Origin of the sequence: Virgibacillus sp. MSJ-26 (assembly GCF_018918075.1) — a bacterium.
GTDB lineage: Bacteria > Bacillota > Bacilli > Bacillales > Amphibacillaceae > MSJ-26.
The window spans coordinates 1-115343 of sequence record NZ_JAHLPW010000003.1 but is presented as its reverse complement, the minus strand read 5'-3'; the positions used below and the strand labels follow the sequence as shown (position 1 = coordinate 115343).

The 115343-nt window shown below is 36.6% G+C and carries 108 protein-coding genes, 2 tRNA genes, 1 other RNA gene and 3 pseudogenes (1 of these 114 running past the window's edge); 74 read left to right on the top strand and 40 right to left on the bottom strand.

All coding sequences use genetic code 11. The annotated features are described in order from the left end of the window. Together KQI49_RS02530 and KQI49_RS02525 are read right to left on the bottom strand one after the other, a co-directional pair. Positions 1–844 carry the 5' portion of an FAD-dependent oxidoreductase gene (locus KQI49_RS02530; protein ID WP_216486532.1) on the bottom strand. It extends 269 nt beyond the left edge of the window, so the window shows 844 of its 1113 coding nt (coding positions 1–844); it begins with the start codon at positions 842–844; its stop codon lies off the left edge, out of view. Between the two features lie 471 nt (positions 845–1315). Next, positions 1316–2668, bottom strand: a complete 1353-nt coding sequence (locus KQI49_RS02525) for a sodium-dependent transporter (RefSeq protein WP_216486530.1) — start codon at positions 2666–2668, stop codon at positions 1316–1318. Between the two features lie 152 nt (positions 2669–2820). Between KQI49_RS02525 and cls the strand changes: the two genes are divergently transcribed. The 3 genes from cls to KQI49_RS02510 all read left to right on the top strand — a co-directional run bounded on the left by cls (position 2821) and on the right by KQI49_RS02510 (position 5996). Continuing rightward, on the top strand, positions 2821–4251 hold the full coding sequence (cls, locus tag KQI49_RS02520) for a cardiolipin synthase (protein WP_216486528.1): 1431 nt from the start codon (positions 2821–2823) through the stop codon (positions 4249–4251). Positions 4252–4439: 188 nt separating this feature from the next. Next, entirely contained in the window at positions 4440–5417 is a 978-nt protein-coding gene (locus KQI49_RS02515; protein ID WP_216486526.1) for an NAD(P)H-quinone oxidoreductase, read from the top strand. Positions 5418–5567: 150 nt separating this feature from the next. Then, the gene (locus tag KQI49_RS02510; protein ID WP_216486525.1) at positions 5568–5996 is read left to right on the top strand and encodes a hypothetical protein; all 429 of its coding nucleotides are present in this window, start codon (positions 5568–5570) and stop codon (positions 5994–5996) included. Between the two features lie 175 nt (positions 5997–6171). Here KQI49_RS02510 and KQI49_RS02505 read toward each other — a convergent pair whose 3' ends face one another. From KQI49_RS02505 to KQI49_RS02495, 3 genes are all read right to left on the bottom strand, one after another. Next, positions 6172–6825: an SDR family oxidoreductase gene (locus tag KQI49_RS02505; RefSeq protein WP_216487000.1), complete on the bottom strand. Its 654-nt coding sequence runs from the start codon at positions 6823–6825 to the stop codon at positions 6172–6174. A 207-nt stretch (positions 6826–7032) separates the two neighbouring features. Further along, positions 7033–7806: a YibE/F family protein gene (locus KQI49_RS02500; RefSeq protein ID WP_216486524.1), complete on the bottom strand. Its 774-nt coding sequence runs from the start codon at positions 7804–7806 to the stop codon at positions 7033–7035. Beyond that, positions 7803–8939: a YibE/F family protein gene (locus tag KQI49_RS02495; protein WP_253286624.1), complete on the bottom strand. Its 1137-nt coding sequence runs from the start codon at positions 8937–8939 to the stop codon at positions 7803–7805. Before KQI49_RS02495 ends, KQI49_RS02500 begins: the two co-directional genes overlap by 4 nt. Before the next feature lie 408 nt (positions 8940–9347). Between KQI49_RS02495 and KQI49_RS02490 the strand changes: the two genes are divergently transcribed. Beyond that, positions 9348–9947, top strand: coding sequence for a pyroglutamyl-peptidase I (locus tag KQI49_RS02490; protein ID WP_216486523.1), 600 nt, complete (start codon positions 9348–9350; stop codon positions 9945–9947). A 255-nt stretch (positions 9948–10202) separates the two neighbouring features. On the opposite strand, the gene KQI49_RS18850 is transcribed toward KQI49_RS02490, so the two are convergent. Then, the gene (locus tag KQI49_RS18850) at positions 10203–10280 is read right to left on the bottom strand and encodes a putative holin-like toxin (protein WP_371817513.1); all 78 of its coding nucleotides are present in this window, start codon (positions 10278–10280) and stop codon (positions 10203–10205) included. 207 nt (positions 10281–10487) lie between these two features. Here KQI49_RS18850 and KQI49_RS02485 point away from each other — a divergent pair, with 207 nt between their 5' ends. Beyond that, positions 10488–11027 carry a hypothetical protein gene (locus KQI49_RS02485; RefSeq protein ID WP_216486522.1) on the top strand — a complete coding sequence of 180 codons (540 nt, stop codon included), beginning with the start codon at positions 10488–10490 and terminating at the stop codon, positions 11025–11027. A 35-nt stretch (positions 11028–11062) separates the two neighbouring features. Here the strand turns inward: KQI49_RS02485 and KQI49_RS02480 are convergent, their stop codons facing one another. After that, entirely contained in the window at positions 11063–11272 is a 210-nt protein-coding gene (locus KQI49_RS02480) for a hypothetical protein (protein ID WP_216486521.1), read from the bottom strand. A 141-nt stretch (positions 11273–11413) separates the two neighbouring features. Between KQI49_RS02480 and KQI49_RS02475 the strand changes: the two genes are divergently transcribed. From KQI49_RS02475 to KQI49_RS02440, 8 genes are all read left to right on the top strand, one after another. Beyond that, positions 11414–11662 carry a hypothetical protein gene (locus KQI49_RS02475; protein ID WP_216486519.1) on the top strand — a complete coding sequence of 83 codons (249 nt, stop codon included), beginning with the start codon at positions 11414–11416 and terminating at the stop codon, positions 11660–11662. Positions 11663–11684: 22 nt separating this feature from the next. Next, positions 11685–12365 carry a hypothetical protein gene (locus tag KQI49_RS02470; RefSeq protein WP_216486516.1) on the top strand — a complete coding sequence of 227 codons (681 nt, stop codon included), beginning with the start codon at positions 11685–11687 and terminating at the stop codon, positions 12363–12365. Positions 12366–12485: 120 nt separating this feature from the next. Continuing rightward, on the top strand, positions 12486–12704 hold the full coding sequence (locus KQI49_RS02465) for a helix-turn-helix transcriptional regulator (RefSeq protein WP_216486514.1): 219 nt from the start codon (positions 12486–12488) through the stop codon (positions 12702–12704). Then, positions 12697–13188, top strand: a complete 492-nt coding sequence (locus tag KQI49_RS02460) for a hypothetical protein (protein WP_216486512.1) — start codon at positions 12697–12699, stop codon at positions 13186–13188. The genes KQI49_RS02465 and KQI49_RS02460 overlap by 8 nt, the downstream gene beginning before the upstream one ends. A gap of 69 nt (positions 13189–13257) precedes the next feature. Next, complete coding sequence (locus tag KQI49_RS02455) at positions 13258–13722, top strand: NUDIX hydrolase (protein WP_216486510.1); 465 nt, start codon at positions 13258–13260, stop codon at positions 13720–13722. Between the two features lie 41 nt (positions 13723–13763). Continuing rightward, on the top strand, positions 13764–14411 hold the full coding sequence (locus tag KQI49_RS02450) for a hypothetical protein (RefSeq protein ID WP_216486508.1): 648 nt from the start codon (positions 13764–13766) through the stop codon (positions 14409–14411). Positions 14412–14549: 138 nt separating this feature from the next. Further along, the gene (locus tag KQI49_RS02445; protein ID WP_216486507.1) at positions 14550–16385 is read left to right on the top strand and encodes a MotA/TolQ/ExbB proton channel family protein; all 1836 of its coding nucleotides are present in this window, start codon (positions 14550–14552) and stop codon (positions 16383–16385) included. Then, positions 16375–17067 carry an OmpA family protein gene (locus tag KQI49_RS02440; protein WP_216486506.1) on the top strand — a complete coding sequence of 231 codons (693 nt, stop codon included), beginning with the start codon at positions 16375–16377 and terminating at the stop codon, positions 17065–17067. Before KQI49_RS02445 ends, KQI49_RS02440 begins: the two co-directional genes overlap by 11 nt. A gap of 72 nt (positions 17068–17139) precedes the next feature. Here KQI49_RS02440 and KQI49_RS02435 read toward each other — a convergent pair whose 3' ends face one another. Next, positions 17140–17463 (bottom strand): hypothetical protein, encoded by a 324-nt coding sequence (locus KQI49_RS02435; protein ID WP_216486505.1) that lies wholly within the window; start codon positions 17461–17463, stop codon positions 17140–17142. 423 nt (positions 17464–17886) lie between these two features. Here KQI49_RS02435 and KQI49_RS02430 point away from each other — a divergent pair, with 423 nt between their 5' ends. Beyond that, positions 17887–20235 (top strand): nitric-oxide reductase large subunit, encoded by a 2349-nt coding sequence (locus KQI49_RS02430; RefSeq protein ID WP_253286623.1) that lies wholly within the window; start codon positions 17887–17889, stop codon positions 20233–20235. A gap of 42 nt (positions 20236–20277) precedes the next feature. Here the strand turns inward: KQI49_RS02430 and KQI49_RS02425 are convergent, their stop codons facing one another. After that, entirely contained in the window at positions 20278–21156 is an 879-nt protein-coding gene (locus tag KQI49_RS02425) for a GNAT family N-acetyltransferase (protein ID WP_216486503.1), read from the bottom strand. A 154-nt stretch (positions 21157–21310) separates the two neighbouring features. Continuing rightward, entirely contained in the window at positions 21311–23140 is a 1830-nt protein-coding gene (locus KQI49_RS02420) for a S9 family peptidase (RefSeq protein WP_216486502.1), read from the bottom strand. A 183-nt stretch (positions 23141–23323) separates the two neighbouring features. On the opposite strand from KQI49_RS02420, the gene KQI49_RS02415 reads away from it, so the two are divergent. The 11 genes and pseudogenes from KQI49_RS02415 to KQI49_RS02365 all read left to right on the top strand — a co-directional run. Then, on the top strand, positions 23324–24091 hold the full coding sequence (locus KQI49_RS02415) for a 3-hydroxyacyl-CoA dehydrogenase (protein WP_216486500.1): 768 nt from the start codon (positions 23324–23326) through the stop codon (positions 24089–24091). A gap of 81 nt (positions 24092–24172) precedes the next feature. Next, a complete protein-coding gene (locus tag KQI49_RS02410; RefSeq protein WP_216486498.1) occupies positions 24173–25321 on the top strand; it encodes an acyl-CoA dehydrogenase family protein in 1149 nt (382 codons plus the stop codon). Positions 25322–25342: 21 nt separating this feature from the next. Further along, complete coding sequence (locus tag KQI49_RS02405; RefSeq protein WP_216486496.1) at positions 25343–26485, top strand: CaiB/BaiF CoA transferase family protein; 1143 nt, start codon at positions 25343–25345, stop codon at positions 26483–26485. A gap of 36 nt (positions 26486–26521) precedes the next feature. Continuing rightward, positions 26522–28141, top strand: coding sequence for a long-chain fatty acid--CoA ligase (locus tag KQI49_RS02400; protein WP_216486494.1), 1620 nt, complete (start codon positions 26522–26524; stop codon positions 28139–28141). A 371-nt stretch (positions 28142–28512) separates the two neighbouring features. Then, complete coding sequence (locus tag KQI49_RS02395) at positions 28513–28749, top strand: hypothetical protein (protein WP_216486492.1); 237 nt, start codon at positions 28513–28515, stop codon at positions 28747–28749. 107 nt (positions 28750–28856) lie between these two features. After that, the gene (locus tag KQI49_RS02390; protein ID WP_216486491.1) at positions 28857–30314 is read left to right on the top strand and encodes a nicotinate phosphoribosyltransferase; all 1458 of its coding nucleotides are present in this window, start codon (positions 28857–28859) and stop codon (positions 30312–30314) included. Between the two features lie 323 nt (positions 30315–30637). After that, entirely contained in the window at positions 30638–31903 is a 1266-nt protein-coding gene (locus tag KQI49_RS02385) for a hypothetical protein (protein WP_216486490.1), read from the top strand. A 22-nt stretch (positions 31904–31925) separates the two neighbouring features. After that, positions 31926–32084, top strand: a complete 159-nt coding sequence (locus tag KQI49_RS02380) for a hypothetical protein (protein WP_216486489.1) — start codon at positions 31926–31928, stop codon at positions 32082–32084. A gap of 311 nt (positions 32085–32395) precedes the next feature. Then, positions 32396–32629 (top strand): annotated as a pseudogene (locus tag KQI49_RS02375) (KGG domain-containing protein); the annotation flags it as partial. A gap of 138 nt (positions 32630–32767) precedes the next feature. Beyond that, positions 32768–33031: pseudogene (locus KQI49_RS02370) on the top strand (KGG domain-containing protein); the annotation flags it as partial. 138 nt (positions 33032–33169) lie between these two features. Then, a pseudogene (locus tag KQI49_RS02365) lies at positions 33170–33424 on the top strand (KGG domain-containing protein); the annotation flags it as partial. Positions 33425–33579: 155 nt separating this feature from the next. On the opposite strand, the gene KQI49_RS02360 reads toward KQI49_RS02365, so the two are convergent. The 12 genes from KQI49_RS02360 to ectA all read right to left on the bottom strand — a co-directional run bounded on the left by KQI49_RS02360 (position 33580) and on the right by ectA (position 43425). Next, a tRNA-Pro gene (locus KQI49_RS02360) sits at positions 33580–33653 on the bottom strand. Positions 33654–34206: 553 nt separating this feature from the next. Then, positions 34207–35004 (bottom strand): hypothetical protein, encoded by a 798-nt coding sequence (locus tag KQI49_RS02355; protein ID WP_216486483.1) that lies wholly within the window; start codon positions 35002–35004, stop codon positions 34207–34209. Between the two features lie 104 nt (positions 35005–35108). Beyond that, the gene (locus tag KQI49_RS02350) at positions 35109–35588 is read right to left on the bottom strand and encodes a hypothetical protein (protein ID WP_216486481.1); all 480 of its coding nucleotides are present in this window, start codon (positions 35586–35588) and stop codon (positions 35109–35111) included. A 189-nt stretch (positions 35589–35777) separates the two neighbouring features. Continuing rightward, positions 35778–37358 (bottom strand): T7SS effector LXG polymorphic toxin, encoded by a 1581-nt coding sequence (locus KQI49_RS02345; protein WP_216486479.1) that lies wholly within the window; start codon positions 37356–37358, stop codon positions 35778–35780. Between the two features lie 33 nt (positions 37359–37391). Then, entirely contained in the window at positions 37392–37685 is a 294-nt protein-coding gene (locus tag KQI49_RS02340) for a YwqI/YxiC family protein (RefSeq protein ID WP_216486477.1), read from the bottom strand. A gap of 177 nt (positions 37686–37862) precedes the next feature. After that, entirely contained in the window at positions 37863–38246 is a 384-nt protein-coding gene (locus tag KQI49_RS02335) for a YwqH-like family protein (RefSeq protein ID WP_216486475.1), read from the bottom strand. A gap of 266 nt (positions 38247–38512) precedes the next feature. After that, positions 38513–39235 carry an amino acid ABC transporter ATP-binding protein gene (locus KQI49_RS02330; protein ID WP_216486473.1) on the bottom strand — a complete coding sequence of 241 codons (723 nt, stop codon included), beginning with the start codon at positions 39233–39235 and terminating at the stop codon, positions 38513–38515. Next, complete coding sequence (locus tag KQI49_RS02325) at positions 39232–39894, bottom strand: amino acid ABC transporter permease (RefSeq protein ID WP_216486470.1); 663 nt, start codon at positions 39892–39894, stop codon at positions 39232–39234. The genes KQI49_RS02330 and KQI49_RS02325 overlap by 4 nt, the downstream gene beginning before the upstream one ends. A gap of 417 nt (positions 39895–40311) precedes the next feature. Continuing rightward, positions 40312–41100 carry a transporter substrate-binding domain-containing protein gene (locus tag KQI49_RS02320; protein WP_216486468.1) on the bottom strand — a complete coding sequence of 263 codons (789 nt, stop codon included), beginning with the start codon at positions 41098–41100 and terminating at the stop codon, positions 40312–40314. A gap of 111 nt (positions 41101–41211) precedes the next feature. Then, positions 41212–41598, bottom strand: a complete 387-nt coding sequence (locus KQI49_RS02315; RefSeq protein WP_216486466.1) for an ectoine synthase — start codon at positions 41596–41598, stop codon at positions 41212–41214. Positions 41599–41614: 16 nt separating this feature from the next. Further along, positions 41615–42895, bottom strand: a complete 1281-nt coding sequence (gene ectB / locus KQI49_RS02310) for a diaminobutyrate--2-oxoglutarate transaminase (RefSeq protein WP_216486464.1) — start codon at positions 42893–42895, stop codon at positions 41615–41617. 56 nt (positions 42896–42951) lie between these two features. After that, on the bottom strand, positions 42952–43425 hold the full coding sequence (ectA, locus tag KQI49_RS02305; protein WP_371817512.1) for a diaminobutyrate acetyltransferase: 474 nt from the start codon (positions 43423–43425) through the stop codon (positions 42952–42954). A gap of 523 nt (positions 43426–43948) precedes the next feature. Between ectA and KQI49_RS02300 the strand changes: the two genes are divergently transcribed. Beyond that, a complete protein-coding gene (locus KQI49_RS02300; RefSeq protein WP_216486461.1) occupies positions 43949–44383 on the top strand; it encodes a universal stress protein in 435 nt (144 codons plus the stop codon). 239 nt (positions 44384–44622) lie between these two features. On the opposite strand, the gene KQI49_RS02295 is transcribed toward KQI49_RS02300, so the two are convergent. Genes KQI49_RS02295 through KQI49_RS02285 form a run of 3 tightly spaced genes read right to left on the bottom strand, consistent with a single transcriptional unit; the run spans position 44623 to position 45629 of the window. Beyond that, entirely contained in the window at positions 44623–44853 is a 231-nt protein-coding gene (locus KQI49_RS02295) for a hypothetical protein (RefSeq protein WP_216486459.1), read from the bottom strand. After that, a complete protein-coding gene (locus tag KQI49_RS02290) occupies positions 44844–45059 on the bottom strand; it encodes a hypothetical protein (RefSeq protein WP_216486458.1) in 216 nt (71 codons plus the stop codon). The genes KQI49_RS02295 and KQI49_RS02290 overlap by 10 nt, the downstream gene beginning before the upstream one ends. A 24-nt stretch (positions 45060–45083) precedes the next feature. Then, the gene (locus KQI49_RS02285; RefSeq protein WP_216486456.1) at positions 45084–45629 is read right to left on the bottom strand and encodes a hypothetical protein; all 546 of its coding nucleotides are present in this window, start codon (positions 45627–45629) and stop codon (positions 45084–45086) included. A 577-nt stretch (positions 45630–46206) separates the two neighbouring features. Between KQI49_RS02285 and KQI49_RS02280 the strand changes: the two genes are divergently transcribed. The 5 genes from KQI49_RS02280 (at position 46207) to KQI49_RS02260 (ending at position 53949) form a co-directional block, all read left to right on the top strand. Further along, on the top strand, positions 46207–46671 hold the full coding sequence (locus KQI49_RS02280) for an RDD family protein (RefSeq protein ID WP_216486455.1): 465 nt from the start codon (positions 46207–46209) through the stop codon (positions 46669–46671). 433 nt (positions 46672–47104) lie between these two features. Then, positions 47105–48094: a signal peptide peptidase SppA gene (sppA, locus tag KQI49_RS02275; protein WP_216486453.1), complete on the top strand. Its 990-nt coding sequence runs from the start codon at positions 47105–47107 to the stop codon at positions 48092–48094. A 12-nt stretch (positions 48095–48106) separates the two neighbouring features. Beyond that, on the top strand, positions 48107–48574 hold the full coding sequence (locus KQI49_RS02270; protein WP_216486450.1) for an RDD family protein: 468 nt from the start codon (positions 48107–48109) through the stop codon (positions 48572–48574). Positions 48575–48836: 262 nt separating this feature from the next. Further along, positions 48837–51899, top strand: a complete 3063-nt coding sequence (locus tag KQI49_RS02265; protein ID WP_216486448.1) for an efflux RND transporter permease subunit — start codon at positions 48837–48839, stop codon at positions 51897–51899. A 451-nt stretch (positions 51900–52350) separates the two neighbouring features. Next, a complete protein-coding gene (locus KQI49_RS02260) occupies positions 52351–53949 on the top strand; it encodes an acyl-CoA synthetase (RefSeq protein ID WP_216486447.1) in 1599 nt (532 codons plus the stop codon). A gap of 63 nt (positions 53950–54012) precedes the next feature. On the opposite strand, the gene KQI49_RS02255 is transcribed toward KQI49_RS02260, so the two are convergent. Further along, positions 54013–55239 carry a TraB/GumN family protein gene (locus KQI49_RS02255; protein WP_216486445.1) on the bottom strand — a complete coding sequence of 409 codons (1227 nt, stop codon included), beginning with the start codon at positions 55237–55239 and terminating at the stop codon, positions 54013–54015. 192 nt (positions 55240–55431) lie between these two features. Between KQI49_RS02255 and sspL the strand changes: the two genes are divergently transcribed. The 6 genes from sspL (at position 55432) to KQI49_RS02225 (ending at position 60847) form a co-directional block, all read left to right on the top strand. Further along, positions 55432–55572 carry a small, acid-soluble spore protein L gene (sspL, locus tag KQI49_RS02250; RefSeq protein WP_216486443.1) on the top strand — a complete coding sequence of 47 codons (141 nt, stop codon included), beginning with the start codon at positions 55432–55434 and terminating at the stop codon, positions 55570–55572. A 31-nt stretch (positions 55573–55603) separates the two neighbouring features. Next, positions 55604–55852, top strand: a complete 249-nt coding sequence (locus tag KQI49_RS02245) for a sigma-G-dependent sporulation-specific acid-soluble spore protein CsgA (protein ID WP_216486441.1) — start codon at positions 55604–55606, stop codon at positions 55850–55852. Positions 55853–55905: 53 nt separating this feature from the next. Continuing rightward, a non-coding RNA gene (gene ssrS / locus KQI49_RS02240) (6S RNA) lies at positions 55906–56091 on the top strand. Positions 56092–56248: 157 nt separating this feature from the next. After that, positions 56249–56617: a VOC family protein gene (locus tag KQI49_RS02235; protein WP_216486439.1), complete on the top strand. Its 369-nt coding sequence runs from the start codon at positions 56249–56251 to the stop codon at positions 56615–56617. Between the two features lie 958 nt (positions 56618–57575). After that, positions 57576–59756 (top strand): YhgE/Pip domain-containing protein, encoded by a 2181-nt coding sequence (locus KQI49_RS02230; RefSeq protein ID WP_216486437.1) that lies wholly within the window; start codon positions 57576–57578, stop codon positions 59754–59756. Positions 59757–59884: 128 nt separating this feature from the next. Further along, positions 59885–60847 (top strand): alpha/beta hydrolase, encoded by a 963-nt coding sequence (locus KQI49_RS02225; RefSeq protein WP_216486996.1) that lies wholly within the window; start codon positions 59885–59887, stop codon positions 60845–60847. Positions 60848–61148: 301 nt separating this feature from the next. On the opposite strand, the gene KQI49_RS02220 is transcribed toward KQI49_RS02225, so the two are convergent. Further along, positions 61149–63152, bottom strand: coding sequence for a S9 family peptidase (locus KQI49_RS02220; RefSeq protein WP_216486435.1), 2004 nt, complete (start codon positions 63150–63152; stop codon positions 61149–61151). 184 nt (positions 63153–63336) lie between these two features. Then, positions 63337–64212: a D-amino-acid transaminase gene (gene dat, locus KQI49_RS02215; RefSeq protein ID WP_216486434.1), complete on the bottom strand. Its 876-nt coding sequence runs from the start codon at positions 64210–64212 to the stop codon at positions 63337–63339. 265 nt (positions 64213–64477) lie between these two features. Between dat and KQI49_RS02210 the strand changes: the two genes are divergently transcribed. Next, positions 64478–65167, top strand: coding sequence for a Crp/Fnr family transcriptional regulator (locus KQI49_RS02210; RefSeq protein ID WP_216486432.1), 690 nt, complete (start codon positions 64478–64480; stop codon positions 65165–65167). A 396-nt stretch (positions 65168–65563) separates the two neighbouring features. Continuing rightward, positions 65564–65637 (top strand) — tRNA-Gly (locus KQI49_RS02205). Positions 65638–65768: 131 nt separating this feature from the next. Here KQI49_RS02205 and KQI49_RS02200 read toward each other — a convergent pair. Then, positions 65769–65966: a hypothetical protein gene (locus KQI49_RS02200; protein WP_216486430.1), complete on the bottom strand. Its 198-nt coding sequence runs from the start codon at positions 65964–65966 to the stop codon at positions 65769–65771. A gap of 82 nt (positions 65967–66048) precedes the next feature. Here KQI49_RS02200 and queG point away from each other — a divergent pair, with 82 nt between their 5' ends. From queG to KQI49_RS02155, 9 genes are all read left to right on the top strand, one after another. Then, on the top strand, positions 66049–67194 hold the full coding sequence (gene queG / locus KQI49_RS02195; RefSeq protein ID WP_216486428.1) for a tRNA epoxyqueuosine(34) reductase QueG: 1146 nt from the start codon (positions 66049–66051) through the stop codon (positions 67192–67194). Positions 67195–67208: 14 nt separating this feature from the next. Then, positions 67209–67745 carry a methylated-DNA--[protein]-cysteine S-methyltransferase gene (locus tag KQI49_RS02190; RefSeq protein ID WP_216486426.1) on the top strand — a complete coding sequence of 179 codons (537 nt, stop codon included), beginning with the start codon at positions 67209–67211 and terminating at the stop codon, positions 67743–67745. Positions 67746–67802: 57 nt separating this feature from the next. Continuing rightward, complete coding sequence (locus tag KQI49_RS02185; RefSeq protein WP_216486424.1) at positions 67803–68657, top strand: amidase domain-containing protein; 855 nt, start codon at positions 67803–67805, stop codon at positions 68655–68657. Positions 68658–68704: 47 nt separating this feature from the next. Beyond that, entirely contained in the window at positions 68705–69178 is a 474-nt protein-coding gene (gene trmL, locus KQI49_RS02180; RefSeq protein ID WP_216486422.1) for a tRNA (uridine(34)/cytosine(34)/5-carboxymethylaminomethyluridine(34)-2'-O)-methyltransferase TrmL, read from the top strand. Positions 69179–69643: 465 nt separating this feature from the next. Then, entirely contained in the window at positions 69644–72505 is a 2862-nt protein-coding gene (locus KQI49_RS02175) for a 2-oxoglutarate dehydrogenase E1 component (RefSeq protein ID WP_216486420.1), read from the top strand. Next, positions 72492–73754 carry a 2-oxoglutarate dehydrogenase complex dihydrolipoyllysine-residue succinyltransferase gene (odhB, locus tag KQI49_RS02170; RefSeq protein WP_216486417.1) on the top strand — a complete coding sequence of 421 codons (1263 nt, stop codon included), beginning with the start codon at positions 72492–72494 and terminating at the stop codon, positions 73752–73754. The genes KQI49_RS02175 and odhB overlap by 14 nt, the downstream gene beginning before the upstream one ends. A gap of 269 nt (positions 73755–74023) precedes the next feature. Then, positions 74024–74347, top strand: a complete 324-nt coding sequence (locus KQI49_RS02165) for a DUF4870 domain-containing protein (protein ID WP_216486415.1) — start codon at positions 74024–74026, stop codon at positions 74345–74347. Positions 74348–74663: 316 nt separating this feature from the next. After that, positions 74664–75953, top strand: coding sequence for an NCS2 family permease (locus KQI49_RS02160; RefSeq protein WP_216486413.1), 1290 nt, complete (start codon positions 74664–74666; stop codon positions 75951–75953). Between the two features lie 247 nt (positions 75954–76200). After that, entirely contained in the window at positions 76201–77379 is a 1179-nt protein-coding gene (locus KQI49_RS02155) for a NupC/NupG family nucleoside CNT transporter (protein ID WP_371817511.1), read from the top strand. A gap of 83 nt (positions 77380–77462) precedes the next feature. On the opposite strand, the gene KQI49_RS02150 is transcribed toward KQI49_RS02155, so the two are convergent. Beyond that, positions 77463–78833, bottom strand: a complete 1371-nt coding sequence (locus KQI49_RS02150; RefSeq protein ID WP_216486411.1) for an MATE family efflux transporter — start codon at positions 78831–78833, stop codon at positions 77463–77465. A 173-nt stretch (positions 78834–79006) separates the two neighbouring features. On the opposite strand from KQI49_RS02150, the gene KQI49_RS02145 reads away from it, so the two are divergent. The 4 genes from KQI49_RS02145 to KQI49_RS02130 all read left to right on the top strand — a co-directional run bounded on the left by KQI49_RS02145 (position 79007) and on the right by KQI49_RS02130 (position 83682). Next, a complete protein-coding gene (locus tag KQI49_RS02145; RefSeq protein ID WP_216486409.1) occupies positions 79007–80077 on the top strand; it encodes an undecaprenyldiphospho-muramoylpentapeptide beta-N-acetylglucosaminyltransferase in 1071 nt (356 codons plus the stop codon). Between the two features lie 442 nt (positions 80078–80519). Further along, a complete protein-coding gene (locus tag KQI49_RS02140) occupies positions 80520–81515 on the top strand; it encodes an ABC transporter substrate-binding protein (RefSeq protein WP_216486406.1) in 996 nt (331 codons plus the stop codon). 104 nt (positions 81516–81619) lie between these two features. Beyond that, complete coding sequence (locus KQI49_RS02135; RefSeq protein WP_216486404.1) at positions 81620–82477, top strand: ABC transporter permease; 858 nt, start codon at positions 81620–81622, stop codon at positions 82475–82477. Continuing rightward, the gene (locus KQI49_RS02130) at positions 82477–83682 is read left to right on the top strand and encodes a quaternary amine ABC transporter ATP-binding protein (RefSeq protein WP_216486403.1); all 1206 of its coding nucleotides are present in this window, start codon (positions 82477–82479) and stop codon (positions 83680–83682) included. Before KQI49_RS02135 ends, KQI49_RS02130 begins: the two co-directional genes overlap by 1 nt. Before the next feature lie 111 nt (positions 83683–83793). On the opposite strand, the gene KQI49_RS02125 is transcribed toward KQI49_RS02130, so the two are convergent. The 4 genes from KQI49_RS02125 to KQI49_RS02110 form a co-directional block, all read right to left on the bottom strand. Continuing rightward, entirely contained in the window at positions 83794–84930 is a 1137-nt protein-coding gene (locus tag KQI49_RS02125; RefSeq protein WP_216486400.1) for a Ger(x)C family spore germination protein, read from the bottom strand. Then, on the bottom strand, positions 84927–86042 hold the full coding sequence (locus KQI49_RS02120) for a GerAB/ArcD/ProY family transporter (protein WP_216486398.1): 1116 nt from the start codon (positions 86040–86042) through the stop codon (positions 84927–84929). Before KQI49_RS02120 ends, KQI49_RS02125 begins: the two co-directional genes overlap by 4 nt. A gap of 9 nt (positions 86043–86051) precedes the next feature. Continuing rightward, positions 86052–87563, bottom strand: coding sequence for a spore germination protein (locus KQI49_RS02115; RefSeq protein ID WP_216486396.1), 1512 nt, complete (start codon positions 87561–87563; stop codon positions 86052–86054). Positions 87564–87743: 180 nt separating this feature from the next. Then, entirely contained in the window at positions 87744–88298 is a 555-nt protein-coding gene (locus KQI49_RS02110; protein ID WP_216486394.1) for a beta-class carbonic anhydrase, read from the bottom strand. 181 nt (positions 88299–88479) lie between these two features. Here KQI49_RS02110 and KQI49_RS02105 point away from each other — a divergent pair, with 181 nt between their 5' ends. The 5 genes from KQI49_RS02105 (at position 88480) to KQI49_RS02090 (ending at position 91933) form a co-directional block, all read left to right on the top strand. Beyond that, positions 88480–88701: a hypothetical protein gene (locus tag KQI49_RS02105; RefSeq protein WP_216486392.1), complete on the top strand. Its 222-nt coding sequence runs from the start codon at positions 88480–88482 to the stop codon at positions 88699–88701. A gap of 148 nt (positions 88702–88849) precedes the next feature. Beyond that, entirely contained in the window at positions 88850–89668 is an 819-nt protein-coding gene (locus KQI49_RS02100; RefSeq protein ID WP_216486390.1) for a S1 family peptidase, read from the top strand. A 161-nt stretch (positions 89669–89829) separates the two neighbouring features. Beyond that, positions 89830–89955: a hypothetical protein gene (locus KQI49_RS18720; protein WP_256438981.1), complete on the top strand. Its 126-nt coding sequence runs from the start codon at positions 89830–89832 to the stop codon at positions 89953–89955. Next, positions 89955–90683: an RNA polymerase sigma-I factor gene (gene sigI / locus KQI49_RS02095; protein WP_371817510.1), complete on the top strand. Its 729-nt coding sequence runs from the start codon at positions 89955–89957 to the stop codon at positions 90681–90683. Before KQI49_RS18720 ends, sigI begins: the two co-directional genes overlap by 1 nt. Further along, entirely contained in the window at positions 90680–91933 is a 1254-nt protein-coding gene (locus tag KQI49_RS02090) for an anti-sigma-I factor RsgI family protein (RefSeq protein ID WP_216486388.1), read from the top strand. The genes sigI and KQI49_RS02090 overlap by 4 nt, the downstream gene beginning before the upstream one ends. A gap of 73 nt (positions 91934–92006) precedes the next feature. On the opposite strand, the gene KQI49_RS02085 is transcribed toward KQI49_RS02090, so the two are convergent. Continuing rightward, on the bottom strand, positions 92007–92243 hold the full coding sequence (locus tag KQI49_RS02085) for a YhdB family protein (RefSeq protein WP_216486386.1): 237 nt from the start codon (positions 92241–92243) through the stop codon (positions 92007–92009). Positions 92244–92417: 174 nt separating this feature from the next. Here KQI49_RS02085 and KQI49_RS02080 point away from each other — a divergent pair, with 174 nt between their 5' ends. The 4 genes from KQI49_RS02080 to map all read left to right on the top strand — a co-directional run bounded on the left by KQI49_RS02080 (position 92418) and on the right by map (position 96254). Beyond that, positions 92418–93125 (top strand): YhcN/YlaJ family sporulation lipoprotein, encoded by a 708-nt coding sequence (locus tag KQI49_RS02080; protein WP_253286619.1) that lies wholly within the window; start codon positions 92418–92420, stop codon positions 93123–93125. A 106-nt stretch (positions 93126–93231) separates the two neighbouring features. After that, positions 93232–94599 (top strand): dipeptidase, encoded by a 1368-nt coding sequence (locus KQI49_RS02075; RefSeq protein ID WP_216486384.1) that lies wholly within the window; start codon positions 93232–93234, stop codon positions 94597–94599. Positions 94600–94623: 24 nt separating this feature from the next. Then, a complete protein-coding gene (locus KQI49_RS02070; RefSeq protein WP_216486383.1) occupies positions 94624–95382 on the top strand; it encodes a (S)-benzoin forming benzil reductase in 759 nt (252 codons plus the stop codon). 119 nt (positions 95383–95501) lie between these two features. Then, complete coding sequence (map, locus tag KQI49_RS02065) at positions 95502–96254, top strand: type I methionyl aminopeptidase (RefSeq protein WP_216486382.1); 753 nt, start codon at positions 95502–95504, stop codon at positions 96252–96254. A 218-nt stretch (positions 96255–96472) separates the two neighbouring features. Here the strand turns inward: map and nhaC are convergent, their stop codons facing one another. Beyond that, a complete protein-coding gene (gene nhaC, locus KQI49_RS02060) occupies positions 96473–97837 on the bottom strand; it encodes a Na+/H+ antiporter NhaC (protein WP_216486381.1) in 1365 nt (454 codons plus the stop codon). 429 nt (positions 97838–98266) lie between these two features. On the opposite strand from nhaC, the gene KQI49_RS02055 reads away from it, so the two are divergent. The 5 genes from KQI49_RS02055 (at position 98267) to KQI49_RS02035 (ending at position 101732) form a co-directional block, all read left to right on the top strand. Further along, positions 98267–98956, top strand: coding sequence for an AzlC family ABC transporter permease (locus tag KQI49_RS02055; RefSeq protein WP_216486988.1), 690 nt, complete (start codon positions 98267–98269; stop codon positions 98954–98956). Then, complete coding sequence (locus tag KQI49_RS02050) at positions 98956–99249, top strand: AzlD domain-containing protein (RefSeq protein ID WP_216486986.1); 294 nt, start codon at positions 98956–98958, stop codon at positions 99247–99249. The genes KQI49_RS02055 and KQI49_RS02050 overlap by 1 nt, the downstream gene beginning before the upstream one ends. 66 nt (positions 99250–99315) lie before the next feature. Continuing rightward, positions 99316–99846, top strand: a complete 531-nt coding sequence (locus KQI49_RS02045; protein ID WP_216486380.1) for a GNAT family N-acetyltransferase — start codon at positions 99316–99318, stop codon at positions 99844–99846. 107 nt (positions 99847–99953) lie between these two features. Next, positions 99954–100187, top strand: coding sequence for a hypothetical protein (locus KQI49_RS02040; protein ID WP_216486379.1), 234 nt, complete (start codon positions 99954–99956; stop codon positions 100185–100187). An 81-nt stretch (positions 100188–100268) separates the two neighbouring features. Next, on the top strand, positions 100269–101732 hold the full coding sequence (locus KQI49_RS02035; protein ID WP_216486378.1) for a methyl-accepting chemotaxis protein: 1464 nt from the start codon (positions 100269–100271) through the stop codon (positions 101730–101732). A gap of 107 nt (positions 101733–101839) precedes the next feature. Here the strand turns inward: KQI49_RS02035 and KQI49_RS02030 are convergent, their stop codons facing one another. Continuing rightward, positions 101840–102718, bottom strand: coding sequence for a hypothetical protein (locus tag KQI49_RS02030; RefSeq protein WP_216486376.1), 879 nt, complete (start codon positions 102716–102718; stop codon positions 101840–101842). 295 nt (positions 102719–103013) lie between these two features. Here KQI49_RS02030 and fumC point away from each other — a divergent pair, with 295 nt between their 5' ends. Continuing rightward, a complete protein-coding gene (fumC, locus tag KQI49_RS02025) occupies positions 103014–104399 on the top strand; it encodes a class II fumarate hydratase (RefSeq protein WP_216486375.1) in 1386 nt (461 codons plus the stop codon). A 342-nt stretch (positions 104400–104741) separates the two neighbouring features. Continuing rightward, complete coding sequence (locus tag KQI49_RS02020) at positions 104742–104945, top strand: alpha/beta-type small acid-soluble spore protein (RefSeq protein ID WP_216486373.1); 204 nt, start codon at positions 104742–104744, stop codon at positions 104943–104945. Between the two features lie 87 nt (positions 104946–105032). Here KQI49_RS02020 and KQI49_RS02015 read toward each other — a convergent pair whose 3' ends face one another. Continuing rightward, positions 105033–106130: an ABC transporter ATP-binding protein gene (locus KQI49_RS02015; RefSeq protein ID WP_216486370.1), complete on the bottom strand. Its 1098-nt coding sequence runs from the start codon at positions 106128–106130 to the stop codon at positions 105033–105035. Positions 106131–106245: 115 nt separating this feature from the next. After that, entirely contained in the window at positions 106246–107139 is an 894-nt protein-coding gene (locus tag KQI49_RS02010; RefSeq protein WP_216486368.1) for a PucR family transcriptional regulator, read from the bottom strand. Positions 107140–107297: 158 nt separating this feature from the next. Between KQI49_RS02010 and KQI49_RS02005 the strand changes: the two genes are divergently transcribed. Together KQI49_RS02005 and KQI49_RS02000 are read left to right on the top strand one after the other, a co-directional pair. Beyond that, complete coding sequence (locus KQI49_RS02005) at positions 107298–107657, top strand: YlbF/YmcA family competence regulator (RefSeq protein ID WP_216486366.1); 360 nt, start codon at positions 107298–107300, stop codon at positions 107655–107657. Between the two features lie 87 nt (positions 107658–107744). Then, positions 107745–108515 carry an enoyl-CoA hydratase gene (locus KQI49_RS02000; RefSeq protein ID WP_216486364.1) on the top strand — a complete coding sequence of 257 codons (771 nt, stop codon included), beginning with the start codon at positions 107745–107747 and terminating at the stop codon, positions 108513–108515. A 71-nt stretch (positions 108516–108586) separates the two neighbouring features. Here KQI49_RS02000 and KQI49_RS01995 read toward each other — a convergent pair whose 3' ends face one another. Next, the gene (locus tag KQI49_RS01995; RefSeq protein ID WP_216486362.1) at positions 108587–108772 is read right to left on the bottom strand and encodes a YhzD family protein; all 186 of its coding nucleotides are present in this window, start codon (positions 108770–108772) and stop codon (positions 108587–108589) included. A 168-nt stretch (positions 108773–108940) separates the two neighbouring features. Between KQI49_RS01995 and KQI49_RS01990 the strand changes: the two genes are divergently transcribed. The 4 genes from KQI49_RS01990 to yhaM all read left to right on the top strand — a co-directional run bounded on the left by KQI49_RS01990 (position 108941) and on the right by yhaM (position 114771). Further along, positions 108941–110179, top strand: coding sequence for a metallophosphoesterase family protein (locus KQI49_RS01990; protein WP_216486360.1), 1239 nt, complete (start codon positions 108941–108943; stop codon positions 110177–110179). A gap of 5 nt (positions 110180–110184) precedes the next feature. Then, a complete protein-coding gene (locus tag KQI49_RS01985; RefSeq protein ID WP_216486358.1) occupies positions 110185–113154 on the top strand; it encodes an ATP-binding protein in 2970 nt (989 codons plus the stop codon). A 21-nt stretch (positions 113155–113175) separates the two neighbouring features. Then, the gene (locus KQI49_RS01980; RefSeq protein ID WP_253286617.1) at positions 113176–113760 is read left to right on the top strand and encodes a GbsR/MarR family transcriptional regulator; all 585 of its coding nucleotides are present in this window, start codon (positions 113176–113178) and stop codon (positions 113758–113760) included. 63 nt (positions 113761–113823) lie between these two features. Further along, a complete protein-coding gene (gene yhaM, locus KQI49_RS01975) occupies positions 113824–114771 on the top strand; it encodes a 3'-5' exoribonuclease YhaM (RefSeq protein ID WP_216486356.1) in 948 nt (315 codons plus the stop codon). The last annotated feature ends 572 nt before the right edge of the window (positions 114772–115343 follow it).

The window sequence follows — 115343 nt, the reverse complement described above, 5'->3', positions numbered from 1 at the left end:
TCCCCGTGATGTTGCCGGTTTGAAGCGCATGGAGCATAGCGGATGCCCATGGTTCAGGCCAATTGGCAGCCACTTGCCGAGTGAGTTCAGTACGTGTTTTTTCAGGAATATCAGAAGCGCTAAGTGAATGATGTACGACATCTCCTTCTATACAACCGAGGCGGCGCAACAAATCATTTCTTGAATGATCATACCATGTACAACCGATTCTGCGACTTTTTTTACCCGGTTCGGTACCTGAATCTATAATTGACCCGATTAAAAATCCGTTAAAGCTATTTAAAAATTGGACTTCCGGGTGATGTGGACTGGGGCGTAATTCTTCTGGAAGGCTGTTTTCATCTGTAGAAGCAAGCCAAACCATGTACCCCGCGAACGTTGCATCCGGTTTGTCTGGTGCCACATGACGGCGTACTATGCTATGATGGCCATCAGCACCTATCAAAAGATCGCCGTAGAATTTTTCACCTTTTTCTGTTAAAGCCCAGGCAGCATCGTCATCTTGATCCACTGCTTCGATTCGAGTATTGTAACGTAAATCAATATTTGAATACTTCTTTGCTTCCGCACGCAACCGAGATTCAATCGATGACCAAAGCTGAACAGATTTCCTTCCATCCGACACAATTTTCCTTAAAAACTTTTCTGTCTTGGATTGGCCAAATGTGACGCCATCGACTTGTAAGCCAGACCCCGTCCGTCCTTCTTCTCCAACCTTCTCTAAAATGATTACACTCACTCCTTCTCGAGCGAGAGCAATACCAGTCATAAGGCCAGAGAGCGATGCACCGACGATAACAGCAGAATCGTTTTGAGTTTCAAAATTACGAGTTGTTTTTTCCATAAAAAAACATCTCCCTTACTTCAATCACATGTTTATATTTTAATCAGAGATTTTCTGATTTTATATAATAGTTTAACTTGTAATTAAGTATAAGCCCTTCGAGTAACACGAAGTCAAAGAATAGGCCTTTTAAATTGGATTATTTTGATGGAAGTAAATTTGAATCAGGTTGAAGAGAGCAAGCGTGGGAGGAAAATTAATATGTACTCTCGTTCACATTATCTCATTTCCTGTGAATTTTAATCGAGAGAAGGGCTCTCTCGTTCAAAAGATCTCATATCTTCCGCACTTCAATCGAGAGGGGGGCTCTCTCGTTTAAAAGATCTCATATCTTCCGCATTTTAATCGAGAGAAGGGCTCTCTCGTTCAAAAGATCTCCTATCCTCCGCACTTCAATCGAGAGGGGGGCTCTCTCGTTCAAAAGATCTCATATCTTCCGCATTTTAATCGAGAGAAGCCCCTCTGATTTCATTAAAAATTTAACACACCAATAACATCCAAAAAGACAATAACAATTGCAACAGGAACCACATATTTAATAATCATAAACCAGGCAACAAATATTTTCTTCCCTAGCCTAGACCCTTCGCTCATTTCTTTAAGAAGAACTTTCCTCGGAATTTTAAATGCAGTGAAAATCGCAATCGCTAAAGCACCTATCGGCATGAGAATATTGGATACGAGATAGTCGGATAAATCAAACATTGTCATGTCAAAGAATGTCATATCGCTTAACAGACCAAATGATAATGCAGACGGGATGCCGGCCAGGAAAATTAAGAGTCCTGTTATCCATGTCGCTTTCTTTCTTGTTTCGTTTTTCCCTTTTGTGACAGCTGCGACAATAATTTCGACCATGGAAAAGGCCGAGGTAAATGTAGCAAATAAAAATAAAATCAAAAAGATAAAGAGAAAGATTTCGCCAAGTGGCATTTGACTAAACATAGCGGGAAGGACGACGAACAATAATCCTGGCCCTTCTGTAGGTTCAAATCCGAATGAAAAAACGGCTGGAAAAATGGCTAATCCAGCTAAAAGAGAAATCAAAATGTTCATCAAGACAACGGTAAAAGCTGATTTTGGCAAATCTTCCTGTTTAGATAAGTAGGAACTATACGTTACCATGACGGACACTCCGACACTGATGGAAAAGAAAGACTGACCTAGCGCAAATAAGATTGTTTTTGAATTCAAATTTGAAAAATCGGGATACAGGAAGAAGGAAATCCCTTCACTAACATTATCCAATGTTAACGAGCGAATAATCAAAATAATAAAAGCAATAAATAGAGCTGGCATCATAAATTTACTGACGCGCTCAATACCATTTTGAATGCCTCTAGCGACAACGAGAATTGTAATGATCATAAACACGAATTGCGCTGAAATTGCGGTGAAGGGATTAGCAATTAAATCATCAAACAGGCCACCAAAATCATTTTGAAGTAGCCCAGATAAATTTCCTGTAATCGTCTGAAAAATATATATCAGAATCCAACCACCGACAACACTATAAAAGGATAAAAGAATAAAGCAGGTCATCATGCCAAGAATGCCGATGAAATGCCACCTTGTATTTGGGGCAAATGTTTTATAAGCTCTGATTGCGTCTTTTTCAGAGCCTCGACCAATTAGAAATTCAGCTAGTAAAATGGGCATTCCTATGAAAATAGTGAAAATAATAAAAATAAAAAAGAATGCGCCCCCACCCGAGACACCTGTCATGTACGGGAACTTCCAAATTGCTCCAAGACCAATTGCAGAGCCTGCTGTTGCTAAAATAAAGCCTAATTTTGATGTCCACTGTTCTTTAGATGCACTCATGAAAATCTCCTTATTGTCTTTGTCATATAAAGTTCTATTATAGGGAATAACCGATAATATGAAAAGGGATGATATAAAATTTTGGAAAATGATAGTTTATTTCATGTAGACCTGTCATAATAAATAAAGAAAAATGATGAAGGAGAATATGAATGGGAGTCACTTCAATTATATTTAGTGTTTTATTTATCATAAATATTATTTTAGCTGGAATCATTATTTTTTTCGAACGGCAAAATGCAAGCACAACATGGGCATGGTTGATGGTGTTAGTTTTAATTCCGTTATTAGGGTTTATCATCTATCTTATTTTCAACAAGAATTTCTCTAGAAAGCATATGTTTTATTGGGCAGATCAAGACAAAGTTGGTATCAAAACTCAAGTATCGGAACAAATTAATACAATTAAAAATGAAACCTATCAATTTTATAATCCAATAAGTGAGTTATATAAAGACCATATTTTTATGCATCTTGAAAAAAATGGTGCGATTTTAACCGAAAATAATCATATTGATATATACACTGATGGGCAGGAAAAGTTTGATGCGCTGCTTAAGGATCTTCATCAAGCCAAAGATCATATCCATATTCAGTATTATATTATTCATGACGACGGGTTAGGGACGGAATTGGTTGATGCTTTGACTGAAAAAGCAAAGCAGGGTGTTCAGGTGCGTGTGTTGTATGACCATATGGGTTCTAGAGGCATTTCCAAAAACTTTTACAATGGGTTAATAGCAGCAGGTGGTCTGGTTGAAGTCTTTTTTCCTCATTTTAACTATAACTATCGAAACCACCGGAAACTAGCGATTATAGACGGGAGCATCGGTTATATCGGGGGATTTAATGTTGGAGATGAGTATCTTGGTTTAGATGAAAAATTCGGATACTGGCGAGATACCCATTTGCGAACGAAAGGCAACGGGGTCCACGCATTGCAGACCCGGTTTATATTGGATTGGAATCAGGCTTCTAAAGAAAAAAACTTTACTTATGAAGCACGGTTCTTTCCGGAATTTCCTCAAGTTGGTCACGTCGGGATGCAAGTAGTTTCAAGTGGACCAGATGCGGAGTGGCAGCATATTAAAAACGGTTATGTCAAAATGATTGTCACAGCCAAAAAGTATATTTACTTACAAACACCTTATTTTATACCAGATGATACGCTTCTAGATACACTGAAAATCGCCGCGTTATCAGGGGTTGATGTTAGAATTATGATCCCGGACAAGCCTGATCACATGTTTGTTTATTGGGCAACACTGTCAAATATGGGGGAACTTCTGAGAGCAGGGGCAAAAGTGTATATTTACGAAAATGGTTTCATTCATGCAAAAACATTGATTGCAGATGATGCGATTGCTTCGGTTGGAACAGCTAATTTTGATTCGCGAAGTTTCAGTCTTAATTTTGAAGTTAATGCGTTTATTTATGACGAACAGAAAACGCAAGAGCTACGGACCACTTTTGAGAAAGACATTCAAGTTTCAAAAGAACTGACATTAGAAGATTATCAAAAGCGTTCGCTGATAATTAAAATTAAAGAATCGATTTCGAGATTGTTATCACCTATTTTATAAAGCCGAAAAACCTTGTAAGCAGTTTAGTAGAAACTCTAGCGGACAATGGTAATAAAAGAGCATGATGGTGAAGTTCTGCAAGTCGTGAAGAGTCGACAAAGATTGAAGGGTTTCACCACCGTTCGGTCTTGTCTTATATACAATAAAATATGCTACTATAATAATATATAGTTAAAGGAGGCCCAAACATGAAAGCTATCATTGTAAAACAGCCAGGTGGTGCCGACCAACTCGAATTGAGTAATCAGCCGAAACCTGTGCCGAAAGAAGCCGAATTGTTAATAAAGGTCGAAGCGACAGCCGTTAACCGAACTGATATTATTAATCGAGAGAGTTCCTCGGGTTATTTAAATCATCCGATTTTAGGTGTTGAGGTTGCCGGAATCGTTGAGAAAACTGTGCCTGGTTCGACTATTAAAGAAGGTGACCGGGTAATGGGGCTCGTCAATGGCGGAGGTTATGCTGAATATGCCGTCATGCCGGTGGAGCGGGCGATGATCATTCCGGATAAGCTTTCATTCGTGGAAGCGGCGGCAATCCCAGAAGTGTTTTTAACAGCTTATCAAACATTATTTTGGCTTGGAAATTTACAGGAAAGTGAGACAGTGCTTATTCACGCTGGGGGTAGTGGTGTCGGGACAGCGGCAACACAGCTTGCGACACAACTTGGAAAAGCACATGCCATCATTACTGCCGGCTCAAAAGAAAAACTTGATTTTGGTAAAAGTCTTGGTGCAGATCTAGCAATTAACTATAAAGTAAAAGAGTTTGACCAAGAGGTGTTAAAAGCGACGAACAATCAAGGGGTTGATTTGATTCTTGATTTTATTGGGGCATCGTACTGGGAGAAAAACATGGGCAGTATTAAAGTCGATGGACGCTGGGTGTTAATTGGTATCCTTGGTGGATCGACAGTTAAAAGTCTTAACTTAAGAGATTTGATGATGAAACGTATTCAGTTGACTGGAACGTTGTTAACACCAAGAAGTGATGAATACAAGGCAAATTTGACAAAGGAATTTATCTCGAAAACTTACGAGTTATTTGAAAATGATCAACTAAAACCTATTGTTGACCGCACCTTTTCGCTCAATCAAATGTCACAAGCCCATGAACATATGGGAAATAATAAAAATATCGGAAAAATTGTAATTGAAGTAGGTTGATTATAGTTCTTAAGGATTTACAAACTTTTAAAAAAGCAATATATCTTTCTATACCATCGTGACGGAAAAACATTCCGCTTTCCGCAGGCACTGCCGAGCGAAGCCGCTGAAAAAGTACTTCAACGTTATGACATAATCTCCAACAGACTTTTGGAATTACAGGTACACTACCTGGAATATGGTTTAGGAGTAAATCCAGAGAGGATAATGCAGATATACTACCTGGAATATGGTTTGGGAGCAAATCCAGAGAGGATAATGCAGATATACTACCTGGAATATGGTTTAGGAGTAAATCCAGAGAGGGTAAAGCAGGTACACTACCCGGAATATGGTTTAGGAGTAAATCCAGGGAGGGTAAAGCAGATACACTACCCGGAATATGGTTTAGGAGTAAATCCAGGGAGGGTAATGCAGATATACTACCTGGAATATGGTTTAGGAGTAAATCCAGAGAGGATAATGCAGATATACTACCTGGAATATGGTTTAGGAGTAAATCCAGAGAGGGTAAAGCAGGTACACTACCCGGAATATGGTTTAGGTGTAAATCCAGGGAGGGTAAAGCAGATATACTAGCCGAAAAGTGGTGCGGGAGCAATTTGGGGGACTTTTCAGTGCCTTCCTGCTCGAGTCTTCATGTTTTTCCTTCGCTAATATGTAAGTGTTATATAAAAAGCCGAGTGTTAGGAAAGAGTGCTATCCTAACGCTCGGCTTTTTTGCTCTTGTTGATAATTATTCCATAACTTTTACTTAAAGTGTTTCAAGTGAATCCTTAATAGGTTTCGTTCCTTTAACGACCTGGAATTCCTTCCCTATCGTCGTTTCATCTTTTAATGTTTCATAAATGACTTGCGCAATATCTTCTCTAGGCACTTCATCACGTTCCACTTTTTCTCCGGCCCTGATATTTCCGGTTCCATTGTCATTTGTTAAAAGTCCGGGATGGATGATTGTGTAATCCAATTCCGAGTCTCTTAACCATTCATCCGCGTAATGTTTAGCGATAACATATGGCGCAAAGGAAGAGGAAGCCCCTTGAATAGCCTCGCGTGTCGTATCAAAAGAACTGATCATCACAAACCGTTTTACGTTGGCGACTTTTGCTGCTTCTATCGTTTTCACTGCTCCGTCAAGATCAACCATAATGGTCTTGTCTTTACCAGTATGCGGTCCTGAGCCCGCCGTAAAGACAACCGCATCAACGTCTTTTGCTGCTTTTGCGATAGCGTCAATGTCATCCTCCAAATCGACGATAGCGGTTTCTGCACCCAACTTTTCAAAATAGGAAGCTTGTTCCTGCTCGCGAATCATCGCTTTTGCTGTGAGTGACTCACTTTCTTGAATCAAAGAAACTAAGTGTTTTCCAATTTGACCATTTGCTCCAACAACTAAAACCTTCACTATCTCACGTCCTCTCGATTTTTAAGACTCTATTAATAGCGTAAAGCAATTGAACGCGGAATGTCCAGATTAAAAGCATTGTTAAATTAATTCCATAAAGTGTGTTATGAGATATTCCAACATTTGTATGAATGTCTCATTGAATACGGATTTATCGAATTTTATCGCAGATTAACTGGCTGTATGGCCCGCACTAATTAAAGTTTCACTTTATGTGGTATTCGCTTTTTCTCGTCGCTTTACAAGATAAAACGCGTTAATCCAAGCAGCAATTGGGACAATCAAGGCAATCCCAATTCCGGCACAAAAAATAGTAATCATTTCGGCACTGAACACTTTCGAGTTGGCAATCTGGCCGAATGAATAGGACAAATCCTTAAACCATAAGAGGAGTCCCATATACCCACCAATAAAGGCAAAAAATAATGTGTTGGTGTTGGAACCGAGAATATCTCTTCCGATTGTAAGGCCGGAAAAAAATAAGTCCTTTTGACTAATGTTAGGGTGGTGTCTAAACACTTCACGCATTGGGGATGTGATTGATATCGACACATCTGTGATGGCCCCAATTGTACTCATAATAATGACCGCGGCTCCGACTTTTACAAAATCCACACCTAGGTAAAGAGAAAATATACTGATTTCATCGACTTCTTCTTCGCCAAACCCTTGAATCATCGCTTTTTTAGTAATGATATAAATGAATATTATTAAAATAATAATCGTCACAATCGTAGCGATGAAAGCCGTAATTGTTTTACTATTCACTTGATTAATGTAAAAAAGATTAATGCTGCTTATGATTGTACAAGCGATAATAGTTAATATAATCGGATTGGTATGTGGATCTGTCATAATCCAAACAGCAAACATAACAACTAAAAAATTCAGGAATAAAGAAATAAAAGATCGAGCACCTTTTCTCCCGCCGATCACTATCATTAAGACAAATAAAATGATGGCCAGTAAGAGTAAGACATTCATAATTTCGCCCTCTTTCGATTAACGAAAAATATTGATATATATAAACCAATCGGGATGGTTAAGACAATGCCGATTCCCCCGGCCAGAGCACGCGCTAATTCCAATGACAGATTCATTGATAAAGTGAATCCAAGCGGTGAATAATTTTTTAAATATAAAATAAGCATGGGCATCGAACCACTAATATAAGCAAAAAACAATATATTCGTCATCGTTCCCATAATATCTTTTCCAATATCAAGGGCTGACGTTTTCAGCGCTTTGACAGAAATGTGATGATCTTTCTCATATAATTCAAAAATAGCAGATGACATCGTAATCGCCACATCCATCACAGCGCCAAGAGAACCAATGAATAATCCAGCTAAAAACACCAATCGATAAGGTCGGGTTAAAAATTGCATTTCCTCATAGTGGAGCCCTGTGTCAGACGTGAGTGTCATGGCTATATAAGTAATCAAGAGAGAGCTAAAGGTCCCAAGTAATGTGGCCAAAATTGCCGCGTACGTTTTTTCATTAAAGCCATTAACTAACAACAAGGAAATGACCGTAAATAAAATGACTGTGACAGCGGCTATCCATAATAAATTCATTCCCGTTTTCACATTGAGGTCCAAGGCATACGATAAAATAATCAGGTTGATAGCTAGACTGACACTTGCGAACAGCCCCTGTCGTTTTCCGACAAGTAGGAGAACGAGAATGAAAATCCAGGCAGTTACCACGATATATTTATCACGTTTGATGTCTGTAATGCTACCTGTTAACTGCTTTTCTCCAACGGAATCTTTATCAATGGAAACAAATAGTTCATTTCCCGTCTCAAGGGGCTGGTCGTAGGCCCCGGTAATTGAATATTCATTTTTTAATTGAATATGTTCTTTTTTTTGCTCACCATTTTTTAATTCAGCTGTAATGTTTTGTATAGTCATAGTATCTTCATTGCCGTATTGATCGGTCACGTTAGTCGTTTCTTCTGTCTGAGACTCAATCACTTTGGCAATTGGACGATCGTAAAAAGCGTAATTATTATAAACGAAAACAAGTGAACCGACCACGCTAAGGAGCAATAGGATATAAAAGATGATTTGCTTATACGTTAATTGTTTAAATGTCTTGATCAAAGCCTTCAACAAAAACACTCTCCTAAAAGCACGCCTAATTACGCAACCTATACGCACCATCTTACCATTCATTAAGTATGTGTTCTACTAGATGAACCGATTGAGGAAAAAAGAGACTTTGGATAATTTATGTTGATGCCAGTTCTCTTGTGGATCTCTCACAAGAGAACTAGGCTTTCTTTTTTGGGTATTTAGAGATGATGAAGCCCACAAATCAGGTAAAATCCCGAAAATTTGTCGTTCATAAAATAATTACGTGTATACATCAATAAGCTTGCTTAATACTAGAAATCTATAGTCCTTGTCCTAGCTTAATAAACTATATTTGATAAAATTGATGTACTAGTTTAAATAAGTATCTTTTAGTTTGAAGAATAATTGGTCATAAACATAAAAACCAACAAAGGATGTGGGCAGATGAAAAAGTTATTACTGACTGGGTTTGAACCATTTTTAAAATACGCCATCAATCCGACGATGAACGTCGTTAAATATTTTAATAATAAAGAAGTCAACGGCTACAAGGTAGTTGGAGAAATTCTATCCGTAGATTTCTCAAAAAGTGGGAAGCAATTCATAGAGAAAATCAATGAGGTCAAGCCAGATGCAATCATTTCGTTAGGATTGTCTGGTGGGAGATTTAAACTAACGCCTGAAAGAATTGCAATTAATTGCAATGATGGACCAGCCGATAATACAGGGTGGAAGCCAAGTGGTGAAAAGATTTTTCAAGATGGAGAGGATGGTATTTTTTCCAAGCTGCCGATTGAAAAAATGGTAAAACAATTAACCAACGCAAGTCTACCTGCTGAAATTTCAAATACAGCTGGAACGTATCTTTGCAACAATGTTATGTATCATGGCCTATACCATACAAAGAAACAAGATATGTCTATCCCCGTAGGATTTATACATATACCAGCTTCCCATGAACTTGCCATCGAACACGGGAAAATTCCAAGTTGGTCTCAAGATGATTTAAATCGTGCTATAGAAATCTGTATCCAAACTTTATAAATCTCGTATGAAAGAAGAGATGCTACTGTTATTTCGAGTAAACACTTGCTCCTATGGTGTCTAGGAGTTCGGATTTAAAAAGTTTACAAACGTATCAGCCGTGCTATACTATACATAGATATAAACAATCTGAAAACATTAAAAAAGCCATTCCATGCGGGAACATGGAACGGCTTCTACAGACCAACCCCAACAAGAGGGGAAGGCACACTGAGAGTAATAATCCCTCAATGGCTTAGCTAACGTCATGAGGGATTATTTTTTATTGGACATTATTAACACCACAAGTGTCCCAAAAGCAATCATGAGACTAAGTGTTTCAGCAACGTCCATAGGCATCACCCCCTCCACGGGGAATTATCCCGAAAGAAAGAATGTGCCTTACCCCTCATGCGAAACCAGTCTGTGCTATTAAGTATATCATAAACAAACATATGTTCGTAGTCTGAAATTTGCAGAAGTACATAATTTTGTACACCCTTTTTGATATCTTTAATTTGTAAGGCGATATTATATTAAAGATTAAAGGGGAGTTTTAAAATGAGAAACATATTATTCGCATTATTATCATTTATAATCATTGCAGGTTTGGTAGCTTGTGACGGTGAAGAGGTACAAGATAAAGATGTCAGTTCTGTTGAATCGTCTAATGAAGAAAATGAGGCGGCAGCAGCTGAAGAAGAAACCGAAGAGGAAGAAGAGGCTGTAAAAGAATTTAATAAAGAGATTATTGACAACGATTCAGTTAAAGCAACATTAGTCAGTGTTGAGCATATCGTGGATAAAGATTGGGACGAAGAGAAATACGACATTAAATTTGAAGTAGAGAATAAAATGGATGATACAGTTGAAGTTCAAGCAAGGGAAGTATCAGCGGATGGAAAAATGGTTGATGAATCCATGTTGATGATGAGTCAAGAAATATCTGGTGGAAAAGTAGCCGACGCCGTACTGACGATCGAAAGCTTTGAAGGGGACGACCTACCTGATATGGAAGAGGACTTAGAAATGATTTTACATGTGTTTTCTTGGGAAGATATGGAGCAAGAAGAAAATATTGATGTTAACATTGAATTTTAATTAAATAAAATGGGGGCCAGCCCTACGTGAGAAAGTCACGTGAGGTCTGGTCCTTTTTCTCGGCCTTCTTTAATTGGTTTGTTTGTCATCGATTGTTTTCTGATTTCAGCGATAGCTTGCGGATTAACTGCATCGGTATCTTGGATTATCCCGTGCTGGGCACCGGTTGGATCATTCATGACACCTTCGCGTAGGCCATCGGGATGTGGACTGGCCTCAATGTCTTGCTGTCTTTTTCTAGGCATTTTATTCACTCCTTTGGCTTTTAGGATGAGAAGATTATAAAGAAAATATGCAAAAGGGGATTAGCAAGTTTTTATGAAAAGAGGTTTGAAAGATACCTGATATTGGTGTATTCTGAACGAAAGAAGTACGGAGGTGTCTGCATGAAACGTTTTATTTTATTTTTAAGCAGTTTTATTTTTCTGTTTGTCGTGTTCCAAATGCTTTCTGGTCTGATTTTAACATCTTTATACCTACCGAATATCGAAGAAGCTTGGGAAATGAGTGCGGAACTGTCGTCTGAAGTAACAATGGTAGGGACGTCCAGTATACCGACAATCATCGGTGCAGTTTTGGCAGCAACCATTGCATATTTTGTGCCTAAAGGAATAGGGATGCTAAAACACTCTTAAATTAGCCAGTGGGGGAGATAGAATGGAAGAAAAAAAGAGGACGAGACGCTTTGTTGTCACCGGTTTTGCACTGCTTTTAGTCGCTTTTTTGTTTAAATGGAGATTTATCTATAGTGAACCTGTCGGCGATCGGTTACTCGGTTTAATTGGTGTACCAGCATGGTCTGATGGAAACATGGGATTCCACTATACGGCTCTATTTTCTTTATTATTGTTAATTATAGGTTTGATTTTTCTATCCAAACATTATAAAGGAAAAGTGATCCTCGTCTTCTTTCTCGTTTGGATGTTCATCCCTGCCAACTTATTTGCTGGTCTTTATCAATCCACCTTTGGAAAAGGGGTCTATGCGTTAGAATTCGGCCCGGATGAAAGTCATTGTCGTTATGAGATAGATGATTCAGGGATGATGGAAGGTCAGTGTGAATTCACTTTCACTAATCATGGAAAAAGTTCAGTGGGTTTTCAGGTTGCATTGAAGGAAGACAGCGACCTCGGGGAATATAAATATCTTATTAACCAAAATATTAAAGATGAAACATTGAAATTAAACGCGAAGGAACAAAAGATGTTTGAAATAAGTTTTAAAGAAAAACTGCCATCACCTCAATATCAAAACGCCGGCGGGGAAATGAGCGGCTTTGATGTTACTATTACTGATGGTGAAGATTCTAGAGAAATGTTGTATCTTTTGAATAACTGATCATCGCGCTGGGCATGTGAGTAAGTTTGCCCGAAATTTTTACCACTATGTTAATTAGGCTTTACATTATGTTAAACATACATTACAATACACATAACGTAAATCTTAGTAGGTGACTTAATGGAACTTCAAAATCGTGTAAAAGAACTACGAGCAAGATTTGACTGGACTCAAGGGTCATTGGGTGATCGGGTAGGGGTAACTAGGCAGACTATTGCAGCCATTGAAAAAGGAGACTACACACCCTCACTTACCTTAGCCTTAAAGATTTGTAACGTGTTCCATTTAAAGATGGAAGATATTTTTTGGTTGACAAAGGGAGTGGAAGAGGATGAATAATATATTTTTTCTGGCAATCTTAAATATCGTAACTGTTTTATTATTTGGTTGGGTGTTAATTGAGCTGTATGATGCTCAACTACAGTTTGTAGAAGTTATGGAAAATCCTGAACCGCCCTGGGCTATTGAGATGAATGCTTTTCCTTTTTTATTATTATTTGTCATTTGTGCCCCAATTTATATTTATTTACTCGTTCGAACGAAAAGAGAACGAAAAAGTGTCTGGAAGGCATTTATGCTTCCGATGGAGTTCAAGGAAACTGACGAAAGAGAGCGCATGATAACGGCAAAAGCATGTCGCGGTTCTTATGTTGTTATGATGTTCGCGATGCCGATTGCCGCAGGTTTACTGATCATGTATCCAACAATCCAAGATACATTACCGTATTATCCTATTATAATAGTAATACTTCTCTTGTTGATCCAAATGATCAGTTACTTTTATACACTTCATAAGAATTTTTCAAAAGTGAGTGGTCTGTAATTTTTATATGGTTTTCATAGTTTGCTTTTTTGAAAAAATGCTGATCTGACGAGGAAAGAGGGTTTTATTATGGATGCGGTATTCAAAACTAATCAAGGTGTATTCAACTTTCGAACAGCTGGGATATGGATAAAGAACAACCACGTTCTCTTGCACAAAATAGTCGGCGATGATTTTTGGGCTCTTCCTGGTGGTCGGGTTAAAATCATGGAAGAATCGCAAAACGCGGTGCAAAGGGAAATGAAGGAAGAACTAGATGTTCAGGTCAAAGTGGAGAGATTGCTATGGACCGTAGAGAATTTTTTCACCTATAATAGTAAGAATTTTCATGAACTTGGTTTTTACTATCTTATTTCTTCAGCTGAACAATACGAGATTCAGGCTCAGGAATTTTTCGGGATTGAAGGTGAAAAATTCATTTATAAATGGATGCCACTTAACGAACTGGAGGCAGTCACTATGTACCCTGAATTTTTAAAAGTAGAATTAAGACATATCCCGAATTATCCGAAACATATGGTGGTAAAGCAGTGAAATCTTGAATTTTCATTCATAATAAATTGGTGGTGGGTCACGTGTTAAATAGTCTCATAGCATATCAATGGGAGATTTTTATTTCTTTAGAAGTATTGTCAGTCATTGCTTTATTACTATTTGGGATTGTTCGTTATTTTTTGGATAGGAAGAAAGTGAGCAGACTTTTCATCGGTGTATTTTTAGGGTTTTTATTTTTAGAAGCTGTTCTAGCATTGATAATTTATCAATCTACAGGTGAAATCTCTACATTTCAAATCGTCATTGCTCTGTTTTTAATATATGCCTGTACATTTGGCGTTTTTGATTTCTTGAAATTGGATCGCTGGATGCGAGAAAAGATTGGTGGTTGGCGTGGGATAGAGCTTTTGACAGAAAAAGATTATCGCATTATCGAAAGAAACAAGGATCCAAAGTATTTGGCTAAAAAATATCGTCGGAGTTCTTTGATTCATTTGACCTTGTTTGTTATCGTTCAATCGATTTTCTGGATGTATGGAACAAAGGATTTTGAAGAGCTCATAGGTTATCTCAAAGATCTGTCATGGATCGAAGAGGGCACGCCTGAGGAATCCCCCTATCCAAATGAGGCTGTTTATGCAGTCGGCATGATTTGGGGAATCGTATTTATTGTCGATTTTATCTGGTCATGGTCCTATACACTGTCGCCATCTAAGCCTAAGGAGTGAGAAGTTTAACTCTTTAGGTTATTTTCAATCGCAATTCTAAAAGTAAAATTAAAATTCATGATTTGGTCAAGCCCCGAATATCTATAAAGAAAGGTGCTATTGCACTAGGCAGGATTACTTTTCTTAGGGGGAGACATCATGGTACAATCCATTCTCGAACTTTTTACAAGTACGGAAAAAGCTGAAATGATGTTAGCCAATCCGTTGATTGAATTTATATTTATGGCGTTATTTCTTCTTTTTGTGGTTGCGGGTATAGTTCATATTATCTTATTTACGAAGTTTCGCAAGGTGCGCAATTACTTACAGGATACTGGACGGATGGATATTGAGCCGCTGCACGGGATGAAAGATGACTTCAATAAGAGGCAGGCAGATGAATCTGTCAAAGTCGAAACGTTTGTTCAAGAAAAATTTTCAAGCTGGCGTGTGTTTAATGTACCAGCCGTGAGCTTGATTAAATTAGTCCAGATGACAGTTTCTGTTTTCATTTTACTTGGTGTACTCGGAACGTTTATCGGCTTAACGATTTCCTTAGGAAGCATCAATACAGCCGAGGATCAACTCGTTGAAAATGTGACAGGGGTTTTATCTGGAATTGACGTCGCGTTTTACACAAGTATAGTCGGCATGGGCTTTTCACTCATTATGACAGTGCTTGTAAAAGCGTTCAACACGGAATATATGTTGACCGATTTAATGCTCTCGGTGGAATCACATCTTGAAGGACACGAACAGCAAGGGATGAACCGTATGATCGACGTGGCCGAGATGATTAATCAATCAATCCAAAACTTGCAAAAAACAAATCAAAAATCTCTGCAAAGTATTGAGGAATCATTCACTGGTTTTAAAGATTACACCGCTGGCCTTGAGCAATCGGCTAAGGATTTGGCAGTATTTAATGAAGGCCTGACAGAAAACTTGGGACATTTTCAAGAGTTGTTTCAACAAATGAAAGCTGTAACCGATGGATTTTCAGAAGGAACAAACGAGCTTAATAAAAATTTCAAGTCGCTGTTCACTTATTTTAAGAAAGCGGATCGCCGTAATGAACGGCTTATTGAATCATTTGAAGTAACGGCTAAGCAAATCCAAGAGGTTTCTCAAGCGCAAGTGGAAAACTTGGGCACTTTTGAAGAATCCGTCGAAGAGTTGAAAAACTTCACAACGTCACTGTTAACTGAACAAGAAGAGGTTCACGCGGCACTAGCTGACATTAAAAATGAAAATAAAGAATTGGTCAATACGATGGCCGCACATAATAAAACGTTTAAAGACATATTTGGAACTGAATTAAGTGCTGAACTGTCGGGGATAAAAACGTATCTTGGCGATTTGAACAAAGGATTTGATCAAGTTGGACAGTCAATTGGCACGCTTCCGGACGCTTTATACATGATTAATCAAACACAAGCTGAAAATAAAACATTGCTTACAGATCGGCTCGATGATTTAAAAGAATTCAACCGAACCTTTAACAATCATCTGAAAAAACATACCACCGAATCAGAAAATTTTGACCGTCGGATACAAGAAGCGACGTCAACATTTGATCAAATGGCTGCAAAGAATAATCAACTGATCACAGATATTAATCAAATGGTGTCTCAAGTGAATCAAAATTATAATAACCGCGATCGTCAATTAGAAGCAAGTGTGGATGTATTAAAAGATACGCTCGCGAGTTATGTCGCTAATTTGGAAGGTACACTCGGTCAAAAACTGGACGGGGTCAGCCGAAACATCGGTGATTCTATGAATCAAGCAAGTGGTCTCATTAAACGAGATATGTCTGATATGCGCCGGCAAGCTGAAGATGTTCAGCAAAACCATGCCCGCGCAACACAGCAGTTGTTGCAGGATTTAGGACGGGAAATCGTCACGCTCAATCGACAATTAGAGCGGTTGGGGCAACAAGCTCAAACCGTCCCAATGAGCCGTGGAATCGGGATGAGCCGCGATGAATACTAAATATCAAAAGCTGTTTAAGAACGAAGAGGAAGAGGGACAATTTTGGCCGTCATTTACTGATTTATTAACGACGATTTTGCTCTGCTTTATGCTCATATTCATTATCATGATGGTAATCAAATCATTGCAAATTAAAGAAATGAAACGAACCATTGATCAAATTATGGGAGTCCGTTCACAAATTATTACCGATTTAAAAACAGAATTCAGTGATTCATCGTACGGGATTGAAGTTGATGAAAAAACAGGCGCAATTATATTTAATACAGAGATTTTATTTGCATATGATGACGATGATTTAAAGAAAGAGTCCTTTTCATTCCTAGATGAATTTGTCCCGAAGTATTTGGATATTTTATTAGAAAGCGGTTATGACGATTATGTCGCTGAAGTGATTATTGAAGGCCACACTGATCGCGATGGCGATTTTCTTTATAATTTGGAATTGGCACAAGACAGGGCCTATAGTGTCGCAGCTTATATTTTAAGTGATGATTTTGCGTACAAAAATATACAGGAACAGTTGGAAGAAAAATTAACGGTCAACAGTAAATCTTTCTCCGATTTCCGGACGGATGATAAAGGAAATTATAGTGCTGAAGACTCGCGTCGAGTGGAATTTAAATTCCGTTTGAAAGATGAGGAAATATTGGATAAAACGAGAGAGTTACTGGGTGAGTAATATTAACATCCGCGATAACTTGGTGTGAGCGAGTTAACGCGGATTTTTTATATTTATATGGATTTTCAATGTTTAATCTAAATGACGTTCAAACATAATATACGAATATAACCTGATTCCAATCGGGATAATTGTAACGATTGAAAAATACTTTATGTCGCCGACTCCAAATATAAGAATACCGAGTCCTAACAAGAAAAACATAAATGTGGAAAAGTTTCCTGAAACCCCGTTAATCGGCTTGTTTCTTATATATATGGCTTTCGGGCCTTTCAGTTCTCTCGCGTAACAATCTTCATGGAAAGGAATAACATCCATCCGAAACTGCGCCACCACTAAATCTTCTTTATTATGTATTACTCCTGAACATTCTTCACAATAAATTGTTTTCTTCATTCATGAAACTCTCCCTTCTCTCCCATTAGCCAGTTGCATACGTACAAATCACCTGAAATACAGTTATTTTCACAGTTGAAATGATTGTACCATAAAAGATTAAAGTGGCTTGTATATAGTTTATTTAATGCTCGCTCATTTAAGTTGATGACGACCGAGATTTATTGATAATCCATCTATAAAAGTTGTGTTCATCAAGCTGACGCAACCCTATAATCATGATGTTCCAAGCATCTTGTAAAAGCAGGGTGCTTTTTTGTCTGTAAATTTGTCTAAATTATTAACTCTTTTTACGATTACTCTACCACACTATTAAATTTTGACATAGGTCAAAGAATCGTACAAAAAAAAAGAGCATATTTTAATTAAGAAAAAACACATACATGCATGTGAAATAAATAACATAAAGAGAGGATGGTTCAAATGCTTCCAACTAAAAAAAGCAAATTAAGTTCTCAAAATGGAAATCCAACAACAGTAAATGGATTGTTAAAAACAATCACCATTCTTGTTTTGGCCTTAAGTTTTACAGCGCTGATCGTCGGGGGATTTTGGATATTTAAAAATCAGGCGCCCATTCCTTCAGACGTTGTTAATGCAGATGGCGACGTATTAATGACAAGTGAAACGATAAAAGGTGGCCAAGCTGTTTTTCAAAAATATGGGTTAATGGATTACGGAACCGTGCTTGGCAATGGTTCTTACATGGGTCCAGATTATACAGCTGAAGCCCTTAAAGTCTATACTGAAGGTATGCAAGATTTTAAAGCCAAGGAGAAATATAATCAGACATTTAATGATTTAGGTAGCGAAGAAAAAGCAATCATAAAAGATCAAGTCATTACTGAAATGCGCGAAAATAGATATAACGAAAATGAAGATAAACTTTACGTGACAGATGCGCAAGCTTATGGGATTGGTCAAGTTGAAGATTATTACCGCAATATATTTAAAAATGGCGATGGATGGGGCTTGAAAGCTGGGTTCATAGATGAGTCTCATCTTCCGGAAACCAGTCGTGCTTACGTGGCTGAAGGGGACCAGATTGATCAAATTTCAGATTTCTACTTTTGGTCAGCATGGCTATCCAGCACTAACCGGATCGACGACACAATTTCTTATACGAACAACTGGCCTTTTTATGAAGATGCGGGCAATACAATGTCTTATTCCGCCATATTATGGACGGGCTTAAGTTTTACAATTTTAGGTCTCATGATAGCTGTTGTCTTATATATCTTTTATAAATATCGGTTTGGTATGAAAGCTGCTTTTACACCAGGAAATTATCCTGTTTATAATTTGGAAAACAAAAAAGTGTCCGTGTCACAAGTAAAATCAGCAAAATTTTTCCTAATTGTTGTTCTGATGTTTTTCGTGCAAGTCATGTTTGGTGCCTTACTGGCCCATTATTATACAGAACCTGATTCGTTTTTTGGAATTAAATGGATTTATGAATTATTACCATTCGGAGTCACCAAAGGCTATCATCTTCAGTTAGCTATTTTCTGGATTGCCACGGCTTGGCTTGGTATGGGTATTTATCTCGCACCGAATGTCGGTGGACTTGAACCTAAACGCCAAGGGATGCTTGTCGATATTTTATTCTGGGCCTTGATAGTCGTTGTTGGTGGCTCAATGGTTGGTGAATGGTTAGGCATTAACGGTTATTTAGGCAATTTATGGTTCTTATTTGGCCATCAAGGTTGGGAGTATTTGGAACTTGGACGCATTTGGCAAATTGCTTTCTTTATCGGTATGGCTATTTGGCTCTTTATCCTGTTCCGTGGCATTCGAAATGGATTGAAAAAAGAACGTGATAAAGGGGGACTCATTCACTTACTCTTTTACGCATCGATTGCTGTACCTGCTTTTTATGCATTTGCCTTTTTCATTAAACCTGATATCAGCTTCACTATGTCAGACTACTGGCGTTGGTGGGTTGTCCATCTCTGGGTTGAAGGGATCTTTGAAGTGTTCGCCGTTGTTATTATTGGTTACATGCTTGTCAATATGAAATTAGTTACCAAGTCATCCGTAGTGAGAATGTTTTATTTCCAAATTATCCTTTTATTAGGAACCGGTGTGCTGGGCATTGGTCACCATTATTATTATAATGGATCACCCGAAGCTTGGATTGCTGTTGGTGCTGTGTTTAGCGCTTTAGAAATTATTCCGCTCACACTGCTCGTTTTAGAGGCATATGATCAATATAAAATGTTGCGAGAAGGTGGCGTGAAATTTCCATATAAATTAACATTTTGGTTTTTGATTGCGACTTCACTTTGGAATATCGTGGGGGCAGGGGTTACCGGTTTCTTAATTAATCTTCCTGCCGTCAATTACTTCGAACACGGTCAGCAACTAACACCGGCGCATGCGCACGCGGCGATGATGGGGGTGTATGGTATGTTCGCGATTGCAGTACTCATTTACTCTTTAAGAAATGTCGTCAAACCTGAAAAATGGAATGATACTTGGTTGAAATGGTCTTTCTGGTTATTGAACATTGGCTTATTCGGCATGGTTTTTGTCGCCTTGACCCCCATCGGATTTATTCAATTAAAAGAATCCTTTGTGAATGGCTACTGGGCTTCCCGGACAAGTGAATTTTTACAACAAGACATTATTCAAAATTTATTACTCGTCCGTGCTGTACCGGATACCATCTTCCTTATCGGTGTTGTTATTCTAGTAATCTATTGCATCAAACTCATGTTCCATCTTAAAAAACCTGCGTATAAAGGTGGAGATGAGATTCCAGAAGAATGATAGAATAAGGCAGCCTCATGATGGCTGCCTTAATTTATCATTTTACCTTTCCATCCATTCATCACGGCTCATCCCATGTAAAATCCATGCAGAAGGCAACTCGAATTCATGGTGATCAGGTAACAAGGTTATTTCATCTTTCGTCAAGTCTTTCCAAATATACGTCTCTCTTTCTTCATCTTGAGTCTGTATTAATAAATCGTGATAATCACGAGAAACCGTCTCCCACAATCCTTCTTGCTGCGTCAAGTCGCTCCACGGATAAATAACATGCAAGTAATGATGACCTTTTCGATCAGCTTTTGTAATAAGGCATCTCGTTTGAGAAGGATTTTCATAAAAGTTCCATTCAGCGATTTCTTCATTCTTAAAGAGTGACCATGTTGCTGGAAAAGGATAATAGCATTCATAAGGAAAAAGTGCACCGGATTGGATAAACATTTTTTCAAGCCATTCTTTTTTTCGTGATAGATTTGGAATCTTATTCCAAGGCTCTGCACCCGATTCTAGCATATTAGTATTTTTTGTAATGGCTCCGTGTAATGTCTCTATTGGAGTAAGCCCAAGTTTTGTCAATACACGCCGGGCAGGTAAGTTATCTTCCTGCGTATTCGCTCCTACCCAGTGAATTCGTTCATCTCGAAAAGCTTCATCTATCACATATAACATCAGTTTCGAACCCAAGTCCTGTCCCCTGAATCGTCGATCGCTTCTTAATCTGCCCAACATCGCGTATGAACCACCATAGATTGAATAACCGCCTAAGATGGCAAGTTGATTATTAATAAAAAGTCCATAAAGAACATCTTCACGAATTAAGTGTTCGAAAACATGAAGGACATAATCATCTTGTATACCCGTATCCATTTTATTAACAAGTGGCTGATCATCTGCGTTTAACCGTCTAATTGTATATTCCAATTGAATCACCTCAAGCTTTGTTGTCTGTAAAAGTAGTATGCTAAATTTAAAAGAAAATTAATATGTATACTATCATTCACACAACTTAGTATATTAAAAAAGGTAACTGGTTTACAATCCCAGTTACCTTTAAAGTTGAAAATCTCAATTCGTATTATAAATAATGATCTAGAAATTCTTTTACGGCTTCATAACCTTCAATCTGATTTTTTCGTTTGGTGAAGCCATGTCCTTCATCATCAAAGACGATATATTCGACAGGCACACTATTTTCGCGGACAGCCTCAACGATTTCATCGGATTCCACTTTTAATACACGTGGGTCATTGGCTCCTTGTAATACAATAAGAGGCTTGGTAATATTTTTAGCATGAAAAAGTGGTGATATACTACGGATATAGTCTGTTTCTTGATAGGGATCACCGATCTTTTTATAAAGAACATCGCGCATTGATTCCCACCAAGCAGGAATTTCTTTTAATGTGCGTTCCCAGTTGGAAACTCCGAAAATATCAACGCCAATTTTAAAAGAGTCAGGCTCAAATGCCAAGGCAGCAAGAACCATAAAACCTCCATAGCTTCCTCCGATTATGCCAATTCTATCTTCGTCAATCTTACCGGTTTCTTTCAGAAATTTCTTACCTTCGATGCAGTCTGCTAAATCGACTTCTCCATGCTTTTTGTCAGCAGCTTTGAAAAATGTTTTTCCATACCCAGAGCTGCCACGATTATTAACAGCTAGAATGGCATACCCCTGGTTGGCGAGATATTGAAATAAAGGATTATAATCAACCATCGACTGTCCACCTGGCCCGCCATGGACAAAAACAAGCGCAGGGACTTTTTTATTTTCATTTAAATGTGGTTGATAATAAATGGCGGGGATGGATAACCCGTCAAAAGATGGATAGTGGATGACTCCAGCTTCCACTAAGTCATCTTTGTTAATCTCAGAGTTTAATGTATCTGTTAAACAATGAATCTCTTTTGATTCAAAATGATACACATATAAATTCGCTGGTGAATGGCTGCTGTTAAGAAGAAAAGCCATTAATTTTTCACTGTGAGAAATACTTATGCTACTAATTTGGCCACTTGGAAAATCGTTCATGTCGATAGGTTCAAAGGTGGTTGTATCTACAACTTTAATCTCTACACTTCCATTATTATTAATCGCATAGAGAAGATAATTAAATTGAGGTGAGAACTTTGCAAGCACAATATCCCATTCTTCCTTTGCTACGGTTTCAACTTCTCTTGTTTCCAAATTTATTCGCTTCAAATATAAAAACTCATGATTTTCATCTGTAAGAAAATATAAATCTGTTGTCTCTTTAGTAAATGCGAGAGGGATGAACTGGACGTCATCATCATGTGGCGATAAATGCTCTATTCCTTTTTCTTTAGAGTAAACATACATGTCCGAATTATTCGATGTGATTGGTTTATGTAAAGCAATATATTTCTTGTCAGGTGATATATTGCGAATTTCAAACCCGTCTTCATTCTGAAATAACATTTTAGAGTTCCATGTTTTGTTATCCATTTCATAAAGATCCATAAATCGTTCATCACGTTTATTAGATTCATAAAAAAAGGATGTTTGATCGTCACTCCATTTATAAAAAAATGCTTTTTCGTTATTATCAGGCGTTAAGTCTGTCACATGCCCATTTTCATCTTGAAGATAAATATGCGTTATTTCATTGCCGCCTTGATCACTTTCGTATAGAAAACGGTTCTTGCTGTCGGGAAAATAAGTTATTGGTAAAATTAGATTGTCTTTCGAAAATGTGAGCTGCTGTGATACCTTTCCATTCACATCAATTGCATGAGCATTATATATTCCCGATTTGTCACTCCCATATAAAATAGTTTGATCATCATGTGATATGGAAACGTTAAGAAGGCTCTCGGTCATCATAAACTGCTCAATAGTATAGCGTTGCGGCTTTACAATCTTTTGGTTAATATTACTTTTCAAATCATTCACTCCTCTGTAATTGGGATACATATATATTCTTCCACTAGCCATAAAAATCCTTTTTTAAATATCGAAAGTTAAAGTTAAAAACTAATACACATTGCTAATTGACATTTACACTACAAATGCTTAAAATATAATAAACTGAAAAGTCCGAAATATCATTATGAGGGGGGAATCTATTTGCAATTAAAAAATAAACATCTCATCGTGACCGGCGGAGCTTCCGGTTTAGGTGAAGCAACGGCGCGAATAGCGATTTCAAAAGGGGCTAAAGTAGCTGCTTTTGATTTGAACAAAGAAAAGGCGACTGCTCTTGAAAACGAGTTTGGAGATGACTTTTTATTCATTGAAACAGATGTAACAAGTGAATCAAGTGTGCAGTCTGCTATTGAAAAGACAACCAGCCAGCTAGGTAATATACATATTGTTGTTAACTGTGCAGGTGTAGCTGAAGCGAAGAAAACGCTAGGAAGAAAGGGGCCACACAGTTTAGAGGCATTTTACAGAGTCATCAATGTCAATCTTATCGGTACGTTTAATGTCATCCGTCTAGCTGTTGAAAAAATGTCTAACAACGATCCTGACAAAAACGGGGAAAGAGGAGTGATCGTTAATACAGCATCGGTTGCAGCATTTGACGGGCAAGTTGGTCAAGCGGCTTACAGTGCTTCGAAGGGTGGTATTATTGGAATGACGCTTCCGCTTGCAAGAGATCTGGCAGAACATGGCATACGGGTGATGACAATAGCACCAGGGATATTTAGCACGCCACTTTTTGCTTCTTTACCTGAAAAAGCGAAAGATGCATTAGGTAAAATGACACCTTTTCCGTCGCGGCTTGGTCATCCAAGTGAATATGGACAACTGGTCGAGAGTATAATCGAGAATCCTATGCTGAACGGGGAAGTGATTCGCCTTGATGGAACAATCCGAATGCAACCTAAATAAGCAGTCGTTTCCATATTGTTAATGGTCTATAGAAAAAAATGAAAGCGTTTCCCAATAAGCAAATTAATAAGAGGTGAGCAAATGTTACCTAGATCATTTTTAAAAGAAGAACATGAGATGTTTAGACGCTCGTTAAAACAATTTCTGGAAAAAGAAGCAGCCCCCTACATCGACGAATGGGAAGCGAGTAAGGAAATCCCCCGTTCATTTTGGAAAAAGGTTGGTGAACAAGGATTTTTATGTCCACAAGTTGATGAAAAGTATGGTGGTTTGAATGCTGATTTCGGTTATTCTGTAGTTCTATCCGAAGAATTTGACCGAATTAGTGTCGGTATGGTTGGCTTTAGCCTTCATAATGACATCGTGATACCTTATATTGAAGAGTTAGGTACCGAGGAACAAAAGGAACGCTGGCTGCCAGGTGCGATTAGTGGGGACCTCATTTCAGCTATCGCCATGACTGAACCCGATGTCGGTTCCGATTTAGCGGCGGTAAAGACGACTGCGGTTAAGGACGGCGATGAATATATTTTAAATGGAGAAAAAACATTTATCACAAACGGTCACTCCGCTGATATTGCTGTGGTCGTCTGCCGAACCGATCCGGAAGCAGATCCACCACACCGGGGCCTGAGCTTATTTGTCGTCGAAGCAGGTACACCAGGCTATACAAAAGGGAAAAAGTTAAGAAAACTAGGCCAACATGCCAACGATACGAGCGAATTAATTTTTGAATACGCGCGCGTTCCCGCTAACAATTTACTTGGTGAGGCGGGAAAAGGGTTTTACTACTTAATGAACCATCTCCAGCAGGAACGATTGCTAGTCGCCATTCAAGCGATGGCTTCATGTGAACTAATGCTTGAAGAAACGATTGATTACGGTAAACAGCGAGAAGCATTCGGTAAACCGATCAGCCAATTTCAAAATACCCAATTCAAATTAGCTGAATTAAAGACAGAAATCCAAATTGGCAGAACGTTTGTGGATCAATTGATTGAAGCCCATATGGAAGAGAAAGATATCGTTAGTGAAGTGTCCATGGCCAAGTGGTGGACGACGGATTTGGCTAAAAAAGTAGCTGCTGAATGTCTTCAACTCCATGGAGGTTATGGTTATATGGAAGAATACGAGATTGCTAGACGGTATCGTGATGTTGCCGTCTCATCAATTTACGCAGGATCAAATGAAATCATGAAAACGATTATTGCTAAACAAATGAAGCTTTAATCTAGAAGAGGAGGAAGTGTTTTGCCGCTCCAATCTGTAAAAGTCCTTGATTTAACCCGGTTGCTTCCAGGTCCCTATTGCACTATGATCCTGGCAGATTTTGGTGCGGACGTCATCAAAATCGAGGAGCCAAAAATAGGCGACTATGCTAGAAAATTTGAACCACTTGTCGATAAAAACAGCGCGATGTTTCACTCGTTAAATCGCAATAAAAAAAGCGTCTGTCTTAATTTAAAATCAAAAGTCGGTAAAGACACTCTATTAAAAATGATTGACGAAACAGATGTGTTCGTGGAGTCGTTTCGACCTGGTGTAATGGAAAGACTTGGATTAAATTATGACATTTTAAAAAAACGAAACCCACAATTAATCTATTGTTCGATTACAGGCTACGGACAAGACGGGCCATATGCCAATCATCCAGGTCATGATATAAATTATTTAAGCTATGCCGGTTTACTTGATTTAATGGGGCATGAGAACGGGGATCCCGTTATTCCAGCAACTCAAATTGCTGATATAGGAGGTGGTGCATTACCCGCAGCGATTGGTATATTACTAGCCCTATATGAACGCGGAAATTCTGGTGAAGGTCAATTCATTGATATTTCAATGCTAGACGGCGTTATATCATGGCTACAATCGGTATTGCCAAATCTATTAACGGGAGGGGAGGTTGCTGTGCGTGGGAAGGAGATGTTAAATGGTGGACGCGCTTGCTATGCAGTTTACGAGACAAAAGATGAAAAATATTTATCTGTTGGCGCCTTAGAGCCTAAGTTCTGGGAAAAGTTTTGCGTGAAAATTGGTCGCGAAGATTTTGTCCCATTATTAGAAGCGCCTATCCGCGAACAACATCGTTTAAAATACGAGATTCAAAAAATCATCTCTGAAAAAACCCTAGATGAATGGACAGCATTTTTCTCAGATGTAGAAGCTTGCGTGACACCTGTTTTAACGTTAAAAGATATGACAAAGAATCCGCAAGTAATCGCGCGACAAATGATTCAATCGATTCACCATGAAGGAAAATCCACAAAAGTGGTTGCTAATCCAATTAAACTTTCAAGAACCCCACCAAAACTTAAACAACCAGCACCAAAATTAGGTCAGCATACAAATGAATTTGTGCACCCACATTACATTAAAACATCTTTAGACTAATCTATTCATATATATAACAAAAAGGAGATGGTCGAAATGATGAACACCCCATTAACCGTTACCTCCATGATAGAACGTGCAGAAAAGTATTTCCCGAAAAAAGAAGTTATTTCTCGTACACTAGGTGGCATTCACCGGTTAACTTATAAGGAAGTTGGAGAGCGAACTAGAGCGCTATCCAGTGCACTTGAAAAGTTCGGGATAGAAAAAGGAGATCGTGTCGGAACACTTGCTTGGAACCATCATCGCCACTTAGAAGCGTACTTTGCCATTCCATCAATGGGTGCAGTTCTTCATACGATTAATATCCGCCTGCCTGAGGAGCACTTAATTCATATTATCAATCATGCGGAAGATAAAGTTCTTTTAATAGATCCTGATATTTTGCCGATGATTGAAAAAATTCATCAAGAACTAGAAACCGTCGAAGCATTCATCGTCATGGGCGAAGATTATTTTGTGCCAAAGTCGGAACTCGATCCCCTTTACTCATATGAACATTTAATCGCTGAAGGGAATTCAAGTTATGAATATACCGTTGAATTGGATGAAAATGATCCAGCTGGTATGTGTTACACATCTGCAACTACTGGAAAGCCAAAAGGTGTAGTCTATTCACATCGTGGAATCACCCTTCATAGTATGGCGTTTAGTATGGTTGATACAGCTGGTTTATCTGAATCAGATGTAGCTATGCCAGTCGTTCCGATGTTTCATGTCAATGCGTGGGGAATGCCGTTTGGTGCAACATGGCTAGGGTCAACACAAGTCCTCCCAGGGCCAATGGCTACACCAAAAGTATTAGCTGAACTTATTGAAACATACAAAGTAACTGCAACAGCTGGAGTACCGACAATCTGGCTTGGATTGTTAAACGAATTAGATACTGGTAACTACGATATGTCAAGTTTACGCGCCATACTTTGTGGCGGATCAGCAGCTCCAAAGGCGCTTATCCAAGGCTTTGAATCAAAGCATGGTATTCCGTTTATCCATGCCTATGGAATGACGGAAACAACCCCACTTGTCACACTAGCTCGTCTTAAAAGTTATCAGACAGATCTTCCTGAAGAAGAACGACTTAAGATTCGAGGAAAACAAGGTCTTGTCGTACCAGGACTTGACGTCAAAATAGTGAATGAAAATGGCGAAGTCAATCGTGACGGTGAAGATATGGGAGAACTATTAATCCGTGGACCGTGGATTGCCGATGAATATTATAAAGATGAAGAAAGAAGTGCAGAAAGCTTTCGAGATGGTTGGTTGCATACCGGAGACGTGGCGACGATGGACGAAGAAGGTAATATTGAAATCGTCGATCGTACGAAGGATTTAATTAAAAGTGGGGGAGAATGGATTTCATCTGTGGAACTCGAGAACGCGCTCATGGGGCATGAAGGAATTTTCGAAGCCGCAGTCGTATCTGTACCACATCCAAAATGGCAGGAGCGCCCTGTCGCTTGTGTCGTTCTCCAAGACGGAATTGAACTCACCAAAGAGGATATTATGGCATATCTAGAACCGAACTTTGTTAAATGGTGGTTACCGGATGACGTCATTTTCATGGACGACATTCCTAAAACATCCGTCGGTAAGTTTTTAAAACGTGCTTTAAGAGAACAAATCCGTGAACATTATTCAGTTGAGAAAAACTAACCCATTCATATATAAATATGAGAGGATAACTCAATTCCGAACAGTGATTTAATATATAAATCAACTGTTCGGATTATTTTTCAGTTTAACTTTCACATCAATAGAATAGGGTAAAATCGTGAACAGAAACTTATTGAATACGCATAGGTCGAGATGAAAGCGCATAGGTCGAGATGAAGGCGCATAAACCGAGAAGAAGCCGCCATAGAACGAGATGAAGGCATATAGACCAAGGAGAGGCACTTACTATAGCATGAAAAAATAAAAAATAATCACCAAACTCATGTAAACTGCATAAGGTTGTATAAGGTTCCTTAGTTTAAATTTAAAATATCAACCACTCTTGGATATTGATCAGGGGGAGAAGTGGGATGCAGATAAGATGGTATGATTGGATTGTTCCAACAAATCCTTTTGCTTCTATTATCATAGGGTGCTTGTTTTTACTCATCCTTGCTTTTATTGTTTGGACTGATACAAGAAATTTTAAAACAACAGGCTTGGTGTTTATAATCGGGGTTGGCATTATACTTATTAGTGTTGTTGTTTTAAGTGCGATTGGCTTCTACACGTTGACTTTACCGTTTATCCTGTCTTTCCTTGTGTAGTTGTTTTTAATCCTCAGAAAACAATGCTATAGTATAAATAAGAAAGCATAGACACGATGTAGACGAGCTAGAAAATATAGTTAGAAAATTGCTGGAGGGTCTAATATATGTTATCAACCGATGATAGTCTGGCTTTACACACGGATTTATATCAAATCAATATGGCAGAAACATACTGGGCAGATGGTATTCATAACCGTAGGGCTGTGTTTGATTTGTATTTTAGAGAACTGCCGTTTAATAACGGGTATGCTATTTTTGCAGGGTTGGAACGCATTATTGATTATGTTAAAAACTTTAAGTTTCACGAATCTGATTTGGCTTATTTAAAAGACGAACTAGGTTATTCAGAAGAATTTTTAAAGTACTTAAGTAAGCTTAGTTTTACAGGAAATATTAAATCGGTATGTGAAGGCGAAGTCGTTTTTGGTAATGAACCTCTGTTAAGGGTTGAAGCCCCACTTGCAGAAGTTCAATTACTCGAAACAGCTTTACTTAACATTGTGAACTATCAAACATTAATTGCAACAAAAGCAGCGAGAATAAAACATATTGTTGGTGACGAATTATTAATGGAATTTGGAACTCGGCGAGCTCAAGAGATGGATGCAGCTATATGGGGAACTCGAGCTGCTTTTATCGGAGGATTTAACGCTACAAGTAATGTAAGGGCAGGTAAATTATTTGGTATACCCGTGGCGGGGACGCATGCCCACTCGATGATTCAAGCCTATAAAGATGAATATGAAGCATTCAAAAAGTATGCAGACTGTCATAAAGATTGTGTGTTTTTAGTTGATACTTACGATACTTTACGCTCTGGTGTACCGAACGCTATTAAGGTGGCTAAAGAATTAAAAAATAAAATTAACTTTTTAGGAATTCGATTAGATAGTGGAGATATGGCTTACTTATCTAAAGAAGCAAGACGAATGTTAGATGAAGCGGGTTTCACCGAAGCAAAAATATATGCGTCCAACAATTTGGATGAAGATACAATTCTATCATTAAAAAGCCAAGGTGCTAAAATTGATGTTTGGGGTGTTGGAACAAAATTAATCACTGCCTACGACCAACCTGCTTTGGGGGCAGTATACAAACTAGCTTCTATTGAGGATGAAAAAGGGGACATGCAAGATACAATTAAAATATCATCCAACCCTGAAAAGATGACGACACCAGGAATAAAAAAACTTTATCGGATTATTAACACAGTCAATCATCGTTCTGAAGGGGATTATATTACGTTAGAAGATGAAGACCCAAACAAAGAAGATAGATTAAAAATGTTCCATCCAATTCATACTTTTATAAGTAAGTTTGTCACGGATTTCAAAGCGAAAAACTTACATCATGACATTTTCATAAACGGTGAACTTCAATATGAAAACCCGAACTTAGAAAGTATGCAGGCATATGCATTGAAGCAACTGGATCTACTTTGGGATGAATATAAACGTACGGTAAGACCGGAAGAGTATCCTGTTGATTTAAGTCAGAAAACGTGGGATAACCGCATGAAAAATATCCAGGAAGTACGTGAAAGTATAAAAAAGATAAAATAAATGAACACTTATCCATCCTTATATCTCTAATTATTGAGACATAAGGATGTTTTTTTAGTTTTTAAGGAAACTACACCCGTCTTGAAATTGTAGATAACTTTATACTGATATTGGCCACGTCCAGCTTCAGCGCCCAGCAACTATCAAGTTTCGAATGCCTTCCTACGATAAGTCGACTTTGAATCGCTCTGCTCTTTAAGTCTCCTTTATCTCGTCATGCCTTCTCCAACTTGCACGTTGCTAACCGGATGCCCCGCACTTTTGTTATTGTTTTAACCCCTTTTACTTAGGTTATAGGATAACAAGGAAAGGTAGGGGATGATATGACTGCAGAAGTTGTCATTATGAATAAACTTGGTATGGCTTTAGCAGCAGACAGTGCAATTACAAGTGGCCGAGATGGGGTTCAAAAGATATACAATTCAGCAAATAAACTTTTTCCGTTATCAAAGGATCATCCTATTGGCATTATGGTTTATGGTGCAGCCTCCTTTATGGAAGTTCCCTGGGATATTATAATTAAGTCATACCGTAATTATTTAGGCGATAAAAAGTATGAAAAAGTTTCTTATTACATGGAAAATTTATTGGACTTTCTCCGCCATGATGAAAGATTTAGTCGAGAGAATTTAGAACATATTATTATATACCGGACATTTTCAGATTTATTAAAGGAGATAGTACAAGAGGTTGAAGAAGATATTTATAATCAGAACGCCCCCACTGATGAAGAAGTTCAAGATGAAAAAGTGACGTTATTGCTGACTGATTGTATCGAGAGATATACTAAAGATTTTAAAAATATGGAAGAAGAGTTTTTAGACATAGATTATTCATCGTTTAAAACAAAATTTAATGACGTTATTCAGGAAATTAAAGAAGAAGTTATTGTTTATGAGATACCTCAAGACCTCGATGAAACGTTGTGTAAATTAGCTTTTGAAGCAATAAAAAAGGATTACTTTAGTATCGGAAGTACAGGGATTGTCATCGCTGGTTATGGTGAGAGTAATATATTTCCGCATTTATTAACTTATCGACTAGAGGGGGTTGTTTTTGGGCAGTTAAAGTATAAAAAAATAACCGAAAAAAGAATAAGCTATACGACAGATGATGATGGGAGTACTGCTGCCATCATGCCATTTGCCCAAAGGGAGATGGTCGATTCATTTATGGGTGGCATTGAACCAAATATGGAAGATACAATTTTCGAGATAGTTGATCAAGTATTAAAACGATATTATGAACAAGTGGAAAAAAACTTAGGTATTGAGTTTACTAAAAATCAGGTTAGCGACCTAAAGGAAATGGGTAAAGACGTATATAGTTCAATGAAAGATTCTTTATATGATTATCAGCAAAAAAATTATATCGCACCACTACTCGGGGTGGTCAGATCTCTTCCAAAAGAAGAATTAGCTGAGATGGCAGAAGCACTTGTCAACCTAACATCTTTTAAGCGCCGTGTTACAAGAGCAACCGAGTCAGTTGGTCCGCCTATTGATGTTGCAGTTATTACCAAGGGAGATGGGTTTATTTGGATTAAAAGGAAAAATTATATTGATCCAACCATTAATGAGCGTTTTTAATAAAGGAGAGGGGCTAATGGTTATGGCTGTAAAAAACAATAAGAATCAGGGACATTTTAATTTACCAGAAGAAGATCGTCTGGAACTCAATCAAAAAAATATTGATAAATTGGAGAAAGACGGCGCAGTGGAAAAAGTATTTAAAAAGCTTGATGATAAATATAAAAAGAAAAAAAGATAACCCTTTGATTGTTATGCGGTAGGTGTTAATGCACTTACTGCTTTTTAATTCAAAATAAGTTTTAAAACATTATTCAAGTGGAAGGACACTAATGTAGATGATAGTTTTACTATCATGTCAAAGTTAAATAGTTAAAAGGAGCTTGATACACTTTGAGAATTAATAAATGAGATAAAATTTTATTAATAATTTAAGATTTAAATTGATGTTTAAGGATGAGCAACCGTGGAATAACACTTATGCAAGACAAAAACGTTAGAATTCGAAAGGAGATATTAAAAGTGGCTAAGAATAATAGAAAGAACAACAAAATGTCTCTAGAAGAAGCAGGAAGAAAAGGTGGAAAGACAACAGCACAAAATCATGACAAAGAATTCTATCAAGATATCGGACAAAAAGGTGGAGAACAAACCGCTAAAAATCATGATAAAGAATTTTACCAAGATATCGGCCAAAAAGGCGGCGAACAAACATCTAAGAACCATGACAAAGAATTTTATGAAGATATCGGTCAAAAAGGTGGAAACAAAAGAAGCCGCCAAAACTAAGTAAGGATACTTTAAATTTTTAGTTTGGATTTAACTTGATTTTAAAAACGGTGTGTTTAAAGTGAATGTGCTTGTGGAAAACACAATATTGTAAGCTGTTAGAACAATCATGAAAAACAGAAAGGAGATATTAGAATGGTTAAAAACAATAGAAAGAACAACAAAATGTCTCTAGAAGAAGCAGGAAGAAAAGGTGGAAAGACAACAGCACAAAATCATGACAAAGAATTCTATCAAGATATCGGACAAAAAGGCGGAGAACAAACCGCTAAAAATCATGATAAAGAATTTTACCAAGATATCGGCCAAAAAGGCGGCGAACAAACATCTAAGAACCATGACAAAGAATTTTATGAAGATATCGGTCAAAAAGGTGGAAACAAAAGAAGCCGCCAAAACTAAGTAAGGATACTTTAAATTTTTAGTTTGGATTTAACTTGATTTTAAAAACGGTGTGTTTAAAGTGAATGTGCTTGTGGAAAACACAATATTGTAAGCTGTTAGAACAATCATGAAAAACAGAAAGGAGATATTAGAATGGTTAAAAACAATAGAAAGAACAACAAAATGTCTCTAGAAGAAGCAGGAAGAAAAGGTGGAAAGACAACAGCACAAAATCATGACAAAGAATTCTATCAAGATATCGGACAAAAAGGCGGAGAAGCAACGGCAGAAACTCATGATAAAGAATTCTATGAAGATATTGGTCAAAAAGGTGGAGAAACAACCTCTAAGAATCATGACAAAGAATTCTATCAAGACATTGGACAAAAAGGCGGCGAAGAACGCAGCCGCCAAAGTAAAAACAATTCTTAACTGGGAATTAAGAATTGACCCAAGGGAAAAGGAGAGTGAATCTTCTTTTCCCTTCCATTTTTATGTTAACAAAAGATAACTATCGTTTCAAATCAAATTACTTGAAAGTTAATGATTAGCTTTAAATAAAATCGGGATGACAGGACTTGAACCTGCGACCCCTGGCACCCCATGCCAGTGCTCTACCAAGCTGAGCCACATCCCGATGTTAAGTATGTTTTTAGTATACTCTAGGACTGTTATTATTCTATCGCTAATAATGTTTAAATACAAGTTAATAGATTGATAAGAAAATCGTTCATTACAGTTTATTTTCAACAATGGAAATACCTCCTTATTAAAAGTATCCTTTAGGAAGAATATACTAACCAACGTCGGGGGGGGACGATATGGTCACAAGGTCCATGACTGTTCACAACACTGCAAACACTGAAATGTCCGTCAAGTATAACGTGACGGAGCAGATGGAAAAGGGGTGACTTGACATTTTGTAGTAGATGATCAAGTAATATATCAACACTTAGCGTCGGATGAAAATGGATGCAAACATTTAAAACAAAAAAGGAAACGGATAATCGCGCATAAATTGAGATAATAATTTGCGAAAACAGCGCTGGTAAATTCTGTATGGTTGGTTGAAAATATTGTAGTTACAACACTGATATAGAAGTGGGATGTTTTTTAAAAGGATTGATAATAGTGAAGCGACCAGCAAAAAAATAACAATAAAGCCCATGTTGTCAGGCTTTATTGTTATTTTATTTATTAGAAAAGAATTCATTAAGGACTCGTTCAATTTCTTTAAAATAGGTCCATACAGGGATAGGCTCCATAATAATAGTACTATTCTTTTCCAAAGCTTCATAATTCATATGCCAAATGTATGAATCCCCAGGTAATAAAAATTGAATTTCTTCAAATTCGCTTTCATCCTTAACGTAATTAGAAATCATCAATGATATATTATCAAATTCTTGACCATTATCTAAAAAATGTCTTGCAAAATCCCGAAAAGGTTTTGGCTGTGCTTTATCATTAGATAATGTTTCTAATACAATAGGTTCACTTTTGTGATATTCATCGACAAGTTGGTCTGAGAGTTGGAGAGGGATAGCTCCTTCAATACTAGCTTCAGAATCAGTTAGATTGTAATGATTTCTTAGAATATCGTAAAGACCATTGTTCTTATCGTGAAAATAAAAGGCATGTTTACCGTTGCTAATTCTTTGCAGCAGAACCCGCGTATGGTTGATGGAATGAATTAATAATACACTATAGTTTTCCATGTTCACGCACCGAACTTTTTTCTTGGCATGAACAAGTAAAGAAAGTAAGCTTTCTAGTCCTTTAGCTAGCTTTGAGTTTCTATTCTCATCCCAATATCCCTTTTCCTTTAATGTTGTTTCAGTTTCTTGCACAAAACGAGTGAATTCAGCCTCACCACTGACTAAACTATAGTCATTAAGAATTTGACTAGCCACGTCATTATAACCACTAAGGGAGAGGGCGGCGACTAATTCATTATTAGTTAGGGCGATTTCCTTCGTCGTTTCCAAATCGTTCACCTCTCGTATCAAATTAAAAATCTTAGCATAATTTTTAAATTAAACATACCAAATAATAATATTATTTCAATCCGACAATTAGACATATCATATTACTATAAATCAAAATAAAGTATTATCATAAACGCTTCCCAAACAACAAGTCCTGTATATAAAATAGCAAAAAGTTTATTCACCAAAAAAGGCATTTTTAAAAGAGTACAGTGAACGTGGTATGTAAGTCCAAAGAATACAATATAAAAATACTTAAAAAAATACCCCATTATAGTTTCTGAATTATCATACACATTTGCTTCATAATTTACAATAACCAGGGGAGCAAAAAGAATAGAATATAATCCTAATGGAAAACTTGCCATTAGAGATAGTATAACAAGAGTGGCAGGGAACGGGACACCCGCGCCAAGAAAGATTAAAGAAAATGTAGATAAAAAAACAACACCAATAACTAAACCTATCCATTCATTCTTAGAAAAGGGTCTATTAAAAACCTTTTCTTTTTTGTATATAGTCTTTTTTTTCCAAGTCACTATGGAAACTAGTATAAGAAATAATTCAGCAGGCAGTATAACCATTAATAATCCTACAATCTCGGAACTCCCAAGGTTTCGAAATCCGAGAGAAAAGATAATACAAATCAATAATAGAATAATATTTGATTGTATGAGAAAATACTTACCATAAGAATTTTGATTGGAATCGCTATTCAACAAATCACCTTTTCCGATATAAATTTATAAAGTATACCATTGGTGTACACCAAGTTAATTGAAAATCCCTGATAAAAACTTACCTGCCCCAGAAATAGTATCTGCTATATTATCGACCGCATCAACACCAAAATTATATATCCCTTTACCAGTATCTTCAACCCAGCGCCCAGCACTTTCACCAAGATATTTAACTTTATCTTCAAAGAATATCGATCCAACGATACCAGCCGTTGCTCCTATTGCACCACCAATGACTGTTCCTACCCCTGGAAAAATTGCTGATCCAACCATAGCTCCAACGGTAGTTAATCCAGCAACTCCCCCGTCAACTCCTAGTCCTGCAACAAATCTTCCGCTTTTTTCACCAAGAGACTTTCGGTTGTTGTCGTCACTATAAAATTCGGCTGAATTAAAACCAAATGAAAGGGCAAGCCCGACTCCTGGGATTTTTTTTGCATAGCTTTTTAATTGTTTTGCATCCGTTAACTGATCAGTGGTCCTCTTCCAATCTACTTTCATTTTGTAATCTTGCAATGCGGCATCATCAAGCACAAGTGTATTTGAGTAATTATTCGCAACTTTACCAAAGCTAATTTTATTAGTCCCTGGCTTCATGCCAATGATTTGTCTTAACATGCCGCTCGGGGTATTATTGTATTTTGATAGATACCTTTTAATAGGATTGGTTGAACCACCGCTTCCTATCTTTAATAATTTATGAATATTTTCAGCTAGTCTTGATTCATATTTTCCGTTCACTTGTTTCCACTTTGCTGAAGCCTTGATAATATAGTTACCTTTGCTATCTTGGGTTAGTTCAAGCATTCCAGTATTCAATATCGTGGCAACTATTGCTCCTTTGGCGACTTGATATGCTCCAGTCGTTTTTCCCATCAATTCTATCCAGCTAGCAACTTGTCCCTGGATGGTGGAATCCGACTGCTCTAGTGACAACTCTTCCGCATCATTTATCATTTTTTGAATCATATCTGATTCAGCATAAAAGCTTTCTATCTCTTCTAATTCAGTATCGGTTAAAAATACACTATCCTTCGTCCAAGACTCTATTTTAGATGTAAATTGAGAGAGTTCGTCCACAGTATTTTCAGAAGAATAGAGACTGGAGGTACTTTCTTTATCGAGTGTTTCGAGTTTTGTAGCCGTGTCTTCTGCATGGCTTCCAGCATTTGCAATATTTAAGTTAAAATAATAGGTAGATACTCTTCCTTCAGCAACCAAATCACTAACTTCATCGTATTGTTTGTTAATGTCATCAACAACTTCATTCGTGAAGTTGCTGAGCTCACTAAGTTTATCGATAATGTCTTCTCTGAGAAATTCTGTATGAATCACCCCTGTTTTACTTTCAAAAGATTCAACTGCACTTTTAATAGCATTTAAAGCTTGAATGTACTCTTCTAGAAGTAGGTTAAATAAAATGATGGCATTCACGTGTAGGGTTGTGAAATGCTCTTTTATAGCTTCACCGCCTTTGCCTTGAAGCGCATCATCTAAATTAATTACATTATGTATTTCATTACTTAAAGCTTCCAGCTGCTCTTGTTCCTGTTCTTTATTATCGATAAGATCATTAATTTCGTCGATGACTTCAGTTACTTTAATTATTTTCATCTTTTAGACTCCTCATCTTCACTTGAAACTGAGCTATATTTTAGCTTTTGTGGAGTTAGCATCCATTTGATGGGCTAAGCTTTCATCGGCTTCAATATATGTTTTGATATTTGACTGAATGTCTGTCTCAATTTTCAAAAGTGTTGCTTTATATTGACCTAATGCTTGGTAGTATTTATCTTCGATGGATGTTATTTTATCAAGAAAGTTTAATGTGGAAGTGGGGAATTCTGGATTTGATTTTGAGGCTGTTATATCCTCTATACACTGCTTTAACCTTTCTAAAGCCGAATTTACTTCTTCACGGTTTATTATAATTTCGGGCATGAATACCATCAAACTCCTTTAGTGGGGTATAGTTTTGTTGTGCTCTCGATTTTTTAAAAATCTATGGATAACTCTTTAATGAATTGATTCTTCAACTTCGGCGTGCAGTTCTTATTGGTTCAATCAGCAAATGTAGTCCATATTTTAGGAGGTTATTAAGCATTTGAAATGCGCGTTCTATGGATTTTGATAAAAACTAATTTCTAATTGTTTTTCTTGAATTTTATCTTCGAAGGTTCTATTTAATTCCACTAATTGAGAGGTTTTTAAGGAAATATTATCGATTAATACCTCAATTTGTAGATCAAGAATACTTTTGAATTCCTGTTCAATAGAATCCCTAATTTCTATAAATTCATTAGCATAATTACCTGCCCATGTTTCCGATGATAAGTTAGGTTGGGTGGTGAGGGTGTGCTTTTCTCCAATTTCCTCCTGATTTTTCATGATTTTTTCCTTTGATTTTTCAAGTCTAAAAATATCAGCATTATTTTCATTTATTTGCTCATTCAACATAGAAATGTCATTTTCCAAAAGCTTGATTTGATCTGCATTGTCCATAGTTATCCCTCATTAAATAGCAATAGAGTCTTTTTAAAGTTTAAAATAGAACATAAACATAAATTTAAAACTGTATAAGAGTATAAACAATATAATAACTTTTTGGAACAGATTCTATTGAAATTGAAACAATATACCTATGAAGATGGGACTTTAGCAACTAATTTGTTATGTTTCTAACAACAGGGAGAATAATCAGTTTTAATAAAGACTACTCAACTAGATTCAGTTAAAAGTAGTCTTATAGGTGAGATTTCTATATATTTTTACAAAATTTTATTTAGGAATTCTTTCGTCCGTTCTGACTGTGGTTCCGTGAATATCTTTTCTGGTTGGTCTTCTTCCACGATGACGCCTTCGTCCATGAAAAGTACACGATCACCGACTTCACGAGCGAATCCCATCTCATGTGTCACGACAACCATGGTCATCCCTTCGTGTGCCAGTTGCTTCATTACTTCTAATACTTCTCCAACCAATTCGGGATCAAGGGCAGAGGTTGGTTCGTCAAAAAGCATAATCTTAGGTTCCATAGCTAAAGCGCGTGCGATAGCGACTCGCTGTTGCTGACCTCCAGACAGCTGATCAGGGTACATGTCTGCCTTATCACTTAACCCTACTTTATCTAGCAAGGAAAAAGCACGATCTTGTGCATCTTTAGAGGAGAGATTCCTAACTTTCTGAGGAGCTAGAATAATATTTTCAAGCACCGATTTATGTGGAAATAGGTTAAATTGTTGAAAAACCATGCCAATCTCCGCTCTTAAATCATTAATGTTGTTGGTTGGATCAGCTAAATTTTTGCCATCAACGATAACATCGCCGCTCGTTAATTTTTCTAGCATATTTAAACATCTCAGAAAAGTACTTTTACCTGATCCACTTGGCCCAATCACACATAATACTTCTTTTTCTTCAACGAAACAATCGATCCCTTTTAAAACTTCAAGAGAACCGAATGATTTGTGTAAATCTTTAACTTCAATCATGTAATATCCAACCTTCTTTCAATTTTTCGCAAAATCAGTGAGAGGCTTAATGTAATCACTAAATAAAACAAAGCGACAGCCGTATAGATTTCTACCGCGTTAAAGTGATTGGCGGCAATAAGTCGTCCCTGAAAAATAAGTTCAGGTACCAGAATGACAGATAATAAGGATGTATCTTTTATACTAATAATAAATTGATTTCCAAGAGGGGGGATCATTCGTTTAAACGCTTGAGGCCAAATAATATAGCGCATTGTTTGACCATGATTCAGTCCTAGCGAACGTCCCGCTTCCATTTGTCCGTTATCCACTGATTGAACAGAGCCGCGGACTATTTCCGCAATATAAGCACCTGAGTTTAATGCGATAACAATAATACCTGCAACAATAGAATTTAAAGTTTGCCCAATAATCAAAGGCAAGGCAAAGAAAATCCAAATGGCTTGCACTAAAACAGGCGTTCCTCGTATTATCTCTATATATATTGAAGAGATACCATAGACTATTTTATTTTCAGATATTCGTCCTAGACCAAAAATCGCACCTAAAACAAATCCAATTAAAAGCCCTACAACTGAGATAAGCAAGGTATAATATAACCCTGTCATAAGTTGCGGCAAGAAATCTATTATTCCTGCCCAATTAAACCGTCCGATCATATCAATAACTCCTATTCTGTAATTTAAAAACTTAAGATGTTTCTTTAAAGTGATAAAGGGAGTAACCATAGCCGTTACTCCCTTTATAATTTAACCAGTAGTTTTGTGAAGTTTGTTCGTTGCTAAACGGGCGCCCTGCGCTTTTGTGCCGTCTAGCAAATGTGACCAGCCCCTCGAGGTCTTAAGCAATAAACCTACGTGGCAAAGGTCGCCACTGCGGTTTCTTGCTTAAGCTTGTCGGGGCTAACCGGTCACATTTGCTTTTGATCATCTAGCTTCAGCGCCCAGCAACTAGCAAACTTCAGACTCCTTCCTACGATAAGTCAACATCGATTCGCTAATCGCTCATCGTGTTTCCTTTATCTCGTCAGAAGTCTTCCAGTTTGTTCGTTGCTAAACGGGCGCTTACGCTTTTGTTTATTCCTCTCCAAACCATTTTTTGTGTATGTCGTCGTATTCGCCGTTTTCTTGGAGTGTTTCTAGGGCTTCGTTTATGGCTTCGACTAGTTCTTCATTTCCTTGTGAGATGGCGATTCCGTAATCTTCTGCTTGGTATAGGTCACCAACCATTTTGAGTTTACCTTCACCTTCAGTTTGGATGTAATAGGCTACGTTTGGTGCGTCATATAAAATCGCATCGACGCTTCCGTTTTCGACGGCTAAATAAGCTTGATCGAGTTGTTCATATTGGTTTGCTTCAGCACCTCCTATGTTTTCCTCGATAAACGCAGCACTTGTTGAACCTAGACGAGTTGCTACTGTCAATCCATCCAAATCTTCAATTCCGTCAATAGAATCATTGTCTTCCGCTACAGCAAGGCGTAAACCTGATTCATAGTATGGATCACTATAATCTATTTTTTTTGCTCTTTCTTCCGTAATCCCAATTCCTGCTATGGCAATATCGAATTGTCCAGTTTGTAAGCCAGGAATTATTCCGTCAAAGTTTGTTGTTTCGAAATCAATTTTAAACCCGGCTTCATCTGCAATCGCGTGAATAAGATCAATATCAAAACCTACATATTCACCATCTTCTTTAAATTCAAATGGGACAAACGATGTATCACTTACGACAGTATACTCATCTTTTAGAGCGCTCCCATCTGCACCACTTGCTGCGTCATCATCACCACAAGCTGTTAGTCCTAATACAACAAATAAGGAAACAAACAGCATAGCAATTAATTTCCAATTTCCTTTTAACATAAAATAATGTTCCTCCCTAAATTTCTATGTACCTTAAGAATATTCTGAACCCTATATGAACATGCATACAGAACCCCACTTGTTTAAAGTGGGGCTCCTGAATATATAATCTTAACTTTCAACTAGTGGATAAACGCCATCTTTATCATGTGTTTCTTTTCCAGTTAATGGAGGGTTAAAGACACAAATCATTCGCATGTCTTTTGTTGCACGTAAATAATGTTCATCGTGTTGGTCTAGGGCATACATTGTTCCATCTTTAATTGGATAGACCTTCCCGTCGGAGATTGTTTCGATTTCTCCTTCACCGCCAACACAGTAAACAGCTTCTAAATGGTTTTTATACCAAATATGAGTTTCTGTTCCTGCGTAAATAATTGTATCGTGAAATGAGAAGCCCATATTGTCATTTTTAAGTAGTAAACGACGGCTTGCCCACGTTTCAGCTTTTGTTTCTCTTTCTGTATCTAATATATCCTCTAAGTTTCTAACAATCATTAAAAATTTCCCCCAGTTATTTATTTAAAACAGTTTTTATACTTTCTTCGACAATGTCAAAACCTTCTTTTAAGCCTTCTTCGTCAATTGTTAAAGGCGGTAAGAACTTGAACACTTCATCACTTGGACCGGATGTTTCCATGAGTAGCCCTCTGTCAAATGCAGCTGCGCAAATTTCTCCAGCAACATCATCAACACCACAGGCCACACCTTGCATTAAGCCGCGACCACGCTTTTCAGCTTTAAGTTCTTTATATTCGCTAACTACATGGTTAACAAATTCACTCATTAACTCAGCTTTTTTATCAATTTCTTTCGTGAACTGATCATCTTCCCAGTAAGACAAAGCCTCAGTTGCAGCAATAAATGCTAAGTTATTACCACGGAATGTTCCGTTATGCTCAGCAGGCCCCCAAATGTCATGTTCACGCTTAAATAAGGTTATAGCCATTGGTAATCCATAACCACCAATCGATTTTGAGAGACAGACGATATCTGGCTCAATACCTGCTCTTTCAAAACTGAAGAAAGTTCCAGTCCGTCCACAACCCGCTTGAACATCATCAATAATCAATAGTATGCCGAATCTTCTGCATACTTTTTCAATACTTTGCAACCATTTATCGCTAGCCGCGTTAATGCCACCTTCACCTTGTACAGTCTCAAGAATGATGGCGGCTGGTAAAGAAACGCCACTGCCACTATCTTCTAAATAACGCTCTATATAATCAATCGAGCTATCATCGCTCAAATAATTTTCAAATGGAAAAGAAATGCTATGACTCAGTGGAACCCCTGCACCTTTACGTTTAGAGGCGTTACCTGTCACAGATAAGGAACCAATTGTCATACCATGAAACGCATTAGTAAAACTGATGACTGTTTCGCGTCCAGTCACTTTTCTGGCTAGTTTTAGAGCGCTCTCAACGGTGTTTGTTCCAGTTGGGCCAGGGAACATCACTTTGTAGTCAAGATTTCTAGGCTTTAAAATGATTTCATTGAAACGCTTTAAAAATTCGCCTCGTGCGTTCGTCGCCATATCTAAGCTATGAGTAATTGAATCCTCTTCGATATATTCAATAAGCAGCTTTTTCATGGCATCATTATTATGTCCATAATTTAACGTACCGGCACCTGCAAAGAAATCAATATATTCTTTGTCGTGGTTATCCCATACCCGGTAACCTTTTGCTTTTTCAAATACAGTTGGAAAGCTCCGGCTATAACTTCTAACTTCGGATTCGTGCTTTTTAAAAACATTCAAATCGACTTTAGGTTTATCCGTAACAGTTGACATTAAGTTTACATACCTCCAAAATTTTTTAACCTTCAATTTGTATTTAATTTACTTTTTTAAAAAGGTCCAATTCGATATGTCATTTCAGGCTCGTGTGAAGAGTCTGGAAATTGTTCCTCTGAAAAGCATTCGGAAATATTACAATCGGTTTTTAGTTTTTTCGCAATACCCTTAAATAGTTTACTAGATGGTATGTTATTCGGTGTGACTGTTGCTTCCAAGTAACATACATCATTACTCTTTTGCTCATCAAGCAGTGTTTCGATTAGTCTAGTGGCTAGTTTTTTGCCACGATGTTTAGGGTCAACAGCGACTTGCCAAACAAATAAAGTGTTTGGTGAATTCGGTTGCAGAAAGCCAGTTACAAATCCAATTAGCTCATGATCAAGTTCAGCAACGATAGATGATTTGCTGAAGTACTTTCCCCACATCAAATAGCTGTAAGAAGAATTGACATCAAGCACTTTGGATTCTTCAACAATGCGGAACATTTCACTTCCGTCATCCGCTGTTGGTTCTCTAAACGTAATTTTTTCGGCAACACCTACACCTGATGAAGCATTTTGAACGACCTTTGTAATTACAGTTCACCTCCCGTGAATTTAAGCATATATAAATCATAAGGGGATTGATTTTTAAAATCAAAATGGGTTAACTCGCTTCAGCTAGTTTTAAAACCGATAGGACATCATTAAATTAAGATAATACCTAATTTTCAGCGAATCCCTACCATATCTTCTGAATTAGAGGAGGACTTCATTGTGGTAAAGAATGTAAAAGAAGACTAAAAAGTGGAATGATACCATTATTTATCTAAGAGATAAACAACAATAAATTTTATTCTGAAATAAAAGCATTATTAATATAAGGATCATTTGAATGTGAAATTCAATAAGTATACTCGAATAGACAAGCCCAATCACAATAAACCATTAAACTAGGCAATCAAAATATTAAGACAAGTGATAAAAGATGGAGAAATCCCATTTCATTGGATAAAATATGTTATACTAGTAGTAGAAAGATACTATGTATATCTGAGGAGGGCTTACGATGCGTAGAAGAATTCTTGTTGCTTATGATGGATCATTGTTAAGCCGAAATGCGATCCAGGAAGCAAAGTGGCAAGCCAGGGAAAAAACCAATTCTGAAGTTCATCTTATATCTGTAATGAAAGCAACTGGTCCGAAGACAAATGCTCAGATTTCAAGAAACATTAGTAATGATTTAGTTGAAAAATTTCGCCCACAAATGGAAATGATTAAAGAAGAATTCGAACGGGAAAACATACCAATCATAGTCGATATTTTAGTTGAAGAAGACAACGTAAATCCAGGTGTGAAAATTTGTAAGTATGCCGAAAACAATCAAATCGATTTAATCATTCTCGGTAGTCGTGGGTTAGGTAATATTAAAAGAATCTTTCTCGGCAGTGTAAGTAACAATGTCGTGCAAAACGCAAGATGTCCAGTGTTAGTTATCAAATAATACAGTTTCTATATTCAGCCCCAAGTTAAGGCTTTTTTTGTTCGCCCATGCTGGGCGAACAAAAAAAGAGTGGACAATTTTATCCACTCTGGCAATTGATATTGTAAAAAGTCCTTAATTAGTAATTATCTAGAATTAGATTGTAAGATGTAATCTTTCGATGATTATATCTTTTAGAGACTACTAATATAGAATCTAATTTGATTGACTGTTTTAAAATATATTGTAATATTTAAAACTTAGCGCCATACATAACTTTCCATATCGGCCAAATTAGAATTATGATACATACGATCGGTCTCCATATAAGTAATTGGTCCAACAACCTCATAAGCTACCTGATTTGCATAATTTCCTAATTTATTGGTACCAACTGAAAAAGGGTTATATTGGCTTATAATTACGGTTTTACATTTAGTGCATTGACTAACTTGGCCATTATTTAAGACTCTTTTTCCATCTATATCCACAAATCCAGTACCCTTCCTACCATGGTGTGTTTACCACCACCAGGACAAGGTACATACTGTAATGAACTTTCACTATTACTGTTGTTCAACTTACTAACATTATTGTCATTATAATTGCTATTCGCACCATCCGCATAAGCCGGTGTAGAAACTGTAAACATTAAGGCCAAAGTAACCATAAAGAATAAATAAGATGTTTTCTTCATTTAAATACCTCCACAAATAAAATTTTAATGATTATAAAACTCTAGTAATCCATTATCCTCCAAGATTTTGACTTTACCTACCTTTCCTCCCTTCATTTGTACTTTGCCATCTATGTTTAATTCATCGCTGTTTCCACCTTTAAGTAAATCAAGGGTGACTGTAAATTCGTAATGGTTCTTATTCGATTTACTTTTTCCAATATCAATATTGCTCACCTTCATTCGATAATCAGCTACATAAGCTGCGATCAAATACTCTAAAGCAATTGTTCCTATATACTCATCATACATATTATCAGCAATGTAAGTTCCAAATTTCTTTTCTAGATATTTGTCCAATTCAGTTTGTTCAATACCAGTATATGTATCTTCTTCTCCGTTTTGTCCAATGAAATCTATATTGTCTGTTGAATCTATTAATTCTATTAATTCATCTTCTGGGCCATTAAACTGTTCATTTAAAATAGAATTGATATTTTTAATTTGTTCTTCATCACTTGTATCGCACCCCATAAAAAGCATGGATATACTTAAAGTTAAAATTACTAGCTTTTTTGATAAACACCTCATTCTAATGCTATCTCCTTTCTTATACATAATAAGTTTGTTTCAATTAACATAGAATTAATTTTTGGTATCATATTATCATTATTAATAATTGTTGTTAAATTCAAAAAAGACTGTTTATTATTATTACTTCGGCTTGGAAATGTGTTATTTAACATTGTTGTTTTATTTGGTCGAATTTTGAAGTTTTTCAACGAGTGCTAAACTAAATTTATTATACTTAGTTGGCAGGTGATGGTGTCGGTGGTACTTTGTCACCTGCTATTCTGATTACATTTTTTGGAAAAGATATTCGAGTACGGGACTTATCGCTACAATCATTTCGGGATTTCTCTTCACGGTGTTCTGGATCAGTTCCGGCCTTGATGAAGTGATGACATCTCGATTTACAACCTTTTTCGTCGCTGCGATTTTTGGTATCGTATTCAGCTACTTGTTCCCAGATAAAAAAACAAATGACACTTAATCTAATTTACACTTGAAAAATATAGAAATCTCCTCAATAATGTTTATAGTAGGCGGAATAGTCAACCTATTAAGACGACAATTACATTATATTATAAAGTAGAGGAGGCATAAAATGAATACACACAAACCTGCAGGATTTTGGATAAGGTTTTTGGCAACACTTGTGGATGGTATCCTTTCATCTGTATTAGCATGGATTTTGTCCATTCTTATGAATGAAAATGCTAGCCAATCGATTAATAATTCACTCACTCAGTCACCCGACGAGATGGCACTTACATTCGAAAATTTAGTTTCACCTTCTGATTCAATTGCTAATTTGCTCTACGCTATTATCTTTGTCATTATATTCACGGCTACTCAGTTCAGAGGGTCACCAGGTAAATTACTTTGCCGGATTCAAGTGGTAAATCCAGATATGACTCAAATCGGCATCGGGAAATCCATAGGTCGCTACTTTTCATATATTCTCTCGGCTATCCCACTAATGATTGGATTCATGTTAGCTGGTTGGACAAAAGACAAAAAAGCACTACACGACATGATTTGTAATACAAGAGTCGTGTACCGAGATTAGTGTTTAAAAAGTAGGAGTGAATTTAAAAACACCAAGATAGTAAACCCAAATGAATAATAATTGCAGTTTTAATTATTTTTCAATAAATCCTCTTGAAATTGATTGTAACGAAAGGCGGCGACTCCAGCGGGAATAGCACGAGTCTGAAGACCCCGCAGAGTGGTTTTCTCGAGGAGGCTGAAGCCGTGCCCGCGGAAAGCGTCCGCGTGTAGTGGAAATCAATGGTATCTCCACATCATAAAATATTTGGGTTTTGCTGCCGTCTTAGTTATGAACTTGATTTCAGTAATTTAAAGATCGAATCTACCCCTTTTGTGGATTCGATCTTTTGATGTTGTTATCATTAGAGCTACATATCTTGATTGCAAAGATACTTTGCCATTTATTAAGATAAGATATTTAAAAGCGGTGAATATTGAATGGAGGTTAGATAATGGATAAAAAACGTTGGTTTGCTCTACTCGGAGCGGCTGTTCTATTTATTGTTTCTATTATTTCTCAGATTGGGACAAGCGCAATAGCAGCAGACTGGGATGATGTATTAAAATTAAATGAATTTAAAGAGGAAGTAGTTGAAGAAGGATTAGGAGATCATAAAATTGTCGTTGCGAATCTTGAAGGCGTCATCCAAGATTTAGGAGAAAATCCCTTTCTTAATACAGGTTTGAATAATTATAATCGCCTTTTAAAAGTATTAGATAATGCAGCAGAAGATGATACGGTCGATGGCATTATCGTTAACGTCGATTCACCAGGTGGTGGAGTTGTGGAAAGTGCAACCATCCATGACAAGGTAGTGGAAATACAAGAGGACTATGATAAACCAGTTTACGTGACAATGGGGAATACAGCTGCCTCAGGTGGGTATTACGTCGCTGCGCCGGCTGAGAAAATCGTTGCTCATCCGGCAACACTTACCGGTTCAATTGGAGTCATCATGGAGTCGATTAATTTTAGCGACTTAGCTGATGATTTTGGAATTGACTTCAATACGATTAAAAGTGGTAAGCATAAAGATATCATGTCGCCATCTCGCAAAATGACAGATGAAGAAAAAGATATTTTGCAATCAATGATTGATGAAATGTACGATGAATTTGTTCAAGTCATTGTCGATGGACGGGACATGTCTGAATCAGAAGTAAGACGTCTAGGCGATGGAAGAGTTTATACAGGTAAACAAGCTCAAGAAAATGAGTTAGTCGATGAGCTTGGTTCATTAGAAGATACGATTGCTATGATGGAAGAGGATTACGGCTGGGATGATTCCTTGGTTGTAGAATATGAACCAAGCTTTGCCTTTGATTCATTTTTCGGGATGCAAGCTAAAAATATATTTGGTAAAGAACAAGATTTATTCCAAGTTCAAGACTTGCTAAGAGAATCGAACGCTCCACGAGCTATGTATTTATATTCTGAATAAGGGGGTGCCGTCATGGATGATACACAAAACGTTGTATTGACGAGAGAAGAAGAACATAACGAACGCCCAGCCGGTTTTTGGATGCGTTTTTGGGCATATACTGTAGATATAATTATTGTGTGGAGCGTGAATGGGATCCTTTTAAGTCCGTTAAAATTTGTGAATGATGGGGCTTCGGTTGATATTGGTTTTTGGACGTTGGCCGGGATTATGAGCACAATCATTTTATATTTGTATTTCGTATTAATGACGAAGTTTTACGGTCAGACGGTTGGAAAGATGATTTTTGGTCTCAAAGTCATTCGTAAAGACTATGAATCATTAAAATGGAGTGATCTACTTTTCAGAGAAGTCGTCGGCAGATTTTTATATCGTGTTATAGGTATATTAACACTACTTTATGTCGTTGTAGCTTTTGATCCCTTAAAACAAGGCGTTCACGATATGATTGGTGACACTCGAGTTATTCACGTGCAATAATAGTCGCCTGCGAGCAATGGTCATTCACAAAATGTAAAATCCGAACATACTCGAAGCATTTAAAATGAACTTCGATTGTGTTCGGATTTTTTCGTTCCATCTTAAGGCGGAGAAGAAATCCAACTTAGGTATCTTAACGAGTTTTTGTGTTTGAGTTAGTCTTGTTATATCAAGTTAATTTTGATTTTTTCAAAAATGATGAATCCTTTTTGAAACTTTAACGTAAGAAAAGCAGTGATTTTAAATAAAATGAAGGGAGTTGGTGGTTATTTTTAGGTTTCTTCTCAAACGAAAGATTATTGTCGGACTCTTTGTGTCATTTATTTTGATATTTGGATTATATTCATTTATGAAATTAGACAAAGAACTTTTTCCGAAAATAACGTTTGACCAGGCTATGGTTTTAATTGAAACGGACGATATGCCTGCAACAGACGTGGAAAAGATGGTAAGTGAACCAATCGAGAAAGCTCTCGATGATATAGAAGGGGTCGATAATTACGAATCATCATCGACTATTGGAAATAGCGTTTTTTCCATTATGATGAAGCAAGATAAAGGGGAAGAGGTTACAAAAGAAATTGAGAGTACAATAACAGGAATGCAAGATCAGCTACACGGTGTCAGCGACATCACTGTTATGCAAGTATCAACAGAAAATCCATATGAATTTAATATAAATGTCTCTGGTGAAAGCATTCAAGAAATGAGTGACTTTTCATCAAATATATTAAAACCGCGACTTGAATCACTGCCGGAAGTTCGTGAAGTGGCGCTAGCAGGATTAGAAGAAAAAGAAATAATTGTCAAATTAAATAGTGAAAAATTAACTGAATTTGGCATTCAGCAGGAGGATGTTATACATACAATTCAACAAAATAACGTTAATGAATCTATTGGTGAATTTGAAAATGATAAGGATTCAACAATACGCTGGAACACGACATTAGAAACAGCAGACGATATAAAAGAAATTCAGCTCCAAACATCTGAAGGCCTTAAGCCGATAACGGATGTCGTGGATGTACGAGAGGAGACTAGCGAACAAGCACAGTTAGCGTGGAAAAACGGCAATCCTGATTTTATCCTTGTGCAAATTGGTCGCTCAAACGGTGCCACTCAGATTGATATGACAGAAGCTGTAAGATCTGAAGTCGAAGCAATAAAACAGGAAGACCTTCAAGGTAATCTTAAAATAGAAGAAATTGCTGCGCAAGCTGATTATGTATCAAATGCTATTGACGGTGTATCTGGAAACATAATTATTGGTGGGCTGATTGCTATTATTGTGCTCATGCTGTTCCTAAGAAACACAAGGGCGACATTAATAGTCACGCTTTCAATTCCCTCTTCAATATTACTAACCATTTTAACGATGGGTGTTATGGATATTAGTTTGAACTTAGCAAGTTTGATAGGACTAGGGCTTGGAATAGGAATGATGGTTGATGCTTCAATTGTTGTTCTTGAATCCATTTATAAGAAAAAAGAACAAGGTTATCCCAATGTGAAGGCAGTGATTGACGGGACAAAAGAAGTGGCTACAGCAGTCATCTCATCAATGCTGACAACGATTGTTGTCTTTCTGCCCATCGCGATATTAGATGACGATATTGGAAAAGTTGTTTTTACATTAGCAATCGTGGTGGCCATCACACTAATAAGTTCCATGCTGATCTCGTTTACGCTAATTCCAGTTATGTCAGAAAACTTTTTAAAGCTTAAAATACGTAAACAAAAGAAAATTAGCAGAGCTAAAAAGACAGGATTGATTGAGAAATACGGTCATATACTTCGATGGCTAACAAAGAAAAAACGACGTCGGTTTAGCGTGATCAGTTTATTTATTATCGTGTTTGTTAGTTCGTTTTTCTTGTTAACAAAGATTCCCATGTCGGTAATGCCAGATATTTTCGATCGTTATTCTGAACTTATTGTTGATCTCGATTCGGGTGTCACCCCACAAGAACGGGCTGAAATTGCTGAAGCAGTTGATACGAAAATAAAAAAGGTTGAAGATGTAGAAACAAATATTGTGATTGATAATATTGATAGTCTTGTAACCATAATAAATATGACGCCTGAAGAAGAAAAAACGGTGGAACAACATGAAATAAATGAAAATATTTTGCGTGGCTTGCGAGAATTAGAAGAAGATTATCCGATTTTAAGTATAAGCACAACAACAGAAGAGGGTGGCTCATTACCAGTTCAACTTGAAGTGGCTGGTGATGATTTTGATACACTACAAACTTTAGGAAACGACTTAGCTGGTCAACTGCGGAAAATCGATGGCATCAGTTTCACAAAATCTGAAGCAGATGAATTAGATGAAGAGATGGCTATTGTGCTGAAACATAAACAATTAGAAAAAGATGATTTATCTACTGAAGCGATTTATCAACAAATGCATGGTTTGTTTGCAAAAGTTCCTATCGGTGACGTTCTAAAGAATCAAAAGACAACACCAATATTCCTTGAAAATGATGTAACTATTGGAGAAAGTGACGAATTATTAGCACATGAAATAATGACACCACATGGAAAAGAGGAGCTTTCAAAATATATAGCACTTGAAAAAGTGTCTGCTCCAACACAAATTGATCGAAAAGATGGTACCCGTTATATACGAGTTCTTGCAGATATTGAAGGACGTGACTTAGGGGCGATTAATCGTGATATACAACAACTTATTAAAAATTTTAAGACTGACGAGGGCTATTCAGTTGCTGTCAGTGGAGATTTACAGCAGCAACAAGACATGGCAACAGATTTAATAATTATTTTTGGAATATCATTATTCCTTGTTTTTGTAGTTATGGCTATTCAATTTAACAGTCTAAAACATCCATTGATTATTTTATCGATCATTCCGCTGACTATAACTGGGGTGCTTGTAGGTCTTTTTGTCACTCAGAAAGAGTTAAATATCATGTCTGGCATTGGTGTGATTATGCTCGTCGGGATCGTTCTTAATAACGGGATATTGCTAATTGATCGAATCAAACAGCAAAGAAACAATGGCGTGAATGTGGATGATGCGATGGTAGATGCTGGTAAAGACCGGATTCGTCCGATCTTCATGACAACATTGACGACTGTTGGTGGCATGCTCCCTCTTGCATTTGCAACAGGTGCATCGAGTGGGTATCAATCGCCTTTAGCTGTCGTTATCATTTCAGGTCTCTTGTTTTCAACATTCATCACCTTACTACTGATCCCAGCAATATATCTGACATTTGAAGATATAGGCAACGGATTGAAGAGACTTTTTAATCCTAAGAAGAAAGTTGATATAGTTGAAAATAAAGATATGCATGCATAGTAGATAAATCTATGGGAACAATTGGAATACTAATCTATAAAGGAAAAAAACCGAGTTATGACTTGATGTTAATTGTCATTGTTCGGTTTTTTGTTTTATTCATTTCTCCAGCGTAGGAAAAACATGAAGACTCCTGCAGGAGATGAGCTTAGATGAGACCCCGCAGAGCGTTAAAGATGAGGCCGACTAAAACCGTCCTTTGCGGACAACGTCGGCATACCCCTTGCCGGGGCAAGGAGGCTCCGCAGCAAAGAAGAATGAACTACAATTCTCTCCCCTGCGGAAAGCGAAATGTGCGGTAGGGTACATAATTATTCTTAATTTGGTAATGCATACAACGTATTGTCCTAATCTTGTTTCAATAGATGGTTGTTATTCGCAAATATCTGAACTATAATAAAAGAGAGAATATTCACTTATAAACAGTCACCAAAAATAATGGGGTGATTAAATGGAGATGAACCAATTTATTGATCTTGATAAGCAGTTGGAGCGAGCACGGCGAAACACATTAGGCGATGTCCTTACAAGAACTAGAGACCGGATGCCAAATAAGTTAGCACTGACATACAAAGATAAACAAAAAACTTATGCTGAACTGGATGACTTGGTGAATCAAACAGCACATGGGTTCCAGGAACGTGGGATGGAAAAAGGGGACATGATCACCGTCATGTCTAAAAATAGCTTAGATTTTGTTATTACAAAATTTGCGTTAGCCCGTTTAGGTGCAGTTATGATTCCAATTAACTACATGCTTTCAGTAGAAGATGTGCAATATATTTTGGATCATGCGGAAGTCAGTGGGTTCATCGCTTCAGAGGAATATGTCCCTCTACTTGACGCAGCCACAGGGAGGCTGAATATCAAACATCGTTATATCATGGACACCCTAACAATACCGGATAAAATTGATTCACACGAAGAATGGCAAACATTAGAAAGCGTTCGAGCAGGGCACTCAACTAGCTTTTTTGAAGCAGCTTTAGAAGACGATGAACTAGCTCAAGTGTTATATACAAGCGGAACTGAATCAAGGCCAAAAGGTGTGATGCTAACCCATAAAAGTATATTGAGTGAATATGTCAGTTGTATTATAGATGGTGGGATGGAAGACCGTGATGTTTTCATCCACGCATTGCCCTTTTACCATAGTGCCCAGCTCCATGTGTTCTTGGGTCCAAGTATTTATCTAGGCACAAGCGGTATAATCCTTGAAGCAGCAAATCCAGAGGGTATTTTAGAGACAATTGAAAAGGAGCAAGCTACTCAACTTTTTTGTCCACCAACTGTTTGGATAGCATTACTTCGTCATCCCGATTTTGAGAAAAGGGACTTATCCAGCCTGGAAAAATGTTATTATGGGGCCGCCATCATGCCAAGAGAAATATTAAAAGAACTTTCCGAGCGCTTGCCTAACGCACGATTTTGGAACTTCTATGGACAGACGGAAGTGGCTCCTTTAGCAACAGCTCTAAAGCCAGAAGACCAACTGCGGAAATTAGGTTCAGCCGGAAAACCGACGATTAATGTTCAAACAAAGATAGTTGATGATGAAGGAAATGAGGTGACACGTGGTGATATTGGAGAGATTGTTCACCGAACTTCACATGCGATGAAAGGTTATTTATATGATCCCGAAAAAACAGCAGAAGCCTTTAAGGATGGTTGGTTTCATAGTGGTGATTTAGGGACGATGGATGACGAGGGTTATGTGACGATTGTCGACCGGAAAAAAGATATGATTAATACAGGCGGTGTTAATGTTTCCAGTCGAGAAGTTGAAGAGACAATTTATGAAATGGATGGGATTGCTGAAGTTGCGGTCATTAGTATACCAGACGCTTACTGGATTGAAGCAATTGCGGCCATTATTGTAGTAAAAGATAATGCAAAGATCACAGAAGAAAAGGTTATTGACTTTTGTAAGAGTCAATTATCGTCTTTTAAAGCTCCGAAATATGTTTACTTCACAGAAGATCTACCAAAGAATCCAAGTGGAAAAATACTGAAGCGATCATTAAGAGAACAATATGAAAGCCAAAATTAGTATGAAAGAAAAACCCGGAGTCTAAGTAAGATGCTTCGGGTTTTTTATTTTAGCAATGTTATATTAACGGATATGTTTAACATCATAACCTTCATCTTCTAAAATTGAAATGATGCTAGGTTTTTCAATTAGATGTAGTGATCCTACAATCACCAAATATGTTGTATCTTCTTTTGAATCTAGATAGTCAATAATTTGATCACTCATATTGTCATTACGTTCATCATTCAAGGCGTTCATAAATGCTTGTTCTTCCTTACTCATTTCACTATCATTGTCTGTTGTTGTATATTCAAGCATCTTCTCTAAATCTCCATCTGTGTATAAAGAAAACATTTCTAACATGTCCTCTTCATAATGATCCATTTCTTCAATAGAGGATTTTAAAAGCTCAACTTGAAAATCATCAGAAGTATCGGCGAAAATAGCAAGCTGTTCTTCAGCAGTTTCTAAAGCTTTTATCTCTTTATCATCATCTTGAGCTCTCGATAAAAAGTAGTCATCAACGCCATAGGTATATCCTGCTTCCTGCATAATAAAGGAACTAATAAGATTAGATAACAGCCAAGGTTTATAAGACTCCAATTCACTTGGCAAACCATGATCATTTAAAAAAGCTGATACGTCATCATATAAATCAGCGGGAATATGGTCTTCAATCGTCGTTCCATCTTGGTATGTACCTAATTCATTATAGAGTGTCATCATTGATTGAGTGGACATGTCTTTAGGATGTATTTCCGGAACAATCACATCAGCTTCCTTATAAATACTTTCTATTTCATCATTCATAGGATAAAAATCTCTTGGTCCTGCATGAATTGTTCCTTGTAAATAGACGGTAGTATCTCCGTGTTTCACTTTCCATAAAAAACCACCCGGACCATCGGCTTCCTTCATAGTAAGCACTTTTACTCCATCATCCCATAAGAACTTGAGCCGTTGATGTTGTTTTTTATCTAGGTTGTTTCCAATTAAGTTAACGTATTCAATATTATTTAACTCACGTAATGGCGACACGTCTTCAATTTGATTATTTTCCAAGTTGACTTTTTCTAAAGAAACAAAAGATTCAATCCCTGAAATATCTTTAATTTCGGCTTCTGCTAAGTCCATTTCAGTAATGTTGTTAACATCTGATTCTTTAAGTTCACCTTCAGGCTGGTTTAATTCTGTTCTGATAGCTTCTTCAAAATGCTGATCAGAAAAGGTGATAACTTCATCTGACTGACATGCAACCGTTAATAAAGAAAGCAAAATCAAGCTAAGGCTTAGTCTTAGATTTTTCACATTTTTAGCCCCTTTGTATTAAATGTTATTCAAAAGATAATTTCTTTTTTATACGTGTTACTATCAAAAAGATTTTCATAACGATATATTTCCAATATTGCCTTAAGTTTTTGATAAACGCAACTGGATATAGTATTTCAGTTTGGATAAAAGACTTGTTTAAAGAAATAATATTAAATGGAGGTGTTTAAAATGAGTGAAAAAAAGAATAACTGGAGTAAAAAGAAAGTGAACTCAGGTGTGAATCCTCAAGGATATAGTGAAGATGAAGTTAATCAAAGTCCAACATCTCAACTGGAGCAACGATCTAAGAAGAAAAACACTAAAATATAACTGAATTATGATAAAGAAAGAAGGTTATTTGATGAATACACTTCTTTATTTGAAAGAATCGATTGCGAATTATACAGAAGACAATAAAACCGGGCAGCATATTTACAATAAATTAAACAGTGAAGATTACTATGATAAAGAAGAATTTATTAATGATTTGAGTGAGGAAGATGTTGCTTATTTAAATTATATTTTGAAAAAAGAAATGAATTATGCTCGGAATGCCTATGATGAAATACGTGAAAAGCAACTCAACGAGATTTATCAGCATCTATACTAAAAATAGGCAGATATATCCATTGAAATTTATCAGCAATCGTAGTAATATAATTATAGAAGCTGCGATGCTCGTATTTTATTAAGTTTTAACCTCTAATTAGTTAATAGGGAGTTTTATATCGAAACTGGAATGTCGTGCCGTCTGTAGTATGGAAGACAGGAAGGTTTCTGCAGACACCCACTTTGTAGAAGTGGTGGTTTAAAACTTTTTATTCCTGATACGGCAATTGTGGCTACTATCTAATAATATGAATTTAACAAACCCAGTCTAATATTAGACTGGGTTTTTGGCTTTCATCATAAATTCAACCTATAACTCACAGTAATCAACATTGATTTGTATAATGTATTTTAATTTTATGGAATCATAATGTAAGCTAATTTTAGGAGGGATAGAGTGGAATATAAAATCAAAGTCATTGATCATATACAATTAGCCGCCCCCATTGGTGGGGAAGAAAAAGCGAGAAAGTTTTATAAAGGTATATTAGGTTTTGAAGAAGTGGAGAAACCAGACAGCTTAAAACAAAATGGTGGCGTTTGGTTTAAAGCAGGAAATGTTCATATCCATATTGGCATTGAAGAAACATTTATGCCGGCAAGAAAGGCTCATCCCGCGATTGAAGTGGAAAATATTGAAGCATTTCGCCAAGAGTTATTGGATAACGAGATCGATGTTACTGTTGATGCTTGTCTACCAGGAGCTAATCGTTTTTATATTTATGATTGTTTTGGGAATCGAATTGAGTTTTTGGAATGGCTTTAGAAAAAATTAGTTTAAAATAATTTTTTAGTCATTTTATTAAAAAACATCAATATATATGATGGTGGGTGTAAAATTCGATAGATGCATTTTGAATGTTAAACTACATAATTTTTTATGTGTGCAGTGAAGGACTTAGTGATTTCATTCAAAAGAATAAACGTTTTATTGAGTGAATTTATTGTAACCGAATTGTAAGAAATCTCACGAATGTAATGGGGAAAGCTATTTTCGCTTGAAATAGGCCGAATATTAACAAAATGAAGTTGAATTTAGTTGTAGTTTATAATACAATAACAGAGGAGTCGCAAGTGGCCGCTTGCGACTCAGACAGTCGTGCAAGGCAGGCGACTTCATTGAGAGTGAAAAAGGTAATTATCCCTGTTCATTATTTTTATGACAGGGATGGTTACTTTTTTTCACGGCTAGTGACGATCAACAATACCAATGTCGAGAACGCAATCATTAATTCAATCGTCTTTTCAATTGGTATCATATGCTTCAACCCCTTTCTTGGGTAATTTGAAGCCACCGTTTTTTAGATAAGTTTAAGTCTTTTTGACCTCACATTTCCTGTCCACTACATTATACTACAAGAAAAGTGTCGAATGTCCAAATTTACAGAAAATGGTTCAATATGACCAGAAGTAAATTTATGTTCAAAAAGATTAGAACAAATGGTTTAGATCAAAATTTAAAACAAAGACTATAAGAGCGGTATGTATATAAATAAGTTTAACCTACTAACTCTGGGCTGGGTGGTCTAGAGTTTTTTTATATTTAATTAAAAAGTCTTAGAAAGGTTAGTTAATAAGGGAAGAGAGGTACATACTAAATAGTGCAGTCTTTGTAATTGAGAGTAATAAATTATTTTGCTATGATTATATACTAACTATAGATAGTGAATGGTAATTCATTTAGTTAATTTATAAGAATTTATAAAATGGAATGGATGTTAGTTATGAAAAATAGTTGGAACATATTTTCAAAAGATATCAAAAACATAGGAATAAACTGGGTAGCGGCAATAATTATCGGTGGATTGATTTTATTGCCTTCTCTCTACGCTTGGTTAAACATAAAAGCTTCTTGGGATCCTTATGGACAAACAGATCAAATTCCTATAGGAGTAGTGAATGAAGACGTTGGCGAAACCGTTTTGGATGAGGATATTAATGTAGGAGATACACTGGTTGATACCTTAAAAGAAAATGATTCGATGGAGTGGCACTTTGACAGTAAAGATTTAGCCATGGATAAATTAGAAAAAGGGGATTATTTTGCTGCCATTGTCATACCTAAAGATTTTTCAAAGAATCTTGGCACGGTGATAAACGCTAGTCCTGAAAAAGCACATGTCGAGTACTATGTGAATGAAAAATTAAATGCCATCGCTCCGAAAATTACCGAAAAAGGGGCGAGTGTTATTGTTGAGGACGTCAGTAGTGAATTTATATCAACGGTCAATGGAGTTATTTTTGAAATATTTAATAATATAGGACTTGAACTAGAAGCCGACCTACCAGATATCGAACAGTTTGAGGATTATATATTTACAATTGAGAAAAAATTGCCTGAGATTCATAAAACATTGAAGGGAACACTATCAGACGCAAATGAAGCTAGTGGTATCGTTTCAAAAGCGCAAAAAGAAATACCTAAAGCTCAAGATGTTATCGGTAATGGGTTGACAACAATTGATGAGACGAGTGAGTTTTTAGATAAAGCTGAACAACAGATTAATGAAATGGGGCCAAAAATCAAAGAAGATTTAGCTAAGGCTCAGGAGACGGTTACGAACTTTAATGCGTTGTTGAATGATGTTGACTCGACTGACATTAACTTTGATGAAGGGCGAGCGTTAAAAGAAAGACTAGAGGAAAAAGTTGACGAATCTACCGAATTTTTAAGTAATGTGGAAACAGCGCTTGAAGGGATATTAGAACAAATGGCAAATGCAGAGGAACCTGATCAAGATCAAATGGATCGGGTAGGCGAGGCTATCGATAAAGTACAGCACATTCAAGATGTTTTGAATGAAGGTAGGGAAAATACGGAACAACTTGATCAGTTCATCGATGAGAAAAAAGGTGAAGTTGATGAAATATTTGCCAACATCAAGGACATTTCCGAAAATGCTGGCACAGGGCTTGATAAGCTTGTCAAAGAATATAACGAATCGATTGAGCCGACTGTGCTAAAAGAGTTAACCAATGCTAAAAATACTTTGTCAGAGGGGCGGGGTATTTTAGTCGATATTCAATCAACCATTCCAGAAGTAGAGAAACTACTCAAACGAACAGATGGAAGTTTAAACGATGGAAAAGGCCTGCTTGAAGATGTTTTGGCAGAGTATCCTTATGTAAACGATAAGGTTAATGAATTAGCGAATAAAATTAGGGATATTAAAGATGAAGCCGATATTAATGAGATTATTGATTTATTATTGAATGACCCGGAAACAGAAAGAGGATTTTTTGCTGAACCTGTCAAACTAGATGAGCATTCACTTTTTCCAATTGAAAATTACGGTTCAGGCATGACACCTTTTTATACGGTACTGTCTTTATGGGTTGGAGGATTGCTCTTAATATCCTTATTATCTACAGATGTCCATCGTCCGGAACCTGAACAATTTAGTTCACAAGCCGTTTACTTTGGAAAATTATTCACATTTGCATTTATAGGGATTCTTCAAACCACTATTGTTACAACTGGGGATATCTTTTTACTCAACGTACAAATGGCGAATCCGGGGTGGTTTGTTATATTTGGACTATTTTGCAGTTTAGTGTTTATTACAATTATTTACACTTTTGTTTCTATATTTGGGGATGTTGGAAAGGCACTGGCAATCGTTATGCTTGTCTTGCAAATTGCCGGATCAGGTGGAACGTATCCAGTCGTCCTCTTGCCGAAGTTTTTCCAAACAATCAGTCCATTTCTTCCATTTACTTATGCCGTTGATATTATGAGAGAAGCGGTTGGCGGTATTGTTTGGAATAACGTGATATTTGATTTAATAGTCCTTGCTTTCTTTGGCTTAATCGCGATAATCTTTGGCACACTCTTAAAGAAACCAATTAATAAACATACGAATAAACTCGTTGAAAAATCTCAGAAGTCTGGCGTCTTTCATTAATAAATATTCAGGTGGTTAATGTGAATTTTTAAAGGGATAGGTCTTATTTTCAAGTAATACCATTAAATTCATAAGACTGACTCCCTTTTTTCTTGTATAATAAAGATAGGTAAGTATACAAGGAAGTGATTAAACTGAAAAATAAGAAATGGTTAAAGATAGGGGTAGGCTTTGTTGCTATTCTTTTAATTATAGACATTATTGCTAGTTTTTATTTTTATAATTTAGCAATTGATCGTGGACCAAAAGACTTCTTACAAGGTAATTCGGATTTAGAAGTGTCCGCTGAAGCCATGGACGTTTTCTTAGACGGTGACTGGCGTCAGTGGAATGATGAACAACAATTTGAAGAACTCAACATGACGTCGTATGATGGTTTAAATTTAAAAGGATACTTTTTAAAGGCTAAGGAACCAACAAATAAATTAGTTGTGTTCGCTCATGGTTACCTTGGAAGGGCTAGCGACATGTCTTTATTCGGGCAACATTATTATGAGGATTTAGGTTACAATGTGTTTACCGCTGATGCACGAGGACATGGCGAAAGTGAAGGGGACTATATTGGCTTCGGTTGGCATGATCGTCTTGATTATGTGGACTGGGTTAATCTGTTAGTCGATAAGCTAGGCCCAGATACTGAAATTGTACTTCATGGTCTTTCCATGGGAGCTGCAACGGTTCTCATGACAAGCGGGGAAGACCTTCCTGATAATGTTAAAGTTGTTGTTGCAGATAGTCCATATACAGATGTTCATGATTTGTTTGCATATCAAATGAAACGTATGTTTAAGCTACCTTCTTTTCCTGTGTTGAACAGCACAAGTGTTGTAACTAAAATGAAAGCAGGCTATTCTTTGAAAGAAGCTTCAGCACTTGAACAAGTGAAAAAAACGGATATCCCGATCCTTTATTTGCATGGTGAAGCAGATACTTTTGTACCTACAGAATTAGCTCATGAACTTTATGAAAATACGCATAGCGATAAAGAACTTGTTACTTTTGAGGGAGCAGGACATGGTGAGGGAATTGTAATAGCACGTGATAAATATATTAAACATCTAAACAATTTCTTAGATAGATATATAGATTGATAGATCATCTTGAATCATTTTGAAAAACAGTAACGTCTCAGGTTAATTGAGGGGTTGCTGTTTTTGGAATTTCTATTCCGGATAATTATCGAACGATACGTCTATGACGAACGTTTCGTTGCAGGAGTAATTGTCCTACATTGTGCTTATGAAAGACATATTTCACAGGAAATGCTCCAACTTGTCTTTCATCTCAATTTGCTTCACTTTTAGCTCAGCTCTGCATATAGTTTTTTCACATCTAATAGTCAACAATAAAAAGGCTGGTAGAACTCGGGCGTCCTGACAGCCTTTTCTGTTTTTATAAATGTTTTTCAAACCAATGCACTATATGATTGAGTCGCTCGATTCTCATGTCAGGATGGCCACTCCTGCTTAATTCATGATTTGCACCCGGGAAGCGGACAAACTCTACGTTTTTACGTAAATGTTTTAAAGCAATAAAGAGTTGTTCACCTTGCTCGATTGGACAGCGGAAATCAAGCTCGCCGTGTAAAATAAGTAAAGGTGTTTTTACGTTTTCAACATACTTTAATGGGGAGAATTCCCATAGTTTCTTCGGATCTTCAAGCAAATGATGTCCTAATTCCCATTTGGTAAAGAAATAACCAATGTCACTAACACCATAAAAACTTAGCCAGTTACAAATTGAGCGTTGTGTTACGGCTGCTTTAAAGCGATCTGTATGACCGACAATCCAGTTAGTCATAAAACCACCATAACTTCCACCAGTAACACCTAGTCGTGTTTCATCAATAAAGCTATATTGCTCTATCACATAGTCAACTGCACTCATGAGATCCGTATAATCTTTTCCACCATAATCCGCTCTAACGGCATCGACAAACTTTTGTCCGTATCCGTGGCTGCCACGTGGATTGGTGTATAAAACCACGTATCCTTTAGCTGCAAGTAATTGTAATTCATGGAAAAAGGTTTGACCATACATCGCGTGTGGTCCACCATGAACTTCCAGAACAAATGGGTATTTTTTACCTTCCTCAAATCCATATGGTTTTAATAACCAACCTTGAACTTCCCAGCCATCTTCGGCTGTTACAATTAGCGGTTCAGGTGTGCTTAAGGCGACTTCATCTAAAAAGGATTGATTTGCTTCTGTTAATCTAGTTAACTTTGATTCATTCTCAAGAAGATAAAAATCACAAGGATTAGTTGGAGTGCTCATACCTAAAATAAAAGCATTTTTTGATTTATCATAGGAAAAACCGAATACATGAGTATCTTCTCTATAAAGGGCAGTTAATTCTCCATCTAAATCAACTTGGTATAAACCAGTCGCACCTGAATCAGTTCCTATAAAATAGAGATATTTTTCATCCTTCGACCAAACAGGTCCCGTTTCAGACATCCCCAGACGCATATCACCAATCATGGCGTCACCAAGTTGAAAATCCCAATTGCTACTCCAGCATGTTCTTTCCTTGCTTTGAACATTAAAAATATATAGCTCATTAAGGGTTGCACCACTAAATTCATACTCATGTCCCAAGCAGGCAATTTTATCTCCACTAGGCGAAAAGTGTGCACTTTGGTAACCACCATTTCCGTTCGTGAGCTGCTCGATCTCTAATGTCGAGGTATTAAGAAAGTATAAATCGTTCGTTAGTTCATAGTCTGCTTCTTCATTTAAGTTGGCAGAAAATAAAATATACTTGTCATCAGGTGAGATATCTTGGAAACTATGATGGGCTTGGCCTTTAGTTAATTGAGTTAATGTGTCATTTTCTAAATCATACATGATAAGTTGACTTCGTTTTTCATCATGAAAACCTTGAGCATCAGACTTGTACTTTAGCTCATTCACGATGAGCGGCTGTTTTTCTTTTTCTTCGCGTAACTTTTCCTTTTCTTCTTTGGTAAGTTCGGCTTGTGTTTTGACATCATCGTCATTATCTAGCATTGAGGTGAAGATAATTTTTGTCCCGTCATTTGTCCAAACAGGATTGGTAGCTCCATGTTTAAATGTTGTCAGCTGTTTAGCTTCACCACCATTAATGTTCATTAACCATAGCTGGGGTGTGCCACTTCGATTTGATTGAAACACAAGTTGTGATCCATCAGGTGAAAAACGTGGATGGCTATTTTTCTCATTACCAAACGTCCATTGAGTCAGAGTTTTCTCTTGAAGAGATTGTAAATATAAATGTGAGATATATTCCTTTTCTTCATTAACTGTTGTTGAAACAAATGCGTATGTACTTCCGTTTGGTGAAACTTGAGGATCGCTATAAACAGCTATGTTAGTAAAGTCATCTGTCGTTAGTGCTCTTTTTTCTTTTGTCATCTAAATAACCTCCAGTGTAGTCATCATTGTTAAAATTCTGATAATTAATGTTAGCATATTCGTAAAAAATAATTAGTTTTATTAATTTTAAACTAATTCGAGTCACGAAGCAATAGAATGGGGTGAAATTTTAAAATTAAAACAAAAAAGCAACCTGCACATGCTAGGTTGCTTTTTGCTAAGGTTATTTACTTGTTGCAGGTTCAGCACCTGTTATTTGAGCATCTTTTTCGTATGTTTCTTGTAGCTTTTTTGTGATTGGTCCAGGTGTGCCGCCATTGATTGTTAAATCATCAACAGTGACGATTGGTAATACTTCTGAAGTGCTGCTCGATAAAAATAATTCATCGGCATCCTCAATACCACCTATTGTAAATGGTTCTTCGATAAATGGTATGTTTAAATCCTTTGCAAATTGCTCTATACGCATTCTGACGCAACCATGCAAAATGTTTTTTGAAGATGGATGGGTGTATATTTTTCCATCCTTAACTAGATACACATTCGAAGAACTGCATTCAGTGACGACGCCATCTTTGTGTAATATTGCTTCATAACAATTATTTTCTTTAGCTTCTTGCTTAGCAAGCACGTTCGGTAGTAAATTTAAACTTTTAATGTAACAATAATCCCAGCGCACGTCTGGGTGAGTAATCGTACCGACGCCGTTAGCTAATTTTCCAAGCGGACGAGGAACTTTTACAACATAAGCATAAATATTAGCTGGTGTATCGGCTGGAAACACATGATCACGAGTAGCGGATCCGCGTGTCACTTGCAAATACACTTTACCGTCGACATCCATTTTATTACGTTTTAGCAGTTCTAAAAGATATTCTCGACATTCTTCCTTTGTAAATGTTAATTCAATCTTAATGGCCTCTGCGGAACGAAATAGGCGGTCTACGTGTTCATCAAGTAAATAATACTGACCACTATAAATGCGAATGACCTCATAAACCCCATCTCCGAACTGTAGCCCACGTTCTTCGAATGGATAGTTTAAACTATCACGATGTACAAATTTCATTTGAGATATAATAACAGGATAAACAGACAAATACTTCTCCCCCTTAATGTTATGACTATTTTATAACTTAATTAGAAAAATGTAAACTTGTGGACATGTTGATGATTAGATTTAACTTTTAGAGTGATACAGTTTATGCTTGGATTGTAGCAGTGTTGATAACTTACCCATGTTTATTTTTTAGTATTAGGGGAATAAATTAAAATAAACAAATATAGGTTTTGTAAAAAACTTGCTCACCTATAAAAAAATATTTGACAAGTCGTAATAACTAGGCGTGGAGAGGGTGTGTTGAATGACCCCATTATTGGAAAGATTAAATATTACTGATACTAGTATGTTATTGGACAGTTGTGAACTACATAAAATTAAAAGAGGAGAAATTATTTTTGAAGAGGGGGGGTTAGCCGAGTATTTATATTTTATTAAGCAAGGTCGAATAAGAGTTTTTAAGGAAATGAGAGAAGGTAATGATATAACCATATTTTTACGAGGGGAACAGGATTGCTTTGGTGAAATCGGAATTTTTAGTGGTAGACATTACTCTAATTCCGCCAAAGCAACTGAAAACAGTAAAATATTTTACATTAAAAAAGAAGCACTTGAAGAGATATTGTCTAGATATGGACGCCTAAGTCTTGAATTTACACGCTGGGTTGCGGATTCACTAGAAGCAAGCAAAGCCAAAATTCGTGATTATTTGGCATTTGGATCTGAAGGTGCAGTAGCTTCAGTTTTTATACGTTATACAAATATGTATGGGATTGTGACAACAGAAGGAATTAAAATAAACAAACCCATTGTCTTACAAGATATCGGTAGACACATCGGAATATCCAGAGAAACAGTCAGTAGAATAGTTAATAAGTGGAAAGAACAAGAGATTATTGAAAAGAACAATAAACTTTTTTTAATCAAAGATATAACATACTTTCGTAAGTTATTGAATTGTAAAAATTGTGCAGTGGAAAATTGCGTTTTGTAAGAGGATTTTTAGACACGAGAAAAATGTCGAATTTCCTCTTGTCAAAAAGGAAATTGACTGCTATAATATTACTTGTCGCAAAAATGACGGGTAATGAACGAAGGTGTGTGGACGAGCAAGGCTTCCACCGAATAAGCCTCGAGTTGCCCCGAAGCACCTAGCATCCTGACTAATCTAGAAGATGTAGGGGCACAGTGCTCAGAATAAAAATCGAGTTCAATTTAACAAATTTAATCTATTATTATGCGGGTGTAGTTTAGTGACGAGCAAGGCTTCCACCGAATAAGCCTCGAGTTGCCCCGAAGCACCTAGCATCCTGACTAATCTAGAAGATGTAGGGGCACAGTGCTCAGAATAAAAATCGAGTTTAATTTAACAAATTTAATCTATTATTATGCGGGTGTAGTTTAGTGGTAAAACCTCAGCCTTCCAAGCTGATGTCGAGGGTTCAATTCCCTTCACCCGCTCCATACATATGTCTTAACGCAGTATCTTGAACAAAAGTCGAGATATTGCGTTTTTTACATTTACAAATAGATGAGTTTCATAAGCCTGTCTTCGCTTCTCTTGAAAAAAGGGCTCCTAACATAGTATTCTTTGATTACAGAATAATACTCAGAAAAACGATTGACTTAGGTCGAGCGGCAAGCACTCCAGGTCGAGCAGCTTGCACTCCAGGTCGAGCGGCATGCACCTCAGGTCGAGCGGCAAGCACCTCAGGGCGAGCGGCAAGCACTCCAGGTCGAGCGGCAAGCACTCCAGGTCGAGCAGCTTGCATTCCAGGTCGAGCGGCAAGCACTCCAGGTCGAGCAGCTCACCTCGTCCTAACTCATACCCAGACCGGCACCCCCCACATTTAATCGATAAGGAGGATCCACATCATGACAACAGAACAACTGAAACAAGACATTATCGAATATAGCAAAAAGATTGGCATCGATAAAATAGGTTTTGCTTCTGCAGACGTTTTTACCGAACTGAAGGAACGTCTTAAACAGCAACAGGAAGCTGGCTATCAGTCTGGTTTCGAAAAGGGAACCATTACAGAAAGAACTGAGCCTCGTCGGTTAGTGCCTGAAGCGAAGTCAATCATTTCAATTGCTTTGGCATATCCAACCCAAATTAAGGATGCGCCAAGAAGTACGAAACAAACACGGCGCGGAATTTTTGCACGAGCTTCATGGGGGATTGATTATCATGTTGTCTTGAGGGAACGCCTAGAAAAATTAATGGAATTTATCCAAGAAAGAGTGCCTGATGTGACACTGAAGTCTATGGTTGACACTGGTGAACTATCAGATCGCGCTGTAGCTGAGCGAGCGGGAATTGGCTTTAGTGGGAAGCATACGTCGATCATTACAGAGGAATTCGGCTCCTTTGTTTATCTAGGTGAACTCATCACATCCATTCCTTTCCAACCTGATGCCCCTGTTGAAGATAGTTGTGGCGATTGTCGTATTTGTCTTGATGCATGTCCGACTGGAGCTCTAGTTGAGGGTGGACGTTTAAACGCTCAACGTTGTATTGCTTTTTTAACTCAGACGAAGGATTTTCTACCAGATGAATTCCGGTCTAAATTCGGCAACCGCATCTATGGTTGTGATACATGCCAAATGGTTTGTCCGAGAAATAAAAAGATTGATTTCCATCTTCATGAAGAGTTTGAACCAGAGCCAGATGTGGTTAAACCAAAATTAATTCCCATGCTTAGGATGTCTAACCGAGATTTCAGAGATAAATTTGGACATATTGCAGGGTTCTGGCGTGGAAAAAAGCCTCTACAAAGAAATGCTATTCTTGCGTTAGGGCACTATCGTGACCAGCATGCTGTTGAAGAGTTGATTGCTGTCATGAAGGATGACCCGCGTCCCGAAATACGAGGTACGGCTGCTTGGGCGCTTGGTAAGATTGGTGTGGACGAAGCGTTTAAGGCGATTGAAGTTGCTAGAGAATGGGAACAAGACGAACATGTTTTATTTGAAATGGAAAAAGGAATGGAATTTAAAACAAAATATGCAGCTCAATAGAAAGAGGGAACCATATGACGAAATTAATAACACTTTATTACGATGAGCAGGATACTCCGATTGGCATCTTAACACTACTGGGTGATGGGGAGCATGTGTTGCGAATTGATTATGGGTCAATAAAAGATTTAGAAGAAAAGTGGCAAAAATGGACTAAACGCTATTTTGGAGACGTCACTTTTGTTCACAACCCAACTGTTTTTATAGAACCAAAAAATGAAATAAGTGCGTATTTTTCTGGTGATAAAAAAACCTTCACCTTTTCGTATAAGCTGTATGGAACTGATTTTCAACAGCAAGTTTGGCGGGCACTTGTCGACAGGATCCCATTTGGCGAAATGAAAACATATAAGGATATCGCAGAAATAATCGGAAATCCTAAAGCCGTCAGAGCTGTAGGGGGCGCTGTTAATAAAAATCCCTTTTCTATCATCGTTCCATGTCATCGAGTGATTGGAGCAAATGGAAAAATGGTGGGATACAATGGAGGTTTGGATAAAAAGGAATACCTCCTATCATTTGAAAGCAATAATTTAAAACTTAACATATAAAAGTAATACAAGTACACAAGTCTCTCGCCATATACATATATATGGGGAGGTTTTTTGATGCATCGAGTAAAAGATGAATGGCTCGCTTTTTTAGAAGCAAAAAATGAACGGACAGATAACTGGTGGTCACGAAAATTGGCATTATTGGATCGACGTGATGCTGAAATAATTCGCATAAACGGAAACGGACAAATTTTTGAAGATTTGAGATATGACGATGAAACTCATGTCAAATATCTTCTTCATTTATCCTTTCTAATTAAGCAAAGAGATCACTACTACATTGAAGAACATGTGAAGCCTTATCAATTCTGGCTTAAAAATGGTGACGTTGTAGGTCATAAAGAAGTAGTTATAACACGGGATATGACAGAGGAAGAGGATCCAGTTCTCCAAGAAAACTTAACACGAAATCAATCTAAGCGTTTTACTTATGACCGGCTTGCGGCGGTTCAATACGCAGAAAGATGGTGGAATAACTATAACCCGAATTTCCAAAGGTTCTCTGTGGATTGCACCAACTTTGTCTCCCAATGCCTGTATGCCGGAGGTGCTCCTATGCGCGGGGCACCAAGTAGGGAAGAGGGTTGGTGGTATCAAGGAAAAAAATGGAGTTTCAGCTGGTCTGTAGCCCATTCACTTAGATGGTATTTAAGTGGATCGACTCAAGGGTTAAGAGGAAAGGAAGTCGAATCCGCTGGAGAACTCGAACCAGGAGATGTGATTTGTTATGACTTCGAAGGGGACGGAAGATATGACCATACAACATTCGTTGTGGCTAAAGACGCCAAAGGAATGCCTCTAGTTAACGCCCATACCGAAAATAGCCGTCATCGTTATTGGTCCTATGAAGACTCAACAGCCTGGACACCTGATATGAAATATAAGTTTTTTCAAATAGGAAAAGAATGATATAATATTTTTATGTTTTTTAACTTAGTTAGTAAGGAGTTTAGGTTATGAGTATACATGTCGTTTTATATCAACCAGAAATACCGGCAAACACAGGGAATATTGCTCGTACATGTCTCGGTACAGGATCTACCCTTCATTTAATCCATCCACTTGGGTTTTCCACGGACGATAAAATGCTTCGCCGTGCTGGTCTGGATTACTGGAAAAAGGTAAAAATTCATGAACATCAATCATTAGAAGAGTTATATGAAGATTATCCAAGAGGACAATTTTACTATATAGAGAATTTCGGAAGTAAAAATTATTATGAAGTTGATTTCAGCAATCAAGAAGAAGATTTATTTTTTGTTTTCGGACGTGAGAGTAAAGGGATTCCGAAAGAGGCTATTAATGGAAGAGAGGATCATTGCTTAAGAATTCCGATGAATGACGAAATTCGTTCGCTCAATTTATCCAACACAGCGGCTATTGTCATTTACGAAGCATTACGCCAACAAAAATTTCCGCAAATGAGTTGAGTAAATGTAATTAAAAACACGAAACCCGCTATCCAAAATGGATGGCGGGTTTTATCAAACGAATTTATTGCTTTGTTGGTACGCCAGGTTTGGCTTCGTATCCAGCTGTAAAGCAAGATGTAATAAATGTAACGGCAACTCCTAAAATCAACGCTAGTTTCATGTTCAAACCTCCTTAAAGTCACTTCAAATATGTACAGCTTAAATATTATAATCTATTATATATCATTTATTATACCCAATTTATACAGGAAAGTGAACCCGTTGCTATGGAAAAATAAATACTTAAATTATTGCTATATTCTAAAAAAATACTTAAATAGAAAAAACGAACCTATTCTATTGTTTTACCGATAAATATAAGCTATATTAGTTGATGGAGTCATTTGTCAGTCCTATAATGATAAATGAAAAGTAGAACCGTTTTTTTACGGATAAAGCTAACTTCTAATGGGGGTATCAGACGTGGAACAGAATGAAGAATCTACTGAAAGATTCTGGGGAGAATTTCATGGTCCAAACAGGGGATACATCGAGGAACAGTATGATCTGTACAAAGAAGATCCCGAAGCTGTTGATTCATCGATTAAAGATATTTTTAAACAATATGGCGCGCCAGCTTGGCTCACTGAAACACCAAGTATAGCGCAAGAAGGGCAGACGACGCAATCAATAGGTGATATTAAGAAACTAACCTCGGCAATGAAATTTGTGGAGGCTATTCGACGTTTCGGTCACTTAGAGGCAGATATTTACCCAGTAGGTCTGCAAAAAGAGCGTCATTCGGAATTAGTCCATCCAGAAAGCTATGGATTATCAAAAGAAGATTTGCAAAATATCCCTGCCACTTGGTTATGGGGAAATGCACCAAGTGGTGTAGAAAATGGCTGGGATGTTGTTAATAAACTTAAAAAGTATTATACAGGAACAATGGCATTTGAATTTGATCATGTTAATAATGAAGAAGAACGCAATTGGTTGAATGATTATATAGAATCTGGAAAAGCACGCTTACCCTTGTCAAATGATGAGAAAAAGCAATTGCTTGAACGTATGGCTGAAGTTGAGGGCTTTGAAGGCTTTTTGCAAAAAACATTCGTTGGCCAAAAACGATTTTCCATCGAAGGATTGGAAGCAATGGTTCCGATGCTTGATCGTGTTGTAAGGTCCGCGGCATCTGATAAAGCTGAGAATGTGATGATTGGTATGGCGCACCGTGGGCGTTTAAGTGTGCTTGCTCATGTGTTAGGTAAGCCAATGGATATTATTTTTTCTGAATTCCATCATTCACCTAATAAAGAACTGATCCCATCCGAAGGTTCAAAAGGCATCAATTACGGTTGGAGTGGTGATGTTAAGTATCACTTTGGAGCTGTCAAGGAATTTCCAGGAAAAGAAGCATCTACTCGCTTAACGCTAGCAAATAATCCATCTCACTTGGAGTTTGTTAATCCTGTCGTTGAAGGATTTGCTCGTGCAGCACAAGATGATAGATCGAACAAAGGTTATCCTAAGCAAGATAAAACTAAAGCAATACCAGTCATAATCCATGGTGATGCTGCTTTTATCGGTGAAGGAATTGTAGCTGAAACATTTAACTTAAGTAATCTACCTGGTTACAATACAGGTGGCTCACTTCATATTATTGCTAACAATCTTGTAGGTTATACAACAGATCAGGAAGACGGAAGATCAACACGTTATGCAAGTGACTTGGCAAAAGGTTTTGAAGTGCCGATTATGCACGTTAATGCTGATGATCCAATAGCATGTGTGTCAGCAGTTCGTATTGCTTATGAATACCGTCAAAAATTCAATAAAGATATTTTAATAGATTTGGTAGGTTATCGTCGTTATGGCCATAACGAAATGGATGAGCCACGTATGACTCAACCTGTCCTTTATCAAAAAATAGATAAACATCCAACAGTGGCTAATGTATTTGCTTCAAGACTTCAAGACCAAGATGTAATTGATGAAGATGAGTTCAAGCAAATGAAAGAGAAAATTAACAACCACTTGAAAGAAATCTATGACGGCATGAAAGAAGGCGAATCTGGAGCCATCGAAATCCAAAATATGCCGGAAGAATTAAGGAACGGTATTGATGAATTTGATACCGCGATTCCTTATGACGCTTTGAAAAAGTTAAATGATGAATTATATGAACGTCCAGAAGGATTTAATATTAAAAAACTAAACCGCGTACTAAAACGTCGCGAAAAGATGCTTGATGAGGGCAACAAGGCAGACTGGGGAGCTGGAGAAGCTCTTACCTATGCTTCAATCTTAAAAGATGGTACACCCATTCGTTTAACAGGACAGGACGCTGAGCGTGGAACATTTGCACATAGGCATGCTGTCTGGAATGAAGGAGATACGAATGAAAAGTATGTTCCATTACAAAACTTAAAAGAATCTGCTGCTTCCTTTGACATCAGAAACAGTCCATTATCAGAAGCGGGTGTTTTAGGATTCGAATATGGGTATAGTGTGCATTCACCTGAAACGCTAGTCATCTGGGAAGCCCAATTTGGTGATTTTGCGAATGCAGCCCAGGTGATTTTTGATCAATTTATTTCTTCAGCTCGTGCAAAATGGGCCGATAAATCTAATATGGTTATGTTGCTACCGCATGGGTACGAAGGCCAAGGACCTGAGCACTCGAGTGCCCGTCTTGAGCGATTCCTACAAATGGCAGCGGAAAACAACTGGATTGTAGCATATGTTACATCATCAGCTCAGTTTTTCCATTTAATGCGTAGGCAAGCTGCTCTCGGCGGAAGAGAAGAGGCAAGGCCGCTTGTTTTAATGACGCCGAAAAGTAGTTTATTGAGGAATGAGCGTGTGGCATCTGAACCAAAAGCCTTTACTGAAGGTACATTTAAACCGTTGATTAATCAGCCGAACTTGAAGGTGAGCAAGAAGAATGCTAAGCGCTTACTGATCGGAAGCGGAAAAGTCATGATAGATATTGAAGAGGAAATTGATAACTCAGATGATAAATTTGATTGGTTACGTTCCCTACGTTTAGAACAGTTTTACCCTTTCCCACAGAAAGACTTGGCCAAAGAACTCAAAGAACTACCTAATTTAGAAGAAGTTGTTTGGGTACAGGAAGAGCCAAGAAACATGGGAGCTTGGGGCTTCGTAAAAGAAAGAATTGAAGATTTATTAGAAGAAGGGCAGATCCTTCGTTACGTTGGTCGACCTGATCGCTCGTCACCAGCTGTTGGAGAGCCGAACATCCATAAAGCTGAACAAAGTGATATATTAGCAAAAGCACTAAACCCTACATTAGGAGGAGATTCCGATGAAAGAAATTAAAGTACCTGAACTTGCCGAATCAATTGAAGAAGGAACGATAGCCGAGTGGTTAGTAAAACCAGGCGATAAAGTAGAAACAGGGGATCCAGTTCTTGAACTGGAAACAGATAAAGTTAACGTTGAAGTTAATACGGACTTTGCTGGGGTGATTACTGAGCTCGTTCGCGAAGAAGGTGATGACGTAGAAGTTGGAGATGTCATTGCTAAGATAGATGAAAGTGGGGAAGCAGGAGCAGCTCCATCAGAAGAAGCACCTAAAGAGGAAAAGAAAGAAGAACCAAAAGCAGACAAGAAGGAAGAACCAAAGCAAGATAAAGAAGAGAAAAAAGACGATGACAGCACAAAGCATGATATCGTTGCCTCACCAGCTGCTCGCAAGCGTGCACGTGAACTAGATATTGACCTAAGCAAGGTGAGCGCTCATGACCCACTTGGCCGAATTCGTCCTGAAGATGTAGAAGCTGCAGCAAAAGGTGGTACTGAAAAGCCTGCTTCTAAACCAGCTAAAAAAGAAGCACCAAAGCAAGCTGAAAAGACAGAGTTTGACAAGCCTGTCGTACGCGAGAAGATGACACGTCGTCGTCAAACAATCGCTAAAAACTTAGTGAATGTCCAGCAAGAATCTGCGATGTTAACGACGTTTAACGAAGTAGATATGACAGCAATCATGAACTTGAGAAGTGAGCGTAAAGATAAATTCCTAGAAAAACATGATGTTAAACTGGGCTTTATGTCATTCTTTACAAAAGCTGTTGTTGGAGCACTAAAAGAATTCCCATACCTTAACGCTGAAATCCAAGGTAATGAACTTGTTTTAAAACAATTTTATGATATTGGTATTGCCGTATCAACTGAAGATGGTCTAGTTGTTCCAGTTGTCCGCGATGCTGATCGCCTAGATTTCGCAGGTGTTGAACGTGAGATTGCTAATCTTGGCAAGAAAGCACGCGATAAAGCATTGCAGTTAAGTGACCTACAAGGCGGTACATTCAGTATCACAAATGGTGGTATTTTTGGTTCCATGCTATCCACACCAATCCTTAACGCGCCTCAAGTAGGAATCTTAGGTATGCATAATATCGAAAAGCGTGCCATGGTTATGCCGGATGATTCAATCGAAGTTCGTCCAATGATGTACTTGGCATTATCCTATGACCACCGTATCGTAGATGGTAAAGACGCTGTTCGATTCTTGGTTCGTATTAAACAAATGCTAGAAGATCCATATGACCTATTACTAGAAGGTTAATAAACTTATTAACCATTAAAACTGCCCCCGTACAGAATGCGGTACTATTTGTTCTGTACGGGGATTTATTTTGCGAAATTTAATATGGAAGTGGAAGTCAGTGCTGGTTATCATCCCGCTTGAGACGAACTTCAGCTCGCACGGTCACATACATAGGAACTTCTACATACGAATATAGATGAAGTTAAGCTCGCTTTTAAAAAAGACTTGGTGTCATAATCGTCATATGCTATCATGAAAGAAACATAAAAAGGGGAGAGGAAAAATTAATGACAAATAGTGATGAGCGGTTATTTGCTATGCTTATTTATTTAGTTAGCTTCTTTGTGCCTGTTATAGGACCTTTAATCATTTGGATTATCAAAAGAGATGATTCGGATTTCATAGATTATCATGGCAAAGAATATTTTAACTTCTTTATATCTTTCACAATCTACGGTTTTGCCAGTGGAATATTAATCCTTCTTATCATTGGTTTTTTATTGGTCCCAGCTGTTGGCATAACAGGATTTATCCTAACAATTATAGCTGCAGTAAAAGCATATAATGGAGAAAGATATCGCATTCCTTTAGTAATTAGATTTATAAAATAGTGTTTTAATAGAAACTGTTCCTAGCGGGATAGTTTCTTTTTTTATATTGAAAAAACTTCTATACCGAAGAAGGGACATAAATAGAGTTGAAAACGCATAGCAGCCGTTGAAGCCGCATAGGCCGAAACGAAATCCTGATTTGTATCAGACAAGTTACATTCACGGACAACCACCTTAAAACTATGGAAATCAATATAATTCAACTTCGTATTTAAAAACTTATCAAAATAAACTAGAATAAACCATTGCAAAATAACCTAAAACCGAATATTATAGTATATGTGTTTTAAATCATTCGGAAAGTAAGGTGTTTTTAGTGAATAACCTTTTTAAACTACAAGAAAATAATACAAATATACGAACTGAAGTCGTTGCAGGATTTACAACCTTTTTAACAATGGTTTATATTGTAATCGTTAATCCAGTTATATTGTCGGCTGCTGGGGTCCCTTTTGATCAGGTTTTTACAGCGACGATTATTGCTGCAGTCATTGGAACAGTTTTCATGGGATTATTTGCAAATTATCCTATTGGCATTGCACCCGGGATGGGATTGAACGCTTATTTTGCTAGTGTAGTTGCTTCTCAAGGTATATCCTATCAGGTGGTATTTGGCACCGTCTTTCTCGCTGGAATTCTTTTTGTTTTATTAAGTCTTACAAATCTAAGAGAAACGCTCATCGCTGCGATACCTTTTTCATTAAAGTTTGGAATAACGTCAGGTATAGGATTATTTGTTGCCTTTCTCGGATTGAAGATGTCTGGTATTGTTGTAGAAAATGAGGAAACAATAGCTGGACTTGGTGACTTACATGATCCTGTTACATTACTAACGATAGCAGGTTTATTCATTACGTTAATTCTTATGGTACGTCGTGTCAAAGGTGCTTTGTTCTTAGGAATGATTATTACAGGTGTGATAGGATTTTTTACTGGAATGCTTGATTATAACGGTATTACATCTACACCACCAGCTCCTGTATTTTTTGATTTAGACGTAACAGGGGTTTTTTCACACGGACTTTATACTGTTGTTTTTTCTTTTTTATTGGTAACTATTTTTGACACAACTGGTACATTGATAGGAGTTGCTGAACAAGCTGGATTTATGAAAAATGGCCATATGCCTCGAGCAAAATCAGCACTCTTGGCAGACGCTACAGCTACTACCGTGGGGTCATTATTTGGTACGAGTCCTTCAACCGCTTATGTTGAATCCACTTCAGGGGTAGCAGTAGGTGGAAGAACTGGTCTGACATCTATGGTAGTGGCAAGTTTATTTGCTTTATCAATATTCTTTAAGCCCATTGTGGAAACAATAGCGGGACTACCGGCTATCACAGCACCAGCCTTAATTATTGTTGGTTGTTTCATGATGGAAGGTTTGGCACGTATTGATTGGAAAACATTTGACGAAGCTTTCCCTGCGTTTGCGATTATTTTAACAATGCCGCTTACCTCAAGCATTGCCACGGGGATAGCGATTGGCTTTATTACTTATCCGCTTATGAAACTCGTTAGTGGTAAAGGGAAAGAGGTTCATTGGATTATTTATCTCTTTGGTGTTATCTTCTTACTCCAAATGATATTTTTTCCAGCACACTAATTAGGCAAATTTTAAAGCTAAAAGTTTATAGCGTCAAATGGATTAACCCCGACGACTTTTCAATCGTTGGGGTTTTATTAATCGACTAAAGGGAACAATTTATATACTAACGAAAATAATGAGTGGAAAAAAATACATCAAATAATTAACGATATATTGTTGCATGACGTCTGACAACTTGGTAATCTTGGGAAGTGTGCTATAAATTTATATTAAAGAAAGGTAGAATAAATTGCTGAGTAAACTAATGGGCTTATTAGCCATCCTCTTTGTGCTCGGTATTGCTTTTTTACTGTCCAACGACAAGAAAAACATTAATGTTAAAGGAATAGGGATTATGTTGGTTCTCCAATTCCTAGTGACATGGTTTATGTTTTCCACTAAGATTGGTCAACAAATCATTAATGCAATATCAGCTGTGTTTAATAAGTTGATTGAATTTGGAACAATCGGGATTGATTTTATATTAGGTGGTATTGTCAAAACGGAAGGAGAAAGTGTCTTTTTCTTTGATGTTTTATTACTGATTATCTTTTTCGCTACAATACTCTCAGTATTGACTTATCTAAAAATACTCCCAACGGTTATTAAATTTATTGGTGGAGCTATTTCTAAAGTGACGGGGCTACCAAAAGTTGAATCCTTTAATGCGGTGAATAGTATCTTTTTTGGTCAGTCTGAGGCTTTATTAGCCATCAAATCTCAATTCGATCATCTTAATGACAATCGACTTTATATTGTTAGTGCGTCTGCAATGGGGTCTGTTTCAGCTTCAATAGTTGGGGCATACTTGCAAATATTACCCCCGAACTTTGTATTGGTTGCTTTGCCGTTAAATATGTTTAGTGCGCTTATTGTGGCATCGATTATTGCGCCAGTACATGTTAACAAAGAAGAAGACATAGTCGATGTACGGGAAGTAACTAATGACAAAAGTATATTTGAGGCCATGGCGAATGGCGCCCTTGATGGTGGTAAAATCGCTCTAATAGTTGGTGCTATGTTAGTTGCTTTTATAGCGTCATTGGAGCTTGTTAATTGGTTAATTCAATTAATATTTGCAGGTGTAACATTACAGCAAATTTTAGGGTATGTTCTAACACCTATAGGGATATTAATGGGGATTGCTCCAAGTGAAGTGATTGAAGCAAGCGGAATTATGGGCACGAAAATAGTCACGAATGAGTTTGTGGCAATGTTGAAATTTGAGCCTTTGATTGATGTAATGTCCGTGAAAACGGTCGGAATCGTGTCCGTTTTCTTAACAAGCTTTGCTAACTTTTCATCAATTGGAATTATAGCAGGTACTGTTCAAGCGATTGATAAGGAGAAAGCAGTGAGTGTGTCAGGGTTTGGAATGAAATTGTTAGTCGGTGCTACGCTAGGTTCCATTTTATCAGCGACAATTGTAGGTATTTTCTTATAGCTAGAAAAAGAAACTCATCGAGAAGCTTTGTTTCTCTCGATGAGTTTTTTTAATGGTTATATCTCAGTCCAGTTTGTACGTTGCTAAACGGGCGCTTGCGCTTTTGATTTTGCTGGAAACTTTTTTTGTAAATATAGTAACCGAACAAGGAGAGCAATGGCACCTGTACTTAAGCCGACAATAATTCCGACCCAATAACCAAAAGGTTCAAGCGATGTATAAGTCGCTAATAACCAACCAGTCGGCAAGCCTATGAGCCAGTAAGAAACAAGTGACGTGATCAAGGTAACATTAACATCTTTATAACCGCGTAAAGCCCCCTGAATTGGGGCTCCGATTGCATCGGCTAATTGATAAAAAATAGCAAAATAAATAAATTGTTTTGTTAGAGCGACAACATCGGGATTGGTGTTGTAAAGCTTTGCTACAGGTCCATTAAATACAAATAGAACAAGGCCGGCAAATACAGCTATAGCAAGCCCGATAAAAATGCCGATGTAACTATAAGTGCGGGCATCTAAAAAACGTTTCCCTCCTACTTCAAAACCGACAGCAATGGTAAGTGCCATGCCGACACTAAGTGGTAACATATAAAGTAAAGAAGCGAAATTCATCGCTGCTTGGTGAGCAGCAATCGTGTAAGTGCTGAACACACTCATTAATAGCGTGATGGCCGCAAAGATACTTGTTTCAAAAAATATTGAAAAACCGATTGGAATCCCAATCTTCAATTGTTCCCACCACTCAATAAGGGAGGGTTTGACCCACTGACTGAATAGGTTAAACTCTTTAAAAGGATGTATTTTATAAATTGTACCTAAGGCAATCAGACAAATTAGCCAATACGTAATCGCAGTAGCTATCCCGGCGCCAATACCTCCAAAAGCTGGAAGCCCCAGTTTTCCAAAAATAAAGATATAATTAAAAACAAGATTTAAGGGCAATGATGTTAGAATTATCATCATCGATATACGAGTTTGACCGAGTGCATCAATAAAGCTTCTTACTGTATTAAAAACAAATAAAGGAACAATGCCTAAACTTAAGGAGACAAGATAATATTTAGCCGTATAGCGTACAGCTGGTTCTAAATCCATCGCATTTAAAATAGGTGTTAAGATAAGAGTGCCGATTACTAATATAATGATTGCTAGGGCTATAGATAAATAGATTCCTTGCTGGACTTTTCGAGGAATGTCGTCATCTTCCTTAGCACCGATGAGTTGCGCTATAATAGGAGTAATGGCGATGAGTACACCATTAATTCCAGTGAATATGGGGACCCACAAACTTGAACCAATTGCCACGCCAGCTAAATCGATAGCACCGGCTCGCCCAGACATCACTGTATCAAAGAAGTTCATCAGATACATACTGACCTGGGTAATAAGAATAGGGATTAATATAACAGTAAATAATTTTAATTTATCTCTTAAAGTAGATGTTTCATACATAAAACTCTTTCCTTTTCTATAGTTTTCTAATAGGATAAAGAAGTGGTATTTTCTAATCACCCGAAGTTTTCATTAAACAATGCTTAACATAATAATAAATGACAATTAATAAAAGTCACAAAGGCAATTATACTCGATTTGAGGGTATTATGGAAGAAAGGAAGTCGTTTATAGTGAGTAAAAAACGTATCCTGTTTACAGGTGGAGGGACAGCGGGTCATGTCATCGTTAATCTGGCTTTAATTCCCGTTTTTCAAAAAGAAGGATGGGAAGTCGATTATATCGGTTCGAAAGACGGTATTGAAAGACGGTTGATCGAACAGGTTCCTAATGTAGATTACTATCCTGTCTCAACAGGTAAATTAAGAAGATATATGTCTATGGAAAACTTCAAGGATCCATTTAAAGTTATGAAAGGAACCGTGCAGGCATGGAGAATCATTGGCAAACGCAAACCGAATGTCATTTTCTCTAAAGGTGGCTTTGTCTCTGTGCCGGTTGTGTTGGCATCAAAACTTCGCCGAGTTCCATCGGTGATTCATGAATCAGATTACACTCCGGGGCTCGCTAATAAGCTCTCCATTCCATTTACCAATAAGGTGTTGGCCACATTTTCTGAAACGATGCAATACTTGCCTGAAAATAAAGCAGAATATGTAGGTGCTGTCATCCGAGATGAATTGTTCCAAGGGGATAAAACAAGAGGAATTACATTATGTGGCTTCACGAAGGATAAACCCGTTCTCTTAATTATGGGAGGTAGTGCTGGGGCGGAAAGAATCAATCATGTGGTCAGGGAGAGTCTTGACTTTTTATTAGCAGAGTTTCAAATCGTCCATATTTGTGGGCAAGGAAAAGTTGATTCAACCATTGATAAGAGAGGCTATATTCAGTTTGAATATGTGAATGAGGAGTTAAAAGACATTTTCGCGATAACGGATTTTGTCATTTCACGTGCCGGTGCAAATGCTATTTTTGAATTTTTAGCTCTCCGTATTCCGATGTTACTTATACCATTATCTAGAGCAGCAAGTAGAGGAGACCAAATTGTTAACGCGGAGTCTTTTCAGGAAAAACGCTATGCTCGTATCCTTGAAGAGGAAAATTTGACACAGGGAACGTTAGAGCAAGAACTTATCCAGTTAAAAGAGTATGCCCCATTAATGAAAGAGCACATGAGCGAATATAAAAGTGAAAAATCTCGTGATAGAGTAATAGAGATTATCAAAGACATTTCGAAATAGCTATTCATATTAAAAAGCATTCCGACACAAACGGAGTGCTTTCTTTGTAAATAAAGTGGACTCTACACCTTTTGAATTAAATAAAGATTCAAATAAAATGGTAAATATTGAGTAAACATGAGTTATAGTGAGAATAAACGACAAATAAGCTATCATTTGTGAGAAAAATCATGTTATTCCTTTAAAATCTCTTAATACGAAAATATACATAGATTAATAGCGTTTGATTTAGAAATAGATATTCAGTAACCTTAATATGTTAGGTCCTTCGTCATGCTTTCCATCTTTTCTTTCGTTTAAATCTTCAATTTGAACATCTCATATATAGATAAATAAACTATTTGATTTGAACCTTGATGACGGTAAACAGGGCTTTTCATTTATGGAAAGATATAACTAATCTATTTCCAAGAAACAAAATTTAAAAATAAGGGGCGTACCAATGAGAAAAATAGGGGTTATTTTTGTTAGTATTTTAACTATTATGTTAGCTGCATGTGGTGACTCGACCACGGAAGGAACAATTGATGAAATTGTATTTGCTGACGCCGGATGGGATAGTATTGTAGTTCATAACTACATTGCCCGCACAATTATTGAAGAAGGTTTTGGCTATGATACGGATGAAACAACAGGTTCAACTGCAGCAACGCTTCAGGGCTTACGTGAGGGAGATATTAACGTTTATACTGAAGTCTGGACGGATAACGTGCGTGAAGCCTATGAAGAAGCAATTGAAGCTGGAGATATAGAAAAATTATCAGTGAACTTTGATGATAATGATCAAGGTCTTTATGTACCCACATATGTTATCGAAGGTGATGAAGAACGTGGGATTGAACCGATGGCACCTGATTTAAAAACAGTTGAAGATTTGAAAGATTATCCCGATGTGTTTGAAGATCCAGAAGATCCAGGACGCGGAAGAATTATCAATGGTCCTAGTGGATGGGCTGTAGAAGAAGCAATTACAACAAAATTTGATACGTATGGACTGGATGAAACAATGAATAATTTTATCCCAGGTTCTGACTCAGCTGCTGTTGCAGACCTTGTAAGTGCATATGAATCTGGAGAACCGTGGGTAGGTTATTACTGGTCTCCTACTTGGGTAACAGCAAAGTATGATTTAACGTTACTTGAAGAAGATGATTTTGATGTTGATGCATGGGATGAAGATAAAAGCACTGAATTCCCACCAAATGATGTCGTAGTGGCTGTTCATAAAGATTTGCCTGAGCAAGCTCCAGAGGTCGTTGAATTCCTAGAAAACTATGAAACGAGCAATGATTTAACAGAAGAAGCATTAAATTATATGGAAGAAGAAGAAGCTTCAGCAGAAGAGGCAGCTATGTGGTGGATGGAGCAGCATGAAGATATCTGGACAAGCTGGATAGATGAAGATATCGCTGACAAAGTAAAAGATGCACTTAATTAATTAAAACGAGCAGCTAGCCGCTTGGTTGGCTGCTTTTTCTCCATTTTATATAAAACTTTATGTAAAGAGAGGTGTGAAGCTGCTGATATAAATGCAGCGTGTTTATGGGTGGTTTTCCTGATATACAAACCCAATTAGGGCAATATGTTGACTCATTGGTCAGCTTTATAGATACAACTTTTAAAGGGTTATTTGATTTTATATTTCTCATCTCTTCAAGAACGATTAACGGGATTGATGATTTCTTAGTTTGGTTACCGTGGTGGCTGTTTATTATTATTGTTATCCTGCTTGGATGGTATTTCAAATCAGTTTTCTCTGGTTTTTTATATGGTTTTTTTATTTTCTTAATCGGAACATTCGGTCTTTGGGAAGATATGATGACAACGATTGCTATTATCATAACAGCTGTGGCGATTTGTTTGATTATCGGTATTCCTCTTGGGATTTACATGGCATTCCGTAGAGGTTTTTCAACAATCATGCGGCCGTTGCTTGACGCCATGCAGACGATGCCGAGTTTTGTTTATTTGATTCCAGCGATCTTTTTCTTCGGTCTTGGAAACGTGTCTGCAATTTTTGCAACATTAATCTATGCTTTACCTCCTGTTATTCGCTTAACAGAGTTAGCTATTCGCGGTGTAGATCAAGAAGTTGTTGAATCTGCAGAGTCATTTGGTTCATCAACTTGGCAAATGCTAGGTAAGGTTCAATTACCACAAGCCTTGCCGACGATTATGGCCGGTGTGAACCAGACAACAATGATGGCTTTGGCGATGGTTGTTATAGCATCCATGGTTGGAGCTTCTGGCTTGGGAGAGCAAGTTCTCGTCTCTATTAATCGAATCGATATCGCACTTGGCTTTGAAGCAGGTATAAGTATTGTCTTCCTAGCTATTATTATCGATCGTATTACCAATGGCTTTGCTGATAAGCTTCAGAAGCATAGGAGGGTAAGTTAATGACAACACAAATAAAATTGGAAAATGTTTCGAAAATATTTGGATCGAAACCAAAAAGCGTCATACCTATGGTTAAAGAAGGCATGTCAAAAGATGATATATTGGCTAAAACAGGTCATACAGTTGGTGTTTATAATGCCAGCCTAGAAGTGAAAAAAGGTGAAGTCTTTGTCATTATGGGGCTGTCTGGAAGTGGAAAGTCTACCCTCATTCGTTGTTTTAATTTATTAAACAAGCCAACAACAGGGTCTGTGTATATTGACGGTGAAGATATCGCTAATTCCGGTAAATCAACCTTGAAAAAAGTAAGGCAAGAAAAAATTGCAATGGTGTTTCAGCATTTCGGTTTGTTTAATCACCGAACAGTTCTAGCAAATGTAGAGTATGGCCTTGAAGTACGTCATTATTCCAGAGAAGAACGCCGAAATATTGCTATGAAAAATATTGAGATTGTTGGATTGAAAGGCTATGAAGATAAATACCCCGATGAATTATCAGGTGGAATGCAGCAGCGTGTAGGACTTGCTCGTGCACTCGCTAATGATCCTGATATTCTTCTTATGGATGAGCCATTCAGTGCGCTAGATCCGCTTATTCGTCGCGAGATGCAACTAGAACTTCTTGATATCCAAGAACGATTGCAAAAAACGATTATCTTTATTACCCACGATGTAAACGAAGCCTTTAAACTTGGCGATCGTGTTGCTGTGATGAAAGATGGTCATGTTGTTCAAATAGGAACGCCGGAAGAAATAATTGAACAGCCAGCTAACAATTATATTTCAGAATTTATTAAGGATATTGACCGTTCTAAAGTTATTCAAGCAGAACATGTCATGATTAAGCCAAATGCGTTAGTCTCTACCAAAGACGGACTAAACGTCGCGATTAAAGAAATGGAAGAGAATAATATTTCCAGCGTCTTTGTCGTTGACCGAAAGCGTGAAGTAAAAGGGCTCGTTACAATTGATGACGCAGTCAAAGGCATAAAAGAGAAGAAATCACTCCAAGATGTAATGAAAACAGACATTAATATTGTGAAAAGAGATGAATATGTCAGCGATTTAATTCCCAAGACATTAGAATCAAGTTTCCCACTAGCAGTTGTTGATGAAGAGGAGAAATTGGTAGGGTTTATTTTACGAGTTCACGTGTTAGCGGGACTTATTGCTGATGAGCCAGAAAAAGAAGGACAAGTACAATAAAAAGATATCAAAAAAGCAGCTAAGTTTTAAATTATAGCTGCTTTTTGTCTATATATTTAAGCCTAAATAGGAGGTCAAAATTTTTGACTCAGGGTACAGATTTACTAATTGTTAAAAGATTTCACCATGTCCAATGAATTTAATATCAACCGTATATGTTACATCAATATCGGGATAAAGTTTCCGCCATTCTTGATTTGTTAGTTTTTGATCTCGCTTTTTTTGACGATATATTTCTCCATATCCTAAAGCGTCAGAATCAAAGTCTTGTAATTCATTTAGTAATTTTTCATAACGGCTTCGTAATTTTTTTCCTACCTCTTTTTCGATTTTCTTTTGAATTTTAGTATCTTCTATATTTAAATTTTCGTGTTCCGATATGTCAATTAACCTTACTTCTAATTTAAATGAATGATCGAATTCAAGCGCTTCCTTATTCACTAACTTAATGTCGCTCTTATTTCTTATAATATCAATAGTTAGATGGATGTCATCATCATTTAATTTGCTTAAACCGTTTTGAAAAGGCCTTGATGGAATAGAGAATTCCATCCATTCTTCTTTTACCCGACCAAAATTAAGGTTAAATAATTCTCTGTCGTGAATGGGAAGGTCTCCAACATATTTATCATCTTGGAAAACACCAATTGAAGTAATTTTTGGTTTGCCATCTAAAACCTCAAAAATGGGTAAAATCGGATCGCGACCAACATCTCCATAAAAGCGCATGAATTTTTGTAAAGTCATTTTAGGGAAGTGTTTTTTACTCGTGCTGCTTTCCTCTATAACATCGTGTAAGTATTGGCCAATATTCATGGAAATGTCTTGTTCATTCATTTTTAATACATCTTCAGCTGTCGTTTTGCTTAATGCTAAATACATCGTATCGGGAGTATTAGGATTTCGGTTTAACATATCAAGGTAGGGGGCGATTCCTTTCTTAGCTGCTTCTAAACCATATAAATCTAATTGTATTTTACCGAGCTCAAGAAGGAAGTTGGATTCATAGTTAGCGTTATTTACAGCACCTGTTGGTGTACCCCCTGTACCTGAAACAACCTTTGTAATGTCTTGTGATTGTTCTTCAAATTGAAATATGACAAAGTTGGTTTTAATTTCATTTTGGTCTTCAATATCAATCCCACGTGCATTAATAATACCAAGGTTTTCCAGTTGTCTTTTGTCTGGACATCCAGTCAGTAGCAGGCATAATATAATTAATAAAGTGAGTGTTTTTATTTTTCTCATGAGTTATCCAATCCTTTAGATCTTTTCCATTTTTTTCTGATTAACACACATGGTAATAAAATAAAAGGATATATAAAAGCAATCCAGAATCCTATCTGTGCAATAAAATCAGTTAGTTTTAATATTTGATAGTCATATTTAACAAAACTAACGACTAGAAGTATTATGCCTGCCAAAACATAGATGGAGCCTTTCTGCTTTATATTAAAAAGACGATTTAGACCGTAAGTCATCCCCCATAAAAGTAATACATTGTTAGGAATAATAATTAGTAACCATGCCATGATGACTATATAATCAATTCGCTCGACAAACGTAAATGAAACACTTTTGAATAGTGTTAACAAAGACCATTCAAGGTCTTCAATATGTTCTAAACTGAAGTACCCGATTAAAACGATAGTTAATACTAATAAGATGAGTGATGAGTAAGCTATCCCAAGGAATGTAGGTAATTTAGTCTTCTCTTTATTTTCGATAAAAGGATACAATAAAAATAACATTTCAAAACCGCTATTTGTAAAGAATGTTGCTTTTGCACCTTGCATTAATTCCTTTGGTGATGCTTGGAACATTGGCAAGAAATGGCCCCATTCCATCCGTGACATGGGATCATATAAAAATATTAAGAGTGTTTGGGTAGCTAGAAAGAAAATAAATGCGACGCCTGTTATTACTCTAATGCCGCCAGTAATAGCGTATATAACTAGTAATAGGATTAATGTAGCAATCACATAGGTTGGGAAGGTGGGATATAAGAACATCTGAACCACTTCAATATAAGTAGCTATAACGGTAATTAGACCCATACCGAAATATGAAACATAGATAATCCCAAGAAATTTCCCCAAAAAATTTCCAAATACATCAACCTGAATGCCAAAAATATCTGCGTTTTCGTATTGATTCAGAATTATAAACATAACAGCAACAGTTAAGATAATGAACGCAAAGGCTATCAATATGGATACCCAAGAATCCTGCTGTGCAAATTTAAAAATATAACGCGGCGCTCCCATCGTACCTACACCAAATTGAAGAGAAGTTATTAAAAAAAACAAGTAAAAGGCTCGAATCATCACGTGAGCTGGGACTTTGACATTAACATTCATATTATTCACCTACTGATCAATATCCTTTTTTTGAGAGGCCTCTTCTGCATTGAATCGTTTAAGTTTCTTTGGCCGGTAAGACTCAACTCGTTTAGTAGTGTAATCAGGCGGCAAGCGATAAAACACTTTATTAAAGTCTTGTAGTCTTAATGGATAAAGTGGGGTTAGAAATGGGCGACCTAATGATGTTAGTCTCAACATATGAATGATTAAAAAACTTAAAGCCCATATTAAGCCTAATAATCCAAATATACCCGATAAAATAATAAGTGGCATTCTAATGATTCTGATAGTGGTTCCCAGTAGATAGCTGGGTGTTGTGAATGAAGCAAGTGCACTCATGGACACAACAATTAATAATATATTACTAGTAATTCCTGCTGCTACTGCAGCTTGACCAATTACAATACCTCCAACAATTCCCATTGTTTGACCTACTTTTGTCGGTAATCTGGCTCCAGCTTCTCTCAGTAATTCAATTAGAAACTCTAATAATAGAGCTTCCAATATAGGGGAGAAGGGGACAACGGCTCTTGATTGCCCTACGGTAACGAGTAATTTTGTAGGAATAATATCATATTGAAAGCTGATAATCGCTACATAAATCGGTGTAATGATTATAGAAAAGAACATCGCAATAAAACGCAATATTCTTAAGAAGGCTCCCGCCTGCCAGCGCATATACAAATCTTCAGTCGACTCTAAGAAACTAAAGGCATTCGCAGGTGCAATAATACCTGACGGACTGTTTTCGACGAGAACGCCAATTTTACCTTTTGTTATTCCATAACTGAATTTATCGGGAAGCTCTGTTATTTCAAATTGAGGAAATAAATTAAATTGATCGTCCTCTATGTATTGTTTTAATACAATACTATCTTCAATCTCATCTACGTCTAAATCTTTAATACGTTGTTTGACAGTGTTAATGTCTTCTTGATTAGCAATTGATTTCATATAAACGACGCGTACGTCTCGAGGGACTGTCTTCCCCACTTTATACTCCTCGATAACAAGTTTAGGAGATCTAATGCGCCATCTGACAATGTTTATGTTTGTAATAATTGATTCGGTGAATGCTATTTTTGGACCTAAGACCAGTGATTCAGTTTCCGCCTTTTCGAGTGAACGTTTTTCTTTATTAATTAAAGAATAAGCAATTATTTCGCTTTCTTGCTCAATATAGATAAATACTTCACCTAGTATAATTTGATTGTTAATCTCTTCTAATGTACTTGCTGTGCTATTTTCACCAATTGGAATTTCGTTTAAAAGTGATTTGTTGGTCCACGGTTTTTCGGAGGATAGTAAAGGGTTTAAAATACTTGTTTCAAATTTATCTGAGTTAATGAGATTAGATAAATAAAAAACGGCGACTTTTTCACCTTGGATTTCATATGTTTTAAAAATCAGATCTGGATTTGTACCAGTGGTTGATTCGAATTGTTCTTTAACTATCTTTTTAAGTTCATCCGCCTTTAGAGGAAAGAGATTTTTTTTCCAGTGTCTTCTTTTTCTCATGTCTACCTCCATACAAAAATTAACTAGAATTTAGTATGTGGAGATCGATAAAACAATATACATGTATTAAGGTTAAACATCGGGAACCCGTTTTAATTTAACTTTATAGTTTTAACAATTTCTACATAAAAAAACTACACAGAACATAAATTAGGTCCTATGTAGTAATATGCAGTAGTTTTATCGATCTTTCGTTACAACATCCACTTTTCCTGTTCCTGGATCGATGACAAGTCCATGAACTTTAATATGTGCAGGAAGAAGGGGGTGATTACGGATTATAGAAACACTTTGTTCAACGGATTCTTCAACTGTATCAAATCCATGAAATTCTTCTTCAAAGTCAATCCCACTATTTTTTATTGTTAGTAATGTCTTATCTTTAATGCCGCGTTCAGTCATTTTATCGTATAAAGAAGTCGTATCCACGTGGGACATTCCACAATCATGGTGGCCAATCACCGTTACTTCTTCAGCTTTAAGTTCATAAATAGCGACGAGTATACTCTTCATGATAGAATCGAAAGGTTTTCGTATGATTGCACCGGCATTTTTTAACATCTTCACGTCACCGTTTTGTATATTTAATGCTCTCGGTAATAATTCCACTAATCTTGATTCCATACATGTGAAAATGACCATGCGTTTATTTGGAATACTATCTGTCGTATATTGTTCATACTCTTTTCCAGCTACAAATTTTTTATTATACTCTAGCATTTCTTCAAGATGCATTTAAGATCCCTCTCTCTTATTATATAGATTTCCTTTTTAAAAATTATAAAGTTTTATCTATTAATTGTACAGAAAGATTATACTATAATATGACATTTGTTGATAAAATCTTATGAAAATTTGAATTTAATTATTATATACGGTATAATAGATGCAATTTAATTATAAGGGGTGAAGTGAATTGGGAAAAGTTGTTCGAAATTGTCGATTATGTTGTAATCCAATGGATAGTAGCCCATTTGCAATGTGCGCTCCCTGCCTGAGAGATAGTGAGAAGGTTCGGAGTATAGTAATTAAACAGCCAAACCTTTCCATTGAAGAAGTTTCTCAATTAACTGAAGTCTCTTTGCCAACAATACAAAAATTAATTAAAATAGGTTGGAAAAGTAAAATTAAAAATTAAGTCTACTATTCATCAAGTAGTTTTTACACCCCTTACAAGAATGTCTGATAAGAGAAGAACAATTAGTTTTTCTCTTTTTTTATGTGCTCTTTAAGTCTCATGGTAAACTGTGAAGAGACACATATTTATTTTGGTGCTGAGGTGTTACATGAATAAAAAAAATGAGGATAAACACGATATTATAGATGATGACTTGTATGAAGAATTGGATGATGAGGAGTTATATGAGCTCGTTGAAAAAGCGAGAAGAGATGCTTATAAAAAAGCAAAAGAAAGAGAGGAAAAACCAAAAACACCTTTTCCAAAATGGTTATTTTGGGTAGTGGCTATCGCAATGTTTTTTAATGTACTGGCTCTTTTTCCTCAAGTGGTGTCCATTCCGGCGCTTGATTTCTTAAAGACCTCGGCTAAATTATCTACCAATGATGACATTAAAAGTTATAAAAAGTCAGTTGTCGTTATTGAAACAGACGAAAGCCGAGGGACAGGTTTTTCAGTCAGTGATGATGGTATTATTATTACAAACGATCATGTAGTTGAAGGGCATGATCAGGTTTTAGTGGCATTTAAAGATGAAGGGCTTTTTAATGCACAAGTCACCGAGAGATATCCGGATATTGATTTGGCAGTTTTAGAAACAGAAACGGACGGTGACACATTCCCTTATTTGAATTTAGCCGAAAGCGCTGAATTTAGGGAAAATGAACCTATCTATTTTATTGGAAATCCATTAAGGTTTAATCGAATTGCAAATGAAGGTCATATTATTGATTATGTACAATTGAAAAACTGGGATAAGCAAGTCTTAATGATAGAGGCCCCTGTATACCGTGGGAATAGTGGCAGCCCAGTCATCAATAAGGATCGTGAAGTCATCGGAATAATATTTGCCACCACTAACCATGAGACTTATGGGAAGGTCGGTTTATTTGTTCCCATCGATTATTATTATGAGGTGCAGAAGTGACTGGTGATGCCATGAACTGATTAGTCACCAAGATTTAAATGAAATGTAATTCATTTGAGATAGCTATCAGCCTATTCTTTCGTTAAGATAGTTATTATTAATTATAAATATAAAATGAACCATACTTTTAAAATATACATAATTAAGATGGTGAAATCCTCATGAATGATAATTTGACAGTTTTGTTACAAATAGATGTTTTATTTAACGAAAAGATTACAAAGACACTCAGAAAAGAAAATCAAGTGACGAATAATGTAATGACGGCGGGGGGTGCTTCTGCTTGATTACTCAAGAATCAACCAAAGATTTAACCCTCGAAGAAATGGTGATTGTGGCACAGCAAGGAGATCTAGACATCTTGAATCACTTGTTGAAAGCCTATCAACCTTTTATCGCTAAGTGTGTCTCTGGTGTATGCAAACGATATATCGATCCAGAACAAGATGATGAGTTTAGTATTGGATTATCTGCTTTTCATAGTGCTATTGAAACATTTTCACCCGACAAAGGCAGTTCTTTTTTGTCTTTTGCTAAGTTAGTGATCACAAGACGGATTATTGATGATATCCGCGCCAAACAAAGGTACCCGGATTCTGTGTCATTAGATGAGACGTTTGATGCGGAAAAAATGGAAAATCCTCGAGAAATCAAAGCGGTGAAAGATGCTTACAAAGAGGAGCAGGATATATGGTATCGCCGACAAGAAATATTAGATTTCCAAAAAAAATTAGCTGCTTATAAAATATCTCTTTCAGAATTGACAGAGGTGGCTCCGAAACATAAAGATGCAAGGGAATCGGCTATTAGAACAGCACGAATTCTTTTTAATGATGCGGATATGAAGCAGTATGTCCACAAGAAGAAAAGATTACCAATGAAAGATCTAGTTAAAAAAGTAGACGTCAGTAAAAAAACTCTCGAACGTAATCGAAAGTATATTTTAGCGATTTTTATTGTTTTAGATAAAGAATATCTTTATCTAAATGATTATTTAAAGGGGGTGGGTCAGTGAAGAAAGGCATTATAATGGAACAGCACCCACAATACACAATCGTGATGACAGACGATGGCTTATTTCAGAAAGCTCTTCCCATCGAAAATGCTCAGATAGGGTGTGAAGTTGTTTATCGTCCATTGATAAAGAGAGAAGCCCCGTCTTTCTTTTTCAAAATCAAACGTTTCGTGACAGTACCAACTGCTGTTCTAGCGATGATGTGCTTCATTGTTTTGCTAGGATTACCGATGTATTTATCTACGGGATCTTCCAAAACTTATGCCTATATTAATGTAGATATAAATCCAAGTGTTGAAATGAAACTTAATAACAAGATGCAAGTGACTTCACTATCACCACTAAATGACGATGCATCTACTTTGCTTGATCACTTAAGCGATTGCAAAGGTAAAGACTTAGAAACCGTATTAAAAAAAGTTATCAAAGAAAGTGAAGCAAATGGCTTAACTCAAAATGGAAAAAACATGATTATAGGTGTTAGTTATATTGATGGGCAAAATGAAGATTTGTTTGACTTTGATGATCTCAATCTTACTCCTGACTGGGGAGTCGTGACTTTAAATATACCGGAAGATGTAAGGGAGATTGCTGAAAAAGATCATACCTCAATGAATGAAGTCTTTTTTGAGACAGTTAATGAGAATCCAGATAACATAAAACATTTAAATCAAAAAGATAAAGAAATTATATATTCATTTTATAGACATAAACATCCAAAAGAAAACACTCAGGATTCTTTAAAACCGAAAGAAAAAAAGATAAAAGAGGATCAAAAGGCAATTGAGGAAAATCAACCTTCTGATAAGCATAAAGAAAAGTCTGAACCCAATCAACAGGACGCGAAGAAGGATAATAATTCAAAGGATAAACAAAAAACTTCCGAAGATAAGAATTCTAAACAATCGCCTGAAAATAAGAAGAAAGAAGAAAAACATCATAAAAAGCATCAAAAAAATAAGCAGGGGCAGCACCAACCATCTCGACACCAAAAGAAACAAGATAAGCAAAAGCACCATCAGCCACCTGGGCACCAAAAGAAACAAGACAAGCAAAAGCATCATCAGCCACCCGGGCACCAAAAGAAACAAGACAAGCAAAAGCACCATCAGCCACCCGGGCAGAAAAAGAAACAAGATAAGCAAAAGCATCATCAGCCACCCGGGCAACAAAAACATAACAAACATAAGCATCATCAACCACCAGGACAACAGAAGAAACATACTTCACCGGGACACTCTAAAAGGTAGCTGTAAAAAAACAAGGAATATACCCACATTGGTACATTCCTTGTTTTTTTATGATTAACACAAGAGCATTTACTTATATTTCAATTTTTTCTGTTGGTACATACTGCATTGCATGATCTAAATAATAGAGGAGGTCATCATGGGAGTTAATCACCTTTTTTTCATCTAAAGAATAATGATAAGCATTTAAGAAAAGTTGTATCTTTTTCGACAGTAAATCATCCTCTGTTCGTACCATTAGAACGAGTAAATCATCCCACTGTCCCCATAACGTATAATACAATGCTTTGTCGTAATCAGGCATATCCATTTTTAATTCCCTCCTTAACCTTAAAGGGTACGTTTACTTTTCCCGCTATTTATATATATATTTTTAAAATCCAAAATGGTGTAAGTACCAATTTTAGGTACAACAAAATAGAGAATAAATCAGTTTATCTGATACATACTAAACTCAAAATCGTAAAGGAGGAATAAATAAACCATGAAATCAATGAAAGTCAGATTTCTTACCATTTTTGCAGTAATTATGTTGGCACTTGTTGGATGTAACGCTAATACAAACGACAACCAAGAGGGTCAAGCAGATGATATGAATAAAATCGAGCCTACTCGATATAACACAAACGATAATCGGAATGATACGAACAGAAATACACGTGATTACACGATGGATCGTAACCGAAACGACGAAGGAAGAGAAAATCGTGGTTTAAATCGTGAGGATAGAGATCGTAAAGATAATAATCAAAATTATGAAGTTGCCGAAAAAGCGGCAGATCGTATTACAGATAAAGTTAAAGGCGTCGACCGTGCGTATGTATTAACAACTAATAATAATGCATATGTTGCTGCAACAATGGATAATGATCACAGAGATAACAACCGTAACGACACAAAGAAAAAGGATAGACATGATGGTGAAAATCGTGATCTAGACAATAATGATGGTGGAATGAACACTCATCATACAGGTGATGACTTAACAGATGATGTGAAAAATGAAATCAAAGATATTGTAAAGTCAGTTGACAATAATATTGATAACGTTTATGTGTCAACAAACCCTGATTTCTTCGATTTAACCAATAATTATGTAGATGATATGAACAATGGTAAACCTGTAAGAGGTTTTTTCGATCAATTTGGTAACATGATTGAACGATTATTCCCCCAGAATAAAAACAGATAAATAAAAAATCGAGCGCCTAAAAAACAGGCGCTCTTTTTTTATCAATTTAAAAGTTATGATAAACTAAAGTATAATGAAGTAACAAAATAAACTGGAGGAATGATTTATGTCTAACAAAGCATTAGTATATTTAGCTGACAATCGAGAACGTCTTTTGAAAAAGTTAAATGAGTTTTTATCAATTCCAAGTGTAAGTACGGATTCGGAACATAAGGGCGATATCAAACAAGCAGCGGATTTCCTCGCGACTTACTTAGTAGAAATAGGTTTTGAGAACATTGATACGAAAGATACTGGAGGGCATCCTTTAGTTTATGCTGAATATAATGGTGCCGGGTCTGACGCATCGACCGTTCTTTTTTATGGACATTACGACGTCCAACCTGTTGACCCAATTGATCAATGGAAGAGTGATCCCTTTAAACCGGAAGTTCGTGAAGGTCGAGTGTATGCAAGGGGTTCCAGTGATGATAAAGGCCAAGTGTTTATGAATTTAGCTGTGTTTGAAGCTATTATGAAAACAGATGGCAAACTTCCCCTAAATGTTAAAATTTGTATCGAAGGTGAAGAAGAAATCGGCAGTGAAAATCTTTACGATATTCTTCAAGAGAAAAAAGAGTTATTCGAAGCTGATTTTGCCGTTATTTCTGATTCAGGTATGGTAGCGGAAAACCAACCTACAATCCTTTATGGTCTTAAAGGGTTTACAGGAATTGAAATAACAGTGGCTGGTCCAGACCATGACTTGCACTCTGGTATGTATGGTGGTGCGGTTAGAAATCCGGTTATGGCTTTGACGCAAATTTTAGCAACAATGAAAAACAGTGATGAAGTGATTACCGTCGATCATTTTTATGATGATGTTGAACCTCTGTCAGAACACGAACGTGAATTGATTAGTCAGGTTCCTGGTGAAGATTTTGTTGAAGCAACAGGAGCCCCAGATACAGCTTCTGAAAAAGGGTATACCCCACAAGAACATACGATGGCACGCCCAACATTTGAAATTAATGGAATCTACGGTGGCTATCAAGGAGAAGGGACAAAAACAATCATTCCTTCTTCAGCGACAGCGAAGATTACATGTCGTTTAGTTCCAGGACAAGATCCTGAAAAAATTCAACAATTATTAGAGGACCATGTGAAAAAAGTAGCACCTTCAGGAGTTCATGTTAATGTTCAAAAAGAAAAGCTATCGTCTAAAGCTTATAAAGTTGAACCAGATCATCCATTAATTAAAAAAGCTGCGAAAAGCTATACGAAAGCTTTTGGAAAAGAAACAGTTTTCGTTCGGATGGGGGGATCAATCCCTGTTGTTGAGTGGATTGAAGATATTTATAATATCCCAGTTGTCTTGTTAGGTTTTGGTACGCCAGGTGATCGTCTGCACTCACCTAATGAAAGCTTTCCACTGGATAGTTACGATAAAGGTATGGAGACACTAGTTTATTATTGGAAATCCATTAATGATTAAGCTTTATAGAGAGGAGCGTCGGTAATGAAATTAGCGATTGTCACGGGTGTATCAAAGGGGCTTGGAGCATCTGTTGCCGAGCTATTTCTAAAGTCGAATATACCTTTAATTGGCACCTCACGTACGGAAAATAATGAGTTAAAGCAAATAGCAGGTGATAATAATACTGCTTACGAGCATCTTTCAGTAGACTTAAGACAAGAAAAAGAACTAGAAAATCTTGCAGAAGCTCTTGGTGAAAAATTAGCTCATTTTCAGCCAACGATTGTTTATTTAGTGAATAACGCAGCCATGGTTAAACCTGTTCATCAAGCGAGTAACATTAATCCAAAAGAGTTGTCAAATCATATTAATCTCAATTTGACAGCTCCGGTAATATTAACTAATTCACTCCTAGCCCAAGCTAGTGGGCAAGATGCGATATTAGTGGCGTTAACAGTTACTTCTGGTGCAGCTGAAAATCCAATATATGGTTGGAGTGCTTATTGTAGCACAAAGGCCGGCATGAATATGTATACTAAAACAGTGGCCCTTGAACAAGAAGAACTTAATACAGGACATAAAATTATTGCGTTTAATCCAGGAATCATGGATACAAATATGCAAGCCAATATAAGAGAACACACCCATGAAGAATTTATTGATATTGATCGTTTTAAATCCTATAAAGAAAATCAACTTCTTCGTCAACCTCGTGAAGTGGCTGAGGTTCTTTATAAGATTATAATTAAGGAAGAAAAAATTCAAAACGGGTATATTTACACTGTAGACGAATACTTATAGAGCAGATTTAGAGTCATCTATTAAACAGTTATAACTGCAATGATTGTGAGGATATGTTAAAATTTAATTGGATTGTTTTGAGAGATGTATCATTATGAATGATTGAAAGGAAAATTGGTATGATCACACGAAAAAGTAAACGTGAAGTTGAACAAATGCAAGAAGCGGCTGATATTTTAGTTGCTTGTCATAAAGAAATTGCTAAAATGATTAAGCCAGGGATTACTACGATGGAAATTGATCAATTTGTTGAGTCATTTTTAGAAAGACACGACGCTATCCCTGAGCAAATAGGGTTTAATGGTTACGAATATGCAACATGCGCATCCATTAACGATGAAATTTGTCATGGTTTTCCTCGTAACGAGGCTCTTGTTGACGGCGATATTGTAACAATTGATATGGTTGTTAACTATAAAGGAGGACTTGCCGATTCAGCGTGGACCTATGCTGTAGGTAAAGTTGATGAAAAAGGACTTCGACTAATGGATGTCACGAAAAAGTCTCTCTATAAAGGAATCGAACAGGCAAAGGCAGGTAACAGAATTGGGGATATCGGCCATGCGATTCAAACATACGCTGAAGGAGAAGGTTTTTCAGTTGTAAGAGAATTTACAGGTCATGGAATCGGCCCAACCATGCATGAGCCGCCCCATATTCCGCATTTCGGTGAACAAGGTAAAGGGATTCGCCTGAAAGAAGGAATGGTTATTACGATTGAACCGATGATTAACGAGGGCGAATGGAAGAGTAAAATGGATGATAACGGCTGGACAGCACGCACTGTTGACAAAGGACGCTCAGCACAATACGAACACACTCTTGTTATTACAAAAGATGAACCGCTTATACTAACAGAACAAGATAAATAATAAAAGAAACATCCTCTGCGTAGTATAGAGGATGTTTCTTTTGTGCATGTATTCCTGTCTGTTATTCGGATGTGTAATGTCACTGTTGTATAATTCTCCCGGTCACGCTCAAAACTCCCGTATCTTCATGAAAAGTAATTGAGAGACCACCTTCAAACTGTAAAAATCTCTCCAATATTTTCTGTGTCTGTTTTACCCATTGTGTAACGCGTCTGTTATTAACTCACTTCTCCTTTTTTGTAAAAAAGCACTGTGATAATCGGGCTTAGTAAGCAAAAGAATGCAAATGGTAAATATGATAAGACAGAGACACCTAGGACATCAGCGATAAAGACACCGCAGACACTCCAAGGTACGAGTGGATTAATAACTGTTCCGGCATCTTCCAAGGTTCGAGATAAAGCTTTATTTTGCAGGCCAGCTTTTTCGTAGATTGGTTTATATGTTTCACCTGTTAACATGATGGATAAATATTGTTCTCCGATGATAACATTAATCCCAATTGCCGTTGCTGCAGTTGACATAATGATTGAGCGTGTCTTGATTAACTGTGCTTGAAGTTTGACTAAAAATGAAGGAATAATCCCCGTCACAAATAACAAGCCACCGAATCCTAGTGCAAGTATCACGAGTGAGATAGTAAAAAACATACTACTCATTCCACCTTTTGTTAACAGCTCATTAACAGGTTCAAAGCTAGTTGTTGCTGTATAACCATCAAACCAAATTCCCCATATTATTTTAAAATCTAAACCGCTTATAAAGAATGCAATAACTGTTGCAATGATGCTACTTAACCCAATTGATAAAAATGCGGGTATTCTAAATAGGGTACAAATGATCAAAATAATTAAAGGTATCCAAGCGCTCCAGTGCAGTAACCCAGTTTCTGCAAGTGCCATCTTGTATTCATTAGCTTGTTGAAAAGACATAGCTTTATCTGGAGATAGAAAAGCAAATAATATAAAAGATATAATAAAAGCCGGTATTGTCGTCAGACTAATATGTTTAATATGGTCAAATAAATCTACATTGACAATCGTTGACGCAAGGTTTGTCGTATCTGACAAAGGGGACATTTTATCACCAAAGAAAGCACCTGAGACGATTGCTCCAGCTGAAATTGAAAGAGAAACATCCAGTGCACTGGCCATCCCAATAAACGCAACACCAATTGTGGCAGTTGTGGTGAGTGAACTTCCCATGGATACGCCAATGATTGCTGTCACTGCAAATACTACGGCGTAAAACCATGTTCCACCAATTAACGTAAATCCACTATTAATTAATATAGGAATCGTCCCACTTATCATCCAACTACTGATTAAAATCCCAATTAAGAAGAACAAAAAGATAGCACTCATTCCTGTTTTTGCTCCTTCTACCATCCCGGTTTGCAAATCATTATAAGAAATATGTTTAAAAAGGCCGTAACTAATTAAAAGTAAAATACCGATTAGCATAGGGATATGGGGAACTGTTCCCAATCCAATAATAAAATAGCTCATTAATCCTATAATAACTAAAAATATAATAAATGATTCTAAGAGAGATGGTTGATATTTTGGCTTGATTGGAAACATGATTTTTTTCCTCCTTTTATTAAATATAAAAAAACTTCATCCCTAAAAAAGGGACGAAGTTTATCTCCGCGTTACCACCCTAGTTAATGAAAGTCTGTGCACTTTCACCCACTTATTAAAAAGAGTCCATTGTTTTGCGAAAAGTGTAATTTCAATTATTTCCTGCCAGAGCTTTCACCAGCCGCTCCGTCTCTGATTTTTCTGCTCAGAAATATTTACTGACTTTACTGGACCCGATATTATTTAAAGTTGAATAACATAGAATATACGCGCTTTTTTTCAAACTGTCAATATGTTATTCTATAAAGTCTTTTATTTTGTATTTTTTGAATTATAAGTTATAATAGTTTAAATTTTCGAATCAGGAGGGAGACGTATTTGAACGAGAAAGTGAGTGTTACAAGCGAGAAATCTAGTCAAACAGCTAAAATGATTAAACGAGGAATAACGGTAGGTTTTCCAATCATGCTTGGGTATTTACCCATTGCAATTACATATGGCGTGTTGGCCAAACAGTCAGGTCTTTCTTTGTTTGAATTAACAATGATGAGCGTGTTCGTTTTTGCAGGAGCCAGCCAATTTATGGGTGCTAATATGATTGCAGTGGGCGCAGGGGCTTCAGAAATTATTATCGCTACATTTGTTCTTAATTTTAGACATTTTGTGATGAGTTTATCTTTTATGAACCGTCTTCGCGCCGTGGCGCCAAAGTGGAGAGCCTCTTTATCTTTAGGATTGACAGATGAGACATTTGCAGTTTCTTCTTTACATACTAAAGAAGCTGAGGAGGAAAAAGGAGCATATTTTTATTTATCATTATTTTTAACTGCTTATCTCTCTTGGATAGTGGGCTCTTTTCTAGGTGGTGTGTTAGGTGAAGTAATCCCTGAAAAATTAAGTCAGAGTATGGGAATCGCTCTTTATGCTATGTTTATTGGATTGCTTGTCCCTTCTGTGAAAAAAGAACTTAAAGTAGGACTTGTTGCGATTATTGCTATGTTAATCCATGTGTTATGTAGTTATGTGTTACATATGAGTTCGGGATGGGCAATTGTATTTGGAACAATTGTCGGTGGCTTTTCAGGTGTATTTCTATTAGAGGAGGACGAGCAATCATGATTATTATTCTTATTATTATCGGCATGTCTCTCGTAACAATGATCCCAAGAGTAATTCCAGCTTTTGTTGTTGGGCAACTTGAGTTTAAAAGTTGGCTTAACCGTTGGCTTAATGCCATTCCATATGCCGCACTTGGTGCTTTGATTTTTCCAGGTATTATGTCAGTTCAAGAAGGTCAACCTCATATCGGCCTGGTTGGTGGTCTTGTAGCTATTGTGCTTGCCGCTTTAGGCTTAAATGTAATCTTGGTCGTAATGGGAGCGATTTTTACTGTTTTCTTACTTTTAACATGATATATTAGAGAAGGATAAAATTAAAACAATCTCAAAATATATAAATGTTGCAAGGAGGGGGAGTTCATGTATTCCATACGAAGAGCTGTTTATGAAGATGCAGAAACTATAGCCAATATTCATGTAAGCAGCTGGAAACATACATATAAAGACCTAATTGATGAAAAAGACATTTCCAACATGACATATGAAAATCGCAAAATATTATGGCAAGCAGTATTAAGTGTCCAAAATAAAGAACGATGTACATTTGTCATCCATAATGATAAGAAAATTGTCGGATTTATCTCAGGAGGGCCTGAGCGGACAAAACGATTTGATTTTGATGCCGAAATTTATAACATCTATTTACTGAAAGAATATCAAAAACAAGGGCTAGGAGCTCGACTTCTAAAAGTCTTTGCTGATGAAATGAAAAATAATGGCTATGAGTCCATTTTAGTATGGATTTTAAAACAGAATCCTTCGAGTCGTTTTTATGAAAGATATCAAGCTCAACCCGTGGGCATTGAACAAACATCAATTGGAGAAGGCACCTATCAAGAAACAGCATATGGTTGGCAAAATATTGATGAACTCTTAGCCTTATTTAAATAAACAATAAAAACATAACCTCATCAGATGATCCATAGAATATTATTTTCCCCTTGCAATTATTCTAAAAATTTAGGATAATAGAAAAAAGGAGCTGGGGGGCTTGTTCCATGGAAAAAGAAAAAGTTATGTACCGTTTCATTCGTTATAATGGTCGTGCAATTGATGCTAAAAGAGAAGTTTCTTTTGAAATCAAACTAATGTCCAGAATGATTTTGGATGAAATATGTTTTAACTGGAATAAAGAAAAATTACTCGAAGACTTAGATTATTCTTTTGTTCATGGAAACCAAAAAGAATTTCTACGTATTAGTGAAGAATATAAGCAATACGTGTGGGAATAAATTAATTGGTTGGTCTCACTTCAAGTGAGACTTTTTTATACATCGTATATAGGTCTTATTACTTATGTAGGGGTGGAAAAAATGGGTCTAAATAATGAGGTTATCTACAGACAAAATAAAATTTTAATATTAACCTTTTGTTTCTCAGTTTTGCTTGGGGTAGGAGCTGAACTTGTTGTTGGAGCTCCACTAGCCAATATATTAACGCTTGCTATAGGAGGTGTGGTCTCAATACTGATACTCTCCTATCTCCTTTATCAACGTATTATGTTACATCTCATTCCCTATTTTGCAGTTATTAGTTTAGCAGGTGTTGCATTAATTATAATGATGAGTTCAGAATACGTCACAAATATGTTATTTACCTTTTTTCTCTTAGCAGTAGCGGCTATTTCCCTTTCTAGAAAAGTATTAATTATTGGAGGCGTATTTGGTTTAGCTCTGTTAACTTATTTTGTGACAGTTAAAGGGGGAGTAGTTGGATTCGATTTGCGTGCAATGGTGATCACGATTGTCTTTTTTATTTTGATTTTCATTGTACTATTTATTCAAATTCGCGGAACAAGAACAATATTGAGTAATCTTCAAAAAACATTGATTGATAGTGAAGATAAATCAATTAAACAAAGAGAACATACAAATTTTGTTCAAAAGAGTGCATCCAATGTGAAAAGGCAAATGTCTATTATTGAAAGTGATAGTACGTTAAACGCACAGTCGATTAATGAAATGCGAGAAGCCTTCACTGACATGGCTCAAGCCAGTCAAACGCAGGCGGAAGCAGCCACGACGATAGCAATGAATACAGATGAAAATAATCAGAGATTGGAAAAAATGATAGCCTCATTTGATGAGAGTACACGTGATGGCGAAGAACTGAAAGACCTTTCTTTAGCGGGGCAACAATCAATTGATTTACTTACAAATACCATGACTGGTCTTCAAACATCTTTTAAGACGATGACAGATGATTTTTCAGAACTTGTAGGGAAAATTCACCAAAACAATGTATTTGCCGATAAAATTCAGTCCATTGCTGAACAGACAAACTTGCTTGCTTTAAATGCGAGTATTGAAGCAGCACGTGCGGGTGAAGCTGGTAATGGATTTGCAGTCGTTGCTGGAGAAGTCCGTCAACTGGCAGAGATTTCTAATGAAACGGCGCGACAAATTACCGAGAACTTAAGTAGTGTCGAAGCTGACGCCTTGACCGCCCAGAAAGAAATGAAAAATAATAGAGAACAACTAGAGCGAAATGCTAACCACACTAAGGATGTAAAAGAATTTCTTGAAAAAACCACGAATCAACTACATGAATTTATAAAATACTTAAGGTATTTAGAACACCAAGCTAACGGAATTCAATCTTCTTCTGGAACGATTAGTACATCAGTTGATAACTTAGCCGCTCTTATCGAAGAAACGACAGCAACAATTGAGGAATTAGAAGCCACGGTCGAAGAGCAAGTCAGTCGAACAAACACTCTTGCATCTGCAATTGAAGAAACAAACGAAACAGCAGTGAGGTTAGTGACCGCAAATTAAAAACAGAAGTCACCGCCAAGGTGCTTCTGTTTTCAAAGGAATGGACTGGAACCTATCGAAGTAAACTGCTCGTAATTTAAGATTCACACTTTAATTTATGTTGACTGTCAATTTCCAGCTAATTGCACTTCATATGAAAAAGTTTCTAATAATTTGCGCAAGTTTGCTTTAGCTTTTGAACTTCTTTCATTCCAATAACATAAAACTTCGGTCATTATTTCAATTGTCTCTACTTTAGCTTGGTCGTACAGCTCTTCAAAACTATCTGTGCTAGCTTTATTCGTGATTGGATGATACCAAGTTTTCTTTTCTAAGTTTAAGTAATCATGATCTCCGTTTAATGGTCGATGGGAAAATGAAAATATAGTTGATCCGAAAATATTATTTTTCCAACCGTTAGGATCATGCCAAATTCTCAAAACTAATTTCATGTGTCTATATGCTTTTTGAATGATTTTTGAGGATTTAAATATTGCTTCTGGAAAATGTTTGAGACTATTTTTATGAATGAGCTCTGCGATATCTTTATCTATTGAAAAACCAACATCAATTTCTTTATATACTGGTACTTTCCATGTCTGTAAATTATAATGCTTTTCCATCAACAATGTATCAATAGAAGTTTCTAACTTCCGATGATCGGTCTGCTTCTCTTTTGCAAAATAATGAATAAAAGGTCGCGTGTGACAATTTAGTATATAATTCGTAACAAAACCGAAGACATAGGATTTTATCTCTTTTCGTTGATCTTTAGCGTCTTCAATTAAATCTTTTAAAAAACCGTTACATTGTTGACTGGATATTGATATATCATTGAATTGAGATGGAAAATCTCGAATTGTTCGGTGAACGTTAAAAAAAGAAAATGGAGCAAATCCTTGGGCGCCCAGCTTCATGATTGCTTCTTGCTTTAAAAAAGAATCTGGAATTTGTAGTGTGTCCACTACGCTTTCGCAAAAAGTGATATGAGTCCAAATATTAGGCATGTAAAAAGCCTCCTAAAAGATAACTACTCAATATTCATAATTTCTAATGGAGTAGTAGTTAAGCCTAGTCTCTAAGTATAGGACAATGTATTCTTTAAATAGTATATATGAATTTTTCAAGAAATGGAGGTTGATATATCTACAGATTTATGACATTTAACAATTATGTTCTCTCTAGTGATTGATTTTTAGCTAAAATACATGAAAACGACTGAAATATTAGATTATCGAAACGACTATTTGATATACTAATAATGAATAGGAATTAAATTGAAGTCATGGGGAGGAACTACATATGGATTATCGTGTTGAACATGACACGTTAGGAGAAGTTAAAGTTCAAGCTGACAAGTATTGGGGAGCTCAAACACAAAGAAGTAAACAAAATTTTCCTATAAGCGAAGAGAAAATGCCGAAAGAAATTATCAAAGCGTTTGCTATTTTGAAAAAAAGCACCGCTAAAGCAAATAGCGAATTAGGATTACTTGAGAAAGAAAAAGCCGAAGCCATTGCCTATGCAGCGGATCAAGTATTAGAAGGTCAACTTAATGATCACTTTCCATTGGTTGTCTGGCAAACGGGAAGCGGTACACAATCAAATATGAATGTAAATGAAGTATTAGCTTTTGTTGGAAATCAGTGGTTGAAAGAACAGGGGAGTGAATTGATCCTTCATCCAAATGATGACGTCAATAAATCACAAAGTTCAAATGACACATATCCAACAGCTATGCATGTAGCCGCTGTTTTAAAAGTGGAAGGTAAAGTATTACCTGCTGTCCAAACGATAAAGGATTCCGTTAAAGTAAAAATGGATGCTTTTAAAGACATCGTAAAGATAGGGAGAACTCATTTGCAAGATGCAACTCCACTTACTTTAGGGCAGGAAATTAGTGGGTGGCATCGTATGCTTGAAAAAAATGAAGCTATGCTAACCGAAAGTGTTCAGCACTTAAAAGAGCTTGCTATTGGTGGAACAGCGGTCGGTACCGGCCTAAATGCGCATCCTGATTTTTCGGAAAAGGTCTGTGAAGCAATCAATCAGGAGACAGGGAAAAATTTTATTTCAGCACCTAATAAATTTCACTCATTGACGAGTTACGATGAAACGGTTTATGCTCACGGTGCATTAAAGGCGCTTGCTGCTGACTTAATGAAAATTGCTAATGATGTACGTTGGTTAGCTAGTGGACCTCGTTCTGGCATTGGTGAAATTACAATTCCATCGAACGAGCCAGGTAGCTCAATCATGCCAGGAAAAGTAAATCCGACACAAAGTGAAGCCGTTACGATGGTTGCCGCGCAAGTGATGGGGAATGACGCTACTATCGGATTTGCAGCAAGTCAAGGAAACTTTGAATTAAACGTTTTTAAACCAGTTATGGCTTATAATTTCCTGCAGTCTTGTAATTTATTAGCAGATAGCATGCTCTCATTTGAAGAGCGTTGCGTCAGAGGAATTGAGCCAAATCTTGAAGAAATCGATAAGCATCTTAAAAATTCTTTAATGCTTGTAACAGCTCTTAATCCACATATTGGGTATGAAAATGCAGCTAAAATTGCTAAAACGGCATTCGAAAACAACTCAACATTGAAAGAAACAGCTGTTGAATTAGGGTTATTGACTGAAGAACAATTTGATGAATATGTAGACCCTAAAGAAATGACACATCCTAAATAATAACGCTGTAGAAAAATAAATATAACTAAATTTTAAAGAGTAGTAGGGAATGTGCTTATTATCACTTCCCCTGCTGCTTTTTTTGTTTACGGCAACTATGAAGCTCGACTTTTGATCAAAAAGCTTCGTACTTGTCGTTCATAAGCATAATGAAGTCTAACATTTGCATCAAATACAGCTCTAAATTCACTAAAAGCTCTTAAAATCCTAAAGCCGCTTCTCATTAACATTGCTAAATGGTTCGTTCCAAAAAATATAACAAATTAACTACAAATTACCAATGGATTTTTGTGATAAGTTCTTCTGAATTGCTCACAATATATATTACAGGAGGTGATAGACATGGCAAACAACAATAATTCAAATCAGTTAGTTGTACCTGGTGTACAACAAGCTCTTGACCAAATGAAATATGAGATTGCTTCTGAATTTGGTGTTAACCTAGGAGCTGATACAACTTCTCGTGCTAACGGTTCTGTTGGTGGAGAAATTACGAAGCGTTTAGTTGCAACTGCACAACAACAGCTTCATGGTGGACAACAATAACATTAAATATGGCTAAGAAGGGTAAAACCCTTCAATCATAATAAAGGGAAGGTCAGTTAATTCTGACCTTCCCTTTTAATATTTCTCTTATTTAATTCGTAATTCAGATTCAGCATCAAAGAAGTGGGCATGATTCATATTCAGTGCTAGAGTTAAACTTTCTCCACTATGAATATCTGTGCGAGAGTCTACGCGAGCGATGAAATCCTGACCATTTACTTTAGAATAAAGGTAAGATTCAGAACCCATCAATTCAGCAACATCAATATGAGCAGTTATTTTAGTTTCAGGTGATGAATCAAGGAACAAAGGTTCATCATGAATATCTTCTGGTCGAATACCAAGAACAATATCTTTGTTTAAGTATCCATTATCGCGAAGGGTTTTCATTTTTCCTTCTGGTATTTTGATTTTAATATCTTCCATTACAAAATAGCCCTCATCAAGTTTACCTGAGAAAAAGTTCATGGAAGGTGAGCCAATAAATCCACCAACGAAGACGTTGTTAGGGTTGTCATATACTTCTTTTGGTGCACCAACTTGTTGGATAATACCGTCTTTCATAACGACGAGACGTGTTGCCATTGTCATAGCTTCCGTTTGGTCGTGTGTTACATAAATAGTTGTTGTTTTAAGACGTTTATGCAATTTTGAAATTTCTGCACGCATTTGAACACGCAGCTTAGCATCAAGGTTTGATAGCGGTTCGTCCATCAGGAAGACTTTCGCATCACGCACAATAGCACGTCCCAAAGCAACACGCTGACGTTGACCACCAGAAAGTGCCTTTGGCTTACGATCTAAATATGCTTCTAGACCTAAAATTTTAGCTGCATCTTGAACACGTTTTTGAATCTCATCTTTTTTAAATTTACGTAGCTTTAAACCAAATGCCATATTATCATAAACACTCATGTGCGGATACAACGCATAGTTCTGGAATACCATTGCGATATCTCTGTCTTTTGGTGCCACATCGTTCATTTTTTTATCATCTATATATAATTCCCCGTTAGTAATTTCCTCTAGGCCAGCAATCATACGAAGAGTTGTTGATTTACCACATCCAGATGGACCAACAAAAACGATAAACTCTTCATCTTTAATGTCTAAGTTAAAGTCATCAACAGCTACGACATCTTTGTCAAATACTTTTTGAATGTTATCTAATTTTAATTCAGCCATTGTATTCCCTCCAAATATTAAAAACGTTTTTTTACTATCTTTATTATAGGAAATCGTTTTCATTTGGTAAATGGTAATACTGCCTGAAGATTTAATAGTTATTTGTGCATATTGTTCAATCATTGATTTCATGAGCGGCAATTAAAGCTAAGTAAACAGACATTGCTTGGTGAAAACTCCTTATATCGATTCCTGTATGCTTTTTAAATTGATCAATACGATATTGTAAACTGTTCCTGTGCATATATAACTTTTTGGCTGTTACTGAAATATTTAAATCTGATTCTAGATAGACATTAATCATCTTGAAAAACTCTTTATCAGTTGTAAATTCTTTAAGTATACTTTGACTTAAGCTATTTTTAAATTGAAAATCAAGCTGATTCATTATAATAGAGGGAATGGCTTCAAAATAAGTTATGACGTTTTTATCACTAGATTTAAAAGCAATTTTTCCTCCATAATTCATGTTTTTATAATAAGAGTGGATATTAAGTGTATCAGACTGGAAATAACCGACTAGGAAGTTTATTTTTACATATAGATCGCTCATGAGAATGTCAATAATATGCTTATACGATATTGTTTCACTTATCTGTTCTAATTCTTCTATGATAATTCCTTCTTTTTCACTTTCCCATAAAATAGAAACCTCTTGTTCGAATAAAGTATTTAATGCTTCCTTAAAAGTAATGGGGTCAACTTGCTTAATTGGCATATTAAAGTAAACAAAACGATACGGCATGTCAAGCTTAGCAAAAGATTCTGTATTGCCATTAATGAGATCTGTCCATTTTTTCTCTTTTTCTGTTTTCATTGGAAAAGAAGGTTCGTATGGTGTGAGGAATGCAGAGAGAATGGACGTCTCTTTTGTTGATAATTCATTTTTATGTATACCGATCAGTTTATTTTCAAGCGTTTTGAACCACATAAAATTTTCTTTTAACTCATAGTTTGCTGGTGTGTAATAAGTTAAGGATGGAAAAATTTTTTTGAGCTGATTTAACATAGTAAAACCTCTTTTTCAAGCGTCTTTTTTTATATTATAGCAATGAAACATGAGTTTAAAAAACAATTTCCTTAAATTTTGATAATAAGTAAATGGTATACAATAGTTCATTCGTTTGATATAGTTACGTTAGTGAAATTAGAAGGAGGCAAAGCACAATGTCTAATATTTATGATAATGCTTACGAATTAGAAAAGGCGATCCGAGACAGCGAAGAATTTAAGGATCTGAAAAAGGCTTACGAAAATGTTATGGGAAATGAAATTTCAAAAAAAATGTTTGAAAAATTCCGTGATACGCAAATGGCTTTGCAAGAAAAACAAATGACTGGCCAAGAAATTACTGAAGAAGAAGTTGAGCACGCTCGACAGGTTGTGGAAGATGTACAACAACATGAACAAATTTCCAAGTTAATGGAAGAAGAGCAACGATTAAATCTGGTTATTAATGATGTTAGTCGCATAATAACTAAACCACTCGAGGAATTATACGGCTTCGACGAAGAACAAACACAATAAAACATTGGGAACTCACAGCCCAAAACTGTGGGTTTTTTTCTAGAAAGTCATACCAGAATATTTAGACATTTGAAAGAGGGGATTTGAATGGAGACAGTTTTATATGAACGCAAACAAGGGGTTTCTTATATTCACTTAAATAGACCGGACAATTTTAATGCTTTAAATTCGGAAATGCTCCATGAGCTATTAGAAGTGGTGAAATCAATTGAGGAAAATGAGGATAAAATTGTTATCTTAACAGGTAAAGGTAAAGCATTTTGTGCTGGCGGAGACATTAACATGATGAAGGACTTCAGAGAAAAATCATTCTTTGATGATGTAATGGATACAATCGGTGAAATCGCTTTACGTTTATACCAAATGCCTAAAATAATTGTGTCTGCAGTGAATGGATCAGCAGCTGGTTTAGGCTTAAGTCTTGCCCTAACGGCGGATTATGTAGTTGCTCATCAGGAAGCTAAGTTAGGGATGCTATTTTTAGGTGTCGGCCTTGTGCCTGACGGCGGCGGCCATTTCTGGTTGGAACAGCGCATGGGAACCCACCAAGCTAAACAATTTATTTGGAGCATGAAGCAAGTTCAAGGTAAGGAAGCTAAATTGTTTGGACTTGTTGATATTTTCACTGATGGTGATGCTTTAGATCATGCTAAAAGTTTGTTAGATAAGCTATTTCATTCTCCAATTCAATCAATGTTACATACTAAGAAAGTATATCGTTCTACGAAAATAAAAGTGCTAAAAGAATACTTAGCGCAAGAAAAACATGCGCAATGGGAACTTGGAAAAACACATGACCATCAGGAAGGTGTATCAGCATTTCTAGAAAAAAGAAAACCATTATTTAAAGGAGAATAGTGATACAATTTAGAGGTGACGTGCGGTGGTCACCTCTGTATTTATGTTTATATTCTTTTAATTTTTTATCCTTACCTGTGAAATAAAACTAATTTAGCGTCAGGTGACACACATCGATGTGTATGTTCACTATAACCTTCTTCATTTAAACGAGAAGTTCCCACTTCTTTAGCTTTCTCATTATTTTCAGCTTCAAATGTTTCGTCTAGCAGTTTTTCGCCTAATTTATCAAAAACGGTTAAATTATACGTCTTCATCGTATCCCCTCCAGATAAACTTTTTCTATTTACTATCTATTCTAATCGAATAATGAGAAATATTCCAATTTAATATCGATTCATTTATTGATTGGTAAAATAGATAACGAACGTGCATTCGCATTATGAGTTTGATACAATGAAAGTAGGTGAAAGGAGGGAATATAATTGAATAAGAATCTCACCTTTATTCACGCAGCAGATCTCCACTTGGATAGTCCATTTAAAGGGTTGGCAAATATCCCCGAACGTATTTTCTCTGACGTTTTAAAAAGTACATTTGTAGCATTAGACAACCTGATCACTGTGGCTGTTGAAAGAGATGTTGACTTTATTTTACTTGCAGGCGACCTTTTTGATAATGAAAGAAAAAGTTTGAAAGCGCAAATTCATTTAAGAAATGCATTTGAAAGATTAAAACATCATAACATAAATGTTTATTTATCTTATGGAAATCATGATTTTATTAATGGAAACGCTCATCAAATCAAATATCCTGACAATGTCTATTGTTTTCCAGATGAAAACGTAAGCCATGTGGTATATAAAAAGAATGATCATCCAATGGCTAAAATATATGGATTTAGCTATGAAAACCAAGCAATTAAGATCAATAAGACTCCGGAATTTAAGCTTGCAGACGAAACGATTCCATTTCATATCGCTATGCTTCATGGAAGTTTAGCTAGTAATACCGATCATGATACATATGCACCATTTCAACTAAGTGAACTAACGAGTAAGGGATTTGATTACTGGGCTCTTGGTCATATTCATCAACGAGATATATTAAGCCAAAGTCCCCCGGTTGTGTATCCGGGAAATACACAGGGACGGCATCGAAAAGAATCTGGTGCTAAGGGGTGTTATTACGTAAAATTATCCGAAACGAATGTCGACTTGTCTTTTATACCTTTACAATCCATCTTATTTAATACAGTAAAAGTAGCGATTTTCGACAATCAGGATATTAATCAATTTGAGTTGATATTAAAGACAGAAATGGAAAAACAGCTCACCAACTCACCTCAACTTATTTATCTCATTATCGAAAATAAAAATGAAGAGGATTTTTCGTTCAGCAATGATGCGGGTTTATTGGACGACTTGATTGAGGTTGTAAATGATTTATTTAAAGATCAAAAGAACTGGCTTTATATTTACCGATACACCGTCTTAAATAAACGGCAGAAAACAAGTCAAGACTCATTTGAGCATGATTATTTTATTGGAGAGTTGGCAACACAATTAACTCATTCATCGATAGATGATTATTTAAATGACTTATATCAACATCGTCAAGCACGCAAATACTTAAATAACCTTTCGTTGGAATCTAAAGAAGATATAAGAAATGAAGCCTATGTTTTATTGGTGAATGGATTACTCGATGGGCAAAGGGAGTGATATATGTGAGAATACTTGAAGCGAAAATATATGGTTTTGGTAAATGGGTGGATTACACACTAAAATTTCCCAGTGGTTCACCTGTCTGTGTTTTTGGGAAAAATGAATCGGGTAAATCAACTCTTCAACGCTTTATACTCTTTATATTATTCGGCTTACCACCAAAACAACGGATGTTTTATCGACCAAAAACAAGCAGTAAAATGGGCGGAAGACTACTATTATCACACCCTAAAACAGGGAATATAATAATTGAAAGACTAGATAATACTCGAAATGGTGCGGCGGTTTGCTACACGGAAGATGGTTTAGAGCACGATGAAAATTGGCTTAGTGAACAGCTCAACGGTCTAACTCAGAATACGTACAAATCAATTTATTCATTTGATGCCAATGACTTATCAGACATTCAAAACATGAAGCAAGAAGATGTAGGGGATATTTTATTAGGTATTGGACTCACAGGTTCCACACGCATCCATACGCTTGAAAAACAGCTTGATGCTAAAATTGGTGAATTGTTTAAGCCTCATGGTACCAAACCTATGATTAATGAACAAATTTCCAAACTAAATCAACTAACCATGAGTGCTGAAGAATATAAAAAAGAAGAAAATACATATCATGAAAAAGTAAATAATTTGCAGCAATTGGAAAAAGAAAAAGTTCAGTTGCAGACAAAACTACAAATAAAAAAACAACAAGCTAACAAATTAGAAAAACAGATGCAGGTTTTACCATATGCACATGAATATAAAAAATATATAAATGAACTCAAGCTGTTACCCACAGATCGTTCGTTTCCACAAGATGGAATGGAACGTTTAAAGGATTTAAAGGCAAATGAACTTCCTTTGATTAGTGAATTATCTATTTTAAAGACTGACGAAGATAAATATTTAACGGAAAAAAGTCAACTGGAAGGTGAATTAAAACAGGCACCTAGTATAAATGAATTTAAAAAAGTCTTAGACTTGAAATCCGTTTATTTTAATAACCAACAGACGTTAAAGAAGTTAACCAAAACTATGAATTCACTCGATTTGGAAATAACCAATGCATTGAACGAACTAAATATAGGTATCCAGCTTGACGACCTTCATACTATAGAACTTCCATTTCATACAGAAAAAACGTGGAATGAATTAAAAGACACAGCTTCTCAGCTAAAATTAGAAAAAGAACAACTAGCTGAAGAAATACAAATTGCTTCGAGTAAGCAGTCATATCTTCAAAAAGAGTTGGTTGCGGCTCAAGAAAAGCAATTAACAAAAACAGAGAGACAAAATATAGAAACAAAAATCGAAGCCTTTAATGAAAATGAACTATTTCATAAATTTAATCAAGATGCAAAAAAGTCACAGAAGGATTGGGAAAAGAACAAAAGTAGGATGCAAAAAGGCCACCAATCTGTGTTAGGTGGAGGTATGATTCTCGCCATATCTCTTTTAATCCTATATTTTATAACGAATGTAAATCTTTTCATAAACTCAGCAATCATAAGTTTTGTAGTTGGTATAATTTTTTGGGGGTGGGGATATTTGTCAATAAAAAACTTAGAAAAATTAAAACCAACCTCAACCTATGATATACAAACCTCATCTTATACAGAAGACGAGCAAGAAAAAGCGAAACGATTGCTTGCACAGGATGATGAATGGAAACGTGATGAAAAAGCTATTCGTGATCAATTAAGGAATAATGATATTCAATCTATACAATATGATGAAAAGATGAAAGCATGGCATTACAGGAATGACCGCCTACAAGAGCAAATCAAGGAACAAGATGACTTGCATCCTTATTTGAGTAAAGTTGAAATTAATTTTTGGTCAGATCTTTATCATAGGTTAAAAAACCTGATTCGTCTCCGTCAGCAAAAACAGGAGTTGGAGAGTGAATTTAAGACGTTAAATCAGAAACAACTCACAAATAAGAATGAAATTAATACTTTAATTTTGGAAGAAACCACACAAAATTCCACTCAGACAGTAGAACAACAATTCGCTGTAATTGAGCAATGGCATCTATCTATAGATAGAAAGAAAACACGTGTGGTTCAGCTTAATGAATTAATATGTGAAAATAAAAATCGGCAACATCAATTACTTCAAGACCAAGAAACATATAGACAGGAAAAGAAATCTCTGTATAATGTTGCCGGTGTTTCTGATGAGGAATCATACTATAAAAAAGCAGCGAATATACAAAAAGGTCAGCAGTTAGAAACTTCAATAGACAAAATTAGAGAACAATTTTCAACCATATTTACAAAGGATGAATGGGCTAATTTAATAAATGATATACCAAATCAAAGTGAACTGGAATTTGAAATAAAAGATATAAAAACGAGCCTTAAACACACTGAAGAGCAACTTGATAAAGTGCGCCAGAAAATAGCGGATATCCATGCCGAGTTGACAAAAATAGAAAAATCGGAAACATACTCAGAGTTGATGTACCGCATCGATGTTGAAAAAGGATCATTAAGTGATATAGCCAAACAATGGGCGGTTCTTAAAACAGCTAAAGAAGTACTTACTAAAACGAAATGGCGATATCGTGATAAATATTTATACCAGGTCATTGATCTTACGACTGTCTATTTTAAAGAATTGACAAACAATCAATATACACAAATTTACACACCTGAAAAAAACAAACCATTTTTGGTCGAAGCTCGTGACACACTTCGCTATACCGTGGATGAACTTTCACAAGGAACAATAAATCAATTGTATGTTTCGCTTAGGCTTGCCATTAGCGAAACTATGAATCGGAAACATCAATTTCCTTTTATTATTGATGATGCATTCGTTCATTTTGACGGGGTACGTATGAAACGGATTATGGAAATATTACAAAGGCAATCTAAACAACAACAATTTATTATTTTCACATGTAAGGAAGAAGTTGTCCGTAATTTTCGAAATGCTAATATTATAGATTTGAATAAAAATGTTTCACATGTTTAAATAAAAGGCAATCAATCTATTTTGGAGGTGACTCCACTGTCAACAGAAAAAGATTTAGTAGAATGGAAAAAACATGAGGAAACAATTGAACGATTTATCCAAGTAATTGCAAAAAATATGACATTATATGGTGTGACACCTTCCATCGGAAGACTGTATGGTGCCATTTATTTCTCGGAAGAACCTATGACGCTAGATGATATGCGTGACGCTTTAGAGATGAGTAAGACAAGCATGTCCACAGGGGTTCGCACATTATCTGAGATGAATATGGTTGAATCTACTTTTAAAAAAGGCGTCCGGAAAGATTTATATCAATCAGATGAAGACTGGTACAAATCTTTCACGTCATTGTTTGGAGATCGTTGGCGCCAACATACAGAATCAAATATTGAAGAAGCCAACCAAGCAATAGATAGTTTAGAAGAATTGCAAACAAAGACAAACAGCCAAGAATTGAAAAATAAAATCAGCAAAACTATTGAACGATTAAATTATTCAAAAAACTACTATAAATGGTTAATGAAATTTATTACAGTGGTAGAGACGGGAGAAATTTTCAACTATATTCCTAAAGTGGAACCAGATACAGATAAAGGGAAATAGAAATTAAAATTATTAAACAGATGAAAGTAAATATTAAGTGGGTATGAATGGGAGGAAAATGGAATGAAAAAAGGGATAGCCAATCATCAAGTAGGGGATCCATTTGACGACTTTGTGTTAATTAAAGATGCCACCAGGGGAGTAGCAAGTAATGGTAAGCCTTTTTTAACACTAATATTGCGTGATGCAACAGGAGAGATTGAAGCTAAATTATGGGATATTACAAAGGAAGACGAATCTTTGTTTATACCTGAGCAAATAATTAGGATTACTGGAAATCTTAATGAATTCCGTGGTAAGCCTCAAATGAGAATTGGGACCATTCGACCAGCACAATCAACAGATGGTGTCCATGTATCTGATTTTATAGAAAAAGCACCTGTCACTCGAGATATCTTAATGGAAAAAATAACTGAGGCTATCTTTGAAATGGAAAATCCATCTTTACAAAGAATTGTCCGTGCGTTCATCAAAAAATATCAAGATGACCTACTAACATATCCGGCTGCCTCCCGGAATCATCATGAATATGTTTCGGGGTTAGCTCATCATGTTGTCAGTATGCTTGCTATAGCAAAAGAACTACATAAACTGTACCCTGATATAAATAAGGATTTATTGTATGCAGGAGTTATTTTGCATGATATAGGAAAGCTAAAAGAGTTGTCAGGCGTAGTGACGACGAGCTATACATTGGAAGGGAAGCTTTTAGGTCATATTCCGATGATGGTTGAAGAAATAGGTTATGTTGCTAAAGAGTTAAGTATTGAAGGTGAGGAAGTCTTAATCCTGCAGCATCTGGTCTTAAGTCATCACGGTAAAGCAGAGTGGGGAAGTCCAAAACCGCCTCTCGTTCGTGAAGCAGAAATACTACATTTTATCGATTTAATCGATGCAAAAATGAACATGTTAAACAGAGCCCTTGACAAAGTTAAACCGGGCGAATTCACACCAAAACTCTTTGCCCTTGATAATCGTTCCTTTTATAAACCAACCTTTGAAGATAACTAAACATTACTTTTGCCAAAACACATAGAGTGAATCCGTGTACATTAATTTCTAGTTTTTAGGCTTTATATGATGTAGTGGATATAAAATGCGACGTGTAGTGACAATTAAATATGTGAACCTTTTAATTCTAGCAAATTGAGTGCCTGACCTCGCGCCGGCAGAATACTTCGCTTTCCATGGGCCAGGAAGAATTGGGGTTCATTCTTCCCACTTCAGCCTCCTCAGAAGCAAAGAACGCTTCTTCCGGGGTCTTCAGACTCGTGGGACTGCACTATTGTTCGTCCCATCGAAGACCATTTGCTTTTCCCATAGGAGTCTACGTATTCTGCCTACGCTACTGTAGACTATACGATTTATGATTAGACATTCACCCAATGATTAAGTATTACAGACTTCTTCTTGTCGTGAAAGTAAGCAATTATAAGCGAAGGAAGTACGCGGAGACTCATCAGCCGCCCACGGAAAGTGAACCGACCCCTGTCAAGTAGACAGTATAAATAAAAAGATAAACAATTAGGCGGATAGCTCTGTATATTCCAGTGGGGCTAGTCCGTCTAAGTTCTGTTGAAAAC

Excerpts from the sequence above, each read along its gene's own strand:
- KQI49_RS02315 (WP_216486466.1), bottom strand. The coding sequence starts at position 41,598 with ATGATTGTTAGAAACTTAGAGGATATATTAGATACAGAAAGAGAAACA.
- KQI49_RS02515 (WP_216486526.1), top strand. The coding sequence starts at position 4,440 with ATGAAAGCTATCATTGTAAAACAGCCAGGTGGTGCCGACCAACTCGAA.
- KQI49_RS02055 (WP_216486988.1), top strand. The coding sequence starts at position 98,267 with ATGATTAAACGAGGAATAACGGTAGGTTTTCCAATCATGCTTGGGTAT.
- KQI49_RS01995 (WP_216486362.1), bottom strand. The coding sequence starts at position 108,772 with ATGAAGACGTATAATTTAACCGTTTTTGATAAATTAGGCGAAAAACTG.
- KQI49_RS02500 (WP_216486524.1), bottom strand. The coding sequence starts at position 7,806 with ATGAATGTCTTACTCTTACTGGCCATCATTTTATTTGTCTTAATGATA.
- KQI49_RS02490 (WP_216486523.1), top strand. The coding sequence starts at position 9,348 with ATGAAAAAGTTATTACTGACTGGGTTTGAACCATTTTTAAAATACGCC.
- KQI49_RS02465 (WP_216486514.1), top strand. The coding sequence starts at position 12,486 with ATGGAACTTCAAAATCGTGTAAAAGAACTACGAGCAAGATTTGACTGG.
- KQI49_RS02210 (WP_216486432.1), top strand. The coding sequence starts at position 64,478 with ATGACCCCATTATTGGAAAGATTAAATATTACTGATACTAGTATGTTA.
- map (WP_216486382.1), top strand. The coding sequence starts at position 95,502 with ATGATCACACGAAAAAGTAAACGTGAAGTTGAACAAATGCAAGAAGCG.
- ectB (WP_216486464.1), bottom strand. The coding sequence starts at position 42,895 with ATGTCAACTGTTACGGATAAACCTAAAGTCGATTTGAATGTTTTTAAA.
- KQI49_RS02345 (WP_216486479.1), bottom strand. The coding sequence starts at position 37,358 with ATGAAAATAATTAAAGTAACTGAAGTCATCGACGAAATTAATGATCTT.
- trmL (WP_216486422.1), top strand. The coding sequence starts at position 68,705 with ATGAGTATACATGTCGTTTTATATCAACCAGAAATACCGGCAAACACA.
- fumC (WP_216486375.1), top strand. The coding sequence starts at position 103,014 with ATGGATTATCGTGTTGAACATGACACGTTAGGAGAAGTTAAAGTTCAA.
- KQI49_RS02480 (WP_216486521.1), bottom strand. The coding sequence starts at position 11,272 with ATGCCTAGAAAAAGACAGCAAGACATTGAGGCCAGTCCACATCCCGAT.
- KQI49_RS02005 (WP_216486366.1), top strand. The coding sequence starts at position 107,298 with ATGTCTAATATTTATGATAATGCTTACGAATTAGAAAAGGCGATCCGA.
- sspL (WP_216486443.1), top strand. The coding sequence starts at position 55,432 with ATGAGTGAAAAAAAGAATAACTGGAGTAAAAAGAAAGTGAACTCAGGT.
- yhaM (WP_216486356.1), top strand. The coding sequence starts at position 113,824 with ATGAAAAAAGGGATAGCCAATCATCAAGTAGGGGATCCATTTGACGAC.
- KQI49_RS02270 (WP_216486450.1), top strand. The coding sequence starts at position 48,107 with ATGGATGATACACAAAACGTTGTATTGACGAGAGAAGAAGAACATAAC.
- KQI49_RS02030 (WP_216486376.1), bottom strand. The coding sequence starts at position 102,718 with ATGCCTAATATTTGGACTCATATCACTTTTTGCGAAAGCGTAGTGGAC.
- KQI49_RS02380 (WP_216486489.1), top strand. The coding sequence starts at position 31,926 with ATGGCTGTAAAAAACAATAAGAATCAGGGACATTTTAATTTACCAGAA.
- KQI49_RS02115 (WP_216486396.1), bottom strand. The coding sequence starts at position 87,563 with ATGAGAAAAAGAAGACACTGGAAAAAAAATCTCTTTCCTCTAAAGGCG.
- KQI49_RS02070 (WP_216486383.1), top strand. The coding sequence starts at position 94,624 with ATGAAATTAGCGATTGTCACGGGTGTATCAAAGGGGCTTGGAGCATCT.
- odhB (WP_216486417.1), top strand. The coding sequence starts at position 72,492 with ATGAAAGAAATTAAAGTACCTGAACTTGCCGAATCAATTGAAGAAGGA.
- KQI49_RS02340 (WP_216486477.1), bottom strand. The coding sequence starts at position 37,685 with ATGCCCGAAATTATAATAAACCGTGAAGAAGTAAATTCGGCTTTAGAA.
- KQI49_RS02150 (WP_216486411.1), bottom strand. The coding sequence starts at position 78,833 with ATGTATGAAACATCTACTTTAAGAGATAAATTAAAATTATTTACTGTT.
- KQI49_RS02430 (WP_253286623.1), top strand. The coding sequence starts at position 17,887 with ATGCTTCCAACTAAAAAAAGCAAATTAAGTTCTCAAAATGGAAATCCA.
- KQI49_RS02390 (WP_216486491.1), top strand. The coding sequence starts at position 28,857 with ATGTTATCAACCGATGATAGTCTGGCTTTACACACGGATTTATATCAA.
- KQI49_RS02155 (WP_371817511.1), top strand. The coding sequence starts at position 76,201 with ATGGGCTTATTAGCCATCCTCTTTGTGCTCGGTATTGCTTTTTTACTG.
- KQI49_RS02445 (WP_216486507.1), top strand. The coding sequence starts at position 14,550 with ATGGTACAATCCATTCTCGAACTTTTTACAAGTACGGAAAAAGCTGAA.
- KQI49_RS02245 (WP_216486441.1), top strand. The coding sequence starts at position 55,604 with ATGAATACACTTCTTTATTTGAAAGAATCGATTGCGAATTATACAGAA.
- KQI49_RS02120 (WP_216486398.1), bottom strand. The coding sequence starts at position 86,042 with ATGAATGTTAATGTCAAAGTCCCAGCTCACGTGATGATTCGAGCCTTT.
- KQI49_RS02285 (WP_216486456.1), bottom strand. The coding sequence starts at position 45,629 with ATGAGGTGTTTATCAAAAAAGCTAGTAATTTTAACTTTAAGTATATCC.
- KQI49_RS02440 (WP_216486506.1), top strand. The coding sequence starts at position 16,375 with ATGAATACTAAATATCAAAAGCTGTTTAAGAACGAAGAGGAAGAGGGA.
- queG (WP_216486428.1), top strand. The coding sequence starts at position 66,049 with ATGACAACAGAACAACTGAAACAAGACATTATCGAATATAGCAAAAAG.
- KQI49_RS02190 (WP_216486426.1), top strand. The coding sequence starts at position 67,209 with ATGACGAAATTAATAACACTTTATTACGATGAGCAGGATACTCCGATT.
- KQI49_RS02300 (WP_216486461.1), top strand. The coding sequence starts at position 43,949 with ATGCGTAGAAGAATTCTTGTTGCTTATGATGGATCATTGTTAAGCCGA.
- KQI49_RS02035 (WP_216486378.1), top strand. The coding sequence starts at position 100,269 with ATGGGTCTAAATAATGAGGTTATCTACAGACAAAATAAAATTTTAATA.
- KQI49_RS02455 (WP_216486510.1), top strand. The coding sequence starts at position 13,258 with ATGGATGCGGTATTCAAAACTAATCAAGGTGTATTCAACTTTCGAACA.
- KQI49_RS02325 (WP_216486470.1), bottom strand. The coding sequence starts at position 39,894 with ATGATCGGACGGTTTAATTGGGCAGGAATAATAGATTTCTTGCCGCAA.
- KQI49_RS02320 (WP_216486468.1), bottom strand. The coding sequence starts at position 41,100 with ATGTTAAAAGGAAATTGGAAATTAATTGCTATGCTGTTTGTTTCCTTA.
- KQI49_RS02220 (WP_216486435.1), bottom strand. The coding sequence starts at position 63,152 with ATGACAAAAGAAAAAAGAGCACTAACGACAGATGACTTTACTAACATA.
- KQI49_RS02350 (WP_216486481.1), bottom strand. The coding sequence starts at position 35,588 with ATGGTTATACTGCCTGCTGAATTATTTCTTATACTAGTTTCCATAGTG.
- KQI49_RS02075 (WP_216486384.1), top strand. The coding sequence starts at position 93,232 with ATGTCTAACAAAGCATTAGTATATTTAGCTGACAATCGAGAACGTCTT.
- KQI49_RS02080 (WP_253286619.1), top strand. The coding sequence starts at position 92,418 with ATGAAATCAATGAAAGTCAGATTTCTTACCATTTTTGCAGTAATTATG.
- KQI49_RS18850 (WP_371817513.1), bottom strand. The coding sequence starts at position 10,280 with ATGGACGTTGCTGAAACACTTAGTCTCATGATTGCTTTTGGGACACTT.
- KQI49_RS02110 (WP_216486394.1), bottom strand. The coding sequence starts at position 88,298 with ATGCATCTTGAAGAAATGCTAGAGTATAATAAAAAATTTGTAGCTGGA.
- KQI49_RS18720 (WP_256438981.1), top strand. The coding sequence starts at position 89,830 with ATGAATGATAATTTGACAGTTTTGTTACAAATAGATGTTTTATTTAAC.
- KQI49_RS02260 (WP_216486447.1), top strand. The coding sequence starts at position 52,351 with ATGGAGATGAACCAATTTATTGATCTTGATAAGCAGTTGGAGCGAGCA.
- KQI49_RS02335 (WP_216486475.1), bottom strand. The coding sequence starts at position 38,246 with ATGGACAATGCAGATCAAATCAAGCTTTTGGAAAATGACATTTCTATG.
- KQI49_RS02460 (WP_216486512.1), top strand. The coding sequence starts at position 12,697 with ATGAATAATATATTTTTTCTGGCAATCTTAAATATCGTAACTGTTTTA.
- KQI49_RS02140 (WP_216486406.1), top strand. The coding sequence starts at position 80,520 with ATGAGAAAAATAGGGGTTATTTTTGTTAGTATTTTAACTATTATGTTA.
- KQI49_RS02045 (WP_216486380.1), top strand. The coding sequence starts at position 99,316 with ATGTATTCCATACGAAGAGCTGTTTATGAAGATGCAGAAACTATAGCC.
- KQI49_RS02010 (WP_216486368.1), bottom strand. The coding sequence starts at position 107,139 with ATGTTAAATCAGCTCAAAAAAATTTTTCCATCCTTAACTTATTACACA.
- KQI49_RS02125 (WP_216486400.1), bottom strand. The coding sequence starts at position 84,930 with ATGAGAAAAATAAAAACACTCACTTTATTAATTATATTATGCCTGCTA.
- cls (WP_216486528.1), top strand. The coding sequence starts at position 2,821 with ATGGGAGTCACTTCAATTATATTTAGTGTTTTATTTATCATAAATATT.
- KQI49_RS02185 (WP_216486424.1), top strand. The coding sequence starts at position 67,803 with ATGCATCGAGTAAAAGATGAATGGCTCGCTTTTTTAGAAGCAAAAAAT.
- KQI49_RS02085 (WP_216486386.1), bottom strand. The coding sequence starts at position 92,243 with ATGGATATGCCTGATTACGACAAAGCATTGTATTATACGTTATGGGGA.
- KQI49_RS02165 (WP_216486415.1), top strand. The coding sequence starts at position 74,024 with ATGACAAATAGTGATGAGCGGTTATTTGCTATGCTTATTTATTTAGTT.
- KQI49_RS02015 (WP_216486370.1), bottom strand. The coding sequence starts at position 106,130 with ATGGCTGAATTAAAATTAGATAACATTCAAAAAGTATTTGACAAAGAT.
- KQI49_RS02330 (WP_216486473.1), bottom strand. The coding sequence starts at position 39,235 with ATGATTGAAGTTAAAGATTTACACAAATCATTCGGTTCTCTTGAAGTT.
- KQI49_RS02385 (WP_216486490.1), top strand. The coding sequence starts at position 30,638 with ATGACTGCAGAAGTTGTCATTATGAATAAACTTGGTATGGCTTTAGCA.
- KQI49_RS02475 (WP_216486519.1), top strand. The coding sequence starts at position 11,414 with ATGAAACGTTTTATTTTATTTTTAAGCAGTTTTATTTTTCTGTTTGTC.
- sppA (WP_216486453.1), top strand. The coding sequence starts at position 47,105 with ATGGATAAAAAACGTTGGTTTGCTCTACTCGGAGCGGCTGTTCTATTT.
- KQI49_RS02135 (WP_216486404.1), top strand. The coding sequence starts at position 81,620 with ATGGGTGGTTTTCCTGATATACAAACCCAATTAGGGCAATATGTTGAC.
- KQI49_RS02040 (WP_216486379.1), top strand. The coding sequence starts at position 99,954 with ATGGAAAAAGAAAAAGTTATGTACCGTTTCATTCGTTATAATGGTCGT.
- KQI49_RS02280 (WP_216486455.1), top strand. The coding sequence starts at position 46,207 with ATGAATACACACAAACCTGCAGGATTTTGGATAAGGTTTTTGGCAACA.
- KQI49_RS02400 (WP_216486494.1), top strand. The coding sequence starts at position 26,522 with ATGATGAACACCCCATTAACCGTTACCTCCATGATAGAACGTGCAGAA.
- KQI49_RS02395 (WP_216486492.1), top strand. The coding sequence starts at position 28,513 with ATGCAGATAAGATGGTATGATTGGATTGTTCCAACAAATCCTTTTGCT.
- KQI49_RS02130 (WP_216486403.1), top strand. The coding sequence starts at position 82,477 with ATGACAACACAAATAAAATTGGAAAATGTTTCGAAAATATTTGGATCG.
- KQI49_RS02435 (WP_216486505.1), bottom strand. The coding sequence starts at position 17,463 with ATGAAGAAAACAATTTATTGTGAAGAATGTTCAGGAGTAATACATAAT.
- KQI49_RS02000 (WP_216486364.1), top strand. The coding sequence starts at position 107,745 with ATGGAGACAGTTTTATATGAACGCAAACAAGGGGTTTCTTATATTCAC.
- KQI49_RS02410 (WP_216486498.1), top strand. The coding sequence starts at position 24,173 with ATGTTACCTAGATCATTTTTAAAAGAAGAACATGAGATGTTTAGACGC.
- nhaC (WP_216486381.1), bottom strand. The coding sequence starts at position 97,837 with ATGTTTCCAATCAAGCCAAAATATCAACCATCTCTCTTAGAATCATTT.
- KQI49_RS02020 (WP_216486373.1), top strand. The coding sequence starts at position 104,742 with ATGGCAAACAACAATAATTCAAATCAGTTAGTTGTACCTGGTGTACAA.
- KQI49_RS02470 (WP_216486516.1), top strand. The coding sequence starts at position 11,685 with ATGGAAGAAAAAAAGAGGACGAGACGCTTTGTTGTCACCGGTTTTGCA.
- KQI49_RS02290 (WP_216486458.1), bottom strand. The coding sequence starts at position 45,059 with ATGAAGAAAACATCTTATTTATTCTTTATGGTTACTTTGGCCTTAATG.
- KQI49_RS02230 (WP_216486437.1), top strand. The coding sequence starts at position 57,576 with ATGAAAAATAGTTGGAACATATTTTCAAAAGATATCAAAAACATAGGA.
- KQI49_RS02485 (WP_216486522.1), top strand. The coding sequence starts at position 10,488 with ATGAGAAACATATTATTCGCATTATTATCATTTATAATCATTGCAGGT.
- KQI49_RS02100 (WP_216486390.1), top strand. The coding sequence starts at position 88,850 with ATGAATAAAAAAAATGAGGATAAACACGATATTATAGATGATGACTTG.
- KQI49_RS02525 (WP_216486530.1), bottom strand. The coding sequence starts at position 2,668 with ATGAGTGCATCTAAAGAACAGTGGACATCAAAATTAGGCTTTATTTTA.